General features: G+C 66.6%; 83 protein-coding genes, 1 tRNA gene, 1 other RNA gene and 1 pseudogene. 43 read left to right on the forward strand and 43 right to left on the reverse strand.

Going from position 1 to position 87,442, the window contains the following annotated elements; genetic code table 11:
* From BST12_RS12765 to ctaC, 3 genes and pseudogenes are all read right to left on the reverse strand, one after another.
* Positions 1 to 474 (reverse strand): annotated as a pseudogene (locus BST12_RS12765) (MmpS family transport accessory protein); the annotation flags it as partial.
* 166 nt (positions 475 to 640) lie between these two features.
* Complete coding sequence (locus tag BST12_RS12770) at positions 641 to 1,060, reverse strand: cytochrome c oxidase subunit 4 (protein WP_083113496.1); 420 nt, start codon at positions 1,058 to 1,060, stop codon at positions 641 to 643.
* An 8-nt stretch (positions 1,061 to 1,068) separates the two neighbouring features.
* Positions 1,069 to 2,160, reverse strand: coding sequence for an aa3-type cytochrome oxidase subunit II (ctaC, locus tag BST12_RS12775; RefSeq protein WP_083113497.1), 1,092 nt, complete (start codon positions 2,158 to 2,160; stop codon positions 1,069 to 1,071).
* A 208-nt stretch (positions 2,161 to 2,368) separates the two neighbouring features.
* On the opposite strand from ctaC, the gene asnB reads away from it, so the two are divergent.
* Positions 2,369 to 4,336 carry an asparagine synthase (glutamine-hydrolyzing) gene (gene asnB, locus BST12_RS12780; RefSeq protein ID WP_083113563.1) on the forward strand — a complete coding sequence of 656 codons (1,968 nt, stop codon included), beginning with the start codon at positions 2,369 to 2,371 and terminating at the stop codon, positions 4,334 to 4,336.
* Here the strand turns inward: asnB and BST12_RS12785 are convergent.
* Entirely contained in the window at positions 4,333 to 5,307 is a 975-nt protein-coding gene (locus tag BST12_RS12785) for a carbohydrate kinase family protein (protein ID WP_083113564.1), read from the reverse strand. The two genes, asnB and BST12_RS12785, sit on opposite strands and share 4 nt — an antisense overlap.
* A 207-nt stretch (positions 5,308 to 5,514) precedes the next feature.
* Here BST12_RS12785 and BST12_RS12790 point away from each other — a divergent pair, with 207 nt between their 5' ends.
* Complete coding sequence (locus BST12_RS12790) at positions 5,515 to 6,183, forward strand: Rv0361 family membrane protein (protein ID WP_083113498.1); 669 nt, start codon at positions 5,515 to 5,517, stop codon at positions 6,181 to 6,183.
* Between the two features lie 10 nt (positions 6,184 to 6,193).
* On the opposite strand, the gene BST12_RS12795 is transcribed toward BST12_RS12790, so the two are convergent.
* Together BST12_RS12795 and BST12_RS12800 are read right to left on the reverse strand one after the other, a co-directional pair.
* Positions 6,194 to 6,550 carry an iron-sulfur cluster assembly accessory protein gene (locus tag BST12_RS12795; RefSeq protein WP_083113499.1) on the reverse strand — a complete coding sequence of 119 codons (357 nt, stop codon included), beginning with the start codon at positions 6,548 to 6,550 and terminating at the stop codon, positions 6,194 to 6,196.
* A 91-nt stretch (positions 6,551 to 6,641) separates the two neighbouring features.
* Complete coding sequence (locus tag BST12_RS12800) at positions 6,642 to 7,718, reverse strand: glycerate kinase family protein (protein WP_139801650.1); 1,077 nt, start codon at positions 7,716 to 7,718, stop codon at positions 6,642 to 6,644.
* 169 nt (positions 7,719 to 7,887) lie between these two features.
* Here BST12_RS12800 and BST12_RS12805 point away from each other — a divergent pair, with 169 nt between their 5' ends.
* The 5 genes from BST12_RS12805 to BST12_RS12825 all read left to right on the forward strand — a co-directional run bounded on the left by BST12_RS12805 (position 7,888) and on the right by BST12_RS12825 (position 12,444).
* Positions 7,888 to 8,577, forward strand: coding sequence for a DUF3043 domain-containing protein (locus BST12_RS12805; RefSeq protein ID WP_083113501.1), 690 nt, complete (start codon positions 7,888 to 7,890; stop codon positions 8,575 to 8,577).
* Between the two features lie 27 nt (positions 8,578 to 8,604).
* On the forward strand, positions 8,605 to 9,141 hold the full coding sequence (locus BST12_RS12810) for a bifunctional adenosylcobinamide kinase/adenosylcobinamide-phosphate guanylyltransferase (protein ID WP_083113502.1): 537 nt from the start codon (positions 8,605 to 8,607) through the stop codon (positions 9,139 to 9,141).
* Positions 9,138 to 10,187 (forward strand): nicotinate-nucleotide--dimethylbenzimidazole phosphoribosyltransferase, encoded by a 1,050-nt coding sequence (gene cobT, locus BST12_RS12815; protein ID WP_083113503.1) that lies wholly within the window; start codon positions 9,138 to 9,140, stop codon positions 10,185 to 10,187. The genes BST12_RS12810 and cobT overlap by 4 nt, the downstream gene beginning before the upstream one ends.
* Positions 10,184 to 10,924 carry an adenosylcobinamide-GDP ribazoletransferase gene (locus tag BST12_RS12820; RefSeq protein WP_083113504.1) on the forward strand — a complete coding sequence of 247 codons (741 nt, stop codon included), beginning with the start codon at positions 10,184 to 10,186 and terminating at the stop codon, positions 10,922 to 10,924. The genes cobT and BST12_RS12820 overlap by 4 nt, the downstream gene beginning before the upstream one ends.
* A 113-nt stretch (positions 10,925 to 11,037) precedes the next feature.
* The gene (locus tag BST12_RS12825) at positions 11,038 to 12,444 is read left to right on the forward strand and encodes an MFS transporter (protein ID WP_245850276.1); all 1,407 of its coding nucleotides are present in this window, start codon (positions 11,038 to 11,040) and stop codon (positions 12,442 to 12,444) included.
* Here BST12_RS12825 and BST12_RS12830 read toward each other — a convergent pair.
* The gene (locus BST12_RS12830) at positions 12,441 to 13,547 is read right to left on the reverse strand and encodes a branched-chain amino acid aminotransferase (protein ID WP_083113505.1); all 1,107 of its coding nucleotides are present in this window, start codon (positions 13,545 to 13,547) and stop codon (positions 12,441 to 12,443) included. The genes BST12_RS12825 and BST12_RS12830 overlap by 4 nt on opposite strands.
* 53 nt (positions 13,548 to 13,600) lie before the next feature.
* Complete coding sequence (gene gcvT, locus BST12_RS12835) at positions 13,601 to 14,704, reverse strand: glycine cleavage system aminomethyltransferase GcvT (protein WP_083113506.1); 1,104 nt, start codon at positions 14,702 to 14,704, stop codon at positions 13,601 to 13,603.
* Positions 14,705 to 14,911: 207 nt separating this feature from the next.
* Between gcvT and BST12_RS12840 the strand changes: the two genes are divergently transcribed.
* Positions 14,912 to 16,027 (forward strand): adenylate/guanylate cyclase domain-containing protein, encoded by a 1,116-nt coding sequence (locus BST12_RS12840; protein WP_139801646.1) that lies wholly within the window; start codon positions 14,912 to 14,914, stop codon positions 16,025 to 16,027.
* 30 nt (positions 16,028 to 16,057) lie between these two features.
* A complete protein-coding gene (locus BST12_RS12845; RefSeq protein WP_083113508.1) occupies positions 16,058 to 17,614 on the forward strand; it encodes a leucyl aminopeptidase in 1,557 nt (518 codons plus the stop codon).
* Between the two features lie 7 nt (positions 17,615 to 17,621).
* Here BST12_RS12845 and BST12_RS12850 read toward each other — a convergent pair whose 3' ends face one another.
* A complete protein-coding gene (locus BST12_RS12850; protein WP_083113565.1) occupies positions 17,622 to 19,214 on the reverse strand; it encodes a phytoene desaturase family protein in 1,593 nt (530 codons plus the stop codon).
* Positions 19,211 to 19,675, reverse strand: coding sequence for an SRPBCC family protein (locus BST12_RS12855; protein WP_083113509.1), 465 nt, complete (start codon positions 19,673 to 19,675; stop codon positions 19,211 to 19,213). The genes BST12_RS12850 and BST12_RS12855 overlap by 4 nt, the downstream gene beginning before the upstream one ends.
* Before the next feature lie 162 nt (positions 19,676 to 19,837).
* Between BST12_RS12855 and BST12_RS12860 the strand changes: the two genes are divergently transcribed.
* A complete protein-coding gene (locus BST12_RS12860) occupies positions 19,838 to 20,182 on the forward strand; it encodes an aminopeptidase (protein WP_083113510.1) in 345 nt (114 codons plus the stop codon).
* A gap of 2 nt (positions 20,183 to 20,184) precedes the next feature.
* Here BST12_RS12860 and BST12_RS12865 read toward each other — a convergent pair whose 3' ends face one another.
* Positions 20,185 to 21,957 (reverse strand): SDR family oxidoreductase, encoded by a 1,773-nt coding sequence (locus BST12_RS12865; protein WP_083113511.1) that lies wholly within the window; start codon positions 21,955 to 21,957, stop codon positions 20,185 to 20,187.
* A 224-nt stretch (positions 21,958 to 22,181) separates the two neighbouring features.
* On the opposite strand from BST12_RS12865, the gene sucB reads away from it, so the two are divergent.
* Genes sucB through BST12_RS12880 form a run of 3 tightly spaced genes read left to right on the forward strand, consistent with a single transcriptional unit; the run spans position 22,182 to position 25,740 of the window.
* Positions 22,182 to 23,969 carry a 2-oxoglutarate dehydrogenase, E2 component, dihydrolipoamide succinyltransferase gene (gene sucB, locus BST12_RS12870; RefSeq protein ID WP_083113512.1) on the forward strand — a complete coding sequence of 596 codons (1,788 nt, stop codon included), beginning with the start codon at positions 22,182 to 22,184 and terminating at the stop codon, positions 23,967 to 23,969.
* 48 nt (positions 23,970 to 24,017) lie between these two features.
* Positions 24,018 to 24,929, forward strand: coding sequence for a TIGR01777 family oxidoreductase (locus tag BST12_RS12875; protein WP_083113513.1), 912 nt, complete (start codon positions 24,018 to 24,020; stop codon positions 24,927 to 24,929).
* Positions 24,930 to 24,987: 58 nt separating this feature from the next.
* Positions 24,988 to 25,740, forward strand: coding sequence for a flavodoxin family protein (locus BST12_RS12880; protein WP_083113514.1), 753 nt, complete (start codon positions 24,988 to 24,990; stop codon positions 25,738 to 25,740).
* Between the two features lie 17 nt (positions 25,741 to 25,757).
* Here the strand turns inward: BST12_RS12880 and BST12_RS12885 are convergent, their stop codons facing one another.
* Positions 25,758 to 26,093, reverse strand: a complete 336-nt coding sequence (locus BST12_RS12885) for a DUF1622 domain-containing protein (protein ID WP_083113515.1) — start codon at positions 26,091 to 26,093, stop codon at positions 25,758 to 25,760.
* A gap of 53 nt (positions 26,094 to 26,146) precedes the next feature.
* Here BST12_RS12885 and lipB point away from each other — a divergent pair, with 53 nt between their 5' ends.
* From lipB to BST12_RS12900, 3 genes are read left to right on the forward strand one after another with little or no spacing between them, the layout of a single operon-like run.
* Positions 26,147 to 26,833: a lipoyl(octanoyl) transferase LipB gene (gene lipB, locus BST12_RS12890; RefSeq protein WP_083113516.1), complete on the forward strand. Its 687-nt coding sequence runs from the start codon at positions 26,147 to 26,149 to the stop codon at positions 26,831 to 26,833.
* Between the two features lie 9 nt (positions 26,834 to 26,842).
* The gene (lipA, locus tag BST12_RS12895; RefSeq protein WP_083113517.1) at positions 26,843 to 27,769 is read left to right on the forward strand and encodes a lipoyl synthase; all 927 of its coding nucleotides are present in this window, start codon (positions 26,843 to 26,845) and stop codon (positions 27,767 to 27,769) included.
* Positions 27,770 to 27,774: 5 nt separating this feature from the next.
* On the forward strand, positions 27,775 to 28,527 hold the full coding sequence (locus tag BST12_RS12900) for a DUF4191 domain-containing protein (RefSeq protein ID WP_083113518.1): 753 nt from the start codon (positions 27,775 to 27,777) through the stop codon (positions 28,525 to 28,527).
* 100 nt (positions 28,528 to 28,627) lie between these two features.
* Here the strand turns inward: BST12_RS12900 and BST12_RS12905 are convergent, their stop codons facing one another.
* Positions 28,628 to 29,050 (reverse strand): RDD family protein, encoded by a 423-nt coding sequence (locus BST12_RS12905; protein WP_083113566.1) that lies wholly within the window; start codon positions 29,048 to 29,050, stop codon positions 28,628 to 28,630.
* 196 nt (positions 29,051 to 29,246) lie between these two features.
* On the opposite strand from BST12_RS12905, the gene glnA (BST12_RS12910) reads away from it, so the two are divergent.
* Entirely contained in the window at positions 29,247 to 30,683 is a 1,437-nt protein-coding gene (gene glnA, locus BST12_RS12910; protein ID WP_083113519.1) for a type I glutamate--ammonia ligase, read from the forward strand.
* A gap of 117 nt (positions 30,684 to 30,800) precedes the next feature.
* On the opposite strand, the gene BST12_RS12915 is transcribed toward glnA (BST12_RS12910), so the two are convergent.
* The 7 genes from BST12_RS12915 to BST12_RS12945 form a co-directional block, all read right to left on the reverse strand.
* Positions 30,801 to 31,661 (reverse strand): TIGR03619 family F420-dependent LLM class oxidoreductase, encoded by an 861-nt coding sequence (locus BST12_RS12915; RefSeq protein WP_083113520.1) that lies wholly within the window; start codon positions 31,659 to 31,661, stop codon positions 30,801 to 30,803.
* Complete coding sequence (locus tag BST12_RS12920) at positions 31,658 to 32,290, reverse strand: PaaI family thioesterase (protein WP_083113521.1); 633 nt, start codon at positions 32,288 to 32,290, stop codon at positions 31,658 to 31,660. The genes BST12_RS12915 and BST12_RS12920 overlap by 4 nt, the downstream gene beginning before the upstream one ends.
* A 10-nt stretch (positions 32,291 to 32,300) precedes the next feature.
* Positions 32,301 to 35,297, reverse strand: coding sequence for a bifunctional [glutamine synthetase] adenylyltransferase/[glutamine synthetase]-adenylyl-L-tyrosine phosphorylase (locus tag BST12_RS12925; RefSeq protein ID WP_211281268.1), 2,997 nt, complete (start codon positions 35,295 to 35,297; stop codon positions 32,301 to 32,303).
* A gap of 138 nt (positions 35,298 to 35,435) precedes the next feature.
* Positions 35,436 to 36,776 (reverse strand): type I glutamate--ammonia ligase, encoded by a 1,341-nt coding sequence (gene glnA, locus BST12_RS12930; RefSeq protein ID WP_083113523.1) that lies wholly within the window; start codon positions 36,774 to 36,776, stop codon positions 35,436 to 35,438.
* 95 nt (positions 36,777 to 36,871) lie between these two features.
* Positions 36,872 to 38,422, reverse strand: a complete 1,551-nt coding sequence (locus BST12_RS12935; RefSeq protein WP_083113524.1) for an alpha/beta hydrolase — start codon at positions 38,420 to 38,422, stop codon at positions 36,872 to 36,874.
* 101 nt (positions 38,423 to 38,523) lie between these two features.
* Positions 38,524 to 40,080 carry an alpha/beta hydrolase gene (locus tag BST12_RS12940; RefSeq protein ID WP_083113525.1) on the reverse strand — a complete coding sequence of 519 codons (1,557 nt, stop codon included), beginning with the start codon at positions 40,078 to 40,080 and terminating at the stop codon, positions 38,524 to 38,526.
* Positions 40,081 to 40,128: 48 nt separating this feature from the next.
* On the reverse strand, positions 40,129 to 41,520 hold the full coding sequence (locus BST12_RS12945; protein ID WP_083113567.1) for a WS/DGAT/MGAT family O-acyltransferase: 1,392 nt from the start codon (positions 41,518 to 41,520) through the stop codon (positions 40,129 to 40,131).
* A 147-nt stretch (positions 41,521 to 41,667) separates the two neighbouring features.
* Between BST12_RS12945 and panB the strand changes: the two genes are divergently transcribed.
* Positions 41,668 to 42,522 (forward strand): 3-methyl-2-oxobutanoate hydroxymethyltransferase, encoded by an 855-nt coding sequence (panB, locus tag BST12_RS12950; RefSeq protein ID WP_083113568.1) that lies wholly within the window; start codon positions 41,668 to 41,670, stop codon positions 42,520 to 42,522.
* Here panB and BST12_RS12955 read toward each other — a convergent pair.
* Positions 42,519 to 42,866, reverse strand: coding sequence for a heme-binding protein (locus tag BST12_RS12955; RefSeq protein ID WP_083113569.1), 348 nt, complete (start codon positions 42,864 to 42,866; stop codon positions 42,519 to 42,521). The two genes, panB and BST12_RS12955, sit on opposite strands and share 4 nt — an antisense overlap.
* Positions 42,867 to 43,026: 160 nt before the next feature.
* Here BST12_RS12955 and BST12_RS12960 point away from each other — a divergent pair, with 160 nt between their 5' ends.
* Positions 43,027 to 44,538, forward strand: a complete 1,512-nt coding sequence (locus BST12_RS12960; RefSeq protein ID WP_083113570.1) for a CYTH and CHAD domain-containing protein — start codon at positions 43,027 to 43,029, stop codon at positions 44,536 to 44,538.
* 165 nt (positions 44,539 to 44,703) lie between these two features.
* Here the strand turns inward: BST12_RS12960 and rnpB are convergent.
* Positions 44,704 to 45,121, reverse strand: an RNA gene (gene rnpB, locus BST12_RS12965) — RNase P RNA component class A.
* Positions 45,122 to 45,219: 98 nt separating this feature from the next.
* On the opposite strand from rnpB, the gene BST12_RS12970 reads away from it, so the two are divergent.
* The 4 genes from BST12_RS12970 to BST12_RS12985 all read left to right on the forward strand — a co-directional run bounded on the left by BST12_RS12970 (position 45,220) and on the right by BST12_RS12985 (position 48,999).
* The gene (locus BST12_RS12970) at positions 45,220 to 46,401 is read left to right on the forward strand and encodes a cytochrome P450 (RefSeq protein ID WP_083113526.1); all 1,182 of its coding nucleotides are present in this window, start codon (positions 45,220 to 45,222) and stop codon (positions 46,399 to 46,401) included.
* Positions 46,398 to 46,592, forward strand: coding sequence for a ferredoxin (locus BST12_RS12975; RefSeq protein ID WP_083113527.1), 195 nt, complete (start codon positions 46,398 to 46,400; stop codon positions 46,590 to 46,592). The genes BST12_RS12970 and BST12_RS12975 overlap by 4 nt, the downstream gene beginning before the upstream one ends.
* Positions 46,592 to 47,302 carry a 2OG-Fe(II) oxygenase gene (locus BST12_RS12980; RefSeq protein WP_083113528.1) on the forward strand — a complete coding sequence of 237 codons (711 nt, stop codon included), beginning with the start codon at positions 46,592 to 46,594 and terminating at the stop codon, positions 47,300 to 47,302. Before BST12_RS12975 ends, BST12_RS12980 begins: the two co-directional genes overlap by 1 nt.
* A gap of 113 nt (positions 47,303 to 47,415) precedes the next feature.
* Positions 47,416 to 48,999, forward strand: a complete 1,584-nt coding sequence (locus tag BST12_RS12985) for a phospholipase C (RefSeq protein ID WP_245850278.1) — start codon at positions 47,416 to 47,418, stop codon at positions 48,997 to 48,999.
* A gap of 40 nt (positions 49,000 to 49,039) precedes the next feature.
* On the opposite strand, the gene BST12_RS12990 is transcribed toward BST12_RS12985, so the two are convergent.
* Genes BST12_RS12990 through cobC form a run of 4 tightly spaced genes read right to left on the reverse strand, consistent with a single transcriptional unit; the run spans position 49,040 to position 53,050 of the window.
* On the reverse strand, positions 49,040 to 50,155 hold the full coding sequence (locus BST12_RS12990; protein ID WP_083113530.1) for a bifunctional RNase H/acid phosphatase: 1,116 nt from the start codon (positions 50,153 to 50,155) through the stop codon (positions 49,040 to 49,042).
* Positions 50,152 to 50,889, reverse strand: coding sequence for a zinc ribbon domain-containing protein (locus tag BST12_RS12995; protein ID WP_083113531.1), 738 nt, complete (start codon positions 50,887 to 50,889; stop codon positions 50,152 to 50,154). The genes BST12_RS12990 and BST12_RS12995 overlap by 4 nt, the downstream gene beginning before the upstream one ends.
* Positions 50,886 to 52,025: a Nif3-like dinuclear metal center hexameric protein gene (locus BST12_RS13000; RefSeq protein ID WP_083113532.1), complete on the reverse strand. Its 1,140-nt coding sequence runs from the start codon at positions 52,023 to 52,025 to the stop codon at positions 50,886 to 50,888. The genes BST12_RS12995 and BST12_RS13000 overlap by 4 nt, the downstream gene beginning before the upstream one ends.
* Positions 52,022 to 53,050 (reverse strand): Rv2231c family histidinol phosphate aminotransferase CobC, encoded by a 1,029-nt coding sequence (cobC, locus tag BST12_RS13005; protein ID WP_083113533.1) that lies wholly within the window; start codon positions 53,048 to 53,050, stop codon positions 52,022 to 52,024. Before cobC ends, BST12_RS13000 begins: the two co-directional genes overlap by 4 nt.
* A 214-nt stretch (positions 53,051 to 53,264) precedes the next feature.
* Here cobC and BST12_RS13010 point away from each other — a divergent pair, with 214 nt between their 5' ends.
* From BST12_RS13010 to BST12_RS13020, 3 genes are read left to right on the forward strand one after another with little or no spacing between them, the layout of a single operon-like run.
* Complete coding sequence (locus tag BST12_RS13010; RefSeq protein WP_083113571.1) at positions 53,265 to 53,900, forward strand: HAD-IA family hydrolase; 636 nt, start codon at positions 53,265 to 53,267, stop codon at positions 53,898 to 53,900.
* Positions 53,893 to 54,396, forward strand: a complete 504-nt coding sequence (locus BST12_RS13015; protein WP_083113534.1) for a low molecular weight protein-tyrosine-phosphatase — start codon at positions 53,893 to 53,895, stop codon at positions 54,394 to 54,396. The genes BST12_RS13010 and BST12_RS13015 overlap by 8 nt, the downstream gene beginning before the upstream one ends.
* Positions 54,396 to 55,211 (forward strand): SURF1 family cytochrome oxidase biogenesis protein, encoded by an 816-nt coding sequence (locus BST12_RS13020; RefSeq protein ID WP_083113535.1) that lies wholly within the window; start codon positions 54,396 to 54,398, stop codon positions 55,209 to 55,211. The genes BST12_RS13015 and BST12_RS13020 overlap by 1 nt, the downstream gene beginning before the upstream one ends.
* Here BST12_RS13020 and BST12_RS13025 read toward each other — a convergent pair.
* On the reverse strand, positions 55,193 to 56,122 hold the full coding sequence (locus BST12_RS13025; RefSeq protein ID WP_083113536.1) for a cobalamin biosynthesis protein: 930 nt from the start codon (positions 56,120 to 56,122) through the stop codon (positions 55,193 to 55,195). The two genes, BST12_RS13020 and BST12_RS13025, sit on opposite strands and share 19 nt — an antisense overlap.
* Before the next feature lie 424 nt (positions 56,123 to 56,546).
* Here BST12_RS13025 and BST12_RS13030 point away from each other — a divergent pair, with 424 nt between their 5' ends.
* Complete coding sequence (locus tag BST12_RS13030) at positions 56,547 to 57,362, forward strand: oxygenase MpaB family protein (protein ID WP_083113537.1); 816 nt, start codon at positions 56,547 to 56,549, stop codon at positions 57,360 to 57,362.
* On the opposite strand, the gene BST12_RS13035 is transcribed toward BST12_RS13030, so the two are convergent.
* From BST12_RS13035 to BST12_RS13070, 8 genes are all read right to left on the reverse strand, one after another.
* A complete protein-coding gene (locus tag BST12_RS13035) occupies positions 57,359 to 58,288 on the reverse strand; it encodes a cation diffusion facilitator family transporter (RefSeq protein ID WP_083113538.1) in 930 nt (309 codons plus the stop codon). The genes BST12_RS13030 and BST12_RS13035 overlap by 4 nt on opposite strands.
* Before the next feature lie 119 nt (positions 58,289 to 58,407).
* Positions 58,408 to 59,544: an epoxide hydrolase family protein gene (locus BST12_RS13040; RefSeq protein ID WP_083113539.1), complete on the reverse strand. Its 1,137-nt coding sequence runs from the start codon at positions 59,542 to 59,544 to the stop codon at positions 58,408 to 58,410.
* A 10-nt stretch (positions 59,545 to 59,554) separates the two neighbouring features.
* Positions 59,555 to 59,749, reverse strand: coding sequence for a hypothetical protein (locus BST12_RS13045; protein ID WP_083113540.1), 195 nt, complete (start codon positions 59,747 to 59,749; stop codon positions 59,555 to 59,557).
* Positions 59,750 to 59,751: 2 nt separating this feature from the next.
* The gene (locus BST12_RS13050; RefSeq protein WP_083113541.1) at positions 59,752 to 61,305 is read right to left on the reverse strand and encodes a GMC family oxidoreductase; all 1,554 of its coding nucleotides are present in this window, start codon (positions 61,303 to 61,305) and stop codon (positions 59,752 to 59,754) included.
* A gap of 111 nt (positions 61,306 to 61,416) precedes the next feature.
* A tRNA-Val gene (locus BST12_RS13055) sits at positions 61,417 to 61,488 on the reverse strand.
* A gap of 60 nt (positions 61,489 to 61,548) precedes the next feature.
* Entirely contained in the window at positions 61,549 to 62,010 is a 462-nt protein-coding gene (locus tag BST12_RS13060; protein WP_083113542.1) for a peroxiredoxin, read from the reverse strand.
* On the reverse strand, positions 62,010 to 62,432 hold the full coding sequence (locus tag BST12_RS13065) for a DUF3052 domain-containing protein (protein ID WP_083113543.1): 423 nt from the start codon (positions 62,430 to 62,432) through the stop codon (positions 62,010 to 62,012). Before BST12_RS13065 ends, BST12_RS13060 begins: the two co-directional genes overlap by 1 nt.
* Before the next feature lie 80 nt (positions 62,433 to 62,512).
* On the reverse strand, positions 62,513 to 63,115 hold the full coding sequence (locus tag BST12_RS13070; protein ID WP_083113544.1) for a hypothetical protein: 603 nt from the start codon (positions 63,113 to 63,115) through the stop codon (positions 62,513 to 62,515).
* Between the two features lie 150 nt (positions 63,116 to 63,265).
* On the opposite strand from BST12_RS13070, the gene aceE reads away from it, so the two are divergent.
* The 7 genes from aceE (at position 63,266) to BST12_RS13105 (ending at position 73,052) form a co-directional block, all read left to right on the forward strand.
* Entirely contained in the window at positions 63,266 to 66,055 is a 2,790-nt protein-coding gene (aceE, locus tag BST12_RS13075) for a pyruvate dehydrogenase (acetyl-transferring), homodimeric type (RefSeq protein ID WP_083113545.1), read from the forward strand.
* Positions 66,056 to 66,208: 153 nt separating this feature from the next.
* Positions 66,209 to 67,537, forward strand: coding sequence for a PucR family transcriptional regulator (locus BST12_RS13080; RefSeq protein WP_083113546.1), 1,329 nt, complete (start codon positions 66,209 to 66,211; stop codon positions 67,535 to 67,537).
* A 137-nt stretch (positions 67,538 to 67,674) separates the two neighbouring features.
* On the forward strand, positions 67,675 to 68,592 hold the full coding sequence (locus BST12_RS13085) for an ACP S-malonyltransferase (protein ID WP_083113547.1): 918 nt from the start codon (positions 67,675 to 67,677) through the stop codon (positions 68,590 to 68,592).
* Positions 68,593 to 68,667: 75 nt separating this feature from the next.
* On the forward strand, positions 68,668 to 69,015 hold the full coding sequence (gene acpM, locus BST12_RS13090; protein WP_083113548.1) for a meromycolate extension acyl carrier protein AcpM: 348 nt from the start codon (positions 68,668 to 68,670) through the stop codon (positions 69,013 to 69,015).
* Entirely contained in the window at positions 69,012 to 70,262 is a 1,251-nt protein-coding gene (gene kasA, locus BST12_RS13095; protein ID WP_083113549.1) for a 3-oxoacyl-ACP synthase KasA, read from the forward strand. The genes acpM and kasA overlap by 4 nt, the downstream gene beginning before the upstream one ends.
* A gap of 81 nt (positions 70,263 to 70,343) precedes the next feature.
* Positions 70,344 to 71,597: a 3-oxoacyl-ACP synthase KasB gene (gene kasB, locus BST12_RS13100; RefSeq protein WP_083113550.1), complete on the forward strand. Its 1,254-nt coding sequence runs from the start codon at positions 70,344 to 70,346 to the stop codon at positions 71,595 to 71,597.
* 33 nt (positions 71,598 to 71,630) lie between these two features.
* Entirely contained in the window at positions 71,631 to 73,052 is a 1,422-nt protein-coding gene (locus tag BST12_RS13105) for an acyl-CoA carboxylase subunit beta (protein WP_083113551.1), read from the forward strand.
* A gap of 11 nt (positions 73,053 to 73,063) precedes the next feature.
* Here BST12_RS13105 and BST12_RS35120 read toward each other — a convergent pair whose 3' ends face one another.
* The 4 genes from BST12_RS35120 to BST12_RS13120 all read right to left on the reverse strand — a co-directional run bounded on the left by BST12_RS35120 (position 73,064) and on the right by BST12_RS13120 (position 75,975).
* Positions 73,064 to 73,363, reverse strand: a complete 300-nt coding sequence (locus BST12_RS35120; protein WP_443677785.1) for an aromatic-ring hydroxylase C-terminal domain-containing protein — start codon at positions 73,361 to 73,363, stop codon at positions 73,064 to 73,066.
* Positions 73,364 to 73,578: 215 nt separating this feature from the next.
* Positions 73,579 to 73,779: an FAD-dependent monooxygenase gene (locus BST12_RS35130; RefSeq protein WP_443677786.1), complete on the reverse strand. Its 201-nt coding sequence runs from the start codon at positions 73,777 to 73,779 to the stop codon at positions 73,579 to 73,581.
* Positions 73,780 to 73,855: 76 nt separating this feature from the next.
* A complete protein-coding gene (locus BST12_RS13115; RefSeq protein WP_139801648.1) occupies positions 73,856 to 75,406 on the reverse strand; it encodes a glycerol-3-phosphate dehydrogenase/oxidase in 1,551 nt (516 codons plus the stop codon).
* On the reverse strand, positions 75,406 to 75,975 hold the full coding sequence (locus BST12_RS13120) for a TetR/AcrR family transcriptional regulator (RefSeq protein ID WP_083113553.1): 570 nt from the start codon (positions 75,973 to 75,975) through the stop codon (positions 75,406 to 75,408). The genes BST12_RS13115 and BST12_RS13120 overlap by 1 nt, the downstream gene beginning before the upstream one ends.
* Before the next feature lie 47 nt (positions 75,976 to 76,022).
* On the opposite strand from BST12_RS13120, the gene BST12_RS13125 reads away from it, so the two are divergent.
* From BST12_RS13125 to BST12_RS13135, 3 genes are all read left to right on the forward strand, one after another.
* Positions 76,023 to 77,603 (forward strand): FAD-binding oxidoreductase, encoded by a 1,581-nt coding sequence (locus tag BST12_RS13125; protein WP_083113572.1) that lies wholly within the window; start codon positions 76,023 to 76,025, stop codon positions 77,601 to 77,603.
* Between the two features lie 8 nt (positions 77,604 to 77,611).
* A complete protein-coding gene (locus BST12_RS13130; RefSeq protein ID WP_139801654.1) occupies positions 77,612 to 78,556 on the forward strand; it encodes a diacylglycerol kinase in 945 nt (314 codons plus the stop codon).
* Positions 78,557 to 78,659: 103 nt separating this feature from the next.
* Positions 78,660 to 79,193, forward strand: a complete 534-nt coding sequence (locus tag BST12_RS13135) for an Rv2253 family sensor-like surface protein (RefSeq protein WP_083113574.1) — start codon at positions 78,660 to 78,662, stop codon at positions 79,191 to 79,193.
* Positions 79,194 to 79,196: 3 nt separating this feature from the next.
* Here BST12_RS13135 and BST12_RS13140 read toward each other — a convergent pair whose 3' ends face one another.
* The 3 genes from BST12_RS13140 to BST12_RS13150 all read right to left on the reverse strand — a co-directional run bounded on the left by BST12_RS13140 (position 79,197) and on the right by BST12_RS13150 (position 81,750).
* A complete protein-coding gene (locus tag BST12_RS13140) occupies positions 79,197 to 79,709 on the reverse strand; it encodes a DUF3145 domain-containing protein (RefSeq protein ID WP_083113573.1) in 513 nt (170 codons plus the stop codon).
* Between the two features lie 125 nt (positions 79,710 to 79,834).
* Complete coding sequence (locus BST12_RS13145; RefSeq protein WP_083113555.1) at positions 79,835 to 80,659, reverse strand: serine hydrolase domain-containing protein; 825 nt, start codon at positions 80,657 to 80,659, stop codon at positions 79,835 to 79,837.
* Positions 80,659 to 81,750 carry a class I SAM-dependent methyltransferase gene (locus tag BST12_RS13150; protein WP_083113556.1) on the reverse strand — a complete coding sequence of 364 codons (1,092 nt, stop codon included), beginning with the start codon at positions 81,748 to 81,750 and terminating at the stop codon, positions 80,659 to 80,661. Before BST12_RS13150 ends, BST12_RS13145 begins: the two co-directional genes overlap by 1 nt.
* Positions 81,751 to 81,782: 32 nt before the next feature.
* On the opposite strand from BST12_RS13150, the gene BST12_RS13155 reads away from it, so the two are divergent.
* Positions 81,783 to 82,880, forward strand: a complete 1,098-nt coding sequence (locus BST12_RS13155; protein WP_083113557.1) for an S-(hydroxymethyl)mycothiol dehydrogenase — start codon at positions 81,783 to 81,785, stop codon at positions 82,878 to 82,880.
* Positions 82,880 to 83,503: an MBL fold metallo-hydrolase gene (locus tag BST12_RS13160; protein WP_083113558.1), complete on the forward strand. Its 624-nt coding sequence runs from the start codon at positions 82,880 to 82,882 to the stop codon at positions 83,501 to 83,503. The genes BST12_RS13155 and BST12_RS13160 overlap by 1 nt, the downstream gene beginning before the upstream one ends.
* Before the next feature lie 85 nt (positions 83,504 to 83,588).
* Here the strand turns inward: BST12_RS13160 and BST12_RS13165 are convergent, their stop codons facing one another.
* Positions 83,589 to 84,323: an SHOCT domain-containing protein gene (locus BST12_RS13165; RefSeq protein WP_083113559.1), complete on the reverse strand. Its 735-nt coding sequence runs from the start codon at positions 84,321 to 84,323 to the stop codon at positions 83,589 to 83,591.
* A gap of 89 nt (positions 84,324 to 84,412) precedes the next feature.
* Between BST12_RS13165 and BST12_RS13170 the strand changes: the two genes are divergently transcribed.
* The 4 genes from BST12_RS13170 (at position 84,413) to BST12_RS32860 (ending at position 87,421) form a co-directional block, all read left to right on the forward strand.
* A complete protein-coding gene (locus BST12_RS13170) occupies positions 84,413 to 85,360 on the forward strand; it encodes an SDR family oxidoreductase (protein WP_083113560.1) in 948 nt (315 codons plus the stop codon).
* Positions 85,361 to 85,362: 2 nt separating this feature from the next.
* Positions 85,363 to 86,454 (forward strand): class I SAM-dependent methyltransferase, encoded by a 1,092-nt coding sequence (locus tag BST12_RS13175; protein WP_083113561.1) that lies wholly within the window; start codon positions 85,363 to 85,365, stop codon positions 86,452 to 86,454.
* An 82-nt stretch (positions 86,455 to 86,536) separates the two neighbouring features.
* Positions 86,537 to 87,055, forward strand: coding sequence for a hypothetical protein (locus tag BST12_RS30840; RefSeq protein WP_139801649.1), 519 nt, complete (start codon positions 86,537 to 86,539; stop codon positions 87,053 to 87,055).
* Positions 87,056 to 87,241: 186 nt separating this feature from the next.
* Positions 87,242 to 87,421 carry a hypothetical protein gene (locus BST12_RS32860; RefSeq protein ID WP_083113562.1) on the forward strand — a complete coding sequence of 60 codons (180 nt, stop codon included), beginning with the start codon at positions 87,242 to 87,244 and terminating at the stop codon, positions 87,419 to 87,421.
* Positions 87,422 to 87,442: the final 21 nt, after the last annotated feature.

Genomic DNA, 87,442 nt, shown 5'->3' on the forward strand with positions numbered 1-87,442 from the left:
GGGCGGGACCGTGGTGGTGGTGATCTCATCCTGGACCGGCGGCACCGACGAGGTAGTGGCGGGGGTGGCGAGTTTGTTCGAGCCGGTGCGGGTAACGAGCAGCGACACCGAAACCACCAATGAAATGGCGGCCAGGATGGCCGCAACGCCCACCACCCATGGCCAGCGGGGCGCGGCATGTTCCTCGTCGTCGGCCGAATCGTCGTAGCTGTCGTAGTCGTAGAGGCTGAGATCGGCGGGCAGGTACCGGGCGCTGAGAAACTGTTCGGATTCCGGCGCTGAATAAGCCTGCGAATATGCGTCGGTCGCGCCGGTATGCTCGCCCAGTTCCACCGCGCCGCTGTCGCCGCCCAGCAGCTCCCCGCCGTGCTCTTCGGGATCCGGACCATCGCTGAGGGGTTCGAGGTCGGCGCCGGGCTCGCTGCCGGAGTCGGGATTGTCAGGTTCCCAACCCGGGGTATCCGGCCCGCTCATGTTCGCCTACCCTGTCCAACTGCCTCACCAGCGCTGCGTTCTGGCACACGCGCCGGGTGAATTCTCCTGTGCCTCGCAAACACTACCCAACCCAGCGGCGCAGCGAAGTCGTGGCGAACTGGCCACCGAACAACTGACGCCCGGATTGTGACCTTCTCGGATCCGATCAGTGTTTCTCGGGGCCTACGTAGTACTCGAAGACCAGTCCGGCCGCCGAGGAAAGGATGAAGACCACGCCGGCAACGATCAACCACGGCAGCCACAACGCAATTCCGACGGCCGCCACCGAACCGGACAACGCAACCATGATCGGCCACCAGCTGTGCGGGCTGAAGAAACCCAATTCGCCTGCGCCGTCACTGATCTCAGCGCCTTCATAGTCTTCCGGCCGGGTGTCGAGCCGGCGTGCCACGAACCGGAAGAAGGTGGCCACGATCAGCGCGAGGCCGGCGGTCAGCGCCAGCGCCGTGGTGCCGGCCCACTCGACGCCGCCGGTGGCGAACATCGCCGTCAGCACACCGTAAAGCACCGTCACGACGAGGAAGAACGCCGCGACAAACTCAAACAGCCTGGCTTCGATATGCATCGAGTGTCCTAACCTACTGGGCTCGGGGCCAATTCGCCGCGGCGGGCATCGAACGGATGGGTGGTGACCGCCAGCGGCGCCTGGTTGATTGCTTGCAACGCCTCGGCGTTGGTCTTGCCGTCGATACGTTGCTGCAAGTAGGCCTTGAAGTCGTTGGGGGCCACCACCCGAACCTCGAAGTTCATCATCGAGTGGTAGGTGCCGCACATCTCGGCGCAGTGGCCGACGAAGGCCCCGGTCTTGGTGATCTGCTCGACCTGCCATACGTTGACGGAATTGTTGGCCACCGGGTTGGGCATCACATCACGCTTGAACAAGAACTCGGGCACCCAGAAGGCGTGGACCACGTCGGCCGAAGCCATTTGGAATTCGATGCGCTTGCCGGCGGGCAGCACCAGGACGGGAATCTCGCTGCTCGTTCCCAGGATCTCGACCTTGTCGAAGTTCAGGTAGCTGCGATCCTCGGTGTTGAGCCCGCGGATGGGCCCGACCAGTTCCTCGCCGTGCTTGTCCTTGCCCTCTGGCTTGGACACCATGGCTTTCTTGCGCGCCGGGTCGGCGCCATCGTAGGTCAGGGTGCCGTCTTTGAAGTTCACCCGCTGATAGCCGAACTTCCAATTCCACTGAAAGGACGTGATGTCGATCACGACCTCGGGGTCCTTGGCGATGTGCAGAATCTTCTCCTGCACAACGACGGTGAAGTAGAACAGGACCGAGATGATGAGGAACGGCGTGACGGTCAGTACCAGCTCAAGCGGCATGTTGTAGCCGAACTGGCGCGGCAGCTCGGTGTCGCCCTTCTTCTTGCGGTGGAAGACCGCGGACCAGAAGATCAAACCCCAGACGATGACGCCGACGACCAGGGAAGCGATCACCGCACCGACCCACAGCTCCCGGTTCAGGTGAGCCTCCGGCGTGATGCCCTCCGGCCATCCCATGCCGATTGCTTCAGACCAGCTGCAGCCGCTCAGCGTGAGCGCGAGCGCGCCCACGGTCGCGGCTAGCGCCAGCGGCCGGAGACGGCGCGAGAGAGCGCCGGAACGGCGCCGAGACCTGCGCTGCGACAAGCTGTGCGAACGACTTGGCTCGCGAGGTGTCACCTTGGCGCCTCCTGTATCACAAGCTGGGCCGACTTGGGTCGCGCCGCGTCGGGCGGGAACCGTCGGCGAACTCGGATGTCGAATACTACGCAGCGTAGACCACGCGGCTTTCCCGGGCGACGATGCGTGCCGAAACTGGTCCACCAAAGAGCCCCAATGGGCCGCGCCGATGCCCACAAGCGGTCCGAGTGCGGCATACTGGGGCGCCGTGTGTGGACTGCTCGCCTTCGTCGCGGCGCCCCCCGACCCCGACAGCGCGCAGGGCCCCGAGGCGGCCGCAGCCGAGGCCGACGGCGCCATTGCCCGCGCATCGCACCTGATGAGGCATCGGGGGCCTGACGAACCCGGCACCTGGGCCGACCCCGCCGCCGACGGGTCGGTGGTGTTCGGTTTCAATCGCCTGTCCATCATCGACATCGCGCATTCGCATCAGCCGCTGCGGTGGGGGCCGCCCGACGCCGCGGACCGCTACGTCCTGGTGTTCAACGGCGAGATCTACAACTACCTGGAATTGCGCGAGGAACTGGCCAGCGCCCACGGCGCGGCTTTCGCCACCGATGGCGACGGCGAGGCGATCGTCGCCGGCTACCACTACTGGGGCACCGACGTGCTCACGCGGCTGCGCGGCATGTTCGCGTTCGCACTGTGGGACACCGTCACCCGCGAATTGCTCTGCGCCCGCGACCCGTTCGGCATCAAGCCGCTGTTCATGGCGACCGGAACCGGTGGCACAGCGGTGGCCAGCGAAAAGAAATGTCTGATGGACCTGGCCGACTTGATCGGCTTTGACACGGCGATCGACGAGCGCGCGGTGCAGCACTACGTCGTGCTGCAGTACGTGCCCGAGCCCGAGACGCTGCACCGCGGCGTGCGGCGGCTGGAATCGGGCTGTTACGCGCGGGTCCGGCCCGGATCGGACCCGGTGGTCACTCGCTACTTCGTGCCCCGGTTTGCGGCGGTGCCGTTCACCGGCAATACCGAACAGGCCCGCTACGACGAGATCACCGCGGTGCTGGAGGACTCGGTGGCCAAGCACATGCGCGCCGACGTCACCGTCGGCGCCTTCCTGTCCGGAGGTATCGACTCCACAGCCATCGCCGCGCTGGCCATCCGGCACAACCCGCGGCTGATCACCTTCACCACCGGTTTCGAGCGCGAGGGTTTCTCCGAGATCGACGTCGCCGTGGCCTCCGCCGAAGCGATCGGAGCGCGCCACATCGCCAAGGTGGTCAGCGCCGACGAATTCGTCGGCGCCCTGCCCGAGATCGTGTGGTATCTCGACGAACCGGTCGCCGACCCGGCGCTGGTGCCGCTGTTCTTCGTCGCCCGCGAGGCCCGCAAACACGTCAAGGTGGTGCTCTCCGGCGAAGGGGCCGACGAATTGTTCGGCGGCTACACGATCTACCGGGAACCCTTGTCGTTGAAGCCTTTCGATTACCTGCCCCGGTCCCTGCGGCGGTCGATGGGAAGGGTGTCCAAGCCGCTGCCGGAGGGCATGCGCGGCAAGAGCCTGCTGCACCGGGGGTCGCTGACGCTCGAGGAGCGCTACTACGGCAATGCCCGCAGCTTCTCCGATGCGCAGCTGCGCGACGTGCTGCCCGGGTTCCGGCCGGAGTGGACCCACACCGACGTCACGGCTCCGCGGTACGCGGAGTCGGCCGGCTGGGACCCGGTGGCGCGGATGCAGCACATCGACCTGTTCACGTGGCTTCGTGGCGACATTCTGGTCAAGGCCGACAAGATGACGATGGCCAATTCGCTAGAACTGCGGGTGCCGTTCCTGGAGCCCGAGGTATTCGCGGTGGCTTCCCGGTTGCCGCTGCAGGCCAAGATCACTCGCACCACAACCAAGTACGCGCTGCGGCGCGCGCTGGAGCCCATCGTGCCGGCACACGTGCTGCACCGGCCGAAACTGGGCTTCCCGGTTCCCATCCGGCATTGGCTGCGCGCCGGTGAGCTGCTGGAGTGGGCGTACGGGATGGTCGACTCATCGCAGGCGGGTCACCTCGTCGACCTGGCCGCGGTACGCCGTATGCTCGACGAACACCGGACCGGAGTCAGCGATCACAGCCGCCGGCTGTGGACGGTGCTGATCTTCATGCTCTGGCACGCGATCTTTATCGAGCACAGCGTCGTACCGCAGATCAGCGAGCCGCAGTACCCGGTCGAGGTTTAGGCCAGTACCGCAGCGATCTCGGCGGCCGCGTCCTCGCCGTAGGCACCAGCCAGCCGGGCCTCGGCAACCGAATGGTCCCATTTCCATTCCTGGGTTCCGGTGGACTCCAGCACCAGCACCGCCACCAGCGAGCCCAGCTGCGCCGAGCGCTCCAGACTCAGGCCTGCGCTGCGCCCGGTCAAGAATCCGGCCCGGAACGCATCGCCGACGCCGGTGGGGTCGGTCTGGCTGGTCTCGGGCACCACACCGACATGGACGCTGCTGCCGTCGCGATCGACGATGTCGACGCCCTTGGCGCCCAGCGTGGTCACCCGCAGCCCCACCTGGGCCGCCACATCGGCTTCCGACCAGCCGGTCTTGGATAGCAGGAGATCCCATTCGTAGTCGTTGGTGAACAGGATTTCGGCGCCGTCGACGAGCTGACGGATCTCGTCGCCCGACAGCCGGGCCAACTGCTGGGAAGGGTCAGCGGCGAAGGGCAGGCCCAGCGTGCGGCACTCCTCGGTGTGCACGACCATGGCCGCCGGGTCGTTGGCCCCGATGATCACCAACTCCGGAGTTCCGATCGCCTTCGCGACCTCGGCCAGCGAAATTTCGCGAGCCTCCGACATGGCGCCCGGGTAGAACGAGGCGATCTGGGCCATCTCGGTGTCGGTGGTGCACACGAACCGCGCCGTGTGCGCAGTCTTCGAGATCAACACGTGGTCGCAGTTGACGCCGTGGGCTTGCAACCAGGCGCCGTAGTCGGCGAAGTCCGCGCCGGCCGCACCGATCAACGCTGCATCACCGCCCAGCACACCGATGGCGAAAGCGATGTTGCCGGCCACGCCGCCGCGATGCACCACCAGGTCGTCCACCAGGAAACTGAGCGATACTTTGTGCAGGTGATCGGCCAGGAGCTGCTCGGAGAATCGGCCGGGGAACCGCATCAGGTGGTCTGTCGCAATAGAACCGGTAACCGCGATCGTCACTAAATATCCGCCCTTCATTCCTAAGGTCGTCTAGCTTCTCATGAATCCCGACCTGGCGACCAACGCTGCCGCGCATTCACAGGCCGTGCGCAGCTATTGCGCTAGCCTGCCTAGAGAACTCACCTGGGTTGCCGCAATTCCCTGCTGGAACGGCAATCGCTCGTCGCCCGCTTAGTCGTCTCGATACACCAGCGTAGGAGAAAAACGATGGCCGGTCCGCACCCGCCGAACCCCGCTGTCGGCGCCGACGGACCCCAAGACATGCGGCACTATCCGGTAACCGGTCCCCACGGACCGGCCCAACACCCCGAAACCCTGGACTTTCCCGCCGACGCCGCGGCCCCCTATCCCGGTCCGCTGCCGCCGTCGCCGGGCCACTATCCCAGGCGTCGTCGCCCCAAACGGCTACTCATCGGGACGCTGGCGGCCATCATGCTGGTCTCCGGCCTGACCGCGGCAATCGTGTACGGAGTCCGCACCAACGGCGCCAATACCGGTGCCACCTTTTCGGAGACGACGGCCAAAACCTCGATTCAGGGTTACCTGAACGCCCTGGTACACAAAGACACCGACACCATCGTCCGCAACGCGCTGTGCGGCATCTATGACGGGGTCAAGGACAAGCGCTCCGACCAGGCCCTGGCCAAGCTCAGCAGCGACGCGTTCCGCAAACAGTTTTCGCAGGTCGACGTGACCTCGATCGACAAGATTGTGTACTGGTCGCAGTACCAGGCTCAGGTGTTGTTCACCATGCGAGTGACCCCCGCCACCGGCGGCCCGCCGAAGGGTGAGGTGCAAGGCGTCGCGCAGCTGCTGTTCCAGCGCGGCCAGATCCTGGTGTGCTCCTACGTGCTGCGCACCGCAGGACAGTACTGATCAGGCTCGGTCAGTTGAACGAATCGCCGCAGGCGCAGGAGCCGGAGGCGTTGGGGTTGTCGATGGTGAAACCCTGCTTCTCGATGGTGTCGACGAAATCGATCGACGCGCCCTCGACGTAGGGAGCGCTCATCCGGTCGACCGTCAACGTCACACCGCCGAAGTCCGCGGTCAGATCTCCGTCCAGCGTTCGGTCGTCGAAGAAGAGGTTGTATCGCAACCCCGCGCAGCCGCCGGGCTGAACCGCGATCCGAAGCGCCAGATCGTCGCGTCCCTCCTGGTCCAGCAGGGCCTTGGCCTTGGTGGCAGCGGCCTCGGTCAGGATCACGCCGTGGGTCTTGGCGGTCGAGTCGTTCTGCACCGTCATTGCTTCTCCTACATGCCTGATGGTTGGGTGGGCCCGCCTGGCTTGGGCCGAATACGGGCGGGGGATGTGTTCTTGGGAAAACCCACTCGTATCAACGGTACCCTGCACCGCCGCGATTCCCGAGTCGCGCGGCGACCTCAGATGCCAAACCCATGAGTTGATTGGCCGCGTCGGCCAGCGCCAGCCCCACCGAGCCCGCATAGTCGGCGATCGACAGCGCGGACATGATGCCCGCCGAGCGCGACGCGGATTTGTCCAGGACCACCTGCCCGGCCAGCACGATCACCGGAATTCCCAGCTCGCTGGCCGCCTCAGCGATTTCGCCGACCACCTTGCCGTGCAGCGACTGCTCGTCGAACTTCCCCTCTCCGGTAACGACCAGCTCCGCTTCGGCGAGGTCGTCGGCCAGGTGGGTGAGCTCGGCGATGATCGCCGCGCCCGATTCGCACCGGCCGCCGAGGGCGAACAGTCCGGCTCCGATGCCGCCGGCCGCGCCCGCGCCGGGCTCGGCGCTCACCGCCCGGCCGGCGGCCGCGTCCAGTTCCATCGCCCAGGCTTCCAGGCGGACCTCGAGTTTGGCGACGGTAGCGGTGTCGGCGCCCTTTTGCCGTGCGAACACCCGCGCCGCCCCCCAGGGCCCCAGCAACGGGTACTCGACGTCCGAGGCGGCGATCAGGTCGACAGCGGCCAACTGCTCACGCGCCACGTCCAGGCCACCGAGCTCGTTGATCATCCCGCGGCCACCGTCGGTGCAGGCACTGCCGCCCAGCCCCACCACAATGCGCGCGGCCCCCACCTGAAGCGCCGCAGCGATCAGCTGGCCCACTCCCCTGCTGTGGGCCGCCAATGCCGTCTCTGGTGTGGGTGGGCCGCCGAGGAGCGAGAGGCCGCACGCCTGAGCAACCTCGAGGAAGGCGGTCCCAGAGCTCGCGTCGAACACCCACTGCGCGTCCACGTCTTTGTCCAGCGGCCCGCACACCTGCAGCTTGCGCAACCCGCCGATCCGGTTGCTGAGCACCTCGACGAAGCCCGGCCCGCCGTCGGACTGAGGGGCGACGATGAAGCTGTCGCCGGGGCGTGATCGGGTCCAGCCGGTCGCGATGACGGCGGCGGCCTCCACCGCCGACAAACTGTCGCCATAGCAATCCGGGGCAACCAGCACCCGCATCGCAGGTAGCTGTAATCGGCCGGGCGCGAGGCCATCGGCAGCATCCGAGGCGAGCGAGCCGTCCATTACAAGCAAGAGTAGGGCCAACGTGGGCGCCAGCGTCGCGTAACCCACTCAACCCGTGGGCATAGTTCCGGCGAGCGGCAACCCGGGAAGTAACCTGACGACTGTGAAGCTGTTGGGCCGCAAAAAGGGCCATGACGAAGGTGACGATTCGCCGAACACCCCCGGGGGCGATGCCGATCGCGCAGAAGCGTCCGGAGCGCCTCGAGGAGGGCCGAAAACCGGCCCCAAGGGCCGCCCCACGCCCAAACGCAACGAGGCCGGGCGCAACCCGAGGAAGGGTCCCGTCGTCCCCGCGCCAATGACGGCCTCCGAAGCGAGGGCCCGGCGCAAGACGCTGAAAGGGCCCAAACTCAGCCGGGAGGAACGCCGGGCCGAGCGAACTGCCAGCCGGGCCCGGATGACGGATCGACGCGAACGCATGATGGCCGGCGACGAGGCCTACCTGCTGCCGCGCGACCAGGGCCCGGTGAAGCGCTACGTCCGCGACATCGTCGACGCCCGGCGCAACGTGCTCGGACTGTTCATGCCGTCGGCGCTGGCTTTGTTGTTCGTCATGTTCGCCGTCCCGCAGGTCCAGTACTACATGTCCCCGGCGATGCTGGTGTTGATGGCCGTGATGATGGTCGATGGAATCATCCTGGGCCGCAAGGTTGGCCGGCTGGTAGACGCCAAGTTTCCCAGCAACACCGAAAGTCATTGGAAACTAGGCATTTACGCTGCGGGCCGGGCCTCGCAGATGCGCCGGATGCGGGCGCCCCGACCTCAAGTCGAGCGCGGCAGCAGTGTCGGCTAGTCCGCCCCGGAAAGCCGTCTGAGCGCGGTGCGCACCCTGGTACTCGGCGGCATCAGGTCGGGCAAATCCCGATGGGCGGAGGCAGCCATCACCAACTCACTGGCACCGGGCCAGCCGGTCCGCTATCTGGCTTCGGGCAGATGCGGCGAGGCCGACCCGGAGTGGGCGCAGCGGATCGCCAAGCACCGCGACCGCCGGCCCGCGCACTGGTCCACGGTCGAAACCGATGACATCACCTCCCAGTTGCGGCAGTCGCCGGAGATCCCGACGCTGGTCGACGATCTCGGCAGCTGGCTGACTGGCACGCTGGATCGCCACCAGGCCTGGGCCGACGGATCGGTCGCGGCTCCCGTTGCGGACATACTCGCCGCGGTCAGCACGTTCGGCTCGACTCTGGTCCTGGTCAGTCCGGAAGTCGGATTGACCGTCGTGCCGGCCACCCCATCCGGTCGCCGCTTCGCCGACGAGTTGGGCAGCCTCAACCAGCAGCTGGCGGCGCTGTGCGACCAAGTGGTGCTGGTGGTGGCCGGACAGGCCGTACCCATCAAGCCGCAGGCGACATGACCGATTTCATGCCGGTAGCGGCCCCCGATGCGGGCGTGGCCGCAGCAGCCCGCGCCCGTCAGGACACGCTGACCAAGCCGCCCGGTGCGCTGGGCCGCCTCGAGGACCTGTCGGTCTGGGTGTCGTCCTGCCAGGATCGGTGCCCGCCGCGCCAGTTCGAGCGAGCACGGGTGGTGGTGTTCGCAGGTGACCATGGTGTGGCCCGCTCGGGGGTGTCGGCCTACCCATCGGAAGTGACCGCTCAGATGGTGGCCAACATCGCCGCCGGCGGCGCGGCGATAAGCGCGCTGGCCGACGTCGCCGGCGCGACCGTCCGGGTTGCCGACCTGGGCGTGGATGCCGAGGCGCTGACCGAGCAGATCGGCGCGCACAAGGTGCGGCGCGGCTGCGGCGATATCGCCATCGAGGACGCCTTGACCGAGGACGAGACCGCCGCCGCGATCGCGGCCGGCCAGCAGATCGCCGACGAAGAGGTCGACGCCGGCGCCGACCTGCTCATTGCCGGCGACATGGGGATCGGGAACACCACCGCGGCGGCGGTGTTGGTGGCGGCGCTGACGGATGCCGAACCGGTCGCCGTGGTCGGTTTCGGGACGGGCATCGACGACGCCGGCTGGACGCGCAAGACGGCCGCGGTGCGCGATGCCCTGTTTCGGGCGCGTCCGGTGTTGCCCAACCCGGTCGGGCTGCTGCGCTGCTGCGGTGGCGCGGACCTGGCCGCGATGGCCGGCTTCTGCGCGCAGGCCGCGGTGCGGCGCACCCCGTTGCTGCTCGACGGCATGGCGGTGACGGCCGCGGCGCTGGTCGCCGAGCGCCTGGCGCCCGGCGCCCGGTTGTGGTGGCAGGCCGGCCATCGCTCCACTGAACCCGGTCACGCGCTGGCCCTGGCGGCCCTGCAACTGGACCCGATCCTGGATTTGCGAATGCGACTGGGCGAAGGCACCGGCGCCGCACTGGCGGTGTCGGTGCTGCGCGCCGCGGTGGCCACGCTGTCCTCGATGGCAACCTTCACCGAAGCCGGCGTATCGACCCCGCCGCTCTCGTGATGCGTTCGCTGGCAACAGCTTTCGCATTCGCAACGGTGCTACCCGTCCGCGCTGCAGCGGCCACGCCCATGGGGCGCGGCGCCATGACCGCGCTGCCGGTGGTCGGCGCCGTTCTGGGCGGCCTGGCCGCGGCCGTCACCTGGGCGGGCGGGCAGGCGTTCGGCCCGTCCAGCCCGCTGTCCGGACTGCTCGCCGTGGCGGCACTGCTAATCGCAACCCGGGGCCTGCACATCGACGGGGTGGCCGATACGGCCGACGGCCTGGGTTGTTATGGACCGCCGCAGCGTGCCCTCGCGGTCATGCGCGACGGGTCAACCGGCCCGTTCGGGGTTGCCGCCATTGTCCTGGTCATCGTCGCCCAAGGGCTGGCGTTCTCGACCCTCGGCATGACCGGCATCGCGGTGGCCGTCTTCGCCGGCCGGGTCACCGCGGTACTGGCCTGTCGCCGATCGGTGCCGGCGGCCGAGGGCAGCGCCTTGGGCACCAGCGTCGCAGGTTCCCAACCCGTGCCGGTGGTGGCGGCCTGGCTCGCCGTATTGTTGGCGTTTTCGCTGGTAGCAGGCCCACGGTTGTGGCAGGGACCGGTTGCGGTGCTGCTGGCTGTGGGCTGCGGTGCCGTCCTGGTGGCACATTGCGTGCGCCGATTCGGCGGCATCACCGGTGACGTGCTGGGCTGCGCCATCGAGCTAACAACGACGATCAGCGCTACCCTGTTGGCAGCACTGATCCGCTGTTAGCCCGCCTGCTGGCCGGCGCACCGCGAGGTCCCCCAATCGGGGGACACAATTTGGTCCGATCGTCGCCGATCGGAGGATTGTTTTGCCCGCTCAGGGGCCTTAACGTCTTCGTCATGCCCGTATCACGGCTGAGCAGCCCGGCGACCGATGCGCCGCGCAATCCGTACGGGCGGCTGCTGACCCAGGGCACCTGCTACACCGCCGGGATGCAGCTGAGCAACGTGTCGGTGGTGCTGCCGTTCGTGTGCGCTCACCTGGGCATGACCTGGACGGCAGCGCTGTTGTTCCCGGCCTACAGCATCGGTTCGATCACCGGAAACTCGCTGTCGCCGGCGATCCTGCAGCGGACCGGCCACCGGCGCCATGTCCTGCTTGCCCTGATCGCTTCCAGCGCGGCCACCTTGCTCGTGTGTGACGCGATAATCCCGTGGACCAGCAAGTTGGTCGGGCCGGTGTTCATGCTGACCTCGGCGCTGGGTGGAGTCGTCGTCGCGCTCTCGAGCGTCGCCTACACCGACATGGTCGCCAGCAAGCTAGCCGCGGTACGACGGGGTCAACTGTTTCTCACCCAAGGTGCGGCCGGGTCGTCGCTGGCCACGTTCGTCACCCTGCTGGTCGTGCCGATGCTGGGTAACGGCAATCAGACGGCCGCGTACCACTACCTGCTCTGGCTGGGTGCCGCGGCGCTGTACTCGTCGGCGATCGCGGCGCTGCTCGTCGGGCCGATTCCCTCGGCCGGCACCACCCGGCGGCCCTCCCTGCGCGAAACCTACCGGCATGGCTTTGCGGCCGCGGGAGCGCAGCGGTGGTTCCGCCAGTACGCGCTGACCTATCTGCTGTTCGCGCCGATCAGCCTGGGCACCAGCTTCTACAGCCTGCGTGCCGCCAAGCACAACGGCACCCTGCACGTGCTGATCATCCTGTCCAGCATCGGCTTGGTCGTCGGGTCAGTGGCGTGGCGCAAGGTCTACACCCGGTTCGGGGTGCGCGGGATGCTGCTCGGCAGTGCCTCGCTGAGCTCGGCCGGTGCGGTGCTGAGCATCGTGGCGGAGTCCTCCGGCCAGTGGTACCACATGTGGGCCTACGGCACCGTGTTCCTGCTCGCAACCGTCTCGGGTCAGCCCGTCGTCGCCGCCGCGGTTTCCTGGATCAGCGTGTTCGCCCCGGAAGAACATCGCGGGACGCTGATCGGCTTCAGCATGACGCTGGTCGCCGTCGAATCCGCCGTGCTGGGAGCCGGTCTGGGCGGAATCGCCCAAGCCCGCTCCACGGTCTTGCCGGTGGTCCTGGTGCTGGTACTGGCCGTCATCGCCGGTATCGCCGCGCTGCGCGCACCCGGCCCGATCGGCGAGACGTCACCCAACCGCTCGTGGCGGCTTGAGCGTCGCGTCCCAAAGCTGGTCGTGCCCGAAACCAGCGATCTCGCCGGTCGCGTCCACCGCGGTCAGATCCGGCACGCCTGGGCCAGCTGGCATCCCGAGCCGGCCCGGCCGGCCCAACCGGCCGCTGCAGTCGCCTAACCCAGCCGCGACATCCAGCCGTGGGTGTCGGCGAACGTGCCACGCTGGATCCCGGTGAGGGTGTCGCGCAACGCCATTGTCACTTCACCAGGCTGGCCGTCGGCGACAGTGAATTCGCTGTCCCCGTATTTCACCCGGGCGACCGGCGTGATGACCGCGGCGGTACCGCAGGCGAACACCTCGGTGATCTCGCCGGAGGCGGCTTTCTTCTGCCATTCCGCGATGTCGATCTTGCGCTCCTCGACCGAGAATCCGCCGTCAATCGCCAACTGCAGCAACGAATCACGGGTGATACCGGGCAGCAGCGAGCCGGACAGCTCCGGGGTGACCAGCCGCGCCGAACCACCGCTGCCCAGCACGAAGAAGAGGTTCATGCCGCCCATCTCTTCGACGTAGCGGCGCTCGACGCCGTCCAGCCACACCACTTGGTCGCAACCGTTTTCGGCGGCCTGGGCCTGCGCAAGCAGCGAGGCTGCGTAGTTGCCGCCGAACTTGGCCGCGCCGGTACCGCCGGGGCTGGCCCGCACGTATTCCGTTGAGACCCAGACGCATACCGGGTTGATGCCGCCTTTGAAGTACGCGCCGGCCGGCGAGGCGATCAGCAGATAGCGGTATTCCTTGGCCGGCCGCACGCCCAGCCCGGGCTCGGTGGCGATGATGAACGGCCGCAGATACAGCGCCTCTTCGCCACCGGCTTTGGGCACCCAGGCCTCGTCGACGGCGATCAGCTGGCGCAGGGATTCGATGAATAGCTCGTCGGGTAGTTCCGGAATCGCAAGCCGCCGCGCCGACGAGCGCAACCGGGCGGCGTTGGCGTCGGCGCGAAACGACACGATCGAGCCGTCCGCCCACCGGTAGGCCTTGAGCCCTTCGAACACTTCCTGCGCGTAGTGCAGCACGATGGCCGACGGATCCAGCTCGATGGGGCCGTAGGCGATGACGCGCGCGTTGTGCCAACCACGGCCCTCGCGGTAGTCGATCGAAACCATGTGGTCGGTGTGGAATTTGCCGAAGCCAGGGTCAGCCAGGATCGATACCCGCTGGTCCCTGGTGGCCGGACTTTGCGAGCGCGAAACCGTGAACTCAAGGGAACCGCTGGTCATGGCGCCGATTCTATATCCGTGCGCCAACGGGTTTTTGCCATGCGAGCCTGCCGCTAGCGCGTTTTCAGTTCGACGAAGGGCGGACGCACCACTTCGCACTCCACGGCACGTCCGCGCACGTCGACGGTGATTTGCTGGCCGTCTTTCACGTCCGCGTCGGTGTCGATAAGCGCCAGCGCAATGCCCACTTGCAATGTCGGAGAAAACGTTCCGGACGTGGTGACGCCGATGGCGCGCTCGCCTTGGAGCACCGTCAACCCCGGCCGCAGCACACCGCGGCCGACCATGCGCAGCCCCCGCAACAAACGCCTCGGCCCGGCTTCCTTCTCGGCCAGCAGCGCATCATGGCCGAAGAACGCCGCTTTCTTCCAGCCGATCGCCCAGCCGCACCGGGCCTGTAGTGGGGAGATGTCGAGCGAAAGTTCGTGACCATGCAGCGGATAGCCCATCTCAGTGCGCAAGGTGTCGCGGGCGCCCAGCCCGGCGGGCTCACCACCGGAGTCGGTCACCGCGGCCGCCAGGGCATCGAACACCACGCTCGCAGACTCCCAGGGCGGCAGCAGTTCGTACCCATGCTCGCCGGTGTATCCGGTGCGGCAGACCCGCACCGGCACGCCCGAATACGTGGCATCGGCGTAGCCCATGTAGTCCATGCCGGTCGGCAGTCCCAGCGCGCCGAGCACGTCGGTGGACCGTGGCCCCTGTACCGCCAGCACCGCGTAGGACCGGTGCAGGTTGGTGATGGTCAAACTGTCCGGCGCGGCGGCCTGCAGCGCATCGACGACCGCTGCGGTGTTGGCGGCGTTGGGCACCAGGAAGATCTCGTCGTCGGCGACGTAGTAGGCGATCAGATCGTCGATGACGCCGCCGGAATCCGTGCAGCACAACGTGTATTGCGCCTTGCCGGGACCGATGCGGGTCAGGTCGTTGGTCAGTGCGGAGTTGACGAACTGCGCCGCGCCGGGTCCTTTGACCAGAGCCTTGCCGAGATGGCTGACGTCGAACAGGCCGACGGCGTTTCGGGTGGCGTTGTGCTCGCTGACGGTGCCGGCATACGACACCGGCATCGACCAGCCGCTGAATTCGGCGAAACTTGCGCCCAGTTCGCGGTGGCGGTCTTCCAGCGGTCCCTGTAGCAGTTCTGGCGCAGCGCTCACGGCGTCCCACCCTAATCGAGGACTGCGGCTGGCACACTTTGGTAGATGTCCGATTCCCTTGCTAACGGTGGCGACCCGCGGCGCCCGGCACCGCCGGGCTTGCGATCGCCACTGGCTAACGGCGGCGACCCGCAGCCCCCGGCACCGCCGGGCTTGCGATCGCCACTGGCTAACGGCGGCGACCCGCAGCGCCCGGCATCGCCGCGCTTGCGATCGCCACTGGATTTCGAGGCGCTGGAAGCAGCAGGAATCGCTAACCCTCGGGAGCGCGCCGACCTGATCAAGTACCTAGACGACCTTGGTTTCACAGTCGAGGACATGACGGAAGCCGAACGGCGCGGACGGCTGTTCGGGCTGGCCGGCGACGTCCTCTCCTGGTCGGGACGCCCGGTCTACACCTTTCAGACCGCGGCCGAACAACTCGGCTTGTCGGCCGAACAGGTCGCGCGCGCCTGGGCGCTGCTTGGTCTGACCGTCGCCGGTCCCGACGTTCCCGCCCTCAGCCAGGCCGACGTCGACGCCCTGGCTACCTGGGTCGCGCTCAAGACGTTTGTGGGCGAGGACGGCGCGCACGGACTGCTGCGGGTACTCGGCGCCACCATGGCCCGGCTCGCCGAGGCCGAGTCGACGCTGATCCGCGCCGGTGCGCCGGACATCCAGATGACCCACACCCACGATGAACTCGCCACGGCGCAGGCTTACCGCTCGGTGGCCCAATTCATCCCCCGCCTGGGCGCACTGATCGACATCGTTCACCGCCACCATCTGGCCAGCGCCCGGACCCACTTCGAGGGCGTGATTCGGGACACGTCGGCAAGCGTGGTGTGCGGCATCGGTTTTGCGGACCTGTCGAATTTCACCGTGCTAACTCAGGCGCTGACGCCCGTGCAGTTGTCGGACCTGCTCAACGAGTTCGCTGGGACCGTCACCGACGTGGTCCATGCCGATGGCGGCCGGGTCGTGAAGTTCATCGGCGACGAGGTGATGTGGGTGAGCGGGTCGGCCGGGCGGCTCGCGCAGGCAGCGATCGATCTCGTCGGGCATCCCAGGGCGCGCGAGGAGGGTCTGCACGTCCGCGCCGGCTTGGCATACGGGACTTCGCTGGCCATCAACGGCGATTACTTCGGCAACACGGTTAACCTGGCCGCGCGTTTGGTGGCATCCGCGGCCCCGGGGCAGGTCTTGGCCGACGCAGCACTGCACGAGCAACTGCCGGAGTGGCCCGCGACCGCCCACGGCCCGTTGAGGCTCAAGGGTTTCGACGCCCCGGTTCCCGCCTTCGAACTGCTCGGCAGCCCGGCGGAGACGACGCTGCCGAGCTAATCACCTTCCCGGTGACTAGGGTGGTTGCCCGTGACCAACGAACCGGGCTACCGATCCCCTGCTGTCAACGTCGCCACATCGCTACCCAAACGTGGTACGGCATCGGCGGTCTTGCTCGTCCCGGTGTTATCGGCCGGCGATGACGACCGACCCGGCGCAGTCGTGGCGTCGGCTGAGCCGTTCCTGTCTGCGGATGCGGTGGCCGAAATCGAGGCCGGGCTGCGGGCGCTGGGCGCCACCGGCGCCAGCGAACAACTACATCGATTGGTAGTGGCGTCGCTGCCGGTGGGCAGCGTGCTGACCGTCGGCCTGGGCAAGTCGCGTCCCGAGTGGCCCGCCGATACGATCCGGCGCGCCGCCGGGGTGGCCGCGCGGTCGCTGGGCACCGCCGAAGCGGTGATCACCACGCTGGGCCAGCTGCCCGGCGAAGACGTCTGCTCAGCCGCCGTGGAGGGGTTGATCCTGGGCAGCTACCGGTTCAGCGCCTTCCGCAGCGCCAAGACCGCGCCCAGAGATGCTGGGTTGAGCAAGATCACGGTGCTGACTACGGCTCAGCACACCAAGGAAGCTAAGCAGCAGAGTGCGCACGGCGCGGCCGTCGCGACAGCTGTCGCCACCGCCCGCGATTTCGTCAATACTCCCCCGAGCCACTTGTTCCCGGCCGAATTCGCCAAGCGCGCAAAGGCTTTGGGCGAAGCCGCGGGCCTGGAAGTGGAGGTGCTCGACGACAAGGCGCTGGCCAGGGCGGGCTATGGCGGCGTGATCGGGGTGGGCCAGGGCTCGTCGCGGCCGCCGCGGCTGGTGCGGCTGAGCTATCGGGGATCGCGACTGGCCAAAAGCCCGAAGAAGGCCAAGCGAGTGGCGTTGGTGGGCAAGGGAATCACCTTCGATACGGGTGGGATCTCAATCAAACCCGCGGCGTCCATGCATCACATGACCTCGGATATGGGTGGGGCGGCCGCGGTTATCGCGACCGTGACCCTGGCCGCGCAGCTGGAGCTGCCCATCGACGTGATCGCCACGGTGCCAATGGCGGAGAACATGCCCTCGGCGACCGCGCAGCGCCCCGGTGACGTCCTGACGCAGTACGGCGGAACCACGGTCGAGGTGCTCAATACCGACGCCGAGGGCCGGCTGATCCTGGCCGACGCCATCGTTCGCGCCTGCGAGGACAATCCGGACTACCTCATCGAGACGTCCACCCTGACCGGGGCACAGACGGTGGCGCTGGGCGCGCGGATACCCGGGGTGATGGGCAGCGACGCGTTCCGCGACCGGGTCGCGGCGATCTCGCAGCGCGTAGGCGAAAACGGTTGGCCCATGCCGCTGCCCGATGAACTGAAGGACGACCTGAAGTCGACCGTGGCCGACTTGGCCAACGTGAGTGGGCAGCGCTACGCCGGGATGCTGGTAGCCGGAGTCTTCCTGCGCGAGTTCGTCGCCGATTCGGTGCAGTGGGCGCACATCGACGTGGCCGGACCGGCTTACAACACCGGCGGCGCTTGGGGTTACAACCCCAAGGGGGCCACCGGCGTGCCCGCCCGAACGATGTTCGCGGTGCTCGAGGACATCGCCCAGAACGGCTAGCCGGCGTTCACTTGGTCAGCAGCGACGTCACCGCTCGGCGCATCGTGCGGCGCGGCCAGCCGGTAACACCGTCGGCGGCCAGGGCGGCTTGGGCCGCGTTGCGCCCGCACGCCCCGTGCACCGAACCTCCAGGAGTTGCCGACGCGCTGCCCAGATAGAGCCGCTCGACCGGAGTTTCGGCTCGGCCCATGCCGGCCGCCGGGCGGAAGATCAACATCTGCTGCAGTTGCGCGGTGCCGCCGTTGAGCGCACCCAGATGCAGGTTGGCATCGCTGGCTTCCAAGTCCGACGGGCGTTGCACGAAGCGGTGTATCACCCGGGCAGCGAAGCCCGGCGCATGTTCTTCGATGACGTGATCCACCGATTTGGCCAGCCGCTCGGCCGACGTGTCGTCAGCGACGTTGCGCGGCAAATGCGTGTAGGCCCAAACGCTTTCGGTCCCCTTCGGTGATCGCGTCGAATCGGCTGTGGTGGTCTGGCCCAGCAGCATGAACGGATGTTCAGGCACCACACGGGTATTGAGGTCCGCCATCCAGCGAACCAACCCGTCCGCGTCGGCCCCGAGATGTACCGTGCCGACGCTGTGCAAGCTATTCGATCGCCAGGGAATGGGCCCGTCGAGTGCATAGTTGACCTTCACCACGGGCGGATCCCAGACATAGTGCTCGAGTTCGCCACGCAGGGCGCGCGGTACCGCGTCAGCGGGCAGCATGTCGCAGAACAGTCGCGGCGCCGTCACATCGGCCACGATCGCCCGGCGAGCACGAACCGTTCGCCCCGCACTCGTCGTCACCCCGACCGCACGCCCGCCTTGCACCTGGACGCGCGAAACGTTTTGGTTGTACTCGATTTTGGCGCCGGCCGAGCACGCACGGTTCACCAGGGCCGCCGTCAATTGTCCGGACCCGCCGACCGGGACCGGCCAGCCGCAGTCCTGGCCGAGCATGGTCATCAAGAAACCCATTACCCCGCTACCCGGCGCATCCGGTGGGATATCGGCGTGCATTGCGTTGCCTAGCAACAGAATTCGTGGTGCCTCACCGGCGAACAGGCGATCCACCATCGTGTTGGCCGGCTGCACCAGCAGATGCGCAAGCCGAACGGCCTCGGACGTGCCCAGCCGCCGGAGCAGCTGGATGGTCGCCCGCACCGGCGGAAACGGCGCCAGCATCGCGTCCAGCAGCGGCGACTTGATCTTGTTCCACAAATCGACTGCGCGCCACCAGTTTTCACCGTCGGCACGCTCCCGGCGCTCGAATTCCGCCGCGGTACGCGCCGGATCGCGGTAGAGCACGGGCGGGTCCTCATCGGTTGCGCTGCGCGGATGCCCCACCACCGCAGGGGCATGCGACCATTGCAGGCCGTGGTCCTCCAACTGCAGCGCCGCCATCGCCGGTGAGGCCACTGTCATCGGATAAAAGGAGCTGAATAAGTCGGTGATGTAGCCGGGCGTGACCTCGGCGCTGCGCACCGCACCGCCAGCTTCGGGCTGGGCTTCCAGCACCAGCACGTCCCAGCCGGCATCGGCGAGCATGGACGCGGCTACCAGGCCGTGGTGTCCGGCGCCGATCACGACCGCGTCTGCGGACTCCACGGTTATCGGACCTGACTGGGCTCGAAACGTTCCGCCATGGCCGCAAGACGCAGCAGGCATTCCCGGTTGCGCGGGTAGATGCCAACCAGGGCCAGCCGATCCGGAATCAGGCCGATCACCCCTTCGACCGGCGCCTCGATCATCGCTACCCGGCATCCACCCGGGATTTCGCTCAGGCGCATCGTTATCCGTGCGGCGCCGAACAAGCCGAGTCCGGCATGCAGCACCAATTCCTCTCCCGGGGTGCAACTCTCGACGACGGTCTGGTCGTTGATCACCAACGGCCACACCCCGATCGAGTGCCGGATCGCCGACCCGGGCTCCGGCCACTGCGAGTCGACGGCACGGGTCCGGCTGTTGCCCACCACCCATTGCGAGTAGGTCCAGCCGTTGGCCAGGACATCCCACACGGCCTGACGGGATGCCTCCACCTCGCGAACGGCGGCCAGTTCTTGAGTCGCGGTCATCAAATCCTCCCGGTGTCGAACACGATCTCCGGGGGATACCCGGCCGCCGGGAAAGTACTACGAAACCGGACAGTTCAATTCGCTGGCAAACTTTTTCAGGTTTAGCCGCTCGGCGGCGCGGCTACTTAACCCACGACAAAAACCAACGGGAAAGGCCGGATTGTGACTGTACGACGGTTGATCATCGCGGTAAGCGCCGTGCTGCTGGTGGCCGGCGTAATTGGGCTTTTGGTGCCGGTGACGGTGTCCAACAGCAACGGCGGCTCCGTTTCCTGCGGAAACGGGATTGCGGCGGATCTTTCAGGGGCCAGGGCGGCCAACGATCAAAGCGGGGCCAACATCCCGATTCTCAACCAGATTGTCCCGCACACCGACTTCGTTGCCCAATGTGAATCGGCCGTATCGGGCCGGCGCATGTGGACCATCCCGCTGGCGGTTATCGGGTTCGTCGGGATAGCGGGCGCGCTGCTGGTCCGGCGCAACGAAGGCGCCGCGACGGGAGTCTGAGGTCAGATCACCCGCATCCGGGCCGTACTGCGCAGTGCCTGCGGCAGCACCCTGGAAAGGCCGTACAACGCGTATGCCTCGAAGGTGACCGGACGGATCGGCTTGTTCTTCTTCACCGCTGAGACGATCGCATTGGCAACCTTGTCCGGTCCGTAGCTGCGCAACCCGAACATCTTCTCCAGCTGCCCGCGCCGGTCATCGACCTGCTCACTCTTGTCGATCCGTGCGTCGAAGCGGGTGGCTTGGATGATGTTGGTGTTGATGACCCCGGGGCAGATCGTGGTCAACCCGACACCGGCGGCGTCGAGCTCGGCACGCAGGCAGTCGGAGAACATGTACGTCGCCGCCTTGGAGGTGCAGTAGGCGCTGAGCGATTGCAGCGGCGCGTATGCGGCCATCGACGACACGTTGACGATGTGCCCGCCGGTTCCCCGCGCAACCAGGCGCTGTCCGAACGCCCGGCAACCGTTCACCACGCCGCCCAGGTTGATGTCCAGAACGCGGTCGAATTGCTCGGCGGGCGTGTCCAGGAAGGCCCCTGCCTGCCCGATACCGGCGTTGTTGACCACGATGTCGGGGACGCCGTACTCGGCGCTGACTCGCTCGGCAAACGCCTCGACCGCCGAGGCATCCGACACATCCAGCACGTAGGCGTGCGCGATGCCGCCGCGTGCGGCGATCTCCGCGGCCGTTTCCTTGACCGTGGCCTCATCGATATCGCTGATGACCAATTCGGCGCCCTCGCGCGCGAAGGCCAGCGCGGTCTCCCGGCCGATTCCACTGCCTGCACCGGTGACCGACACCAGGGTGTCGCCGAAGTATCCGCGCGGGCGGCCCACCTGGGCACGCAGCAACGCGCGGCTTGGCGGCTTGCCTTCGGCGAGGTCGGCGAAGTCGTGTAACGCGGCCGCCATCACCTGCGGGTGCGACATCGGCGAGAAGTGACCGGCCCTGATATCGCGCCGCCACAGCCGCGGCACCCAGCGCGCGGTCTCGTCGTACCCGTAGGGCCGCACATAAGGATCCCTGGTGTTGACGATGAGCTGCACCGGCACATCGACGACGTGCACCCGGCGGTTGCCGGAAAACGATCGGAAATAGTTGGCGGGATACGTCTTGACCGAGTGGGCGGCATCGCTGGCCAATTTGTCGGAATGATGGATCTGGTCGTCGGGGATGTTGTCGACCATGTTGCGTCTGACGGCAGCGCTCGACAGCACCACCCGCAGGACCAGCGGCGCCAGCACCGGTATCGAGAACAGCACCATGTAGCTCAACCGCAGGGCCTGGCTGATCGCCCGGACGAAGGTGCGTGGGCGCCACGGCCGCCGCAGACCGCCCAACACGTAGTTGACCAGCTGGTCCTGACTTGGACCCGACACCGACGTGAACGAGGCGACCCCGTCGCCGGCACCGGAGCGGTGCAGGTATTCCCACACGCCGACCGAACCCCAGTCGTGGCCCAGCACATGGACCGGCTGGCCGGGGCTCAGCTCGCCGATGACCGCGGCGAGATCGTCGGCGAAACGGGCCATGGTGTAGGCGGAAACGGGCTTGGGCACCGACGACAGCCCCACCCCCCGGTTGTCGTAGCGGATGATCCGGAACCGCTGTGCCAACAGCGGAACGACACCGTCCCACAACACATGCGAGTCGGGAAAGCCGTGCACCAGCACCACGGTCGGGCCCCCGGGGTTGCCCTCTTCGTATACCGCGATTCGAGTGCCGTCGGCGCTGTCGACGAACTGCTGGGGTGCCTGTTTTGTTGCCGACATTAGACCTCCGAGGACCTCCGCCCGACCCGCGACTTGCTCTTATCTTGTGGTCGCCACACCGTAGCAAGGGCCCCCGACAGTCATCCGGCCCTGACTGTGCGCCGACAAAGGCGCAGTGACAGGATAGTTTCGACATCTAGTTGGGTTCCGCACCCGGTTCGCGACGGTGTGGTAAGCCAGAGATCGACCTGTGCCGACCGACGACGATCCAGGAGTCAATAGAGATGGCCTTCTCAGTCCAGATGCCGGCACTTGGTGAAAGCGTCACCGAAGGGACCGTCACCCGCTGGCTCAAGCAGGAAGGTGACACGGTCGAAATCGACGAGCCTCTGGTCGAAGTGTCGACCGACAAGGTCGACACCGAAATTCCGTCGCCGGCCGCCGGCGTGCTGACCAAGATCGTCGCCCAGGAGGATGACACGGTCGAGGTCGGCGGGGAGCTCGCCGTGATCGGCGACGCCGCGGACGGTTCCGCAGGTGACGGCCAGGCGGCAGAGCAGCCCACGCAGGAAGCCGAGCCCGAGCCCGAACCCGAGCGGGAACCCGAACCCGAACAAGAGACAAAGCCCGAGCCGCAAGAGGCGCCTGCCCAAGCCAAATCCGATCAACCGCCCAGCGGCGACACCAAACCCGTGCTGATGCCCGAGCTGGGCGAGTCGGTGACCGAAGGCACCGTGACGCGCTGGCTGAAGAAGGTCGGCGATTCGGTTCAGGTCGACGAGCCGCTGGTGGAGGTTTCCACCGACAAGGTGGACACCGAAATCCCGTCACCGGTGGCCGGCGTTCTGGTCACCATCACCGCCGAGGAGGACGACGTTGTCCAGGTCGGCGGTGAATTGGCGCGGATCGGCTCCGGTTCCGAGTCCGGCGCCGCCGCACCGGCTCCGAAAGCCGAGCCCGAACCGCAACCCAAGCCGGAAGCTGAACCCGAACCCAAGCCCGAACCAAAAGCCGAGTCCAAGCCCGAACCAAAACCTCAACCAAAGCCAGAGCCCGCTGCCCGGGCCGAACCGGCACCGGCTGCCGCCGCCGCCAAGTCTGAGCCGGAATCCGATGGTTCTCCGTACGTGACCCCACTGGTACGAAAACTGGCCAGCGAGAACAACATCGACCTCGCCGAAGTGACCGGTACCGGTGTGGGCGGCCGGATCCGCAAGCAAGATGTGTTGGCGGCGGTCGAACAAAAGGCGGAGGCAAAGAAGGAGCCCGCCAAGCCCGCGCCGGCGGCCCAAGCGCCCGCCTCGGCACCGCCGGCGAAGGCGCCCACCCCGGCCCCGGCGCTGGCACACCTGCGGGGGACCACGCAGAAGGCCAGCCGGATCCGTCAGATCACGGCCAACAAGACCCGGGAATCCCTGCAGGCCACCGCCCAGCTCACGCAGACCCACGAGGTCGACATGACCAAGATCGTGGCGTTGCGGGCCAAGGCCAAGAACTCCTTCGCCGAACGCGAGGGAGTCAACCTGACCTTCCTGCCTTTCTTCGCCAGAGCGGTGATCGACGCCCTCAAGATTCACCCGAACATCAACGCCAGTTACAACGAGGACACCAAGGAGATCACCTACTACGACGCCGAGCACCTCGGCTTCGCGGTCGATACTGAGCAGGGCCTGCTCTCCCCCGTCATCCACAACGCCGGCGACCTGTCGCTGGCCGGCCTGGCCCGCGCGATCGTCGATATCGCCGCGCGTGCCCGGTCCGGCAACCTGAAACCCGACGAGTTGTCCGGGGGCACCTTCACCATCACCAACATCGGCAGCCAGGGCGCGTTGTTCGACACCCCGATCCTGGTTCCGCCGCAGGCGGCGATGCTGGGCACCGGGGCCATCGTCAAGCGGCCACGGGTGGTCGTCGACGAGGTCGGCAACGAATCGATCGGTGTCCGGTCGATCTGCTACCTCCCGCTGACCTACGACCATCGACTCATCGACGGCGCCGATGCCGGACGCTTCCTCACCACCGTCAAGCACCGACTCGAAGAGGGAGCTTTCGAGGCCGATCTAGGGCTTTGAACAGGGCGCAAAAAGGGCATAGAAAGGGCTTAGAAAGGGCTCCGCAACGTGGCCAAAGCCGTTATCGCCATAGCAGGTTCGTCTGGCATGATCGGCTCGGCTTTGACCGCGGCGTTGCGCGCCGCCGACCATCCGGTACTGCGCATCGTGCGCCGAACGCCGGCCAATTCCGAAGAACTGCACTGGAATCCCGAGAGCGGTGAGTTCGATCCCGACGTACTCACCGACGTCGACGTCGTCGTCAACCTATGCGGCGTCAACATCGGCCAGCGCCGGTGGTCCGGCGCGTTCAAACAGAGCCTGCGCGACAGCCGCATCACGCCCACCGAAGTACTTGCCGCCGCCGTCGCCGATGCCGGTGTCGGAACCCTGATCAATGCCAGCGCGGTCGGCTATTACGGGAACACCCGGGACCGCGTCGTAGACGAAAACCACTCTGCGGGAAGCGGTTTCCTGTCGCAGCTGTGCGTGGACTGGGAAGCCGCGACGCTGCCGGCCCAATACGACGGCACCCGTGTCGTCCTGGCCCGCACCGGGCTGGTGCTGGCCCCCGCGGGTGGCGCACTGCGGATGATGCGACCGGTGTTCTCGGTGGGCCTCGGAGCCCGGCTGGGTAACGGCCGGCAGTACATGTCGTGGATCAGCCTCGAAGACGAGGTGCGCGCGCTGTTGTTCGCCATCTCGCACCCCACGCTGTCCGGGCCGGTCAACATGACCGGGCCCGCCCCAGTCACCAACGCGGAGTTCACCACCGCACTCGGCCGGGCACTCAACCGCCCGACCCCATTGGCGCTGCCCGGATTCGCGGTGCGCGCCGCCCTCGGCGAGTTTGCCGACGAAGGGCTGCTCACCGGTCAGCGCGCCATTCCCGGAGCCCTGGAGCAGGCCGGTTTTCAATTCCACCACAACACAATTGGCGAGGCGCTCAGTTATGCAACCGCCCGGCGCGACCACGATTAGTATGTCGTGTAATCTTCGCTTCCGGTAAGACGGCCGATCAACACATCTGGAGAGACGCGTGGCGCACTCGATCTTCCACGACATGAAAAAGGAAGGGCCGCTCTACGCGCTCTTTCTGAACTGCACCCTGAAAAAAGGGCCGGCGGTTTCCAACACCGAAGCGCTGTGCAATCTGCTCATCGAACGGCTCAAAGCACATGAGCCGGACATAGAAACCGAGATCGTCCGAGTAGTCGACTATAACGTGGCGCCCGGGATCGGAAACGACGAGGGCAACGGCGACGAATGGCCGCAGATTCTGGAAAAAGTCAAGCGCTGCAACATCATTGTGCCCGCGATGCCGATCTGGATGGGAGTGCGTTCCTCGGTGATGCAGCGGGTCATCGAGCGGCTCGACGGCACGACGAAGACGGTGATGTGCGAACGCACCGGGCAATTCCCGCTCTATGGCACCGTCGCCGGCTGCGTGGTCACCGGTAATGAAGACGGCAGCCACGACTGCGTGGCCAATACCTTTGCAAACCTGCTGCATTTCGGCGTGACGGTGCCGCCCAATACCGATCTCTATTGGGTCGGCGATGCCGGGCCGGGAGCCAGCTATATCGAGGCGGGCGGCGAACTATCGCCTTACGTGCGCCGCAATGCCGAGCTGACCGCGCTGAACCTACTCTTTGCCGCAAAGCTGCTGCGGGAAAACCCTTATGCCATCAATATCAAAGAACACAACGCAAAAATGATGGAACGCAACAAGATCAAGATGGCCGCGATGAAGCTCGCGATCGACTACATGCGCGAGAACATGCCGGACTGAACGATCGACCAAGTCGGCTAATCGCGCTGCCAGGGCCAGCGGCCAGTCATCTCGACGGTAAGCGAGACGCTCAGGAACGTCCTGATTGCCACGATGCCGGCTAGTGCGGCGACGTTTTGACCATTGGGCGTGACGACGATCGTCTTGATGATGTCGCCCGCCACCAGGAACTCGAGTCCGATCAGAATCGAGCGACCGAGGTTTTCGCGGAGCGCTCGGTAGGCTCCGTCGGCCTTGCGCAGCATACGTCCGAGGAAGCGCACGCCGGTGACCAGTCCACCGACGATGATCACGGCGACCCCCACCCCGTCGACTACGGTGCCAAGCGCATCCACGATTTCGATGAAGTTCATTGGACGCAGGTTAACGGCGCAGCTCCCGATGGCTGCCGAGTAACCTCGCGGGTGTGACGGCTTCCATCCGCTCCAGCGCGGCGTCCCTCGCGGTGCGCCAGCTCGGAGCAGTCGACTACCGGGAAGCCTGGCAACTGCAACGTGAGCTGGCCGACGCCCGCATCGCCGGCGGCCCCGACACCCTGCTGCTGCTGGAACACCCCGCTGTCTACACCGCCGGACGGCGCACCGAGCCACACGAACGCCCGCTGGACGGCACTCCCGTCATAGATACCGACCGGGGCGGCAAGATCACCTGGCACGGTCCGGGGCAACTGGTCGGCTATCCGATCATCGGGCTCGCCGAACCTCTCGACGTGGTCAATTACGTTCGGCGCCTTGAGGAATCGCTGATCCAGGTGTGCAACGAGCTCGGCCTGGACGCAGGCCGCGTCGACGGACGCTCCGGTGTCTGGCTGCCCGGCCGGCCCGCACGCAAGATCGCTGCGATCGGTGTGCGGGTCGCACGGGCGACGACGCTGCACGGGTTTGCGCTCAATTGCGATTGCGACTTGGGCGCGTTCACCGCGATCGTGCCGTGCGGCATCACCGACGCCGGAGTGACATCGTTGTCGGCCGAACTGGGCCGCAGGGTTACCGTCGACGAGATCCGCCCGGCCGTCGCCGACGCCGTCTGCGCTGCGCTGGATGGTGCGCTGCCGGTGCGTGCTCACCCCGCCACCCGCGCAGCTTCGGCTTAAACTGGTCCAGTGACTGTCGCACCCGAAGGACGCAAACTACTGCGCCTCGAGGTGCGCAACGCTGCGACCCCGATCGAGCGCAAGCCACCGTGGATCAAGACGCGGGTGCGGATGGGACCGGAGTACACCGAGCTCAAGAGCCTGGTCCGGCGCGAGGGCCTGCACACGGTCTGCGAGGAGGCCGGCTGCCCCAACATCTTCGAATGCTGGGAGGACCGGGAGGCCACCTTCCTGATCGGCGGCGACCAGTGCACCCGCCGCTGCGACTTCTGCCAGATCGACACGGGCAAGCCCGCCGCCCTGGATCGCGACGAACCGCGGCGGGTGGCCGAGAGCGTGCAGACGATGGGATTGCGCTACGCCACCGTCACCGGCGTCGCCCGCGACGACTTGCCCGACGGTGGAGCCTGGCTGTATGCGGAAACCGTGCGCGCCATCAAGGCGCTCAATCCGCAGACCGGCGTCGAACTGCTGATCCCCGATTTCCACGGCGAGGCCAGCCGGTTGCAGGAGGTGTTCGAAGCGCGTCCAGAAGTGTTGGCGCACAATGTCGAAACCGTCCCGCGCATCTTCAAGAGGGTCCGGCCCGCGTTCAGCTATCAGCGCAGCCTGGACGTCATCACCGCGGCGCGCGCGGCCGGTCTGGTCTCCAAGAGCAACCTCATCCTCGGTCTGGGTGAAACCCCCGAGGAAGTGCGCATCGCGCTGGGCGACCTGCACAAGGCCGGCTGCGACATCGTCACCATCACCCAGTACCTGCGGCCATCGGTACGCCACCATCCGGTCGAGCGTTGGGTGCATCCGGCGGAGTTCGTCGAGCACGCGCAGTACGCCGAAGGCCTGGGCTTCGCCGGAGTTCTGGCCGGCCCGCTGGTGCGATCGTCTTACCGGGCCGGACGGCTTTACCAGCAGGCTCGCACCCGTACGTATTCTTGAAAACTATGGCGAAACCCCGTAATGCCGCCGAGAACAAGGCCGCCAAGCAGCAGGCAAAGGCTGCCGGCAAGGCCGCCGCTCGACAGCGCCGCAGTCAGCTGTGGCAGGCCTTCAACATCCAGCGCAAGGAGGACAAGCGGCTGCTGCCGTATATGATCGGCGCCTTTGTGCTGATCGTCGGCGTGTCGGTGGGCGTCGGGGTATGGTCGGGCGGGTTGACCATGATCACGATGATCCCGCTTGGCGTGCTGCTGGGCGCGCTGGTGGCGTTCATCATCTTCGGCCGCCGAGCCCAGAAATCGGTCTACAGCAAAGCCGAAGGCCAAACCGGCGCGGCGGCCTGGGCGCTGGATAACATGCGTGGCAAGTGGCGGGTGGCCCCGGGTGTGGCAGCCACCGGTCACTTCGACGCCGTGCACCGGGTGATCGGCCGGCCCGGCGTCATCTTTGTTGCCGAGGGCTCGGCGGCCCGGGTCAAGCCGCTGCTGGCCCAGGAGAAGAAACGCACCGCGCGCCTGGTCGGCGACGTGCCGATCTACGACATCATCGTCGGCAACGGCGACGGCGAAGTTCCGCTGGCCAAGCTGGAACGCCATCTGACGCGACTACCGGCCAACATCAGCGTCAAGCAGATCGACACGTTGGAGTCACGACTGGGCGCGCTGGGTTCACGTACCGGCGCCGGAGTCATGCCGAAGGGCCCCATGCCCACCAACGCCAAGATGCGCGGCGTCCAGCGCACGGTGCGCCGCAAGTAACCCGCGGCCCCACCAACGCTGCGGGCCCGGGTCCATCCAACGTGCAATCAGTGCGAAAATCAGCGCCGATTTTCGCAGTATGTGCACATTGGGCAACGGCTCAGCGCCTAACCACCGCCGTGCCGGTAATGCGGTCCTGCAGGCCACGCCCGTCGGCATCGGTGAACAGCGGCGGCACCACCAGCGCAATCAACAGTCCGCGGGCTAATAGCCGGCCGATCCCCACCGGAAGCCGCCCGTCCACCGACGCCACCGTCAGACCTAGCGCCAACTGGCCCGGCGTGAAACCGAACAGACGCACCGACACCGCACCCAGTACCAGCCAGACGACCAGCACCACGGTCGACAACGTCGCCTGGGAGACGGCGCCTACCGCTAAACCCAGCGCGGCCAGGCCATAGGCGATCAGCCAGTCGATCAGTAACGCGACCAACCGGCGGCCCATCGGAGCCAGTGAACCCGGCCCCGTTCGCGGCAGGCCGAGCGTTTCGCCGGGGTATCCGGGAGGCGATTCCGCCGTCATCGGCACAGCCCGCGCAGCCGCCATGGCATACCAGTTACGATCTCGTCGGCCATGGCTTCACAATAGGGCCCCGGGGCCACCCGGATTTCTCTTGTGGGCGTCGTGGTCACGTAACGTCTGCGCAACACGGGGTTGACTGACGGGCAACAACCGCTCCCTAGCGTCGGCCGCGAATCACCAAGTAAAGGAGCACTCTGTGACGGATAAGACGCCCGACGACGTCTTCAAACTCGCCAAGGACGAGAACGTCGAATTTGTCGACGTGCGGTTCTGTGACCTGCCCGGCACCATGCAGCACTTCACGATCCCGATTTCATTCTTCGACGAGAGCGTATTCGAAGACGGCTTGGCCTTTGACGGCTCGTCGATTCGCGGGTTCCAGTCGATCCACGAGTCCGACATGTTGCTGCTTCCCGACCCGGTGACCGCAAAGATCGACCCGTTCCGTGCCGCCAAGACGCTGAACCTCAACTTCTTCGTGCATGACCCGTTCACCCTCGAGCCGTACTCGCGTGACCCGCGCAACGTCGCTCGCAAGGCCGAGAACTACTTGGTCAGCACCGGCATCGCCGACACCGCGTACTTCGGCGCCGAGGCCGAGTTCTACATCTTCGACTCGGTGAGCTTCGATTCGCGCACCAACGGCTCGTTCTACGAGGTGGACGCGATCTCCGGGTGGTGGAACACCGGCTCGCCGACCGAGGAGGATGGCAGCCCCAACCGCGGATACAAGGTGCGCCCCAAGGGCGGCTACTTCCCGGTGGCCCCGGTCGACCACTACGTCGACCTGCGCGACACCATGCTGACCAACCTGATCAACGCCGGCTTCAGCCTGGAGAAGGGCCACCACGAGGTGGGCACCGGCGGTCAGGCCGAGATCAACTACAAGTTCAACACGCTGCTGCACGCCGCCGACGACATGCAGCTGTACAAGTACATCGTCAAGAACACCGCGTGGCAGGCCGGCAAGACCGTGACGTTCATGCCCAAGCCGCTGTTCGGCGACAACGGCTCGGGTATGCACACCCACCAGTCGCTGTGGAAGGACGGCAGCCCGCTGATGTACGACGAGACGGGCTACGCCGGTCTGTCGGACACCGCGCGCCACTACATCGGCGGCCTGCTGCACCACGCGCCCTCGCTGCTGGCGTTCACCAACCCGACGGTGAACTCCTACAAGCGACTGGTTCCCGGCTACGAGGCGCCGATCAACCTGGTGTACAGCCAGCGCAACCGTTCGGCGTGTGTGCGTATCCCCATCACCGGCAGCAACCCCAAGGCCAAGCGGCTGGAGTTCCGTTGCCCCGACTCGTCGGGCAACCCGTACCTGGCGTTCTCGGCCATGCTGATGGCCGGCCTGGACGGCATCCGGAACAAGATCGAGCCGCAGGCGCCGGTCGACAAGGACCTCTACGAGCTGCCGCCGGAGGAGGCTGCGAACATTCCGCAGGCTCCCACCCAGCTGGCCGCGGTGATCGACCGGCTCGAGGCTGACCACGAATACCTCACCGAGGGCGGCGTTTTCACGTCCGACCTGATCGAGACATGGATCAGCTTCAAGCGCGAGAACGAGATTGAGCCGGTCAACATCCGGCCGCACCCCTACGAATTCGCGTTGTACTACGACGTATAAGTCACGGACACAGACAACCCGCCTGGCCACGCGCCGGGCGGGTTGTTCTGTCTTCCGGGCTATCCGTCAGCGAGATATAACGTGGGGCGCGCTCCCGCGGCGAGTCGTGTGCCTCAGTTATGTGTCGAGCGCGAGGTCCTTGCGGAAGCGCGCCATGCCATCGATCTTCTCGTCCAAACTGGCGCCCGGCCCGGCGTAGAACATCCACGGCATGGTGATGATGCCGGTGATGCCGGCATCCTCGGCGCGCCGATAGTCGGCCACCGTGAAGGCGTCAGTCAGCGGCGTCAGAATCGTGAAATCGTCTAGCGACAAACCGTTTTCGCTGCGCAATTCGCGCAGCCGGCCCACCGCGTCGATGGCGCGACCGGTCTTGATCAGATCCCCAATCCAGCCGTCGTGGCGGGCGGCACGGCGCAACGCGATCTCACTGAGCCCACCTACGTAAACGGGTATCGGCGGCGGGGTGGGCTGCATCTCGAGCCTCGGTGCCTGATAGAACTCGCCGTCGAATTCGCTCCAGCCGGCAGACCACAGCTCCCGCATCAGTGCGAGCATTTCGTCGGTGCGTTTGCCGCGGGCCTCGAATTGCTCGCCCATCAACGCGAACTCCTCGCGGCACCAGCCGACACCGATGCCCAGCTCGACCCGGCCCGACGCCAGAACTGCCGCGGTGCCAATGGCTTTGGCCGCCGAATACGGATTGCGCATCGCCGGAATGTAGACCGTGGTGACAAACCGCAGCCGCGTCGTGACCTGGGCAAGCGCCCCGACGAGCACCCAGGGATCGGGCCAGTCGGTGAAGGGCTGCCACCGTCGTTGGCCGTCTTTGGTGTACGGGTACGGGGTGTCCAGCGTCTCCAAATTGACGACGTGGTCGGGGATCCCGATGCCGTCGTAGCCGAGTTCGTCTGCGGCCTTGGCTATTTCGATGATCTCGGCGGTGTCGAGGAAGGCGCTGCTGACGTAGAACTTCATTCGGCTTCCCGGGCCCACGCGGGCTTGATGAAAACCCCTTCGGCTTCTACCGTCACGCCGGAATCGTCCGAAATGAACCCGCGCGCAAAGGCTTTCACGCCCTCCACGCGGTCGATCCAGGCTTCGGAGCGCAGCGGACCCAGTGGCGTGCCGCGCAGGTACTTCAACGTGATGGTTCCGGTGTACAGCGGTTTGGTCATGCCCTGACTGGCCGCCTCGCCGAGCATGTGGTCGAGCACCAGGGCAGAGACACCGCCGTGCACCAGGCCGGGCGGACCCTCGTATGCCGACCCCAGCACGAACTCGCTCCAGCACCGCGCGCCACCCTGGTGCTGGACGACCAGCGGCGGCGCAACCGGATTGCACAGCCCGATCGCCGCGTTGCCCAGCGGCAACGGACGGCCGTCGACGACATAGCTCATTCGAAAGGGCCGGGTCCGCTGACGCAGGGATCGAGTCACGGCCTCGATTGCGCTGCGCGCCTCGGCGATCACCTCGTCTTCGGCCTGGGTCCAGATGGTGGCGTCGATGAGCTCCCGAACGGCATCGGCCAGCGGGGCATACACGGTGGTCACCCGCTCCAGCTCGTCCTCGCTCAGGACCTCAAACGTGGCGTCCAATCCGGCCATCCTCTCTTATTCAAGTCCCGAATACCTTGCGCACCACCGCTTTTGCCCGACGGGTGACCCGCAGATAGTTGTCCAGGAATTCACCGCCGTCGTCGTTTGGCCAGCCCGCCGCGACCGCGACCGCGTTGAGCTGCCGCCCGGGCCCGGGCAGCTGGTCGGTGGGTCGGCCACGCACCAGCACCAGCGCGTTGCGGGCCCGGGTGGCGGTCAGCCAGGCCTGGCGCAGCAGATCCACCTCGTCCTCGGGCACCAGGCCGGCGGCGGCGATCGCGTCTAACGACTGCAGCGTCGAGGTGTTGTGCAGAGCCGGGATCTCGTGCGCATGGCGCAGCTGCATCAGCTGCACGGTCCATTCGATATCGGCCAGCCCGCCGCGGCCCAGCTTGGTGTGCGTGTTGGGGTCGGCCCCACGCGGCAACCGTTCGGACTCGACGCGTGCCTTGATGCGACGAATCTCGCGCACCGCCTCGGCCGAAACCCCGCCTGGCGGGTAGCGCGTCTTATCGGCCAGCAGCAGGAACCGCTGCCCCAGCTCCGCATCGCCGGCGACCGCATGCGCGCGCAGCAGGGCCTGGATCTCCCACGGCTGCGCCCAATTCTCGTAATAGGCCGCATACGAAGCCAGGGTGCGCACCAGCGGACCGTTGCGCCCCTCCGGACGTAGATTGGCGTCCACCTCCAGCGGCGGGTCGACGCTGGGTGTTCCCAACTGCGTGCGAACCTGTTCGGCGATCGACGTCGACCACTTCACCGCCTGCGAATCATCCACGCCGCCGGCCGGCTCGCAGACGAACATCACGTCGGCGTCCGATCCGTAGCCCAGCTCGGCGCCACCCAGCCGGCCCATGCCGATGACCGAAATAGCCGCCGGTGCCCGGCCGTCTGCGGGAAGGCTGTTCCGGATCACCGCATCAAGGGCGGCTTGCAATACCGCCACCCACACCGAGGTGAGCGCCCGGCAGACGTCGATCACCTCGAGCAGTCCCAGCAAGTCCGCGGAACCGATGCGGGCCAGTTCTCGACGGCGCAGCGTGCGCGCGGCGGCGATCGCGCGATCTGCCTCGGAATGGCGGCCGGCCGAGGCGATCAGCGCTCGGGCCACCGCCTCTGGTCCGGTCTCGAGCAACTTCGGTCCCGACGGCCCGTCGCCGTAATGCTGGATCACCTCCGGTGCGCGCATCAGCAGGTCCGGGACGTAGGCGGAGGTGCCGAGCACGTGCATGAGCCGCCTGGCTACCGCGGGCCTGTCGCGCAGGGTCGCCAGGTACCAGCTTTGGGTGGCCAGGCTTTCGCTGAGTCGCCGGTAGGCCAGCAGCCCGCCGTCGGGATCCGGCGCATAGGACATCCAGTCCAGCAACCTGGGCAGCAGCACCGACTGCACCCGTCCGCGCCGTCCGCTCTGATTGACCAGCGCCGACATGTGTTTCAGGGCGGTCTGCGGACCCTCGTAACCCAGGGCGGCCAGCTGACGCTCGGCGGCCTCCGACGTCATGCCGTGGGCGATCTCCAGGCCGGCGTGCCCGACCGATTCCAGCAGCGGCTGATAGAACAGCTTGGAGTGCAGGCGCGACACCCGCACGTTCTGGTGCTTGAGTTCCTCACGCAATACCCCGGCCGCGTCGTGGCGGCCGTCGGGCCGGATGTGGGCGGCACGCGCCAGCCACCGCACCGCCTCTTCGTCGTCGGGCTCGGGCAGCAGGTGGGTGCGTTTGAGCCGTTGCAGCTGCAGCCGGTGTTCGAGCAGACGGAGGAACTCATAGGAGGCGGTCAGGTTCGCCGCGTCCTCACGTCCGATGTACCCGCCTTCGCTCAGCGCCGCCACCGCGTCCACCGTCGACGCCACATGCAGCGACTCGTCGCGCCGGCCGTGTACCAGCTGCAAGAGCTGCACGGCGAACTCGACGTCGCGCAGGCCGCCACTGCCGAGTTTGAGTTCCCGGCCGCGAACTTCGGCGGGTACCAGCTGTTCGACGCGGCGCCGCATGGCCTGCACCTCGACCACGAAGTCTTCCCGCTCGCATGCCGTCCAGACCATCGGCATGAGCGCCGTCACGTAGCGCTCGCCGAGTTCTGGGTCGCCGGCCGCCGGGCGGGCCTTCAGCAACGCCTGGAACTCCCAGGTCTTGGCCCAGCGCTGGTAGTAGGCGAGGTGCGATTCCAGCGTGCGGACCAGCTCGCCGCTGCGGCCTTCCGGGCGCAGCGCGGCATCCACCTCGAAGAACGCGGTCGAGGCCACCCGCATCATCTCGCCGGCGACACGAATGCTCAGTGGGTCGGCGCGCTCGGCGACGAAGATCACGTCGACGTCGCTGACGTAATTCAGTTCGCGCGCACCGCATTTGCCCATCGCGATGACGGCTAGGCGCGGCCGTTCGCGGTCCCCGCACACGGTGTCTTCGGCCACCCGCAGCGCCGCCATCAGGGCGGCGTCCGCGGTGTCGGCCAACTGCGCGGCGACCGTGGTGAACGGCAGCACCGGCTCGTCCTCGACTGTCGCGGCCAGGTCGAGTGCGGCCAGCACCAGCAGTTGGTCGCGGTAACGGGCGCGCAATCGGTGCAGCAGCGAGTTCGGCTCCTCCGCCGACTGCTCGATGCAGTCGATGAACGACTGGCGCAGCTGATCACGGCTGGGCAGATTCACCTTGCCGCGCAACAGCTTCCACGATTGCGGGTTGGCCACCAGGTGGTCACCCAACGCCAGCGATGCACCCAGCACGGCGAACAGCCGGCCGCGCAGACTGCGTTCGCTGAGCACGGCCGCGTTCAGCTCGTCCCATCCGGTGTCCGGGTTCTCGGCCAGGCGGACCATGGCGCGCAGCGCGGCATCGGCGTCGGCGGCCCGCGACAGCGACCAGAGCAGGTCGATGTGGGCCTCGTCGTCGCGATCGGTCCAGCCCAGTTGCGCCAGCCGCGCCTCGGCCTGGGCATCGACCAAGCCAAGCCGGCCGACGCTGGGCAGCTTGGGTCGCTGCGTGGCGGGTTTGGTCACGACATGACGGTAGCGCAAGCCGCGACCGTCCAAATGCGGTCTAGAGTGGGATTGCCCAGCTCCTTACTCGCGCCGTTCCGGCGCTCCCCGTCGCCGGGCTAGAGCCGGATTGCCCGGCTCCTTACTCGCGCCGTTCCGGCGCTCGCCGTCGCCGAGCTAGAGCGACAGGTAGGTGCTCAGCTCGTACGGCGTGACGTGGCTGCGGTAGTTGGCCCACTCGGTGCGCTTGTTGCGCAGGAAGAAATCAAAAACGTGCTCCCCCAACGCCTCCGCGACGAGCTCGGAAGCTTCCATGGCGCGCAGCGCACTGTCCAGGCTGGACGGCAGCTCCCGATAGCCCATAGTGCGGCGTTCCTCTGGGGTCAGATCCCAGACGTTGTCCTCGGCCTGCGGCCCCAGCACGTAACCCTTCTCCACGCCGCGCAGACCGGCCGCCAATAGGACGGCAAACGTCAAGTACGGGTTGCACGCCGAGTCGGGGCTGCGTACCTCGATCCGCCGCGACGAGGTCTTGTGCGGCGTGTACATCGGCACCCGTACCAGGGCGGACCGGTTGGCCGCCCCCCACGACGCCGCGGTGGGCGCCTCGCCGCCCTGCACCAGCCGCTTGTAGGAGTTGACCCATTGGTTGGTGACCGCGCTGATCTCCGAGGCGTGCTCGAGGATCCCGGCGATGAAGGACTTGCCGACTTCGGACAGCTGCAGCGGATCGTCGTCGCTGTGGAAGGCGTTGACGTCGCCCTCGAACAGGCTCATGTGGGTGTGCATCGCCGAGCCCGGGTGCTGCCCGAACGGCTTTGGCATGAACGACGCCCGCGCACCCTCCTCGAGCGCGACCTCCTTGATGACGTACCGGAACGTCATCACGTTGTCGGCCATCGACAGCGCGTCGGCGAAGCGCAGGTCGATCTCCTGCTGGCCGGGCGCACCCTCGTGGTGGCTGAACTCCACCGAGATACCCATGAACTCCAGCGCGTCGATCGCGTGCCGGCGAAAGTTCGAGGCCGAGTCGTGCACCGCTTGGTCGAAGTAGCCGGCGTTGTCCACCGGAACGGGCACCGAACCGTCGTCCGGGCCGGACTTCAACAAAAAGAACTCGATCTCTGGATGCACGTAGCAGGAGAAACCGAGTTCGTTGGCCTTGGTGAGCTGGCGCCGCAGCACATGACGCGGGTCCGCCCACGAGGGCGAGCCGTCCGGCATGGTGATGTCGCAGAACATCCGCGCCGAGTGGTGATGGCCGGAAGCGGTGGCCCAGGGCAACACCTGGAAGGTCGACGGATCCGGGTGCGCCACGGTGTCGGATTCGGATACCCGTGCAAAGCCCTCGATCGACGATCCGTCGAAGCCGATGCCTTCCTCGAACGCGCCTTCGAGCTCCGCGGGTGCGATCGCAACCGATTTGAGGAAACCGAGCACATCTGTGAACCAGAGCCGGACGAAGCGGATGTCCCGTTCTTCCAGGGTGCGGAGGACGAATTCCTTCTGTCGGTCCATACCCGAACAGTAGGCACGTTCTGTTAATTCCGTGTTACGGCCGCCCGGTCAGACGCGTTGCAAGCTGCTAAGACACCGGATTTGCATCCCGCGTGTCAGCACCGCACGTTCGCCGCAGGCGGCGTCAGGTCGAGGAAGTAGCGCACCACCGCGGTGTCCACACACTGATTGCCGTTGAACACCACCGTGTGCTGGGTCCCGTCAAAGGTGATCAGCGGGGCGCCCAGCTGGCGAGCCAGATCCACCCCGGCCTGATAGGGGGTGGCGGGGTCGTGGGTGGTGGAGACGACGACAACCTTGCCCGGTGCCGCCGGTGCCACGGGGTGCGGTGTCGAGGTCGCCGGCACCGGCCACATCGCGCACAGATCCCGCGGGGCCGCCCCGGTGAACTGCCCGTAAGACAAGAACGGAGCCACTTCACGAATCTTGCGGTCGGCGGCGACCCAGGGCGCCGGATCGGTCGGCGTCGGCGCGTCGACGCAACGGATCGCGTTGAAAGCGTCCTGGTCGTTGTCGTAGTGCCCCTGGCGATCCCGGCCCTGGTAGTCGTCGGCGAGCAGCAGCAGGTCGCCGGCGTTGGTGCCGCGCTGCAATCCGACCAGACCGCTGGTCAGGTACTTCCAGTGGCTCGGGGTGTAGAGCGCGTTGATGGTGCCGGTGGTCGCGTCGGCGTAGCTGAGGCCGCGCGGATCGGACGTCTTGCCCGGCTTGGCCACCAGCGGGTCGACCAGAGCGTGGTACCGGGCGACCCACTGGGCCGGGTCGGTGCCCAGCGGGCAGGCCGCCGACTTGGCGCAGTCCGCGGCGTAGTCGTTGAAAACCGTTTGGAATCCGGCCATCTGGTTGATGGTTTCGTCGATCGGCCCGACGGTCGGGTCGATGGCGCCGTCGAGGACCATCGCCCGCACGTGCGCACCGAATCGCTCGATGTAAGCCGTACCCAGCTCGGTGCCGTAGCTGTAGCCGAGGTAGTTGAGCTGCTCGTCGCCCAGCGCCTGGCGGACCATGTCCATATCGCGGGCGGTCGACGCGGTGCCGACGTTGGCCAGGAACTCTTGGCCGATCCGGTCGACGCAATGCTGGGCCAATTCCTGGTAGACCTGCTCGATGTGGGCCACCCCGGCCGGGCTGTAGTCGACCATCGGGTCGCGCCGGTAGGCGTCGAACTCGGCGTCGGTGCGACACCGCAACGCCGGCGTCGAGTGGCCGACGCCTCTGGGGTCGAAGCCCACCAGGTCGAAATTGCGGGCGATTTCGGTGTCCTTGAGCTCGGGCGCCATCCCGGCCACCATGTCGACCGCGGACGCTCCCGGGCCACCCGGATTGACGAACAGCGATCCCATCCGCTGGCCGGTCGCCGGAATGCGGATCACCGCCAGTTTGGCCTGTGCCCCACCGGGTTTGTCGTAGTTGACCGGAACCGACACCGTCGCGCACTGAGCGGTGGGAATGTCGGCGACGTCATCGACGAAGGTGCGGCAGGAGCCCCAATTCTGTTGCGGCACCGCGACTGGGGCCGCTGGGCTCTGCGTCTGACCGGTGTCGGGTCCCGGGGTCGCGCCGGCCGACGGCAGTCCAGCCGATTGTCCGCCGAGCGTCAAACCAACTGACAGCAGCGCCGAGCTCAACGTTCTCAGGCGCCACATGGCCGTTGATCTTGTCACCCGTCAGTACCGCGTGGAGGCGCGAAACGGTCACGCCTTGATCTCATCTCGTTCTCGGCGAGCGTGTTGTCGCGCCCGGCGAACTAACAGGTGGCGCCGGCGGGCGGCGTGGTGCCGTTGATCAGATACGCCGTCGCGTAGTCGTCGACACAGCTTTCGCCCTGGAACACCACCGTGTGCTGGGTTCCATTGAAGGTCAACAAGGAGCCGTGCAGCTGGTTGGCCAGATCCACCCCGGCCTGATACGGCGTGGCCGGGTCATGAGTCGTGGACACGACGACGGTCGGAGCCAGGCCCGGCGCCGAGACCACATGCGGCTTGCTGGTCGGCGGCACCGGCCAGAACGCGCAGGACCCCAGCGGAGCGTCACCGGTGAACTTGCCGTAACTCATGAACGGCGCCACCTCGCGCGAGCGCCGGTCCTCGTCGATGATCTTGGCGCGATCGGTAATCGGTGGCTGGTCAACACAATTGATCGCCACCCGCGCGTCGGTGGAGTTGTTGTAATGGCCCTTCGAATCGCGGCGCATGTACATGTCGGCCAACGCCAGCATGGTGTCGCCGCGATGGTCGACCAGCTCGGACAGGCCGTCGGTCAGGTGGTGCCACAGGCTCGGTGAGTACAGGGCCATGATGGTGCCCACGATGGCGTCGCTATAGCTCAGTCCGCGCGGGTCGTTGGTCTTGGCCGGCCGGCTCACCCATAGATTGTTTGGGTCGACCAGCGGGTCGACCAGGCTGTGGTAAACGTCGACGGCTTTGGCCGGGTCGGTGCCCAACGGGCAGCTGGAACCCTTGGCGCAGTCGGCGGCATAGTCGTTGAACGCGTCCTGAAAACCCTTGGCCTGACGCAGATCTGCCTCGATGGGATCGGCGTTGGGATCCACCGCGCCGTCGAGAATCATTGCCCGCACCCGCTTCGGGAAGGCCTCGGCGTAGGCCGAGCCGATCCGGGTGCCGTACGAGTAGCCCAGGTAGGTCAGCTTCTCGTCGCCCAGCGCCGCGCGGATGGTGTCCATGTCCTTGGCCACGTTGACGGTGCCGACGTTGGCCAAGAAGTTCTTGCCCATCTTGTCCACGCAGCGCTGCACGAATTGTTTGGTCTCGTCTTCGATGCGCGCCACTCCCGCCGGGCTGTAGTCGACCTGCGGCTCGGCGCGCAACCGGTCGTTGTCGGCGTCGGAATTGCACCAAATCGCCGGTCGCGACGCCGCCACTCCGCGCGGGTCGAACCCGACCAGGTCAAACCGCTCATGGACCTTCCTGGGCAACGTCTGGAAGACGCCCAGCGCGGCCTCGATGCCCGATTCCCCGGGACCGCCGGGATTGATCACCAAAGAGCCGATCTTGTCGCCCGTCGCCGGAAAGCGGATGAGCGCCAGCGTTGCCACGTCCGCATCGGGATGCGCGTAATCGACGGGCACGGCGAGTTTGCCGCACAGTGCGCCGCCGGGGATCTTCACTCCCGGATTCGAGGAGCGGCACAAAGTCCACTCGATCGGCTGGCCCAGCCTCGGCTCGGCCATGCGGGCCCGGCCGCCGACCACGCGGATGCAGCCCGCGGAAACCAGCGCGACGGCCGCGATCGCGGTCCAGATCAGCAGCGTGCGCGCGAATGTGTCGCGGCGAGACAGGCACATGGCACCCTATGGTGCCAGAGAAGGCCCAAGATGCTGGTGAGCGGCCGATTAGCGGATTGCTGCCAGCAATTCTTCCATTCCCACGGCGAACTCGTCGGCCATCTCCCACAGGTCTGGCAGCAGGTCAGGGCATGAGATGAGCCCGACATCGAGCTTGCCGTTCAATGACATCACGGTGATGTTGAGTCCCGAGCCGTGAAAGATCGGCCCCAGCGGATACATCGCCTTGACCTCGCAACCCAGCATGTACAGCGGAATCTGCGGTCCCGGCACGTTGGAGACCACCAGATTGTGCACCGGCAGGCTCTCGGTCAGCCGGGTGCTGGCGTAGAACCGCATCGCGATCCCGAAGACGGCCGGGGCGGCAAACTGCGTCCAGTCCTGCAACAGTGTGGCCCCGATGGCCGAACTGTGTTGCTTGGCAACCGAATTCGCTTCGGCGATTGCCTTGAGCCGCTGTATCGGGTCGGCGATCTCGGTATGCAGGCTGGCGAACATCGCCGAAACCTGATTGCGGCCGGGGCGATCGGACTTGCCGTGCACCGACACCGGCACCGAGGCCACCAGCGACGTGTCCGGCAGCGAATTCCGCTCGGCCAGGTATTGCCGCAGCACCCCGGATACCAGCGCCATCACCACGTCGTTGACCTTGACGCCGAACTGGTCTTTTACCGTCTTGACGTCTTCGAGGTCCAGTTGGGCATAGGCGATGTTGCGACGGCCGCTGACGCTGGCATTGAACACGGTTCGCGGCGCGGCGAACGGGCGCGCCATGGTCAGGCCGTCACGGGCCCGCAGCACCGTGGCGACCACGGAGTTCACTGTCTCGGGCAACACGTTGGCCAGCTGCAGCGGCCGGGTGACGAACCTGAGGAGCCCGCCCGCGGCGATCTGCCAGCCACTGCCACCGCCAACGCCGTCGACGGGCTCCGGCGCCGGCGCGTCGGGTTCGGTGGTGCACAGCTGCGACAGCAGGTTCGCGCCGGTCACCCCGTCGACCCCGGCGTGATGCACCTTGGTCATCACCCCGATGCGGCCCTTGTGGTGGCAATCGGTGCCGGCCACGCCTTCAATGACCCACATCTCCCACAGCGGCCGCCTGCGATCCAGCGGCAGCGATGCGATGTGGCCGCAGATCTCCGACATCTCCGCGCGCCCGCCGGGCGTTGGCAGCCCGATGCGGTGCAGATGGCGGTCGAGCTCGAAGTTCTCGTCGTCGACCCAGACCGGGTGGTCGAGGTTCAACGGGCTGTTGGCAATCTTTTCCCGGAACTCGGGCATCGCTTTGATGCGCAGCGACATGGCATCGCGCAGCCGGTCAAAGGTGTAGCCGCCGGGCATGGTCGAGGTATCCAGCTCCATGATCGAGCAAACATGCATCGGCTGGGAGGAGGTTTCCAGGTACAGGAAACTGGCGTCGAGACCACTGAGCCGTTGCATCCGCAGATGGTATGCCCCGTGGCACACCCCACGGTGCATTTGTACCGACAAGATGGCAGACTGTTGGGGTCAGACGAACCCGGGGACCCTGTCCAGGACAAAACCTGAGGGCCACGAGGATCGACCCGACCACCACTAGGGACAATGATGTCTGAGCAGCATGTCTATGGGGCTAATCCCGCCAGCGCCAGCAGCAGTTCGGCGCCGCGCACCAAGGTGCGCACCCACCACTTGCAGAAATGGAAGGCCGAGGGTCATAAGTGGGCCATGCTCACGGCCTACGACTATTCGACGGCCCGGGTCTTCGACGACGCCGGCATCCCGGTGCTGTTGATCGGTGACTCGGCCGCCAATGTCGTGTACGGCTACGACACAACCGTGCCGATCTCGATTGACGAATTGATCCCGCTGGTGCGCGGCGTTGCACGCGGCGCCCCGCACGCGCTGGTCGTCGCGGATCTGCCCTTCGGCAGCTACGAGGCCGGCCCGCAGGCGGCACTGGCCTCGGCCACCCGCTTCATGAAGGAAGGCGGCGCACATGCCGTCAAGCTGGAGGGCGGCGAGCGGGTAGCCGAACAGATCGCGTGCCTGACCGCGGCGGGCATCCCGGTGATGGCCCATATCGGCTTCACCCCGCAAAGCGTCAACACCCTGGGTGGCTTCAAGGTGCAGGGCCGCGGCGACGCCGCCGAACAGACGGTTGCCGACGCGATCGCCGTCGCCGAAGCCGGCGCATTCGCCGTCGTGATGGAAATGGTGCCGGCCGAGTTGGCCACCCAGATCACCGGCAAGCTGACCATCCCGACGATCGGGATCGGCGCGGGACCCAACTGCGACGGCCAGGTCCTGGTCTGGCAGGACATGACCGGGATGAGCGGGCGTAAGACCGCGCGCTTCGTCAAGCAGTTCGCCGACGTCGGAACTGAATTACGCCGCGCTGCAACGCAATACGCAGCAGAGGTGGCCGCCGGGACGTTCCCGGCCGACGAGCACTGCTTCTAGTCTTGTTGCCCGCACCGGGCACGGAAATCGGTCAGTGGTTGCCGGATGCCCTGCAGGTCTGAGTGGGTCTGCGGGTTGGCGTCCATGTATTGCTGCAACTGGTCGCGGATGTCGTCGCGGGGCTGACCCTTCAGGCTGGTGAAGTAGTCGTTCACGTCCGGATGGGCGAACAGGTAAGCCGAGGTCGCGGCGGCAACGCCGGCCGACACTCCGGCCAGGTCGGCCGCGGTGCAGTTCGGTGGCGGCGGCACCGGATCGGGATCCGCCCAAGCCGGGCCGGCGGCCCCGAAAAGCATTGCGCCACTTACCGCGCCGCCAACAACGGCACGACCGAAGAACAACATGCACAGCTCCTTCATCAGATATCCAAATGCCGTCACCGCAGCGGTTTCCCGCACCGGACACCATAAGCGGATAGGTGACGGACGCGTAACCCTGATATGGCACTCTATGGAGGCAAATCACCATCATGACCGCGGCGGCGCGGTCTCACCGGAGACGAAGATGCCTGCAAAAGCGCCAAAGGCGGCGCGCCATCTGGAGGTCGAGCGCAAGTTCGACGTTGTCGAATCGACCGTGTCGCCGTCGTTCGAGGGCATCGCCGCGGTGGCGCGCGTCGAGAAATCACCGACTCAATCGCTAGACGCGGTGTACTTCGACACCGCGACGCAAGATCTGTCGCGCAACCGGATCACGCTGCGGCGGCGCACCGGCGGGACCGACGCCGGTTGGCACCTGAAGTTGCCGGCCGGACCCGACGCGCGTACCGAGATCCATGCGCCGATCACCGCCGCCGGCGACGACGTGCCCGCCGAGCTGCTGGATGTGGTGCTGGCGATCGTGCGCGATCGCCCGGTTGAGCCGGTCGCGCGAATCACCACCGAACGCCAGAGCCAGGTGCTCTACAGCATCGACGGCGCCGCCCTGGCGGAATTCAGCAACGACCGGGTCACCGCGTGGAGGGCGCACGGGCCAGCCGGCGAGGAAGGGGCCGACGAGGGTCCGGCCGAACAGCAGTGGCGGGAATGGGAACTCGAGCTGGTGGCCACCAACGGCAGCGCTGATTACGAGCTGTTGAACAGGCTGAGCAACCGGCTCCTCGACGCCGGTGCAGCCCCGGCGGGACATGGCTCCAAACTGGCGCACGTCATGGGCACGAAAGCACCGGCAACGCGTGCGCCGGCGGCGGACCCGGTGCATCGGGCGGTGGCCCAGCAGGTCGAGGAGTTGTTGGTGTGGGATCGCGCGGTGCGCGCCGACGTTTTCGACGCGGTCCACCAGATGCGGGTTATCAGCCGCAAGATCCGCAGTCTGCTCAAGGACTCGCAGGATTCGTTCGGATTGGCCGACGGGGCCTGGGTCATCGACGAGCTACGTGAGCTCGCTGCGGTGTTGGGTGTGGCGCGCGATGCCGAGGTGCTCGGCGAGCGTTATCAGCGCGAATTGGACCGGCTGGCACCGGAGCTGGTGCGCGGACCGGTTAGGGAACGCCTGGTCGACGGCGCCCAGCGCCGCTATCAAGCCGGCCTGCGCCGGTCCTTGATCGCCATGCGGTCGAAGCGGTACTTCCGGCTGCTCGACGCCCTCGATTCTCTGGTGGCCGAGGAGCCGGTAACTGTTGCCGGCCAGGACCGGGCACCGCTGACGATTGACGCCGCCTACCGGCGCGTCCGCAAGGCGGCACGGGCAGCCGCAGCCGAGAATGACGCCGACGATGCGCTGCACCGAATCCGCAAGCGCGCCAAGAGCCTGCGCTACACCGCGGCGGCCACCGGCGCCAACGAGGTTTCCCAGCAGGCCAAGGCCATCCAGACGTTGCTCGGCGACCATCAGGACAGCGTGGTGAGCCGCGAACACCTGATCCACCAGGTTGAGGCGGCCCATGCCGCGGGCGAAGACACCTTCACCTACGGTCTGCTGTATCAGCAGGAGGCCGACCTCGCCGAGCAGTGCCATGCGCAGCTCGACGCCGCGCTACGCAAGCTCGACAAATCGGTGCGCCGAGCACGGCACTGACGGTCGGTCGGCCAATCTCAGTCACATTGGTCACACTGGCACCGACAAAGCTGCGCAGGACCCAACTGCAAACGCGATACCGCATGCGGTATCGCGTTTCAGATCGCAACATGCCCGCCGACGCCCGGACTGGCGTGGCCGCTGTGGCGGATGCGCCTTCGAAGGCGGACGAGTTGGCCTGTAAGCCGGATTCTGTTCCCCACCGCCGCGGCTGAACCAGCGGCGGCACGGCGGCGACCATCCATCTGGACACACCGTTGCCGGGTGCCTCGAGCGGCCTACCCGCAGGCTCGGGCGAGCAGCCCTCAAACGCCTGCGCGGCCGCACTTTTGGCGCGGCCTTCTTGGCCTTGCTTCGGGTGGGGTTTGCCTAGCCACCCCGGTCACCCGGGATGCTGGTGCGCTCTTACCGCACCGTTTCACCCTTACCACCGCGAGGGTGGCGGTCTGTTTTCTGTGGCACTTTCCCGCGAGTCACCTCGGATTGCCGTTAGCAATCACCCTGCTCTGTGAAGTCCGGACTTTCCTCGACCCGCCGCCGGTTCTCGCGAACCGACTCGAGCCGCGGCCGCCCGGCCAACTCGTCCGCGACGAACACGGTACTCGTTGCGCGATGCCGGAGCTAGCGGATCCACCTGGCAAAGTCATTGCCCTGCGGCGACGCCGGTGCCAGGCTGACGACATGACCGAAGCCGAAGGATTCGTCGACCAGGCCGTGGTCGGTCTCGCCGAGCCGCAACCGATGTACAAGGCGCTGCGCGAATCAGCCCCCGTGTTCCGCTCACCGCAGGCCGTCGTGCTCAGCCGGCTGGCCGACATCGAGATGGCCCTCAAGCACAGCGAGCTGTTTTCGTCCAACATGGACGCCGTCGATTTGGGCAATATCCGGCCGCTGATCCCCCTGCAGGTCGATCCGCCCGATCATGCCAAATACCGTCGCATCCTTGATCCGCTGTTCACTCCGCGGGAAATGGCCCGCCGCGAACCGCGGGTCAGTGAACTGGTGAACGAGATGATCGACCGCTTCGCCGATCGCGGCGAATGCGACTTCCACGCCGAGTTCGCCGTACCCCTGCCGTGCACCGTCTTCCTACAGCTGCTCGGCCTGCCGCTGGAAGACCTCGATAAATTCTTGGAATGGAAGGACGGGGTCATCCGTCCCGAGGGAGACTCCGGTTACGACCGTCGCCATGAGAGTTCGGCACCCGTCGCGCGACAAATCTACGGATACTTCGACCGCGCCATCGACGACCACATCGCCCACCCGCGCGACGACGTGCTGTCGGCGATGATCGCAGCAAACGTCGAAAGTGAAGGCCGGCCGCTGTCCCGCGAGGAGTTGCTGGATATCTGTTTCCTTTTCTTGATCGCGGGCCTGGACACGGTCACCGACTCGCTCGACTGCTTCTTCGTGTATCTGGCGCGACACCCCGCGCACCGCCGCCAGCTGGTCGAGCAGCCCGACATCCTGCCGCACGCGGTCGAGGAGCTACTGCGCTGGGAGACGCCGGTACCCGGGGTCGCTCGGGTCGCCATGCAAGACGTCGAGCTGTCCGGGTGCCCAATCCACAAGGGCGACCGGGTCAGCCCATTGCTCGGTGCGGCGAACACCGACCCGGCGGAGTTCCCGGATCCTGAGCTCGTCGATTTCCAGCGCAGCCCCAACCGCCACCGTGCGTTCGGCGGCGGTCCGCACCGCTGCCTAGGCTCCCATCTGGCGCGCATGGAGCTGCGGGTGGCGCTGCGCGAATTCCACCGCCGCATACCGGACTACGAGATCAAGCCGGGCACCCAGCTGACCTATACAGCCGCGTTGCGCTCGGTGGAAGCGCTGCCGCTGATGTTCCCGGTGTCCGCCCGATGACCCGCGTCTTCGTCGACGCGGAGCGCTGTGTCGGCCACGGACGCTGTTACACGCTGGCCCCCGCCGTCTTCGATTCCGACGAATTCGGCCACGCCGTGGTGCTCGTCGAGGACGTCAGCGGCGAACTCGAAGCCCAGGCCGCGGCCGGCGAACAGAACTGCCCGGAACAGGCGATTACGCTGTCGCGCTGATGTCGCGGTGGAAAAAGCGTGTCGACTCCGGCGATTGGGACGCCATCACCGCCGAGCTCAATGAATACGGCGGCGCACTATTGCCGCAATTGATCACCCCCAGCGAAGCGCTGCGGTTGCGCAAGCTTTACGCCGACGAGGGCTTGTTCCGGTCGACCGTCAATATGGCGCCAAAACGTTATGGCGCCGGACAATACCGCTACTTTTATGCTCCTTATCCCGAGCCGATCGAAATGCTCAAACAAGCGCTGTACCCCAGACTGCTGCCCATCGCCCGGGACTGGTGGGCCAAGCTCGGCCGCGACGCGCTGTGGCCGGATGGCCTCGACGACTGGCTGGCCGCCTGCCATGCCGCCGGCCAGACAAAATCGACTGCCCTGATGCTCAGGTACGGCCCCGACGATTGGAATGCCCTGCACCAGGATCTCTACGGGCACTTGGTGTTTCCGCTTCAAGTGGTGATCAACTTGAGCCGACCCGGCGCCGACTACACCGGCGGCGAATTCCTGCTGGTCGAACAGCGCTATCGGGCTCAATCCCGTGGCACGGCAACGCAATTGCCGCAGGGGCGGGGTTACGTGTTCACCACTCGCGAGCGGCCGGTGCGCTCGGCGCGGGGCTGGTCGGCTGCACCGGTGCGGCACGGTCTTTCAATGATCCGTTCCGGCGAACGTTACGCCCTGGGGTTAATTTTTCACGACGCGGCGTGACCGCCGCCCCTTTGCGACACCGAAAATTCACACCGACACGCCGGTCGGCGTGTCGCGAATAATCACCCTGGCAAATATACCGTGAGCGCAAATGCGCAGCGGAAGGATTTAGGGTGAGCAAACGCCCATTCGGCGGAATGTCTCGTCGAGAGTTCTTGGCCAAAGTCGCCGCCGGGAGTACTGGCGCTCTAATGTCGTTTGCCGGTCCGGTTATTGAAAAGGCTTACGGAGCCGGGCCGTGCTCGGGTCATTTGTCCGACATCGAGCACATAGTGTTGTTCCTACAGGAGAACCGATCCTTCGATCACTACTTCGGGACGCTGTCGGCCACCGACGGCTTCAACACCGCGTCGCCCGCATTCCAGCAGAAGGGCTGGAACCCGCAGACGCAGCAACTCGACCCCGCCGGCGTCACCATCCCCTTCCGCTTGGACACCACCCGGCTCGTCCTTGACGGCCAATGCCTCAACGACCCCGACCACTCCTGGAAGGGGATGCACAAGTCCTGGAACAACGGCGCCAACGACGGCTGGCTGCCGGCGCAGGTCGGCAACAGCCCGGTGAACGGCAACGTCCCCGTGGTGATGGGCTACTACACGCGCAAAGACATTCCGATCCACTACCTGCTGGCCGACACGTTCACCATGTGCGACCAGTATTTCTGCTCGGTTCTTGGTCCCACTCTGCCCAATCGGCTGTATTGGATCAGCGCGTCGATCGACCCCGCCGGCACCAACGGTGGGCCGCAGCTCACCAGTCCGGCTTCCGAACCGATCGGTCAGTTCAGCTGGGCGACCATGCCGGACAATCTGAGCGCCGCGGGCGTCAGCTGGAAGCTGTATCGCAACAAAGGTCTTGGGGCCATCGGCAGCAACTACCTGAACTACACCTACGACCGAATACTGATGTATTTCAAGCAAGCCCAGGATCCGCGCTCGGATTTGGCTCGCTTCGGCATCGCCCCGACCTATCCGCACGACTTCGCCGCCGACGTCAAAGCCAACCGGCTGCCGAAGGTGTCCTGGATCGTCCCGAACACCCCCGAGTCCGAACACCCGGCATTTCCGCCGGCCGTGGGCGCGATCGGCATCGTGCAACTGCTGAAGATCTTGCTTTCCAATCCGGCGGTGTGGGAGAAGACCGCGCTGATCGTCGCCTATGACGAAAACGGCGGCTTTTTCGATCACGTCACGCCGCCCACCGCGCCGCCGGGGACACCCGGTGAATTTCTGACCGTCGCAGACGTCAACAGTGTGTCGGGATCCGGCGGTATACGTGGGCCCGTCGGTTTGGGCTTCCGCGTCCCCTGCTTCGTGATCTCGCCCTACAGCCGCGGCCCGCTGATGGTCCACGACGTGCTCGACCACACTTCGCAACTGAAGTTCATCACCAAGCGCTTCGGTGTGCCGGTGCCCAACCAAACCGCTTGGCGCGACGGCGTTGTCGGCGATATGACCTCGACGTTCAACTTCGCTTCCCCACCCAACCCGTCACGCCCCAAGTTGGATCACCCCGTGCTCGACGCGATACCGAAACTGCCGCAGTGCATACCCAACGTGTTGCTGGGCACCACCGGACTCAATCCGGATCCGGTGACCCAGGTGCCGTATGCGATTCCCTATCGGGTGCCCTACCCGCAGGTGATGCCCGGACAGGAAACTGGCCCGGCGCGCGGGATTCCCAGCGGTCTGTGCTGAAATCTCGAATTCCCGACTCTCGATGCGGCCCTCGGCGACTTTATAGATAGCCGGTCTGGTTAACCAGCCGCACCGAGGACGCTCCATCGGGATAGAACTCGGCGATGCTCAACGACGCCAGGTCAAGATGCAACCGATACAGCACACCCGGGCCGACGTCCAACGCCATCCGCAGCAACATCTTGATCGGCGTGACATGCGAGACCACCAGCACCGTCTCGCCTTCGTAGCGCGCGATCATCCGGTCGCGCACCCGGTGTGCGCGCCGCAGCACCGCGTCGAAGCTTTCACCACCCGGTGGCGTCGTGCTGGTGTCGCGCAGCCAACGGCGATGAAGCTCGGGATCGCGTTCGGAAGCCTCGTTGAATGTCAGCCCCTCCCAGGCACCGAAGTCGGTCTCGATCACATCGTCGTCGATGGCCACGTCCAGGCCCAGCGCTCGGCCGGCCGTCGTCGCCGTGTCGTAAGCCCGCTGCAGCGGCGAGGAGATCACCGCGGCGATTCCGCCGCGCTGCGCCAGATACCGCGCCGCCAATCCGGCTTGACGCCAACCGACTTCGTTGAGGGCCGGGTTGCCGCGCCCGGAATAGCGGCGCTGCACCGACAACTCGGTCTGCCCGTGCCGCAGCAACAGCAACCGGGTCGGTGTGCCGCGGGCGCCGGTCCAGCCCGGTGCCGGCGGCGGATCGGCACGCGGGACTCTGACGGGTTCGGCGATCGGCACCGGGGGTTTGTCCACCGTGCTGTTGGCGCGGGCGGCCGCGTCCATCGCTTCGTTGGCCAACCGGTCGGCGTAGGTGTTGCGGGCCCGCGGCACCCACGTATAGCTGATGCGGTGAAACCTCGACGCCAGCGCGCGAGCTTGGGCGTGTAACTCCACCAGATCGGGGTGCTTGACCTTCCAGCGCCCCGACATCTGCTCCACCACCAGCTTGGAATCCATCAGCACCGACACTTCGGTGGCGCCCATCTTCACCGCGTCGTCCAAGCCCGCGATCAAACCGCGGTATTCAGCGACGTTGTTGGTTGCCCGGCCGATGGCCTGCTTGTTCTCGGCCAGCACGGTTGAGCGGTCCGCGGTCCACACCACGGCGCCATACCCGGCCGGCCCGGGGTTGCCCCGTGACCCGCCGTCCGCCTCGATGACAACCTTCACTGGGAAAACCCTTTGACCCGCAACAGGATTGCTCCACATTCCGGGCACTGCAGCACTTCGTCTTCGGCGGCCGCGGTGATGCGAGCCAGCTCGCCGCGGCCGATCTCGATACGGCAGGCGCCGCACCGGTGTCCCTGCAGGGGCCCGGCGCCCGCTCCGCCGCGGGCGCGCAGCCGTTCGTACAGCGCCGACAGATTGGGGTCCAGCGTCGCGCTCAGCTCGTCGCGCCGCGCCGAATGTTCGTCGCGGGCCTGGCCGATCTCGGCCAGCGCGGCATCGAGTTCCTGCTGAGCACCGACCAGGTCGGCCTGCAGGCCTTCGATGGTCCGCGCTTCGGCGCTGTCTTGGGTCTGCAGCTCCTCGCGGCGTTCCATCACGTCAAGCAAGGAATCTTCCAGGCTGGCCTGCCGCCGTTCCAGGGTCTCGAGTTCGTGCTGCAGATCCGACAACTGCTTGGCGTCGGTTGCCCCCGACGCGAGCAACGACCGGTCCCGGTCTTCGCGTTTGCGCACCGCATCGATCTCGGATTCGAAGCGGGCGATCTGAGCGTCCAAGTCCTCCAACGCGATTCGAACGGCGGCCAGCCGGTCGCTGGCGGCGCTGTGCTCGGCCTGTACCTTCTGGTAGGCCTCCTGCTGCGGCAGATGGGTGGCCCGATGCGCGATCCGCGACAATTCAGCGTCTAGCTTCGCCAGTTCCAGTAGCGAACGTTGCTGTGCTACTTCGGCTTTCATGACTGATTACTCCTCGTCTGGTGGTCGAGGTTCCACGGATCAGTGCGGATCGTGCAGACGTGCACCGGCAGCGACGCGCCGAACCGGGCTTTCAACACGTCGGCCGCCTGGCCGCACCACGGGAATTCGCTTGCCCAGTGCGCGACGTCGATCAGGGCCACCTGCGATGCCCGGCAATGCTCGTCGGCCGGATGGTGGCGCAGGTCCGCGGTGACGTAGGCCTGCACCTCCGCCGCGGCCGCGGCGCCGAGCAACGAGTCGCCGGCTCCTCCGCAGACCGCGACCCGCGACACCAGCAGGTCGGGATCGCCCGCCGCGCGCACTCCCCAGGACGTTTCAGGCAATGCAGCACGCACCCGAGAGACGAAGGCGCCCAATGGCTCTGGTGCCGGCAGCGTGCCGATGCGGCCGAGTCCGACGTCGCCCGGCGGTGGCACCAGCGCGAAGATGTCGAACGCCGGCTCCTCGTAGGGATGGGCGGCGCGCATGGCGGCCAGCACGGCGGCCCGCGCTCGCGCGGGCGCGATGACTTCGAACCGGTCCTCGGCCACTCGCTCGACGATGCCGACGCTGCCGATCGCCGGCGACGCACCGTCGAGCGGCAGGAACTGTCCGGTGCCGGTGACACTCCAGCTGCAGTGCGAATAGTCGCCGATATGTCCGGCGCCGGCCGCAAAAACGGCTGCCTGCACCGCTTCTGAGTTTTCCCGCGGCACGTAGACGACCCATTTGTCCAGATCGGGCGCACCCGCCGCCGGGTCGAGCACGGCGTCCACCCGCAGGCCCAGCGCGTGTGCCAGGGCGTCGGACACGCCAGGCGATGCCGAGTCGGCGTTGGTGTGGGCGGTGAACAGCGACCGCCCGGTACGAATCAGCCGGTGCACCAAGGCTCCCTTGGGGGTGCTGGCCGCAACGGTGTCGACTCCGCGCAACAGCAACGGGTGGTGAGCCAGCAACAACCCGGCCTCGGGAACTGTGTCGACCACGGCCGGCGTCGCGTCGACCGCGATGGTCACCGATTCCAGCAGGTCGGCGGGATCTCCGCAGACCAGTCCAACTGAATCCCACGACTCGGCAAGCCGCGGCGGGTAGGCCTCGTCGAGCACCTCGATGACGTCGCGCAGCCGCACAGTCACGACAGCACCCCGGCGAGCGCGTCAACCAGCTGTGTCCATTCCGGGCGTACCGCCGCCCGCAGATATCGTTCGTCCAGTCCGACGAACGTGTCACAGCGGCGTACTGCTATTCCGTTGCGCTGCAGCATGTTTCGTAGCCGATCCGCGCCGGGCACGCTGAACAATACAAATGGCGCCCGGCCGTCGACCACCGTGGCACCCACCGATTGCAGACCGGCCACCATGTCGGCGCGCAGGGTGGCCAGCCGCACCGCATCCGCCGCGGCCTCGGCGACGGCCTGCGCAGCGCAGCAAGCGGCGATGGCCGTCAATTGCAGCGTGCCCACCGGCCAGTGCGCGCGCTGCGCGGTCAACAGCGCCAGCACCTGCGGCGAGCCCAGCGCATAGCCCACCCGCAGCCCGGCCAGTGACCACGTTTTGGTGAGGCTACGCAGCACCAGCACGTCGGGCAGCGGGTCTCCGGCCAGCGACTCCGGCTCCCCGGGGACCGCATCGGCAAACGCCTCGTCGACCACCAGAATCCGGCCGGGCCGGCGCAGCGCCAGCAGCTGTGCACGCGTGTGCAGCACCGAGGTGGGGTTGGTCGGATTGCCGACCACGACCAGGTCGGCGTCGTCGGGCACCTGCACCCCGTCCAGCCGAAACGGTGGCTGCAGCACGACGTGATGCACCGGGACGCCGGCCGTCCGCAGGGCCACCGCCGGCTCGGTGAACGAGGGGGCGACGATCGCCGCGCGGGTGGGCCGCAGGTTGCTCAGCAGAGCGAATGCCTCCGCCGCCCCGGCCAGCGGCAGCACTTCGTCGTGGGCTCGGCCGTGCCGGGCCGCGATCGCCTCGTGCGCGCGGTGGACGTCCTCGACGCAGGGATAGCGGGCCAGCTCCGGCAACCGCTCGGCCAGTCGCTGCACCAACCACGCCGGCGGGCGGGGATGGCGGACGTTGACGGCGAAATCCAGCATGCCGGGTACTACGTCTTGATCACCGTGATAGCGCGCCGCCGCAAGGCTCATCTGCAGACCCGCCATCTGTGAAACACTAGTGGGCCGCGGCTCCGACATGAATCGCCCAGCCTCCAACGGTGAGTGCCCAAAGTAAAAGCAATGCTGAGCGTGCTATGTGGCGATTGAACCAAAGTCATCGGTAGCACGGCCCCCCGACGCCGCGACGAGGCCTTATGGGGACAATGGAGCGGTGACCGACTCGATCCGCGCAGCAGCGCTGACCGCGACTCCACAGCTGGTGATCTTCGATCTCGACGGCACCCTCACCGACTCCGCCGAAGGGATCGTGGCCTGCTTTCTGCACGCCCTGACCCAGATCGGGGCCGAAGTGCCGCAGGGCGAGGACCTGGCGGCCCAGATCGTCGGCCCACCCATGGACGACACCTTCCACGCGATGGAACTCGGCGGACGTGCCGAAGAGGCGATCGCGGCCTTTCGCGCCGAATACGGCGCCCGGGGCTGGGCGATGAACACCTTGTTCGACGGCATCGCGCCGCTGCTCGCCGACCTGGAGGCGTCCGGCATCCGGCTGGCGGTGGCGACCTCGAAATTGGAGACGACGGCGCGGCGCATCCTGCACCATTTCGGGCTGGACCACCACTTCGAGGTGATCGCCGGGGCCAGCGCCGACGGTGCCCGGAAGAGCAAAACCGAGGTGCTGGCCCATGCGCTGCAGCAGCTGCAGCCCCTGCCCGAGCGGGTGCTGATGGTCGGCGACCGCAGCCACGACGTCGACGGGGCGGCCGCACACGGCATCGACACCGTGGTCGTCGGCTGGGGCTACGGACAGGCCGACTTCGCCGACCTGATCGATGCCGCCGGCGTCACGTTTGCCGCGACGATGGCCGACCTGAGGGGGGCGCTGGGTGTCTGACCCCTTGCACGTGACGTTCGTGTGTACCGGCAACATCTGCCGTTCGCCGATGGCCGAGAAGATGTTCGCCCACCAGATCCAAGAGCGTGGGCTGGCCGGCGCGGTGCGGGTTACCAGCGCGGGCACCGGCAACTGGCACGTCGGCAACTGCGCCGACGAACGCGCAACGCGGGTGTTGCGCGCGCACGGCTACCCCACCGACCACTGCGCCGCCCAGCTCGACACCGACCATCTGGCGGCCGATCTGGTAATAGCCTTGGGCCGCAACCATGTTCGGTTGCTGCGACAGCTCGGCGTCGACAGTGACCGCATCCGGATGCTGCGCTCGTTCGACCCACGCTCGGGTGCCCATGCGCTTGACGTCGAGGACCCCTACTACGGCGAGCACGACGACTTCGAGGAGGTTTTCGAAGTCATCGAGGCGGCCCTGCCCGGCCTGCACGACTGGGTCGATCAGCGACTCGCCCAAAACGGGATCCAAAACGGGACTAGCTGATGCGCCGACTCGCCTTTTTGCTGCGGCCGGGCTGGCTGGCGCTGGCCCTGGTGGTCATCGCGTTCACCTATCTGTGCTTCATGGTGCTCGCACCCTGGCAGCTCGGGAAGAACAGCAGGACGTCGCGGCAGAACGACCAAATCGCAACCTCGCTCAACACTCCCCCGGTTCCACTGAAAACCCTGCTGCCACAGCAGGATTCGTCGGCACCAGCCGCACAGTGGCGCCGGGTGAGCGCCACCGGCCACTACCTGGCGGAGGTACAGGTGGTGGCCCGGCTGCGCGCGGTGGAAGGCGACCAGGCGTTCGAGGTGCTGGCCCCGTTCGTCGTCGATGGTGGTCCAACCGTCCTGGTCGATCGTGGCTACGTGCGGCCAGAGCCGGGTTCGCATGTACCGTCCATCCCGCGCCCGCCGGATCAAACGGTGACCATCACCGCGCGGCTGCGCGACTCCGAGCCGACCCTGCCGGACAAGGAACCGTTCACCAGAGACGGTGTGCAGCAGGTGTATTCGATCAGCACTGGACAAGTTTCGGCGCTCACCGGAATCCCGTTGGCCGGCTCGTATCTGCAGCTTGTCGAAGACCAGCCGGGTGGGCTGGGCGTGCTCGGCATCCCGCATCTGGACGCGGGCCCATTCCTGTCCTACGGCATCCAATGGATCTCGTTCGGCATCTTGGCGCCGATCGGGCTGGGCTATTTCGTCTACTCCGAGATCCGGGTGCGGCGCCGCGAGAAGGAGTTGGCCGCGCCGCCGGACCAGCCCATGACCGTTGAGGAGAAGCTCGCCGACCGCTACGGGCGCCGCAGGTAGCCGAACAATCCCACAAGCGCCGCGGCCGCCAGCTGCACCACGCGCGACAGCATCACCGCCCGTCGCAGATCGGACACCGACGGGGCCCGCCCGTCGCCGAGACTCGGCCGGATTTGCAGCTCATGGTGGTAGCGGGTGGGACCACCGAGTCGCACCCCCAGAGCCCCGGCGAATGTTGCTTCGACGACGCCGGCATTCGGGCTGGGGTGCCGGGCAGCGTCACGACGCCAGGCACGCAGCGCTCCCGTCGGCGATCCGCCGACGGCCGGTGCGCACAGCACCGTCAGCGCCGCGGTCGCGCGCGCGCCCACGTAGTTGGCCAGGTCATCCAATCGCGCTGCGGCCCAACCGAATCGGACATACCGCGGCGAGCGGTAGCCGATCATCGCATCCAAGGTATTGATCGCGCGATATCCGAGCACGGCCGGCGCACCCGCGGTCGCCGCCCACAGCAGCGGCACCACCTGGGCGTCGGAGGTGTTCTCAGCCACCGATTCCAGCGCGGCCCGGGCCAGCCCCGCTTCATCCAGGTAGGCCGGATCGCGCCCGCACAACGACGGCAGCAGACCCCGGGCGGACTCGATGTCACGGCATTCCAGCAGCTCCGCCATTTCCCAGCCGGTGCGCGCCAGCGAGGTGCCGCCCAGCGACACCCAGGTGGCCGCCGCCGTCGCCGCAGGCCGCTGCGCGCGTTGCAGGGCGGCGCCCAGCAGACCGACGCCACCGACCAGCAGGCTCACGTGCACCAGGCCGGCGAGCCTGGTGTCGCGGTAGGTCAGCCGCTCCAGCCTGGCGGCGCCCTGACCGAACCATGCGACCGGATGACAGCTCTTCGGGTCACCGATCGCTAAATCGGCCAGGAAACCGGTCAGCACGCCGACGGTCCGGAGCCGGCGCGTCGAGGCAAACACCCCGGCAGCGTCTCATACCGCCAAAATGACGATGAGCGCGATGACGACAACGAGCTGGACGGCCAATAAACACCAGCCCGCCAGGGCGGGATTGAAGTTGCGTGGCGCCCGATACGGCGTGTCTGGGGGCGACGGTTCAATCAACATGTTCAGGCCAGCGATACGAGCACCAGCACCACGACGATGACCAGCACCGCCGCCAGCAACCACCAGAGCCAGGTGCCGGCTTTGAACTTGCGCGGGGATCGCGTCATTTGGGGGCTCGTGGACGGCGCTACTCCCCACTTGCCATGCCTCGAGAGGTTGGGCGGATCGGGGGGAGGCGGACTCGAGGGTGTACTCATGCGTCCCCTGTGCCCGTTTCCGGCTGGCCTAACCTGTGGCGTCGCACACGTGGTCTACTCGATCTCATGGGGCATCCGCGATGAAGCGACCCGCGACTCGGGTCGCCGACCTGTTGAATCCGGCGGCATTGCTGTTGCCGGCGGCGAACGTGATCATGCAGCTGTCGTTGCCCGGCGTGGGCTACGGCGTGCTGGAAAGCCCGGTGGACAGCGGCAACGTCTACAAGCATCCGTTCAAGCGGGCCCGCACTACGGGCACCTATCTTGCGGTTGCGACGGTCGGGACCGACTCCGACCGGGCCCTTATGCGGGGTGCCGTGGACGTCGCGCACCGGCAGGTTCGGTCCACATCGTCGAGCCCGGTGTCCTACAACGCCTTCGATCCCAAGCTGCAGCTGTGGGTGGCGGCATGCCTGTATCGCTACTTCGTGGATCAGCAGGAGTTCCTGCACGGCCCGCTCGACGACGCGGCCGCCGACGCGGTGTATCGCGATGCCATGCGGTTGGGAACCACACTGCAGGTGCCCGAGCGTCTGTGGCCGCCGGACCGGGTCGCGTTCGACGAGTACTGGAAGCGCTCACTCGACGAACTGCACATCGACCCGCCGGTCCGTGAGCACCTGCACGGCGTGGCGTCGGTGGCATTCCTGCCGCTGCCGCTGCGGGCCCTGGCCGGACGGTTCAACCTGTTTGCGACGACGGGGTTCTTGGCGCCGGAGTTCCGGGCGATGATGCGGCTGGACTGGTCACCGGCCCAGCAGCGCCGGTTTGAATGGCTGCTGTCGGCCTTGCGGCTGGCCGACCGGGTGATCCCGCACCGCGCCTGGCTCTTCGTTTACCAGCTGTATCTGTGGGACATGCGGTTTCGCGCTCGGCGCGGCCGGCGAATCGTCTAGCCCGGCGGTACGCCGCGCGCGGCCCAAGTGAAGCTGCGCATCTGCGGCAACCGCGCCGAAACTCGGTCGGCGACTCGCCGGCCGATGCGATCCGCGTCAGCCACGCTGGTGTCGGAGGCGACCCAGCCCTCCACCTCGACCCGCAGCGTGCGTCCGGTCCACCGGGCTCGCGCGTGCGCGTGGATGACACCCTCGACGTCGGCGGCCACCGATTCGGCGGTCTCGATCACCGCCGGATCCACGCCGTCGAGTAACCGGTGGCCGATATCCGAGGTCACCTCCCAACCGACATGGCAGATAAAGCCCGTCACCAGGATTCCGGCGACGCCGTCGGCCCATTCCCAGCCCACGGCAACTCCGCACAAACCCAGCAGGGCGCCCGCCGATGACAGGCCGTCCAGCCAGGAATGCCTGGCGTCGGCGATAAGGGTCGAAGACTGGATGCGGCGGCCCACGACGAGCTTGTATCGGGCGACCAGCTGGTTGCCCAGGATACCGACCAATGCGGCCCCGATGCCCCAACCGACTTGCTGAGTTGGGCTGTGCCGCAACAGTTTTTCCACGCTTTCCCAGCCGGCGAAGACGGCGCTGGCCCAGATCACCAACGCCACCCCGATCCCGGCGAGGTCTTCGGCGCGTTCCAAGCCGTAGGGATAGCGCGACGTGGCCACCCGGCGCGAGCTCCAGAAGCCGCCGAACACCACGGCGCTGGTCGTCACGTCCGACAAGTTGTGCAGCGCATCGCCGAGCAATGCCGCCGAGCCGGACAGCAGCGCGACGACGAACTCGATCAGACCAGTCAGCGCCAGGCCCACCGCACCCACGGCGACAGCGCGATTGGCCCGCCGGCGTTCGTCACCGTCGTCTATTGCGGTCGGCAGCGGAAAACTGGTTGCCGGATCCCGGGTGCCGGTTATCAGATGCATGGCGCTTAGCGTGCCACGCGGCGGAATCGACCGCTCAACGTGTTTCGGTGCCGACTGTGCAAATCACGACGCTTCGACAGCGTGTCGCGTCGGCAGATTCACACTCGGCGAGCAGAGCGTCAGCGCACCGTGGCGAAGAAGGCGCGCAAATCCTCGACGAAGAGGTCGGGTTGTTCGAACGCGGCGAAATGCCCGCCGCGCGGCATGGTCGTCCAGTGGGTGATGTTGTAGACGGGCTCACACCACGACCGCGGCGCCCGCAACAGCTCCTTCGGGAAGGCCGCGATACCGGTGGGCAACTCCACGCGGTCCATTTGGCCCCACACGCGGAAGCTCTCCCAGTACAGGCGGGCCGAAGAGGCGGCGGTGCCGGTCACCCAATACATCATCACGTTGTCCAGCAATTCGTCTCGGCTGAACGCGTTCTCGGGATGACCGTCGCAATCCGACCAGGCCCAAAACTTTTCGACGATCCACGCCAACTGGCCCACCGGCGAGTCGACGAGGCCATAGCCCACCGTTTGCGGCCGGGTGGACTGCTGCTTGGAATAGCCGGTGCCCCATTTGCGGTGCTGAGCCAGCGCGGCCATCGCCTGCTGTTCCTCCTCGGTGGGGTTGGCCAGGGACTCAGCCGTAGGCCGGCCCAGCGGCATGTTCAGGTGAATGGCTGCGCAGTGGTTGTTTCCAAGGCCGCCGTTGCGGCCGATCTGGTTGGTCACCGCGGCTCCCCAGTCGCCGCCCTGGGCGCCGTACCGCTGATAGCCCAGGCGCAGCATCAGCGTCTCCCATGCTTCGGCGATCTTCTCGACGCCCCAGCCGGTGTGGCTGGGCTTGCCGGAGAAGCCATACCCGGGCAGGGACGGACACACCACGTGAAAGGCATCTTCGGCACGCCCGCCATGAGCCGTGGGGTTGGTCAGCGGCTCGATCACCTTGTGGAACTCCACGATCGAGCCGGGCCAGCCGTGGGTGATCACCAGCGGGAAGGCGTCCTCATGCGGGGATCGCTGATGGATGAAATGAATGTCCAGGCCGTCGATTTCGGTGCTGAACTGGTCGAAGCGGTTCAGGGCCGCTTCGCGCGACCGCCAGTCGTACTCGTTGGCCCAATAGTCCGCCAAGGCTCGGGTGTAATCGAGCGGAATGCCTTGGCTCCAGTCGTCCACACATTCGGCTTCCGGCCATCGGGTACGCGCCAGCCGCGATCGCAGGTCATCGAGCACGTCCTCGGGGACGGCTATGCGAAACGGCTTCACTAGCCCTTGTTCATGGCTTGTTCGCGTCCTTGATCAAGGTGCTGATCTGCTCAAGCAGCTCACGCATGTCGGCGCGCATCGCGTCCACCGCGGCGTACAGGTCCGCCTTGGTCGCCGGCTGCTGATCCGACGACAATGGCCGCACGGGTGGTTTCGACGTCTGTCGCGCCGTGCTGTCGCTCTTCGAACCAGGAAGCTCGCTCACGCTCACGACCTTGCCATACCGGCTGAGGCACGTCCAAAGGCAGTTCCGGCCAGCAGGAAATCTGCGCATCGTTCGCCGATCATGATCGAGGGCGCGTTGGTGTTGGCGCGGGGAATCTCAGGAAGCGCCGACGCGTCGGCAACTCGAAGATTGTGCACCCCGCGCACGCGCAGCTGCTCGTCGAGAGCGCTGCCGGAGTGGCTGCCCATCGCAACGCTGCAGGCCGGATGTGCCGTCGTGGTCGCGGTGTCCCTGATCGCGGCTTCGACGTCCATGCCCGGCCCGGGCAGCAGCTCACGATCGATGGCCGACGCGATCGGCTCGGTGCCGATGATTTCGCGGCTGCGCTGCACCGCCCGGATCAGTGCGTCGACGTCGTCGCGCTCGGTGAGCATGTTCAGCCGGATCGCCGGCGGTGTGGCCGGGTCGGGCGAACGGACCAGCACACTGCCGCGGCTCTTGGGCGTCCAGTACGAGTGCAGCATGGTCACCGCGGGAGTGAATTTGCCGCCGCGCGGATCGGCCAGCCCGTCAGCGGGGCTGAACACCAGCTGAAAGTCGCACGCCGGCAGGTCGGGGGTGGACCTGACGTGGGCTACCGCCTCGGTACCGTTGCTGGTCAGCTTGCCGGTTCGGTGTAATAGCCACTGCAACAACCATTTTGGATGCGCGGCATCGGCAAGCCCGACATAGCCGGGCGCCAGGGCCCAGATGGCGAACGCGTTGGGGTGGTCGGTGAGACCCTGGCCAACCCGGGGACTGTCCACCAGCGGCGTGATGCCCACGCGGCGCAGGTGATCGGCGGGACCGATGCCGGACAGCTGCAATAGCTGGGGTGTGCCGAACGCGCCTGCGCTCAGGATGATCTCGTTGCCGGCGAAAGCCTGGTGAACACGTCCGCGGCGGCGGTACTCGACGCCGACCGCCCGGCCGTCGCGCACAATCACGCGGCGGACCAGGGCCTTGGTGAGGATCGTCAGATTCTTCTGGCGTCGTAGGTAGCCACGCGCGGCACTCCAGCGCTGGCCGTTATGGATGGTGGCCGGGGTGATCGTCGCGCCGTCCAGGTCAGGTCCGCTGACGTCGTCGTTGGCAGGAACGCCGGCGGCGCGCGCCGCGGCGACGAAGCGGTGCGACAGCTCGTCGGTATAGGGCACGGGCGCCACGTGCATCGGACCCCGTTCGATCCGTGCGAATACCGGCGCTACGTCGTTCCAGCTCCAGCCGGGCAGCCCCCAGCCGTCGTAGTCGAGGTCGCTGCCCTTGACCCACACCATCGCGTTCATCGCGCTGGTCCCGCCGAGCACCCGGCCGCGCGGCTGCGGGAGGCGACGGTTGGCGCACCCGGGTTCGGGCTCGCTCTCGTAGCCCCAGTCCAGTGAGGTGCCGATCTGACGGGAAAATGCCAGCGGCGCCCGTACTGTGAGCCGCCGGTCCGATCCCCCGGCTTCGATCAACAGCACCCGGCACGACGATTCCGCCGTCAACCGCCCGGCTACCGCACAGCCGGCCGAGCCGGCCCCGATCACGATGAAGTCGTACCCGGTCGCGTTCATATCGAGCACTATCACCTAGCGCGCGAGCGTAACGCCAGTGCGAAGACAAGGGACCAAAGTCGCGGCCACGTTACGCTCACGAACGCCGCGGTACGCCTACCGGCTACCGAGTGGGCGCGGACGGTATCGAACCGCCGACCGCTGGTGTGTAAAACCAGAGCTCTACCACTGAGCTACGCGCCCTTGAAACCCTGAATGCCCGCCGGGCAGGCTACACGCAAAAAACCCAACCCCCCAAAACACTCACCCCCGCAGAGCCGCCAGCGCCTGCGTCCACAGCCGCTGATCGCGGGCCTCACCGGGTTGTTTCATCTCGGCGAACCGGATGATGCCCGAGCGGTCGACCACAAACGTGCCGCGATTGGAAATGCCCGCTACCTCGTTGAACACGCCATAGGCCCGGCTGACCTCGCCGTGCGGCCAAAAATCCGACAACACCGGAAACAGGAACCCACTCTGGGTGGCCCAGACTTTGTGGGTCGGTGGCGGGCCCACCGAAATCGCCAGCGCCGCACTGTCGTCGTTCTCGAACTCCGGCAGATGATCGCGCAGCTGGTCCAGCTCACCCTGGCAGATTCCGGTGAAGGCCAGCGGGAAGAACACCAGCAGCACGTTTTTGGCGCCCTGATAGCCGCTGAGCGTCACGGGCTGGTGATTCTGGTCGCGCAGCGTGAAGTCGGGTGCGGTGGCTCCGACGTCCAGCATCAGCGCTTTCCGGCCCGAGACTTGGGCTGGACCAGTCGGCTGCCGCTCCAGTTGCCGAGGTTGACCGACGACGTCGGCATCAGCCCGGCAGTCGGGGCCGCCTCCGCGATCTCGGCCGGCAGCACGTGACCGGGCTTGCCGGTCTTGGGCGTGAGCACCCAGATGACACCGTCTTCGGCCAGTGGACCGATCGCATCCATCAGGGTGTCAACCAGATCCCCGTCGCCGTCGCGCCACCACAGCAGCACCACGTCGATGACTTCGTCGGTGTCTTCATCGAGCAGCTCGCCGCCGCACGCTTCTTCGACCGCCGCGCGAATGTCGTCGTCGGTGTCTTCGTCCCAGCCCCACTCCTGGACAACTTGGTCTCGTTCAATGCCCAGTTTGCGACCGTAGCTCGGGGCGTGATCCGCCGCGACCACCGTGGAACCTCCTTTAACCATCCGCACGACGCGCGATTGGCCTATCGTCGCACAACCACAACCCGGTCCATACGGCTACCTCAATAGGAAGCCGTGCAGAGCTTCAAAGCCTTTGTCTTCGTGTCATTGAGCTGATCGACTCGCTTGTTGAACTCCCCCGTCGACGCGTGCGTACCGATGGCGTTCGCCACCGCGCGGGCCGCGTCGGAGTATGCGTTGAGCGCGTCGCGCATCTGCGACGACAGCGCGTCACTGAGACTGCCGGTCACCGACGAGGCGCTGTCGTTGAGCGCCGATATCGCCGGGCCTTCGGTCGGGCCAGTGCTACGGCCGGCGTTGTACGCCGCGACGAAGTTGTTCACCTTGTCGATGGCGTCCTTGCTGGTGCTGGCCAGCGCGTCGCAGGAGGTGTGAATCGCCTTGGTAGTCAACGATTGCTGGCGTTGGGACTCCCGCACGCTGGACGTTACCGACGATGCCGATATCGACACCGACACCGACGACCGGTAGGCACCGGCGACGGTGGTGTCCGGGGTCGCGGTTCCTTCGGTGACGGTGGTACAGCCGACGATTCCCATCAGCAATACCGCGGTACAACCAAGCGCCAGTGCGCCTCGCCTGGGGCCTCGATTCGAGAAAACCCCCACGTGCCTGCGAGGGACGGCACCCCATCCGATGAGCACGGCTCATGACGTTACCGGGTGGTGGCCACATCTGTCCCACCTGTACCGGGTTGGATTCGGCCTTCCCCTTGTTACCGGCGCCTACCCGCCCGGTGCACCGGTGCGGCACGATAGGGAGAGGAACATCTCCGCCAACTGAGGAGTAGTGCGTTGACCACCGAGTTCGCACGGCAAGATCTGGCCAAAACCTCAAGCAACGCAAGCGAACCCGACCGTGTCCGGGTGATCCGCGAGGGTGTGGCCTCCTATCTGCCCGACATCGATCCCGAGGAGACGTCGGAGTGGCTGGAGTCGTTCGACGAGCTGCTGGAACGTTCGGGGCCCTCGCGGGCGCGCTACCTGATGTTGCGCTTGCTGGAACGCGCCGGCGAGCAGCGGGTCGCCATCCCCGCGCTGACGTCGACCGACTACGTCAACACCATCCCGACCGAGCTTGAGCCCTGGTTTCCCGGCGACGAGGACGTCGAACGCCGCTACCGCACCTGGATCCGCTGGAATGCGGCCATCATGGTGCACCGCGCACAACGGCCGGGCGTGGGCGTCGGTGGTCATATTTCGACGTATGCGTCCTCGGCGGCGCTCTACGAGGTCGGTTTCAACCACTTCTTCCGCGGTAAGGCGCACCCCGGCGGCGGCGACCAGGTGTTCATCCAGGGCCACGCTTCCCCGGGCATCTACGCGCGCGCCTATCTGGAGGGCCGGTTGACCGCCGACCGGCTGGACGGCTTCCGCCAGGAGCACAGTCACCCGGGCGGCGGGTTGCCGTCCTATCCGCACCCGCGGCTGATGAAGGACTTCTGGGAGTTCCCGACGGTGTCGATGGGCCTGGGCCCGATGAACGCCATCTACCAGGCACGGTTCAACCACTACCTGCACGATCGCGGCCTCAAGGACACCTCTGATCAGCACGTGTGGGCATTCCTCGGCGACGGCGAGATGGACGAACCCGAAAGCCGGGGGCTGGCCCACGTCGCCGCGCTGGAAGGCCTGGACAACCTGACTTTCGTCATCAACTGCAACCTGCAGCGCCTCGACGGCCCGGTGCGCGGCAACGGCAAGATCATCCAGGAGCTGGAGTCGTTCTTCCGGGGCGCCGGCTGGAACGTCATCAAGGTGGTGTGGGGCCGCGAATGGGACGCCCTGTTACACGCCGACCGCGACGGCGCGCTGGTCAACCTGATGAACACCACCCCCGACGGGGATTACCAGACGTACAAGGCCAACGACGGCGCCTACGTGCGCGACCACTTCTTCGGACGCGACCCGCGCACCAAGGCGCTGGTGCAGAACATGAGCGACTCCGAGATCTGGAACCTCAAGCGTGGCGGCCACGACTATCGCAAGGTCTATGCCGCCTATCGCGCCGCCATCGACCACCGGGGTCAGCCGACGGTGATCCTGGCCAAGACCATCAAGGGCTACTCGCTGGGCGCTCACTTCCAGGGCCGAAACGCCACCCATCAGATGAAAAAGCTTGCGCTGCAAGACCTTAAGCGTTTCCGGGACTCCATGCGTATCCCGATCAGCGACGCCGAGCTGGACGAAAACCCCTATCTCCCGCCGTACTACCACCCTGGTCCCGACGCGCCGGAGATCCGCTATCTGCTCGACCGCCGGCGCACCCTGGGCGGCTTCCTGCCCGAACGCCGGACAAAGACGAAGGCGTTGCCGCTGCCGGGCCGCGACATCTACAAAGCCTTGAAGAAGGGTTCTGGAAACCAGGAAGTCGCCACCACCATGGCGATGGTACGAACCTTCAAAGAAGTGTTGCGGGACAAGGAAATCGGGCCGCGCATCGTCCCCATCATTCCCGACGAGGCCCGTACCTTCGGCATGGACTCCTGGTTCCCGTCGCTGAAGATCTACAACCGCAACGGCCAGCTGTACACCGCCGTCGACGCCGAACTCATGCTGGCCTACAAGGAAAGCGAGATCGGCCAGATTCTGCACGAGGGCATCAACGAGGCGGGCTCGTGCGCGTCATTCACCGCGGTCGGCACCTCGTATGCGACGCACAACGAGCCGATGATCCCGATCTACATCTTCTATTCGATGTTCGGGTTCCAGCGCACCGGCGACGGGTTCTGGGCGGCCGCCGACCAAATGGCCCGCGGGTTCGTGCTGGGCGCCACCGCCGGCCGCACCACGCTGACGGGCGAGGGGCTGCAGCACGCCGACGGGCATTCGCTGCTGCTGGCCGCCACCAATCCGGCAGTGGTCTCCTACGACCCGGCGTTCGCCTACGAGATCGCATACATCGTCGAAAGCGGACTGGCCCGCATGTTCGGGCCGGACCCGGAAAACGTGTACTTCTACATCACCATCTACAACGAGCCATATGTGCAGCCGCCAGAGCCGGAGAACTTCGACCCCGAAGGCGTGCTGCGAGGGATCTACCGCTACCGGGCAGTGACCGAGGAACGTGGAAGCAAGGCCCAGATCCTGGCCTCGGGAGTGTCGATGCCCGCGGCGTTGCAGGCATCGCAGATGCTGGCCGCCGAGTGGAACGTGGCCGCCGACGTGTGGTCGGTGACCAGCTGGGGCGAACTCAACCGCGACGGGGTCGCCATCGAGACTGAGCGGCTGCGCCACCCGGACCGGCCGGCGCGGGAGGCGTACGTGACCAAGGTTCTCTCCGCCAGCAGCGGCCCGGTGGTCGCCGTATCGGACTGGATGCGCGCGGTCCCCGAACAGATCCGGCCGTGGGTGCCCGGCACCTACGTCACGCTGGGCACCGACGGCTTCGGCTTTTCCGACACCCGGCCCGCCGCGCGGCGCTACTTCAACACCGATGCCGAATCCGTGGTGGTCGCGGTGCTCGAGGCGCTGGCCCGCGACGGCGAACTCGACGAGTCGGTGTCGATCGAGGCGGCCCGCAAGTACAAGATCGACGACGTGCTGGCCGCGCCCGAGCAGACGTCGGACCCCGGCGTCGCCTGAACCCACCGGCCGCCAAGCCCGCCGCCGAGCGTGAAGCTGGCCGCACGCTGGGCGCCCGGCGTGAAGCTGGCCGCACGTTCGTCGCCCCGGTCGTGACCTCGAGCGTGCGCGCCTTTGGCGGGATCTTCTAGAAAACAGGCGTAGCTTTTAGGGGTGAACGACAATCAGTTTGCCGGCCCCTTCGCCGCGCGGCCCCGATCGCCGCTGGAACTGCTCGATACCGTGCCGGATTCCCTGCTGCGCCGGCTCAAGCAGTACTCAGGCCGGCTGGCCACCGAGGCCGTATCGGCCATGCAGGATCGATTGCCGTTCTTCGCAGACCTGGAAGCCTCCCAGCGGGCCAGCGTGGCGCTGGTGGTGCAGACCGCGGTGGTGAACTTCGTCGAGTGGATGCACGACCCGCATAGCGACGTCAGCTACACCGCCCAGGCATTCGAGCTGGTGCCCCAGGATCTGACCCGGCGCATCGCGTTGCGCCACACCGTGGACATGGTCCGCGTCACCATGGAGTTCTTCGAGGAAGTCGTGCCGCTGCTGGCCCGCTCCGAAGAACAGTTGACCGCGCTGACGGTGGGGATCCTCAAGTACAGCCGCGACCTGGCCTTCACCGCGGCCACTGCGTACGCCGATGCGGCCGAGGCGCGCGGCACCTGGGACAGCCGGATGGAGGCCAGCGTCGTCGACGCGGTGGTGCGCGGCGACACCGGTCCCGAGCTGCTGTCCCGGGCGGCCACGCTGAACTGGGACACGACCGCACCGGCCACGGTGGTGGTGGGCACCCCCGCGCCCGGCCGCGACGGCCCGAACAGCAAGGCCAGCAGCGAGCGGGCCAGCCAGGACTTGCGCGACATCGCCGCGCGCCACGGCCGGGCCGCGCTGACCGACGTGCACGGCACCTGGCTGGTGGCCATCGTGTCGGGCCCGCTGTCGCCGACGGAGAAGTTCTTGAAGGATCTGCTGGAAGCCTTTTCCGATGGTCCGGTGGTTATCGGGCCGACGGCACCGATGCTGACGGCGGCGTATCACAGTGCCAGCGAGGCGATTTCGGGAATGAACGCGGTGGCCGGCTGGCGCGGGGCGCCCCGACCCGTACTGGCGCGAGAGCTGTTGCCCGAACGCGCCTTGATGGGTGACGCGTCGGCGATCGTCGCGTTGCACACCGACGTCATGCGCCCCCTGGCTGACGCCGGCCCAACGCTCGTCGAGACTCTGGATGCTTTCTTAGATTCCGGCGGCGCCATTGAGGCTTGTGCCAGGAAGTTGTTCGTTCATCCAAACACCGTCCGCTACCGGCTCAAGCGGATCACCGACTTCACCGGGCGTGATCCCACGCAGCCACGCGATGCGTATGTCCTGCGAGTGGCGGCGACGGTAGGCCAGCTCAACTATCCGACTCATCATTCCAGCGTCAATAACAATGCGGTCTCGCCCGTTCCGCTGCCGCTCAGAGGGGGTACGGTAGCTCCGTCGGGCGCAGAGTGATTTAGCCAACAGATCGCGACCGGATCTCAAACATGTAGCTTACGGGCCTGTTTTGTGGGGTGTATACAAAAACCTAAGACGAGGTTCATAATCTGTTACACCCCGCAAAACCGTCTTCACAGTGTTCTCTTAGACACGTGATTGCATTTCTTGCGCCCGGACAGGGCTCCCAGAGCGAAGGAATGCTGTCGCCGTGGCTGGAACTGCCCGGGGCAGCAGACCAGGTTGCAACGTGGTCGAAGGCCAGCGGCCTCGACCTGGCTCGACTGGGCACAACCGCGTCCACCGAGGAGATCACCGATACCGCGGTTGCCCAGCCATTGATCGTGGCCACCACCCTGCTGGCTCACCAGGAGCTGACATCGCGCGGGCTGCTCAACGACCAAGAATTGATCGTGGCCGGCCACTCCGTCGGCGAGATCGCGGCCTACGCGATCGCCGGTGTGATGGCCGCCGACGACGCCGTCGCACTGGCCGCGACCCGCGGTGCCGAGATGGCCAAGGCCTGCGCGGCCGAGCCGACCGGCATGTCCGCGGTGCTCGGCGGCGACGAAGCCGAGGTACTGAGTCGGCTCGAGCAACTCGACCTGGTCCCCGCCAACCGCAACGCCGCCGGCCAGATCGTCGCGGCCGGCCTGCTGACCGCGCTGGAGAAGCTCGCCGAGGACCCGCCCGCCAAGGCGCGGGTGCGCGCCCTGGGCGTGGCCGGTGCGTTCCACACGCCGTTCATGGCCGGGGCCCTGGAGGGCTACGCCGCGGCGGCAGCCTGCATCGACACCGCCGAGCCCACAGTCACGCTATTGTCTAACCACGACGGTAAGCCGGTCGAGTCAGCGGCCGCGGCGATGGAGACCCTGGTCTCACAGCTCACCCAGCCAGTGCGCTGGGATCTGTGCACCGCCTATCTGCGTGACCACGCAGAGAGCCCAGTCACGGCGATCGTGGAGTTCCCGCCCGCGGGCACCCTCACCGGTATCGCCAAACGAGAACTTCGGGGGGTTCCGACGCGAGCCGTCAAGTCACCCGCAGATCTGGACGAGTTGGCAAACCTCTAGCCGCCAGCTCCGCCCAGGACCACAAGAGCACGTCAAAACCGATTTAACACAACACATTACGAAGGGAAAGACGCTGTGGCCGTCAGCCAGGAAGAAATCATTGCCGGTATCGCCGAGATCATCGAAGAGGTCACCGGTATCGAGCCGTCGGAGGTCACCCCGGAGAAGTCGTTCGTCGACGACCTGGACATCGACTCGCTGTCGATGGTTGAGATCGCCGTGCAGACCGAGGACAAGTACGGCGTGAAGATCCCGGACGAGGACCTCGCCGGTCTGCGTACCGTCGGTGACGTCGTCGCCTACATCCAGAAGCTCGAGGAAGAGAACCCCGAGGCCGCCGAGGCGCTGCGCGCCAAGCTGGAGACCGACAACCCCGAGGCGGTTGCGAACGTCAAGGCGAGGCTGGAAGCAGAGAGCAAGTGACCAAGCCTTCCACTGCTAATGGCGGTTACCCCAGCGTTGTGGTAACCGCCGTCACGGCGACGACATCGATCGCGCCGGACATCGAGAGCACGTGGAAGGGCTTGTTGGCCGGCGAAAGCGGCATCCACGTACTCGAAGACGACTTCGTGACGAAGTGGGACCTGCCGGTCAAGATCGGTGGCCACCTCAAGGAGTCCATCGACGACCACATGGGCCGGCTCGACATGCGGCGAATGTCCTACGTCCAGCGGATGGCCAAGCTGTTGAGTGGCCAGCTGTGGGAGTCGGCGGGCAACCCCGAGGTCGACCCGGACCGGTTCACCGTCGTGGTGGGCACCGGTCTCGGTGGTGCCGAGCGGATCGTCGAAAGCTACGACCTGATGAACGAGGGCGGGCCCCGCAAGGTGTCCCCGCTCGCCGTTCAGATGATCATGCCCAACGGCGCCGCGGCGGTCGTCGGACTGCAACTCGGTGCCCGCGCCGGGGTGATCACCCCGGTGTCGGCCTGTTCGTCGGGTTCGGAGGCGATTGCCCACGCGTGGCGCCAGATCGTCATGGGTGACGCGGACGTCGCCGTGTGCGGTGGCGTCGAGGGGCCCATCGAGGCGCTGCCCATCGCGGCGTTCTCCATGATGCGGGCCATGTCCACGCGCAACGACGAACCCGAGCGTGCGTCGCGTCCGTTCGACAAGGACCGGGACGGCTTCGTGTTCGGCGAGGCCGGGGCACTGATGCTGATCGAGACCGAAGAGCACGCCAAGGCCCGCGGCGCCAAGCCGCTGGCCCGGTTGATGGGTGCCGGTGTCACCTCGGACGCCTTCCACATGGTGGCGCCTGCGGCCGACGGCATTCGGGCCGGTAGGGCGATGACCCGGGCGATGGAATTGGCGGGCCTGTCCCCCAAAGACATCGACCACGTCAACGCCCATGGGACCGCTACGCCGATCGGCGACGCCGCTGAGGCCAACGCCCTGCGGGTGGCCAGTTGCGACAAGGCGGCGGTTTATGCGCCGAAGTCGGCGCTGGGCCACTCCATCGGTGCGGTCGGTGCGCTCGAATCTCTACTCACGGTGCTGAGCCTGCGGGACGGCGTCATCCCACCGACACTGAACTACGAGACCCCGGATCCCGAGATCGACCTCGATGTTGTGGCTGGCGAACCGCGCTACGGCGACTTCCGCTACGCGATCAACAACTCGTTCGGGTTCGGTGGCCACAACGTGGCGCTCGCGTTCGGGCGTTACTGAGCACGGCGTCCGGCGACGAAGCGGGCCTGAAACGGGCCCCGGAGAAGCCGGACAGATACGGAAGGAACGTTGGCTAGACCAATGACGGAGCTGGTTACCGGGAAAACACTCCCGAACGTAGTTGTCACCGGCGTCGCCATGACGACAGCACTGGCAACTGACGCGGAAAACACGTGGAAGTTGCTGCTTGACGGTCAAAGCGGGATTCGGACCCTCGACGACCCGTTCGTCGAGGAGTTCGACCTGCCGGTGCGCATCGGCGGCCACCTGCTGGAGGAGTTCGACAGTCACCTCACCCGCGTCGAGCTGCGCCGGACGGGTTACCTGCAGCGGATGTCCACCGTCCTCAGCCGCCGGGTCTGGGAGAACGCCGGCTCGCCTGAGGTCGACTTCAACCGGTTGATGGTGTCCATCGGCACCGGGCTGGGTTCCTCGGAAGAGATGGTTTTCAGCTACGACGACATGCGCGCGCGTGGCATGCGGGCAGTCTCTCCGCTGGGGGTGCAGAAGTACATGCCCAACGGCGCGGCCGCGGCGGTGGGTCTGGAACGGCACGCCAAGGCCGGGGTCATCACTCCGGTGTCGGCATGCGCGTCGGGTTCGGAAGGCATCGCCCAGGCGTGGCGCAATATCGTCTTCGGGGAGGCCGATGTCGCGATCTGTGGTGGCGTCGAAACCAGAATCGAAGCGGTTCCGATCGCGGCGTTCGCCCAGATGCGCATCGTCATGTCCACCAAGAACGATGACCCGGTGGGTGCCTGTCGCCCGTTCGACCGGGACCGCAGCGGATTCGTGTTCGGTGAAGCCGGTGCGCTGATGGTGATCGAGACCGAGGAGCACGCCAAGGCTCGTGGGGCCAACATCCTGGCTCGCATCATGGGCGCCAGCATCACCTCGGACGGCTACCACATGGTGGCACCGGACCCCAACGGCGAACGCGCCGGACATGCCATGTCTCGCGCGGTTCAACTCGCGGGTCTGACGCCGGCCGACATCGACCACGTCAACGCACACGCCACCGGAACCTCGGTGGGCGATGTCGCCGAGGGCAGGGCCATCAACAACGCGCTGGGCAGCAACAAGCCGGCGGTCTACGCGCCGAAGGCCGCGCTTGGCCACTCGGTGGGTGCGGTCGGCGCGGTCGAGTCCATCCTCACCGTGCTCGCGTTGCGGGATCAGGTCGTTCCGCCGACACTGAACCTGGAAAATCTCGACCCTGAGATCGATCTGGACGTGGTCGCGGGTAAGCCGCGGCCCGGCGACTACAAGTACGCCATCAACAATTCGTTCGGATTTGGCGGGCACAATGTGGCGATCGCCTTTGGACGGTATTAATCCGAGCAACACCGGAATAACAGGAGACCTGCGATGACAATCATGGCCCCCGAGGCGGTTGGCGAGTCGCTCGACCCCCGCGATCCGTTGCTGCGGCTGAGCAACTTCTTCGACGACGGCACCGTGGAACTGCTGCACGAGCGCGACCGTTCGGGTGTGCTGGCCGCGGCGGGCACCGTCAACGGCATGCGCACCATCGCGTTCTGCACCGACGGCACGGTGATGGGCGGCGCGATGGGCACCGAAGGCTGCCAGCACATCGTCAACGCCTACGACACCGCCATCGAGGAGCAGAGCCCCATCGTGGGCATCTGGCACTCCGGCGGCGCCCGATTGGCCGAGGGAGTGCGCGCGCTGCACGCCGTCGGCACCGTGTTCGAGGCCATGATCCGCGCCTCGGGCTACATTCCGCAGATCTCAGTGGTCGTCGGCTTCGCCGCCGGCGGCGCCGCCTACGGACCGGCACTGACCGACGTCATCGTGATGGCCCCGGAAAGCCGGGTATTCGTCACCGGACCAGACGTGGTGCGCAGCGTTACCGGCGAGGACGTGGACATGGCCTCGCTCGGTGGACCGGAGACCCACCACAAGAAGTCTGGGGTGTGCCACATCGTCGCCGACGATGAACTCGACGCTTACGAGCGCGGTCGCCGGTTGGTCGGATTGTTCTGCCAGCAAGGGCATTTCGACCGCACCAAGGCCGAGGCCGGCGACACCGACATCCTGGCGCTGCTGCCCGAGTCGGCGCGACGGGCTTATGACGTGCACCCCATCGTCAGCGCGATCCTCGACGAGGACACGCCGTTCGACGAGTTCCAGGAGAAGTGGGCGCCGTCGATCGTGGTCGGCCTGGGCCGGTTGTCCGGCCGCACGGTCGGCGTGCTGGCCAACAACCCGCTGCGCCTGGGCGGCTGCCTGAACTCCGAAAGCGCCGAGAAGGCAGCGCGTTTCGTGCGCCTGTGCGACGCGTTCGGCATTCCGCTGGTGGTCATCGTCGACGTGCCCGGCTATCTGCCGGGTGTCGACCAGGAATGGGGCGGCGTGGTTCGCCGCGGCGCCAAGCTGCTGCACGCGTTCGGCGAGTGCACGGTTCCGCGGGTCACCTTGGTGACCCGAAAGATCTACGGCGGGGCCTACATTGCGATGAACTCCCGTTCGCTGAACGCGACGAAGGTGTTCGCCTGGCCGGACGCCGAGGTCGCGGTCATGGGCGCCAAAGCCGCCGTCGGGATTCTGCACAAGCGCAAGCTCGCCGCCGCACCCGACCACGAGCGGGAAGCGCTGCACGACGAGCTGGCCGCCGAGCACGAGCGGATCGCCGGTGGCGTGGACAGCGCCATTGACATCGGTGTGGTCGACGAGAAGATCGACCCTGCCCACACCCGCAGCAAGCTCACCGAGGCGCTGGCTCAGGCGCCGACACGCCGCGGCCGCCACAAGAACATTCCGCTGTAACTCTCCCGAGGTCAGCGGTACAGGACCGTCGAAAATGCTTGCCGTAGGCGGCTTTCGGCGCCATCCGACAACTCCTCGGCTCGCCAGCCGATGACGTCGTCCGGGCGGACCAACAACGCGCCGCCTGACTCGAGGCCGGTGCGGGCCGGCCACTGGTCGTCTGCGATGCAATGCACCGCGACCGAAATGCCAAGGGCGGCAGACGCGGACGCGGCGACGGCGCACCACCGCTGATCCCCGGTGAATAAGGTGAACTGGTGATCGACCAGGTCCAATGTTGAGACGCCCGCGCCCACCCAGGCAGGCGGCACCCCCGCATGGCTGCCAGGGCGCGACGTCGACGATGTCCACGTCGATCGGCTCCCCTATCGCGTTGGTGAGCATCTCCCGACAACGGTCCGCGGTGAATTGCGCAGCGGTTTCACCCTGGTCGGGAAAGTAGGTGGTGATGAGCATGCCGAAGTCGTCGCGCACCACCAGAAATATCGCCAAGCTGTGGAACAAACTGTCGCCACGGTCCGCGGAACTAGATGAAGACGACGTAGATCGGCAGCGGATCGTAACCCGAGGTGGTCAGTCCCAGCGAGTCACGCACCTGGCTGTGCACCCCGTCGGCGGCGAGAAGATAGTCGGCGCGCACGGTCTCCGATGTTCCCGAATCCCGGTCGCGCACAATGGGTCCCCGGGCTACGGCGCGGCCGCGGCGGGTGGACAGCCCGGTCCGCACTGCTTTCGCCCGTCATGCCCCGCGACCCATTCTGGCGATACGATTCGGTTTCGTTCCACTGTAGCCGCTCGCGCCGCTAGCCGGTTGCCGCCAGAAATTCCTGAGCCACGCCAACGACGCGCTCACGGTCACGCGGCACCAAACCGATGCGGGTGCGGCGATCGAGGATGTCGTCGACGTCCAGCGCACCCTCATGCGTGACGGCATATTCGAACTCGGCCCGGGTCACGTCGATTCCATCGGCGACCGGCTCGGTGGGCCGGTCGCAGGTGGCCGCGGTGACAACGTTGGCCGCCTCGGCTCCGAAGCGGGCCACCAGCGACGCGGGCAGCTCGCCCGTCGGACCTGCCCCCGGCCCGGGGTTAGCGGGAGCACCAACCAACGGCAGATCACGGGTGCGACACTGCGCTGCGTTCAGATGCCGCAGGCTGATCGCGCGGTTGAGGACATCCTCGGCCATGTAGCGGTATTCGGTCAGCTTGCCGCCGACCACACTGATCACGCCCGACGGCGACTCGAAAATCGCGTGGTCGCGCGACACATCGGCGGTGCGGCCCTCGCCGGTGTCGATCAGCGGCCGCAAACCGGCGTAAGCACCGATGACGTCGCTTGTGGTGACCGTCGTCCCCAACGCGGTGTTGACCGTGTCCAGCAGGAACATGATTTCCTCTGAAGACGGTTCTGGCACATCGGGAATCGGCCCGGGAGCATCTTCGTCGGTCAACCCGAGGTACACCCGGCCCAGCTGCTCGGGCATGGCGAACACAAACCGGTTCAGCTCACCGGGAATCGGAATGGTAAGCGCCGCAGTCGGATTGCCGAAAGCGCTGGCGTCGAAGACGAGATGGGTTCCGCGGCTGGGCCGCAACTTCAACGCCGGATCGATTTCGCCGCCCCACACGCCCGCCGCATTGATGACGGCGCGTGCCGACACCTCGAACGACTGTCCGCTGCGCTGGTCGGTGAGCCGCACCGAAGTGCCGGTGGCCCTGCAAGCCGACACATAGGTGAAGATCCGGGCGCCGTGCTGCGCCGCCGTCCGCGCCACCGCAGTGACCAGGCGGGCGTCATCGATCAATTGCCCGTCATAGTTGACAAGACCGCCGCCCAGACCGTCACGCCGAACCGTCGGAGCCATCTCTATGACGCGTTGCGCGGATACCCGGCGCGACCGGGGCAGCGTCGAGGACGGTGTACCCGCCAGCACCCGCAACGCGTCGCCGGCCAGAAATCCGGTGCGCACCATCGCCCGCTTCGCGAAATTCATCGACGGCAGCAACGGAACCAGCTGCGGCAACGCTTGGACGAGATGAGGGGCGTTGCGTGTCATCAAGATTCCGCGTTCGATGGCGCTGCGGCGGGCTATGCCGACATTGCCGCTAGCCAAATATCGCAGGCCGCCGTGGACCAGCTTCGAGCTCCACCGGCTGGTCCCGAAGGCCAGATCGTGCTTTTCCACCAGCGCCACCCGCAGGCCGCGCGATGCGGCGTCCAAGGCGATGCCGGCCCCGGTGATACCGCCGCCGATCACCACGACGTCCAGCGGCTCACCGTCGGCGAGTGCGGTCAGCTCGGCGGTGCGGCGCGCGGCGTTGAGAGCAGTCGGGTGAGCGGTCGGGTTGGGCATCAGGACAGGTATCCGTTCAGTGAGTAGGTGAGTTCTGCGGCCAGCGATGCGGAATCAAGAAGCGGCGCAACGATATCCGCGGACTGAATGGTCGACTGTGCAATCAGCAGCACCATCGCCGCGAGCTGACGGGCGTCGCCGGCGCGGACGCTGCCGTTGCGCTGCGCCACTTTGAGCCGGGCGGCAAGCCCCTCGATAAGGAACTGCTGGCTGGCGCCCAGTCGTTCGGTGATGTACACCCGGGCCAGCTCGGAGTGCATCACCGACATGATCAGGTCGTCGCGCCGGAGCAGGTCGGACACTTCGACCACTTGCTTCACCAGCGCCTCGCGGTCGTCCCCGTTGAGCGGCACTTCCCTGAGTACATCGGTGATATGGCTGGTGAGCAGCGTCGACATGATCGACCGAGTGTCCGTCCAGCGGCGGTATACCGTCGGACGGCTGACGCCGGCACGGCGTGCGATCTCGGCGAGCGTCACCCGATCCACACCGAAATCGACCACACAAGTTGCCGCCGCCTGAAGTATGCGGTCCTCGATAGTCGCAGGAGCATTACTCATTGACAGCATGTGTAATACTGTAACGCATGACGCATCTTGAGGAACTCCTCCCGCCGATGAAATGGAACGCGTGGGGAGATCCCGCCGCCGCCAAGCCGCTTTCGGACGGCATCAAGACTTTGCTGAAGCAAGTTGTCGGGCTGGAGGACTCCGACGAAGCGGACCTGCAGCCCGATCAGGTGCAGCTGCGCCCGTCGGCGCTGTCCCAGGAGCATGCGGACCAGCTGACCAAGATCGTCGGCGCCGAGTTCTTCCGCACCGCCGACCGCGACCGGTTGCTGCACGCCGGCGGCAAATCCACACCAGACATGTTGCGCCGCAAGGACACCGGGGTTCAGGACGCACCCGACGCGGTGTTGTTGCCCGGCGATGACGACACCGTCGCCGCACTCCTGCAGTACTGCTCGCAAAACGGCATCGCGGTTGTCCCGTTCGGCGGCGGCACCAACGTCACCGGAGGTCTGGACCCGGTTCGCGGCGGCTTCAGTGCGGTGATCTCGCTGGATTTACGGCGCTTCGATCAACTGCATTCCCTCGACGAGGTGTCCGGCATCGCCGAATTGGGCGGCGGGGTCACCGGCCCGGACGCCGAACGTCTACTCGGCGAACAAGGCTTCTCGCTCGGGCACTTCCCGCAGAGCTTCGAGTTCGCCACCATCGGCGGCTTCGCGGCCACCCGCTCGTCCGGCCAGGACTCCGCGGGCTACGGCCGGTTCAACGACATGATCCTCGGACTGCGAATGATCACACCGGTGGGCGTGTTGGACCTGGGCCGGGTAGCGGCCTCAGCCGCCGGACCTGACCTGCGCCAGCTGGCGATCGGTTCGGAAGGCACTTTCGGCGTCATCACCAAGGTGCGACTGCGGGTGCACCCTAAGCCCGAGACCACCCGCTACGAGGCGTGGTCGTTCCCCGACTTCGCCAGCGGCACGGCGGCGCTGCGCGCGGTCACCCAAACCGCCACCGGGCCCACCGTCGTGCGGCTTTCCGATGAGGCCGAAACCGGAGTCAACCTGGCCACCACCGAGTCGATCGGGGAAAACCAGATCACCGGCGGCTGCTTGGGCTTGACGTTGTTCGAGGGCACCAAGGAGCACACCGAAAGCCGGCACGCCGAAACGCGCGCGCTACTGGAAGCACACGGCGGCAAGTCGCTCGGTGCAGAGCCGGCGCAGGCCTGGGAGCGTGGCCGGTTCGCCGCGCCGTACCTGCGCGACTCCCTGCTGGCCGCCGGCGCGCTGTGCGAGACACTCGAGACCGCCACCGACTGGTCGAACATCCCCACCCTGAAAGCCGCTGTCACCGAAGCACTTACGTCCTCGCTCGCCGAATCGGGCACGCCGGCGCTGGTGATGTGCCACGTGTCGCACGTCTACCCCACGGGCGCGTCGCTGTACTTCACCGTGGTCGCCGGGCAGCGCGGCAATCCGATCGAACAATGGTGGGCGGCCAAACGGGCCGCCTGTGATGCGATCATGGCCAACGGCGGAACCATCACCCATCACCACGCCGTCGGCGCCGACCACCGGCCGTGGATGCGCGAAGAGGTGGGCGATCTGGGCGTGCAGCTGCTGCGCGCGGTCAAGGCGACACTGGATCCGGCCGGAATTCTCAATCCCGGCAAGCTGATTCCGTGACCGCGGAAATTCCGGAAAGCGCCGCGCAGGGACAACTGCGTCGGCGCGAGATCGCGAAGGTCACCGCGCTGACCAACCCCCTGTCGGGACACGGCGCCGCGGTACACGCCTCGCAAGCTGCAATCGCCCGGCTCAAGCACCGGGGCGTCGAAGTCATCGAAATCGTCGGCGAGGACGCCGAAGACGCGCGGTATCTGCTTGCTGCCGCCGTTGAAAACGGCACCGACGCGGTCGTGGTCACCGGCGGCGACGGCGTCATCTCGAACGCATTGCAGGTCCTCGCCGGCACCGACGTTCCGCTGGGCATCGTCCCGGCGGGCACCGGTAACGACCACGCCCGCGAACTCGGCATTCCCACAAAGGATCCCGAGGCCGCCGCCGACCTCATCATCGACGGCTGGACGGAAACCATTGATCTGGGCCGGATTAGGGACGGCGAAGGGGTCGATAAGTGGTTCGGCACCGTAGCCGCAACCGGATTCGATTCCCTGGTCACCGATCGCGCCAACCGGATGACCTGGCCGCACGGACGGCTGCGATACTACATCGCGATGTTCGCCGAGCTTTCGCAGTTGCGCGCGTTGCCATTTCGGTTGGTGCTGGACGGAAAGCAGGAGATCGAGGCCGACCTCACGCTGACGGCGCTGGGCAATATGCGCAGCTATGGCGGCGGAATGCTGATCTGCCCCAACGCCGACCGCGCCGATGGCCTACTGGATTTGACCATGGTGCAGACGGGATCCCGGACGAAGTTGATCCGCTTCTTCCCCACTGCGATCAAGGGCACCCACATCGAACTCGACGAGGTAACCACCGCACGGGCCAAGACCGTGCACATCGAATGCCCCGGCATCAACGTGTACGCCGACGGCGACTTCGCCTGCGCCTTACCGGCCGAGATTTCCGCGGTACCGGCTGCGCTGCAGGTGCTGCGACCGCCCAATCGTGCCTAACGATGTAACGACCGAGCCACCGAACGCGACATCCTTTCAAACCTGCTCGGAACAGGGAGGCGCAATGTTGTCGGGGTTGTCGGGGTTGTCGGGGTTGTCGGGGTTGTCCGGGTTTCGCTGCACCGCGTTGGCTGCCCTGACGGCTACTTCGCTGAGCACCTCGCTGTGCCTGGCCGGTGCGGCCTCAGCGGGTGACACCGCGACCTGGAACGGCGACTACATACTGACGCTTTCCGCCAATGCCAAGACCGGTACCAGCATCGCGGCCAGCCAACCCGAACCTGCCAAGCAAATCAGCGTTTCCATGAGCTCGACCTGCGCGACCGGCGTCTGCATCGCCACCGTGAACAACCCTGCCCCGCCCAAGAACGACTCCATGCCGAAATCGATCGAGTTCGTTTGGAACGGTGCGCAATGGGTTCGCCAAATGGAGTGGAAGTGGGACTGCCTACTGCCCGATGGCACCGTCGAATACGATCCGGCCAAATCGACTTCGGTCTACACGCCCGGGCAGAACGGAACCTTCACCGGCCTGTTTCACACCGACATCTTCAGCGGCGCGTGCCAAGGCAGTGTCGAAATGCCGCTGTCGGCCAAACCGGCCCCGTCGGCGGCCAGTCGAATACCAGTCAATTAACGGCTAACCAACGCCGCGGCTCAGCCAGGTCACTTCACCGGCGTCGCCGCCGTCGCGGTACACCTCGAGCGCGTCATCCCACGCCGTGCCCAGCACCGAATCCAGTTCGGCGGCAAGGGTATCGGCGCCCTGGGCCATCAATGTCCGCAGCCGCATCTCGCCTACCATGATGTCGCCGTTGGCGCTCATCGCCCCGCTCCACAATCCGAGTTGCGGGGTGTGGCTGAACCGCTGGCCGTCGACCCCCGGGCTGGGGTCCTCGGTGACCTCGAACCGCAGCACCGACCAAGACCGCAACGCGTTGGCCAGCCGGGCCCCGGTTCCCACCGGCCCGACCCAATTGGTGACCGCGCGCAATTGGCCGGGCATCGCCGGCTGCGGGGTCCAAACCAGGTTGGCCTTGGACTGCAGGGTCGACGACAACGCCCACTCGACATGCGGGCACACTGCCGCTGGCGAGGCGTGCACATACACCACGCCGGTCGTCACGTCGGCGAATTGATTCGACGCATGCATCTGTTGCTCCTTCGGTTCCACGAGGGACGTCTTCCCCAACGACCTGGTGAACCGGCAGAACAGGATGCCTGCATCAATTGTTTGTGTCTTGCGTGTCTATTGTGCCTTGTGATGCCTGTGTTGCGCTAGTGTGCATTTTCCGCGGCGATCACCCGGTCTGCGACGGCCGGCCAGAGATCCAGCGCCCACTCGCCGAAATCGCGGTCGGTGAGCACCACCAGCGCCAGGTCGGCCTCGGGATCCGCCCAGATGAAGCCGCCGGCCTGGCCGAAATGGCCGAAGGCGCGCGCCGAGTTGCGCGCACCCGTCCAGTGGGGTGATTTCGAGTCCCGGATCTCGAAGCCCAGCCCCCAGTCGTTGGGACGCTGAACTCCGTAGCCGGGCAACACCCCGTCCAGGCCCGGAAACTGCACCGCGGTGGCCTCGGCGTGCAGCTGCGCCGAGACCGTCGACGGACGCAGCAGGTCGGCCGCGAACACGGCCAGGTCGTCGACCGTCGAGCTTGCCCCGAATCCGGCGGCGGCGGCGCCACCCTCGAGCCGGGTTGTCCGCATACCCAGCGGTTCGAACACCGCCTCGCTCAGATAGCTGGCGAACTCGATTCCCGACTCCCGCTGCACGGTTTCGGCCAGCACCGCAAAACCGTAGTTGGAATACATCCGGCGCGTGCCGGGCCGGGCCAGCACCTGACCGGAGTGCATCGCCAAGCCCGAGGCGTGGGCCAACAGGTGGCGAATCGTGGAGTCCGGCGGGCCGGCCGCGGTATCGAGTTCGACGACGCCTTCCTCGATCGCCACCTGCACCGCCCGAGCCACCAGCGGCTTGGTCACCGAAGCCAATGCAAAGACCTTCGCGGTGTCGCCATGGGTCGCCAGCACTCCGGACGGCCCGATCACCGCCGCGGCCGCGGCCGGGACCGGCCAGTCGTCCAGGGCGTCCAGAGCCGCCATTACTTGGTGGCGATGTAGTAGTTGTTCAGCGGATCCGAGTCGATCTCCGCCACCCGCAGCTCGGCGAACCCGGCGTCGTTCAGCATCGAGATGGCCAGCTGCGTGCCCCACGCCGTGCCCAGTCCGGCACCGCCGAGCGCCAACGACACCGTCATGCAGTGCATCAGCGAGGTCGTGTAGAGGTAGGTGCTCATCGGTCGGCCGACGTTTTCCTCGAGGCGGCTCGACGCCTTGATGTCGGCCATCAACAGCACACCCCCGGGGCGCAGTGCACGGTAGATGTTTTCCAGCACCTGCGCCGGGTGCGCCTGATCGTGGATCGCGTCGAACACCGTGATGACGTCGTAGGCGGACTCTTTGTCCAGCTGCGCCAGATTGTGGCTCTCGAAGCTGGCGTTCGTCAGCCCGAGGCGTGCCGCCTCCTGGATGCCCGTCGCCACCGCCTCGTCGGAAAAGTCGATCCCGGTGAACCGGCTCGCCGGAAACGCCTGCGCCATCACGTTGATCGCGTGACCGCTGCCGCAGCCGAGATCGGCCAGGTCCGCGCCGGCGCGCAACCGCTCGGTCAGGCCCGCCACCAAGGGCAGCACGACGTCGACGAGCGAGGCGTCGAAAACGGCGCCGCTCTGCTCGGCCATCAGGGTGTGGAAGCGGGGATATTCGCTGTAGGACAGCCCGCCACCCGCTCGGAAGCAGCCGACGATCTTCTGCTCGACTTCGCCGAGTAGCGGCATGAACTGCGCTACCATCGCGAGGTTGTCCGGCCCGGCGGACCGGGTCAGCACGGCCGCACGATGCGCGGGCAGCGCGTAGGTCCCGGCCGCGGCGTCGTATTCGACGACGTGCCCCGTCGTCGCCCCGCCCAGCCATTCCCGGACGTAGCGTTCGTTGAGCCCTGCGGCATCGGCGATCTGGGTGCTGGTGGACGGCGGCAGGCCGGCCATGGTGTCCAGCAGACCGGTCTGATGTCCAATGCTCAACAGCAGCGCGAGGCTGGCGCCGTCGAATGTCGCGACGATCCGCTCGCTGAACGCCTCGGTGGTTTCCGTCCCGGCTGCTGCTTTGCTCACTGCATCGTCACCGCTACGCATGATCAGCGACGCTACACCGTAGGTTGGAGGCCATGAGTCAGACAGTGCGCGGCGTGATTTCACGAAAAAAGGGCGATCCCGTCGAGTTGGTGGACGTCGTCATACCGGATCCCGGGCCCGGCGAGGCCGTCGTCGACATCACCGCCTGCGGCGTTTGCCATACCGACCTGACCTACCGCGACGGCGGCATCAACGACGAGTACCCGTTCCTGCTCGGCCACGAGGCCGCGGGCACGGTCGAAGCCGTCGGCCCCGGCGTCACCGGAGTCGAGCCCGGCGACTTCGTGATCCTGAATTGGCGCGCCGTATGCGGCCAGTGCCGGGCCTGCAAACGCGGCCGGCCCCACCTGTGCTTCGACACCTTCAACGCCACCCAGAAGATGACGCTGACCGACGGCACCGAACTGACTCCGGCCCTGGGCATCGGCGCGTTCGCCGACAAGACGCTGGTCGCCGCGGGCCAATGCACCAAGGTCAACCCCGAGGCCGACCCGGCCGTCGCGGGCCTGCTGGGTTGCGGCGTGATGGCCGGCATCGGCGCCGCGATCAATACCGGCGGCGTTACCCGTGACGACACGGTCGCGGTGATCGGCTGCGGCGGCGTGGGCGATGCCGCGGTCGCCGGGGCAGCTTTGGTCGGTGCCCGGCGCATCATCGCCGTCGACACCGACAACACGAAGTTGGAGTGGGCGCGCAAGTTCGGCGCTACCCACACCGTCAACGCCCGGGAATTCGACGACGAAATGGGCCTCGTCAAAGCCATCCAAGACCTCACCGACGGCTTCGGCGCCAACGTGGTGATCGACGCCGTCGGCCGGCCCGAAACCTGGAAGCAGGCGTTCTACGCCCGCGACCTCGCCGGAACCGTTGTGCTGGTTGGCGTTCCGACGCCCGACATGCGTCTGGACATGCCGCTGGTGGACTTCTTCTCGCACGGCGGGGCGCTGAAGTCGTCCTGGTATGGCGATTGCCTGCCCGAGCGCGACTTCCCCACCCTCGTCGATCTCTACCTGCAGGGCCGGCTGCCGCTGGACAAGTTCGTTTCCGAACGCATCGGGCTGGGCGACATCGAGGAAGCATTCCACAAGATGCATGAGGGCAAGGTGCTGCGCTCGGTGGTGGTGGTGTGATGGCCGCCATCGACCGGGTCATCACGCACGGCACGTTCGAACTCGACGGCGGCAGTTGGGAAGTCGACAACAACATCTGGCTGGTCGGCGACGACTCCGAGGTGGTGGTTTTCGACGCCGCCCACGACGCGGCCCCCATCGTGGCCGCGGTCAACGGCCGCAACGTGATCGCGGTGGTGTGCACCCACGGCCACAACGATCACGTGACGGTGGCTCCCGAACTCGGCCGGGCACTGGACGCACCGGTGCTGCTGCACCCCGCCGACGACGTGCTGTGGCGAATGACCCACCCGGACAAAGACTTTCGCGCCGTATCCGACGCAGACACGTTGGACGTTGCCGGCACCCAGTTGCGGGCACTGCACACACCCGGACACTCACCGGGATCGGTGTGCTGGTATGCCCCGGAGCTCAACGTCGTGTTCAGCGGCGACACACTGTTCTCCGGTGGCCCGGGCGCAACCGGTCGCTCCTACTCCGACTTTCCGACCATCCTGCAGTCCATATCCGGGCGGCTCGGCACGTTGCCCGGCGACACCGTCGTGCACACCGGACATGGTGACAGTACGACCGTCGGCGACGAGATCGTGCACTACGAGGAATGGGTGGCCCGAGGGCATTAATCTTGGACAGCGAGCGCGCGCAGAATGCCAGCCACAGCGGCGTGTCCCCGTACGAACACGCACGCTCGCGGCCGAGAAGGCTACGTCACTCGCCGAGGACCCGCCGCTTCTCGGCCTGAAATTCCTCTTCGGTCAGCGCTCCCGAATCCCGCAGTGCCGCCAGGGTTTTGAGTCGCTCGAGCCGGACGCCGTCATCAGTGGGTTCGTAGGCCGCGACCGGCTGTGGAGGCGACAGGTCGTGCAGGTACGGGCTGCCCGACGGCCTGGCGACCGCGGCCGATACGGCCGTGCGCCTGGCGCGAGACAACCACATCACCGACAACGCCAAATCGATCAGGCCGACCACGAACACTGCGACGAAAACCCACACCAGATAGCCGTAGGAACTCTGGTGACCGAAAGCCAGTCGCGGGTTGATGTATCCGTTGACTTGGCCGTCCGTAGTGACGTCGTAGGTTCCTTCGGCGGGAACGTGCACCATCCATACCCGCACGTGTGCGTCATTGTTGACCGTCGTTGTGCTGCCGATACTTTCCGTCACCGCGGGTTGCGGCATGCCCTCGGGGGGCTTGATCGTGATCCCCAGCGGCGGCACCGGCAGGCCGCCGCCATCGCCGATCACCAACGTATGCAGGCTGACGGTGACCTCGCCGGCCGGTAGGTGCACACTGCCCGTCCCCGGGATCGGCACCTCACCGTAGGCGTTGTACTTATCGAGAAAGAAAGCATTGAGCACCAGGGTGACGATGAAGCCGCCCACCGCTACCACCAGCGTCACCACCGCCATAGCCAGCGACACCTTTGCCAGCCGTCTACCCATCCACGCAGTGTAGAAGGCGACTGCACGGCAGCGGCAGCGAGGCAAAGCGCACACTGGGGAACAAAGCAACCGGAAATGGAGTGATACGCATGGCTAACGATCTTGTCGCCACGGTGCCCGATCTGACCGGCAAGCTTGCGATCGTGACCGGAGCCAACAGCGGTCTGGGATTTGGATTGGCCCGCCGGCTGGCGGCGGCCGGCGCCGAGGTCGGGATGGCGATCCGCAATCGCGCCAAGGGCGAGGCGGCGATCAAGGAAATCCGCTCCACGATCCCCGACGCGAAGCTCACCATCAAAGCCCTCGACCTGTCATCGCTGGCGTCGGTTGCCGCCCTGGGGGAAGAACTCAACGCCGAGGGCCGTCCGATCGACATCCTGATCAACAACGCCGGCGTGATGACTCCACCCGAACGCGACACCACAGCCGACGGCTTCGAATTGCAGTTCGGCAGTAACCATCTCGGACACTTCGCGCTCACCGCACACGTCCTGCCGCTGTTGCGGGCCGCACAGCACCCCCGCGTCGTCTCGCTGAGCAGCCTGGCGGCCCGCCGCGGCCAGATCCATTTCGACGACCTGCAGTTCGAGAAGTCCTACAACCCGATGGCGGCCTACGGTCAGTCGAAACTGGCGGTGTTGATGTTCGCCCGTGAGTTGGACCGCCGCAGTCGCAAAGCCGGCTGGGGCATCGTGTCCAATGCCGCCCACCCTGGCCTTACCAAGACCAACCTACAAATCGCCGGGCCGTCGCACGGCCGCGAAAAGCCGGCGCTGATGGAGCGGCTGTACAAGACGTCTTGGCGCTTCACCCCCTTCCTCTGGCAGGAGATCGACGAAGGCATCCTGCCGGCGTTATATGCGGCCGCCACGCCACAAGCCGAAGGTGGCGTGTTCTATGGCCCCCGCGGCTTCTACGAGACCGCCGGCGGCGGCGTGACCGAGGCCAAAGTCCCCGCCCGGGCCGCCAATGACGCTGACGGCCAACGACTTTGGGAGATCTCCGAGCAGCTCACCGGTGTGAGCTTCCCGCACTAGCCATGGAACCCGATATGCGCGTGCCGCAATCGAGCATCGTGGTGCGCCCGGAGCCGATGGACAGCGCGACCTACACGCAGTCGTCGCGGCTGCAGGCCGCGGGTTTGGCGCCGGCCGTCACACTCTTTGCGGGCGCCGCCGAACAGGTTCCGCTGCCCCGGCCCCCGCAACCGATCGTCATCGCCGACTATGGCGCGGCCACCGGCCACAATTCACTCAAGCCGATGTCCGCGGCGATCGACGTGCTGCGCCAGCGCACTCGCTCTGATCACGCAATCCTGTTGGCGCACACCGACGTACCCGAAAACGACTTCACCGCACTGTTCCACACACTGGCCGAGGACCCGGACAGTTACCTGCACAAGGACAGCGCGAGTTTCCCGTCGGCGATCGGCCGGTCGTTCTACACCCAGATTCTGCCGACCAATACCGTCAACCTCGGCTGGAGTTCCTGGGCTGTTCAGTGGCTGAGCAAGATCCCCGCGCCCCTTCCCGACCACGTGCAAGTTGCCTACAGCAACGACGAGCAGGCCCGCGCGCCCTATGCCCGCCAGGCGGCCACCGATTGGCAGGATTTCCTGGCCTTCCGCGGACGCGAGTTGTGTCCGGCCGGGCGCCTGGTGGTGCTGACCATGGCCGTCCAGGAGGACGGCGAGTTCGGCTACCGGCCCTTGAACGAGGCCATCATGGCGGGTCTGCACGATCAGGTGCGCGAGGGTTGGTTGCGCCCCGAAGAGGTGCAACGCATGGCGCTTCCCATTGTTGCGCGCAGCGAGAAGGACTTTCGCGCTCCGTTTGCGCCACGCGGGCGGTTTGAAGGCCTGGCGATCGATCACCTGGAGGTGTTCGATGCCCAGGACCGATTCTGGGCTCGCTTCCAAAAAGATGGCGACGCAGAAGCTTTCGGTGCGCAGTGGGCGGCGTTCGCGCGGGCCGCCCTCTTCCCCACCCTGGCGGCCGCTTTGGACATCGCGCGCCGCGCTGAATTCATTCAGCACTTGCAGGTTGCCGTTGCACAACGGCTGGCCGCCACGCCAGAGCCGATGCGGCTTCCGCTGGCCGCGATTGTGCTGGTCAAGCGCGGGCCGGGGTAACGAGCGTTTCGACATTGCGCCGCAGTGGTACCCCCTGCCCAGGGTCGGCTCAAAAATTGCAACTCCAACAGGGGGCGACAGCATGGGCGAGCAGGACAGCGAACCGGACCAAGAACCGGTCGACAAAGCCGACAGCGATCGCACAAACGAGAACCCAGAACCCGACGACGAAGCCAAAGGAAAAGCCGCCGAAATGATGACGGCCTATGAATACCGGCCGACGCTGATTCTCCCCGGCACCGGCGGAGCCGTTTCCGGTACCGCGGTAGGCGATTGGCTCGACGACGACGGCAATCCCAAGTACGCCGACGACGAGGATTCCCCGGCCAACAAGGCAAATATGTCGCAGGACGACGAAGCCAAGGATGAGAGCGCCGCCGAAAAGCCTTCCGAGGGCGAGGATTCCGGGGGTCGGGCCTCACATGTCGAGACGGGCAAGGGCGAGGACGGCAAGACCCGCGGCGAGGCGGCCGAGGAGCGCGAGAAGCAGAAGAGCGAACGCTCGATGGAAGAAATGGCCAAAGACGACAAAGAGTTCAACAAGAAAGCGATGGAGCTGGCCGGCGAAAAAACCGAGGGCGAAAAAGCCGAAGCCAAATAGTGTGCTGAGTGTGCCTCGAGACTGGCTCTTGAGACTGGCTAACGCAGCGGCGGCGCTGGGACTTTTGGTATCCCCGGCAGCGAAATGCCGGGAATCTGTGGAATCCCCGGAATCTGCGGGATCGGCGGCGGATTTGGCGGGGCGGGTGCTTGCGGAGCCGGCGGCTGTGTGGTCGCTGGCGGCTGAGTGGTCGCCGGCGGCTGGGTGGTTACCGGGGGTGTGGTGGTCACGGGCGGTGGGGTTGTGGTCGCCGGCGGCGGAGTGGTCTCGCTCGTAGGTGGCGGGGTTTCCGACGAAGGAGTTTCCGACGGCGGTGTTTCCGACGGCGGTGGAGCTGGCGCTTGCTGGGTTGGCGGGGCGGGCTGACCGGTCTCGGGAGTTTGCGAC

This window comes from Mycobacterium angelicum (assembly GCF_002086155.1).
GTDB classification, from domain to species: Bacteria; Actinomycetota; Actinomycetes; order Mycobacteriales; family Mycobacteriaceae; genus Mycobacterium; species Mycobacterium angelicum.

Excerpts from the sequence above, each read along its gene's own strand:
- BST12_RS12770 (WP_083113496.1), bottom strand. The coding sequence starts at position 1,060 with ATGCATATCGAAGCCAGGCTGTTTGAGTTTGTCGCGGCGTTCTTCCTC.
- BST12_RS12790 (WP_083113498.1), top strand. The coding sequence starts at position 5,515 with ATGGCCGGTCCGCACCCGCCGAACCCCGCTGTCGGCGCCGACGGACCC.
- BST12_RS12795 (WP_083113499.1), bottom strand. The coding sequence starts at position 6,550 with ATGACGGTGCAGAACGACTCGACCGCCAAGACCCACGGCGTGATCCTG.
- BST12_RS12800 (WP_139801650.1), bottom strand. The coding sequence starts at position 7,718 with ATGCGGGTGCTGGTTGCCCCGGATTGCTATGGCGACAGTTTGTCGGCG.
- cobT (WP_083113503.1), top strand. The coding sequence starts at position 9,138 with ATGACCGATTTCATGCCGGTAGCGGCCCCCGATGCGGGCGTGGCCGCA.
- BST12_RS12825 (WP_245850276.1), top strand. The coding sequence starts at position 11,038 with ATGCCCGTATCACGGCTGAGCAGCCCGGCGACCGATGCGCCGCGCAAT.
- BST12_RS12830 (WP_083113505.1), bottom strand. The coding sequence starts at position 13,547 with ATGACCAGCGGTTCCCTTGAGTTCACGGTTTCGCGCTCGCAAAGTCCG.
- BST12_RS12855 (WP_083113509.1), bottom strand. The coding sequence starts at position 19,675 with ATGACCGCGACTCAAGAACTGGCCGCCGTTCGCGAGGTGGAGGCATCC.
- BST12_RS12865 (WP_083113511.1), bottom strand. The coding sequence starts at position 21,957 with ATGTCGGCAACAAAACAGGCACCCCAGCAGTTCGTCGACAGCGCCGAC.
- sucB (WP_083113512.1), top strand. The coding sequence starts at position 22,182 with ATGGCCTTCTCAGTCCAGATGCCGGCACTTGGTGAAAGCGTCACCGAA.
- BST12_RS12885 (WP_083113515.1), bottom strand. The coding sequence starts at position 26,093 with ATGAACTTCATCGAAATCGTGGATGCGCTTGGCACCGTAGTCGACGGG.
- BST12_RS12900 (WP_083113518.1), top strand. The coding sequence starts at position 27,775 with ATGGCGAAACCCCGTAATGCCGCCGAGAACAAGGCCGCCAAGCAGCAG.
- BST12_RS12905 (WP_083113566.1), bottom strand. The coding sequence starts at position 29,050 with ATGACGGCGGAATCGCCTCCCGGATACCCCGGCGAAACGCTCGGCCTG.
- BST12_RS12915 (WP_083113520.1), bottom strand. The coding sequence starts at position 31,661 with ATGAAGTTCTACGTCAGCAGCGCCTTCCTCGACACCGCCGAGATCATC.
- BST12_RS12920 (WP_083113521.1), bottom strand. The coding sequence starts at position 32,290 with ATGGCCGGATTGGACGCCACGTTTGAGGTCCTGAGCGAGGACGAGCTG.
- glnA (WP_083113523.1), bottom strand. The coding sequence starts at position 36,776 with ATGGACCGACAGAAGGAATTCGTCCTCCGCACCCTGGAAGAACGGGAC.
- BST12_RS12935 (WP_083113524.1), bottom strand. The coding sequence starts at position 38,422 with ATGTGGCGCCTGAGAACGTTGAGCTCGGCGCTGCTGTCAGTTGGTTTG.
- BST12_RS12940 (WP_083113525.1), bottom strand. The coding sequence starts at position 40,080 with ATGTGCCTGTCTCGCCGCGACACATTCGCGCGCACGCTGCTGATCTGG.
- BST12_RS12945 (WP_083113567.1), bottom strand. The coding sequence starts at position 41,520 with ATGCAACGGCTCAGTGGTCTCGACGCCAGTTTCCTGTACCTGGAAACC.
- panB (WP_083113568.1), top strand. The coding sequence starts at position 41,668 with ATGTCTGAGCAGCATGTCTATGGGGCTAATCCCGCCAGCGCCAGCAGC.
- BST12_RS12955 (WP_083113569.1), bottom strand. The coding sequence starts at position 42,866 with ATGTTGTTCTTCGGTCGTGCCGTTGTTGGCGGCGCGGTAAGTGGCGCA.
- BST12_RS12960 (WP_083113570.1), top strand. The coding sequence starts at position 43,027 with ATGCCTGCAAAAGCGCCAAAGGCGGCGCGCCATCTGGAGGTCGAGCGC.
- BST12_RS12970 (WP_083113526.1), top strand. The coding sequence starts at position 45,220 with ATGACCGAAGCCGAAGGATTCGTCGACCAGGCCGTGGTCGGTCTCGCC.
- BST12_RS12975 (WP_083113527.1), top strand. The coding sequence starts at position 46,398 with ATGACCCGCGTCTTCGTCGACGCGGAGCGCTGTGTCGGCCACGGACGC.
- BST12_RS12980 (WP_083113528.1), top strand. The coding sequence starts at position 46,592 with ATGTCGCGGTGGAAAAAGCGTGTCGACTCCGGCGATTGGGACGCCATC.
- BST12_RS12995 (WP_083113531.1), bottom strand. The coding sequence starts at position 50,889 with ATGAAAGCCGAAGTAGCACAGCAACGTTCGCTACTGGAACTGGCGAAG.
- cobC (WP_083113533.1), bottom strand. The coding sequence starts at position 53,050 with ATGGCGGGTCTGCAGATGAGCCTTGCGGCGGCGCGCTATCACGGTGAT.
- BST12_RS13020 (WP_083113535.1), top strand. The coding sequence starts at position 54,396 with ATGCGCCGACTCGCCTTTTTGCTGCGGCCGGGCTGGCTGGCGCTGGCC.
- BST12_RS13030 (WP_083113537.1), top strand. The coding sequence starts at position 56,547 with ATGAAGCGACCCGCGACTCGGGTCGCCGACCTGTTGAATCCGGCGGCA.
- BST12_RS13035 (WP_083113538.1), bottom strand. The coding sequence starts at position 58,288 with ATGCATCTGATAACCGGCACCCGGGATCCGGCAACCAGTTTTCCGCTG.
- BST12_RS13050 (WP_083113541.1), bottom strand. The coding sequence starts at position 61,305 with ATGAACGCGACCGGGTACGACTTCATCGTGATCGGGGCCGGCTCGGCC.
- BST12_RS13060 (WP_083113542.1), bottom strand. The coding sequence starts at position 62,010 with ATGCTGGACGTCGGAGCCACCGCACCCGACTTCACGCTGCGCGACCAG.
- kasB (WP_083113550.1), top strand. The coding sequence starts at position 70,344 with ATGACGGAGCTGGTTACCGGGAAAACACTCCCGAACGTAGTTGTCACC.
- BST12_RS13105 (WP_083113551.1), top strand. The coding sequence starts at position 71,631 with ATGACAATCATGGCCCCCGAGGCGGTTGGCGAGTCGCTCGACCCCCGC.
- BST12_RS13115 (WP_139801648.1), bottom strand. The coding sequence starts at position 75,406 with ATGCCCAACCCGACCGCTCACCCGACTGCTCTCAACGCCGCGCGCCGC.
- BST12_RS13120 (WP_083113553.1), bottom strand. The coding sequence starts at position 75,975 with ATGCTGTCAATGAGTAATGCTCCTGCGACTATCGAGGACCGCATACTT.
- BST12_RS13125 (WP_083113572.1), top strand. The coding sequence starts at position 76,023 with ATGAAATGGAACGCGTGGGGAGATCCCGCCGCCGCCAAGCCGCTTTCG.
- BST12_RS13140 (WP_083113573.1), bottom strand. The coding sequence starts at position 79,709 with ATGCATGCGTCGAATCAATTCGCCGACGTGACGACCGGCGTGGTGTAT.
- BST12_RS13145 (WP_083113555.1), bottom strand. The coding sequence starts at position 80,659 with ATGGCGGCTCTGGACGCCCTGGACGACTGGCCGGTCCCGGCCGCGGCC.
- BST12_RS13150 (WP_083113556.1), bottom strand. The coding sequence starts at position 81,750 with ATGCGTAGCGGTGACGATGCAGTGAGCAAAGCAGCAGCCGGGACGGAA.
- BST12_RS13155 (WP_083113557.1), top strand. The coding sequence starts at position 81,783 with ATGAGTCAGACAGTGCGCGGCGTGATTTCACGAAAAAAGGGCGATCCC.
- BST12_RS13160 (WP_083113558.1), top strand. The coding sequence starts at position 82,880 with ATGGCCGCCATCGACCGGGTCATCACGCACGGCACGTTCGAACTCGAC.
- BST12_RS13165 (WP_083113559.1), bottom strand. The coding sequence starts at position 84,323 with ATGGGTAGACGGCTGGCAAAGGTGTCGCTGGCTATGGCGGTGGTGACG.
- BST12_RS13170 (WP_083113560.1), top strand. The coding sequence starts at position 84,413 with ATGGCTAACGATCTTGTCGCCACGGTGCCCGATCTGACCGGCAAGCTT.
- BST12_RS13175 (WP_083113561.1), top strand. The coding sequence starts at position 85,363 with ATGGAACCCGATATGCGCGTGCCGCAATCGAGCATCGTGGTGCGCCCG.
- BST12_RS30840 (WP_139801649.1), top strand. The coding sequence starts at position 86,537 with ATGGGCGAGCAGGACAGCGAACCGGACCAAGAACCGGTCGACAAAGCC.